At 54.3% G+C, this 112391-nt stretch carries 76 protein-coding genes and 1 pseudogene; 68 read left to right on the plus strand and 9 right to left on the minus strand.

Annotated elements, in window-relative coordinates; all coding sequences use genetic code 11:
- The 3 genes and pseudogenes from BLR08_RS31500 to BLR08_RS24965 all read left to right on the plus strand — a co-directional run.
- A pseudogene (locus BLR08_RS31500) lies at positions 1–189 on the plus strand (IS110 family transposase); the annotation flags it as partial.
- A 517-nt stretch (positions 190–706) separates the two neighbouring features.
- The gene (locus BLR08_RS24960; protein WP_072336484.1) at positions 707–1468 is read left to right on the plus strand and encodes a class I SAM-dependent methyltransferase; all 762 of its coding nucleotides are present in this window, start codon (positions 707–709) and stop codon (positions 1466–1468) included.
- Positions 1469–1506: 38 nt separating this feature from the next.
- Positions 1507–2295, plus strand: coding sequence for an arylamine N-acetyltransferase family protein (locus BLR08_RS24965; RefSeq protein WP_072336487.1), 789 nt, complete (start codon positions 1507–1509; stop codon positions 2293–2295).
- Positions 2296–2346: 51 nt separating this feature from the next.
- Here the strand turns inward: BLR08_RS24965 and BLR08_RS24970 are convergent, their stop codons facing one another.
- Together BLR08_RS24970 and BLR08_RS31300 are read right to left on the minus strand one after the other, a co-directional pair.
- Positions 2347–2757 (minus strand): hypothetical protein, encoded by a 411-nt coding sequence (locus tag BLR08_RS24970; protein WP_143014451.1) that lies wholly within the window; start codon positions 2755–2757, stop codon positions 2347–2349.
- Positions 2758–2922: 165 nt separating this feature from the next.
- Positions 2923–3399, minus strand: a complete 477-nt coding sequence (locus BLR08_RS31300; RefSeq protein WP_177314006.1) for a helix-turn-helix domain-containing protein — start codon at positions 3397–3399, stop codon at positions 2923–2925.
- A 443-nt stretch (positions 3400–3842) separates the two neighbouring features.
- Between BLR08_RS31300 and BLR08_RS24980 the strand changes: the two genes are divergently transcribed.
- The 21 genes from BLR08_RS24980 (at position 3843) to BLR08_RS25080 (ending at position 40264) form a co-directional block, all read left to right on the plus strand.
- Positions 3843–5657, plus strand: coding sequence for an FAD-dependent oxidoreductase (locus BLR08_RS24980; protein WP_072336496.1), 1815 nt, complete (start codon positions 3843–3845; stop codon positions 5655–5657).
- Positions 5658–5693: 36 nt separating this feature from the next.
- The gene (locus BLR08_RS24985; protein ID WP_256257769.1) at positions 5694–6611 is read left to right on the plus strand and encodes an ABC transporter permease; all 918 of its coding nucleotides are present in this window, start codon (positions 5694–5696) and stop codon (positions 6609–6611) included.
- Between the two features lie 18 nt (positions 6612–6629).
- The gene (locus BLR08_RS24990) at positions 6630–7505 is read left to right on the plus strand and encodes a carbohydrate ABC transporter permease (RefSeq protein ID WP_072336499.1); all 876 of its coding nucleotides are present in this window, start codon (positions 6630–6632) and stop codon (positions 7503–7505) included.
- 47 nt (positions 7506–7552) lie between these two features.
- On the plus strand, positions 7553–9106 hold the full coding sequence (locus BLR08_RS24995) for an extracellular solute-binding protein (RefSeq protein ID WP_072336502.1): 1554 nt from the start codon (positions 7553–7555) through the stop codon (positions 9104–9106).
- Positions 9107–9366: 260 nt separating this feature from the next.
- A complete protein-coding gene (locus BLR08_RS25000) occupies positions 9367–12432 on the plus strand; it encodes a DUF4838 domain-containing protein (protein ID WP_072336505.1) in 3066 nt (1021 codons plus the stop codon).
- 44 nt (positions 12433–12476) lie between these two features.
- The gene (locus BLR08_RS25005) at positions 12477–16622 is read left to right on the plus strand and encodes a DUF4838 domain-containing protein (RefSeq protein ID WP_143014452.1); all 4146 of its coding nucleotides are present in this window, start codon (positions 12477–12479) and stop codon (positions 16620–16622) included.
- A 98-nt stretch (positions 16623–16720) separates the two neighbouring features.
- Positions 16721–18772 carry a hypothetical protein gene (locus tag BLR08_RS25010; RefSeq protein WP_072336512.1) on the plus strand — a complete coding sequence of 684 codons (2052 nt, stop codon included), beginning with the start codon at positions 16721–16723 and terminating at the stop codon, positions 18770–18772.
- A 259-nt stretch (positions 18773–19031) separates the two neighbouring features.
- Positions 19032–20003 carry an ABC transporter permease gene (locus tag BLR08_RS25015; RefSeq protein ID WP_072336514.1) on the plus strand — a complete coding sequence of 324 codons (972 nt, stop codon included), beginning with the start codon at positions 19032–19034 and terminating at the stop codon, positions 20001–20003.
- Positions 20004–20038: 35 nt separating this feature from the next.
- Positions 20039–20914, plus strand: a complete 876-nt coding sequence (locus tag BLR08_RS25020; protein ID WP_072336517.1) for a carbohydrate ABC transporter permease — start codon at positions 20039–20041, stop codon at positions 20912–20914.
- 162 nt (positions 20915–21076) lie between these two features.
- The gene (locus tag BLR08_RS25025; RefSeq protein WP_072336520.1) at positions 21077–22624 is read left to right on the plus strand and encodes an extracellular solute-binding protein; all 1548 of its coding nucleotides are present in this window, start codon (positions 21077–21079) and stop codon (positions 22622–22624) included.
- A 180-nt stretch (positions 22625–22804) separates the two neighbouring features.
- Positions 22805–24472 (plus strand): response regulator, encoded by a 1668-nt coding sequence (locus BLR08_RS25030; RefSeq protein ID WP_072336523.1) that lies wholly within the window; start codon positions 22805–22807, stop codon positions 24470–24472.
- Positions 24456–26288, plus strand: coding sequence for a cache domain-containing sensor histidine kinase (locus BLR08_RS25035; protein WP_072336526.1), 1833 nt, complete (start codon positions 24456–24458; stop codon positions 26286–26288). The genes BLR08_RS25030 and BLR08_RS25035 overlap by 17 nt, the downstream gene beginning before the upstream one ends.
- 123 nt (positions 26289–26411) lie before the next feature.
- The gene (locus BLR08_RS25040) at positions 26412–27971 is read left to right on the plus strand and encodes an FAD-dependent oxidoreductase (protein ID WP_256328367.1); all 1560 of its coding nucleotides are present in this window, start codon (positions 26412–26414) and stop codon (positions 27969–27971) included.
- 70 nt (positions 27972–28041) lie between these two features.
- Entirely contained in the window at positions 28042–29427 is a 1386-nt protein-coding gene (locus BLR08_RS25045) for an FAD-dependent oxidoreductase (RefSeq protein WP_072336533.1), read from the plus strand.
- A 31-nt stretch (positions 29428–29458) separates the two neighbouring features.
- On the plus strand, positions 29459–30682 hold the full coding sequence (locus BLR08_RS25050) for a glycoside hydrolase family 130 protein (RefSeq protein ID WP_072336540.1): 1224 nt from the start codon (positions 29459–29461) through the stop codon (positions 30680–30682).
- Entirely contained in the window at positions 30679–31287 is a 609-nt protein-coding gene (locus BLR08_RS25055) for an SGNH/GDSL hydrolase family protein (protein WP_072336544.1), read from the plus strand. The genes BLR08_RS25050 and BLR08_RS25055 overlap by 4 nt, the downstream gene beginning before the upstream one ends.
- Positions 31288–31359: 72 nt before the next feature.
- Complete coding sequence (locus BLR08_RS25060; protein WP_072336547.1) at positions 31360–31974, plus strand: SGNH/GDSL hydrolase family protein; 615 nt, start codon at positions 31360–31362, stop codon at positions 31972–31974.
- Between the two features lie 264 nt (positions 31975–32238).
- Positions 32239–33435, plus strand: coding sequence for a Wadjet anti-phage system protein JetD domain-containing protein (locus BLR08_RS25065; protein WP_072336550.1), 1197 nt, complete (start codon positions 32239–32241; stop codon positions 33433–33435).
- Positions 33420–34958, plus strand: a complete 1539-nt coding sequence (locus BLR08_RS25070) for a replicative DNA helicase (protein WP_072336553.1) — start codon at positions 33420–33422, stop codon at positions 34956–34958. Before BLR08_RS25065 ends, BLR08_RS25070 begins: the two co-directional genes overlap by 16 nt.
- Positions 34948–35715 carry a DUF6063 family protein gene (locus tag BLR08_RS25075; protein ID WP_072336556.1) on the plus strand — a complete coding sequence of 256 codons (768 nt, stop codon included), beginning with the start codon at positions 34948–34950 and terminating at the stop codon, positions 35713–35715. Before BLR08_RS25070 ends, BLR08_RS25075 begins: the two co-directional genes overlap by 11 nt.
- Complete coding sequence (locus BLR08_RS25080; RefSeq protein WP_072336559.1) at positions 35699–40264, plus strand: coiled-coil domain-containing protein; 4566 nt, start codon at positions 35699–35701, stop codon at positions 40262–40264. The genes BLR08_RS25075 and BLR08_RS25080 overlap by 17 nt, the downstream gene beginning before the upstream one ends.
- A gap of 750 nt (positions 40265–41014) precedes the next feature.
- On the opposite strand, the gene BLR08_RS25090 is transcribed toward BLR08_RS25080, so the two are convergent.
- On the minus strand, positions 41015–41803 hold the full coding sequence (locus tag BLR08_RS25090; RefSeq protein ID WP_072336562.1) for a helix-turn-helix domain-containing protein: 789 nt from the start codon (positions 41801–41803) through the stop codon (positions 41015–41017).
- 133 nt (positions 41804–41936) lie between these two features.
- Between BLR08_RS25090 and BLR08_RS25095 the strand changes: the two genes are divergently transcribed.
- The 37 genes from BLR08_RS25095 to BLR08_RS25275 all read left to right on the plus strand — a co-directional run bounded on the left by BLR08_RS25095 (position 41937) and on the right by BLR08_RS25275 (position 99421).
- Entirely contained in the window at positions 41937–43379 is a 1443-nt protein-coding gene (locus BLR08_RS25095) for an L-fucose/L-arabinose isomerase family protein (RefSeq protein ID WP_072336565.1), read from the plus strand.
- Between the two features lie 36 nt (positions 43380–43415).
- Complete coding sequence (locus tag BLR08_RS25100; protein WP_072336568.1) at positions 43416–45896, plus strand: hypothetical protein; 2481 nt, start codon at positions 43416–43418, stop codon at positions 45894–45896.
- 44 nt (positions 45897–45940) lie between these two features.
- Positions 45941–46273, plus strand: a complete 333-nt coding sequence (locus tag BLR08_RS25105; protein ID WP_072336571.1) for a hypothetical protein — start codon at positions 45941–45943, stop codon at positions 46271–46273.
- Positions 46274–46283: 10 nt separating this feature from the next.
- Positions 46284–47210 carry an SGNH/GDSL hydrolase family protein gene (locus BLR08_RS25110; RefSeq protein ID WP_072336574.1) on the plus strand — a complete coding sequence of 309 codons (927 nt, stop codon included), beginning with the start codon at positions 46284–46286 and terminating at the stop codon, positions 47208–47210.
- A gap of 133 nt (positions 47211–47343) precedes the next feature.
- Positions 47344–49008, plus strand: a complete 1665-nt coding sequence (locus tag BLR08_RS25115; protein ID WP_072336577.1) for a response regulator — start codon at positions 47344–47346, stop codon at positions 49006–49008.
- A gap of 122 nt (positions 49009–49130) precedes the next feature.
- A complete protein-coding gene (locus BLR08_RS25120) occupies positions 49131–50495 on the plus strand; it encodes an ABC transporter substrate-binding protein (protein ID WP_072336579.1) in 1365 nt (454 codons plus the stop codon).
- Between the two features lie 36 nt (positions 50496–50531).
- On the plus strand, positions 50532–53456 hold the full coding sequence (locus tag BLR08_RS25125; RefSeq protein WP_072336708.1) for an extracellular solute-binding protein: 2925 nt from the start codon (positions 50532–50534) through the stop codon (positions 53454–53456).
- The gene (locus BLR08_RS25130; RefSeq protein ID WP_083537488.1) at positions 53437–54396 is read left to right on the plus strand and encodes a carbohydrate ABC transporter permease; all 960 of its coding nucleotides are present in this window, start codon (positions 53437–53439) and stop codon (positions 54394–54396) included. The genes BLR08_RS25125 and BLR08_RS25130 overlap by 20 nt, the downstream gene beginning before the upstream one ends.
- Before the next feature lie 15 nt (positions 54397–54411).
- Positions 54412–55269 carry a carbohydrate ABC transporter permease gene (locus tag BLR08_RS25135; protein ID WP_072336582.1) on the plus strand — a complete coding sequence of 286 codons (858 nt, stop codon included), beginning with the start codon at positions 54412–54414 and terminating at the stop codon, positions 55267–55269.
- A gap of 4 nt (positions 55270–55273) precedes the next feature.
- Positions 55274–56740, plus strand: coding sequence for an NHL repeat-containing protein (locus BLR08_RS25140; RefSeq protein ID WP_072336586.1), 1467 nt, complete (start codon positions 55274–55276; stop codon positions 56738–56740).
- Complete coding sequence (locus BLR08_RS25145) at positions 56733–57353, plus strand: YIP1 family protein (RefSeq protein ID WP_072336589.1); 621 nt, start codon at positions 56733–56735, stop codon at positions 57351–57353. The genes BLR08_RS25140 and BLR08_RS25145 overlap by 8 nt, the downstream gene beginning before the upstream one ends.
- A 12-nt stretch (positions 57354–57365) precedes the next feature.
- A complete protein-coding gene (locus tag BLR08_RS25150; RefSeq protein ID WP_072336592.1) occupies positions 57366–59966 on the plus strand; it encodes a DUF5696 domain-containing protein in 2601 nt (866 codons plus the stop codon).
- Positions 59953–60849: a carbohydrate ABC transporter permease gene (locus BLR08_RS25155; protein ID WP_072336595.1), complete on the plus strand. Its 897-nt coding sequence runs from the start codon at positions 59953–59955 to the stop codon at positions 60847–60849. Before BLR08_RS25150 ends, BLR08_RS25155 begins: the two co-directional genes overlap by 14 nt.
- A gap of 18 nt (positions 60850–60867) precedes the next feature.
- Positions 60868–61785 (plus strand): carbohydrate ABC transporter permease, encoded by a 918-nt coding sequence (locus tag BLR08_RS25160; protein ID WP_072336598.1) that lies wholly within the window; start codon positions 60868–60870, stop codon positions 61783–61785.
- Between the two features lie 30 nt (positions 61786–61815).
- Positions 61816–63120 carry a glycoside hydrolase family 140 protein gene (locus BLR08_RS25165; RefSeq protein ID WP_072336601.1) on the plus strand — a complete coding sequence of 435 codons (1305 nt, stop codon included), beginning with the start codon at positions 61816–61818 and terminating at the stop codon, positions 63118–63120.
- 58 nt (positions 63121–63178) lie between these two features.
- Complete coding sequence (locus tag BLR08_RS25170; RefSeq protein WP_072336604.1) at positions 63179–65044, plus strand: D-apionate lactonase family protein; 1866 nt, start codon at positions 63179–63181, stop codon at positions 65042–65044.
- Entirely contained in the window at positions 65041–66312 is a 1272-nt protein-coding gene (locus BLR08_RS25175; RefSeq protein ID WP_371117705.1) for a ribulose-bisphosphate carboxylase large subunit family protein, read from the plus strand. Before BLR08_RS25170 ends, BLR08_RS25175 begins: the two co-directional genes overlap by 4 nt.
- A gap of 12 nt (positions 66313–66324) precedes the next feature.
- Positions 66325–67728 carry a four-carbon acid sugar kinase family protein gene (locus BLR08_RS25180; RefSeq protein ID WP_072336607.1) on the plus strand — a complete coding sequence of 468 codons (1404 nt, stop codon included), beginning with the start codon at positions 66325–66327 and terminating at the stop codon, positions 67726–67728.
- Positions 67729–67747: 19 nt separating this feature from the next.
- Positions 67748–68599 carry a phosphogluconate dehydrogenase C-terminal domain-containing protein gene (locus BLR08_RS25185; protein ID WP_176835603.1) on the plus strand — a complete coding sequence of 284 codons (852 nt, stop codon included), beginning with the start codon at positions 67748–67750 and terminating at the stop codon, positions 68597–68599.
- A gap of 105 nt (positions 68600–68704) precedes the next feature.
- A complete protein-coding gene (locus BLR08_RS25190; protein ID WP_072336613.1) occupies positions 68705–69742 on the plus strand; it encodes a Gfo/Idh/MocA family protein in 1038 nt (345 codons plus the stop codon).
- Between the two features lie 36 nt (positions 69743–69778).
- Positions 69779–70429 (plus strand): GntR family transcriptional regulator, encoded by a 651-nt coding sequence (locus BLR08_RS25195; RefSeq protein WP_176835604.1) that lies wholly within the window; start codon positions 69779–69781, stop codon positions 70427–70429.
- 93 nt (positions 70430–70522) lie between these two features.
- Positions 70523–72760 (plus strand): glycoside hydrolase family 2 protein, encoded by a 2238-nt coding sequence (locus tag BLR08_RS25200; protein WP_072336619.1) that lies wholly within the window; start codon positions 70523–70525, stop codon positions 72758–72760.
- A gap of 68 nt (positions 72761–72828) precedes the next feature.
- The gene (locus tag BLR08_RS25205; RefSeq protein WP_072336624.1) at positions 72829–74421 is read left to right on the plus strand and encodes a glycoside hydrolase family 3 protein; all 1593 of its coding nucleotides are present in this window, start codon (positions 72829–72831) and stop codon (positions 74419–74421) included.
- Positions 74422–74538: 117 nt separating this feature from the next.
- The gene (locus BLR08_RS25210; RefSeq protein WP_072336626.1) at positions 74539–76206 is read left to right on the plus strand and encodes a type 2 periplasmic-binding domain-containing protein; all 1668 of its coding nucleotides are present in this window, start codon (positions 74539–74541) and stop codon (positions 76204–76206) included.
- Positions 76207–76290: 84 nt separating this feature from the next.
- On the plus strand, positions 76291–77178 hold the full coding sequence (locus BLR08_RS25215; protein WP_072336720.1) for an ABC transporter permease: 888 nt from the start codon (positions 76291–76293) through the stop codon (positions 77176–77178).
- Between the two features lie 13 nt (positions 77179–77191).
- A complete protein-coding gene (locus tag BLR08_RS25220) occupies positions 77192–78076 on the plus strand; it encodes a carbohydrate ABC transporter permease (protein WP_072336629.1) in 885 nt (294 codons plus the stop codon).
- A gap of 101 nt (positions 78077–78177) precedes the next feature.
- Positions 78178–80007 carry a sensor histidine kinase gene (locus BLR08_RS25225; protein ID WP_072336632.1) on the plus strand — a complete coding sequence of 610 codons (1830 nt, stop codon included), beginning with the start codon at positions 78178–78180 and terminating at the stop codon, positions 80005–80007.
- Between the two features lies 1 nt (position 80008).
- The gene (locus tag BLR08_RS25230; RefSeq protein WP_072336635.1) at positions 80009–81676 is read left to right on the plus strand and encodes a response regulator transcription factor; all 1668 of its coding nucleotides are present in this window, start codon (positions 80009–80011) and stop codon (positions 81674–81676) included.
- Between the two features lie 243 nt (positions 81677–81919).
- Positions 81920–84148, plus strand: a complete 2229-nt coding sequence (locus tag BLR08_RS25235) for a hypothetical protein (protein ID WP_090586499.1) — start codon at positions 81920–81922, stop codon at positions 84146–84148.
- 395 nt (positions 84149–84543) lie between these two features.
- Positions 84544–86295, plus strand: coding sequence for an exo-alpha-sialidase (locus BLR08_RS25240; protein WP_072336641.1), 1752 nt, complete (start codon positions 84544–84546; stop codon positions 86293–86295).
- A gap of 278 nt (positions 86296–86573) precedes the next feature.
- Complete coding sequence (locus BLR08_RS25245; protein WP_072336644.1) at positions 86574–88247, plus strand: extracellular solute-binding protein; 1674 nt, start codon at positions 86574–86576, stop codon at positions 88245–88247.
- Positions 88248–88370: 123 nt separating this feature from the next.
- Positions 88371–89270, plus strand: coding sequence for an ABC transporter permease (locus tag BLR08_RS25250; RefSeq protein ID WP_072336646.1), 900 nt, complete (start codon positions 88371–88373; stop codon positions 89268–89270).
- A 21-nt stretch (positions 89271–89291) separates the two neighbouring features.
- Complete coding sequence (locus BLR08_RS25255) at positions 89292–90167, plus strand: carbohydrate ABC transporter permease (protein WP_072336650.1); 876 nt, start codon at positions 89292–89294, stop codon at positions 90165–90167.
- 36 nt (positions 90168–90203) lie between these two features.
- Positions 90204–91982, plus strand: a complete 1779-nt coding sequence (locus BLR08_RS25260) for a sensor histidine kinase (protein WP_072336653.1) — start codon at positions 90204–90206, stop codon at positions 91980–91982.
- A complete protein-coding gene (locus BLR08_RS25265; RefSeq protein ID WP_072336656.1) occupies positions 91954–93630 on the plus strand; it encodes a response regulator transcription factor in 1677 nt (558 codons plus the stop codon). Before BLR08_RS25260 ends, BLR08_RS25265 begins: the two co-directional genes overlap by 29 nt.
- Before the next feature lie 27 nt (positions 93631–93657).
- On the plus strand, positions 93658–97302 hold the full coding sequence (locus BLR08_RS25270; RefSeq protein WP_072336659.1) for a sugar-binding protein: 3645 nt from the start codon (positions 93658–93660) through the stop codon (positions 97300–97302).
- A 28-nt stretch (positions 97303–97330) separates the two neighbouring features.
- Positions 97331–99421: a beta-galactosidase gene (locus BLR08_RS25275; RefSeq protein ID WP_083537490.1), complete on the plus strand. Its 2091-nt coding sequence runs from the start codon at positions 97331–97333 to the stop codon at positions 99419–99421.
- 108 nt (positions 99422–99529) lie between these two features.
- Here the strand turns inward: BLR08_RS25275 and BLR08_RS25280 are convergent, their stop codons facing one another.
- The gene (locus tag BLR08_RS25280; protein ID WP_072336665.1) at positions 99530–100417 is read right to left on the minus strand and encodes an AraC family transcriptional regulator; all 888 of its coding nucleotides are present in this window, start codon (positions 100415–100417) and stop codon (positions 99530–99532) included.
- Between the two features lie 454 nt (positions 100418–100871).
- Between BLR08_RS25280 and BLR08_RS25285 the strand changes: the two genes are divergently transcribed.
- The 3 genes from BLR08_RS25285 (at position 100872) to abc-f (ending at position 104254) form a co-directional block, all read left to right on the plus strand.
- The gene (locus BLR08_RS25285) at positions 100872–101345 is read left to right on the plus strand and encodes a MarR family winged helix-turn-helix transcriptional regulator (protein ID WP_072336668.1); all 474 of its coding nucleotides are present in this window, start codon (positions 100872–100874) and stop codon (positions 101343–101345) included.
- Positions 101338–101931, plus strand: a complete 594-nt coding sequence (locus BLR08_RS25290; RefSeq protein WP_072336671.1) for a hypothetical protein — start codon at positions 101338–101340, stop codon at positions 101929–101931. The genes BLR08_RS25285 and BLR08_RS25290 overlap by 8 nt, the downstream gene beginning before the upstream one ends.
- A gap of 403 nt (positions 101932–102334) precedes the next feature.
- On the plus strand, positions 102335–104254 hold the full coding sequence (gene abc-f / locus BLR08_RS25295) for a ribosomal protection-like ABC-F family protein (RefSeq protein ID WP_072336674.1): 1920 nt from the start codon (positions 102335–102337) through the stop codon (positions 104252–104254).
- A 169-nt stretch (positions 104255–104423) separates the two neighbouring features.
- On the opposite strand, the gene BLR08_RS25300 is transcribed toward abc-f, so the two are convergent.
- The gene (locus tag BLR08_RS25300; RefSeq protein ID WP_072336677.1) at positions 104424–105188 is read right to left on the minus strand and encodes a helix-turn-helix transcriptional regulator; all 765 of its coding nucleotides are present in this window, start codon (positions 105186–105188) and stop codon (positions 104424–104426) included.
- Positions 105189–105342: 154 nt separating this feature from the next.
- On the opposite strand from BLR08_RS25300, the gene BLR08_RS25305 reads away from it, so the two are divergent.
- The 3 genes from BLR08_RS25305 (at position 105343) to BLR08_RS25315 (ending at position 107259) form a co-directional block, all read left to right on the plus strand.
- Positions 105343–106110 (plus strand): phytanoyl-CoA dioxygenase family protein, encoded by a 768-nt coding sequence (locus tag BLR08_RS25305; protein WP_072336680.1) that lies wholly within the window; start codon positions 105343–105345, stop codon positions 106108–106110.
- A 454-nt stretch (positions 106111–106564) separates the two neighbouring features.
- Positions 106565–107032 carry a hypothetical protein gene (locus BLR08_RS25310; RefSeq protein ID WP_072336683.1) on the plus strand — a complete coding sequence of 156 codons (468 nt, stop codon included), beginning with the start codon at positions 106565–106567 and terminating at the stop codon, positions 107030–107032.
- Entirely contained in the window at positions 107032–107259 is a 228-nt protein-coding gene (locus BLR08_RS25315) for an HAD family hydrolase (protein ID WP_072336686.1), read from the plus strand. The genes BLR08_RS25310 and BLR08_RS25315 overlap by 1 nt, the downstream gene beginning before the upstream one ends.
- An 81-nt stretch (positions 107260–107340) precedes the next feature.
- On the opposite strand, the gene BLR08_RS25320 is transcribed toward BLR08_RS25315, so the two are convergent.
- Positions 107341–108189 carry an EamA family transporter gene (locus tag BLR08_RS25320; RefSeq protein ID WP_256257771.1) on the minus strand — a complete coding sequence of 283 codons (849 nt, stop codon included), beginning with the start codon at positions 108187–108189 and terminating at the stop codon, positions 107341–107343.
- Positions 108190–108214: 25 nt separating this feature from the next.
- Positions 108215–109177 (minus strand): metallophosphoesterase family protein, encoded by a 963-nt coding sequence (locus BLR08_RS25325; RefSeq protein WP_072336692.1) that lies wholly within the window; start codon positions 109175–109177, stop codon positions 108215–108217.
- A 298-nt stretch (positions 109178–109475) separates the two neighbouring features.
- Here BLR08_RS25325 and BLR08_RS25330 point away from each other — a divergent pair, with 298 nt between their 5' ends.
- Positions 109476–110252 (plus strand): DeoR/GlpR family DNA-binding transcription regulator, encoded by a 777-nt coding sequence (locus BLR08_RS25330; protein WP_072336695.1) that lies wholly within the window; start codon positions 109476–109478, stop codon positions 110250–110252.
- A 155-nt stretch (positions 110253–110407) separates the two neighbouring features.
- On the opposite strand, the gene BLR08_RS25335 is transcribed toward BLR08_RS25330, so the two are convergent.
- Positions 110408–111493 carry a DUF1648 domain-containing protein gene (locus BLR08_RS25335; protein WP_072336698.1) on the minus strand — a complete coding sequence of 362 codons (1086 nt, stop codon included), beginning with the start codon at positions 111491–111493 and terminating at the stop codon, positions 110408–110410.
- A complete protein-coding gene (locus BLR08_RS25340) occupies positions 111493–111894 on the minus strand; it encodes a GntR family transcriptional regulator (RefSeq protein ID WP_072336701.1) in 402 nt (133 codons plus the stop codon). Before BLR08_RS25340 ends, BLR08_RS25335 begins: the two co-directional genes overlap by 1 nt.
- Positions 111895–112391: the final 497 nt, after the last annotated feature.

Raw genomic sequence — 112391 nt, forward strand, 5'->3', positions numbered from 1 at the left:
GAAGCGGCCTGGGCAATCGCTCGTACGAGAAACAACGGTTTATCCACGAAATTTTGGAAGATCGCATCAAGGCGTGGAAAGAAGAAAGCTTGCATTGCTGTTGCACGAACCATACTGGTCATTGCCTATAACATGCTTAAAAACAAAGAAGCTTACCTAGAAGGCGGACCAAAAAAACGAGCAAGTTAATTATTGTTACCAACTTATAGACAGGATAAACATGGACTCATTGAAATGGAGATCCCGGGCATTGTATTGCCTAAAAACAGAAAATCGCACACTCATCTGTTTAACGTATTTTCACAGAAAAACCATACACATAGGCCCAATTAGACGGCTAAAGTGTATGTACTATACGAAAAATCGTATAAAAAGCTCTGATTATCTCGTGGAAGGGGCAGAGTTGTACGGAAATTCGTACAAATTTACGGGTTCGATCTCGGCTCAGCTACGTTGCTGTGTGAAGGCTTCATGTCATCCACAATGATCAATTTGACGGAGCAGGTTAGATCGCTGCAACGCTTGGACTCTTGGGAGTCCTTAACGCCGCCGATCCCAGCCAGGACTGCCCGATTGGAAGGTTGTTGAAAAGCCCGCCGCTTCTCTCCTATAATAAAGAAGCAGAATGAAATTACGTTTCATCATATGAAACAAAATAACGGAAGTGCAGGCTGGCCAAAAACGTTCCGTCAGGAGAGTGATCCGTTTGAGCGGCGACAGCAAGGAAAGGTTTTCGAACCGGGTAGGGGATTACGTCAAATACCGGCCGAGTTATCCGGCAGAAGCGATTGACTATCTGTACAGTACGGTAGGAATGAAGCCGGGCTCGCTCATCGCCGATGTGGGAGCAGGCACGGGCATTTTCTCCAGGCTTCTGCTGGAGAGGGGCAGCGAGGTCGTAGCCGTGGAGCCGAATCAGGCGATGCGCGAGGCGGCGGACCGGGAACTGGGTTCCCACGAGCGGTACCGCTCGATTGCCGCCGCAGCGGAAGCGACGGGTTTGCCGGAGGAATCGGTTGATTTTATCGTATGCGCTCAGTCATTCCACTGGTTTGACCGCCCAGCGGCGCAGGCCGAGTTTCACCGCATTCTCAAGCCGGGCGGCAAGGCGGTGCTGATCTGGAACTCCCGGCTGACAACCGGCACTCCGTTTCTCGAAGGCTACGAGGAACTGCTTCGCCAGTACAGTACGGATTACGCGCAGATGATGCATAAAAATATTTCCCCGGAGCAGCTAAGGCAATTTTTCCGGGATCAAAATATGCGCGAGGTCAAGTTCACGAACGCCCAGCTGTTCAATCTGGAGGAGCTGATCGGACGGGCCTTGTCTTCCTCCTATGTGCCGGCCGAAGGGCAGCCGAACCATGAACCGTTGAAGCAGGGACTGGGGCGGCTGTTCGAGCGTACGAAGGAAAACGGCCGGATCAGCTTCGACTACGAGACGGAGGTTTTCTGGGGCGAGGTGTAAGCTGCCCGGATTCAGATTGAGTAAAGGAGTGCAAGAAGATGAATTATGCGCAGTTTGATCTGAAGCCGGAGGTGTCCGCTTATCTGGACCGCATAGGCTTCAAGGGTACGCCGGATCGCAGCTTGTCTACGCTCGAGGAGCTGCAGGAATGCCATCTGCACGCCGTCCCTTATGAGAACCTGGATATTGTGAGGGGCACTCCGCTTTCTCTCCAGCTGGATGATCTTATCGGGAAAATCATTCACCGCCGCCGCGGAGGTTATTGCTTTGAACTCAATGCCCTGTTTGGCTGGCTGCTTCGGGAGCTAGGCTTCGAAGTGACCGATTATGTAGCGCGCTTCTGGCGGGACGAGCCGAATCCGCCGCCGATGCGCCGTCATCATGTGCTGCGGGTGCAGGCGGACAATCGCGATTATTTATGCGATGTCGGAGTGGGCGGCATCGTCCCGCGCCGTCCGATCCTTATGGAGGAAGGGCTGGAGCAGCAGCAGGGCGAGGAATGCTATCGTCTGGACCGGGATGCGGAGTACGGTTGGCTGCTAACCGAGCTTTATCATGGGCAGTGGAGGCGAATCTATTCCTTCACCGAAGAGCGGCAGCTGCCGAAGGACTTTATCATGGCGTCTTATTGGTGCGAGCATTCGCCCGACTCCGTATTCCGGGCAGGGCCTATCGTCGCTATCCGCACGAGAGAAGGGCGGCATACGCTGGCGGGCCAGGAGTTTCGCCTTTTCACGGCACAGGGGGTACAGACATTTGTCCCCGGCTCGCAGGAGGAGTACGAAGAAGCGCTGCGGACTTATTTCGGGCTGGAGCTGGAACCGTAGTGGTTGTGTTATACGGACTGGCCACACCGTGACCAGTCCGTCTGTGCTAAGCTAGAATTCAATCAGCTCCGTATGGTCTGCATGATTCGAGTTCCATGACAGTTTAAATTTGGCCTTATCGGGACTTTGAACATATATCTCTTGTAAGTTTGCCGCTACCGTGTTTGGTTTTATTTCTTGCTCAGGCATGTTCACGGTAAAACCGTCAATGATTTGAATATTGACATGCTTGGCGGGACTTGCGCCTTTATACATTATCTGAACATTATAGTAACCGTTTCTTAACGTATCGGGGAAAACTTTAATCTCCCAATTAGCCGTTTCTTTTGAAGACTCCACGATTTTACTAATGGGTAAAGCGGGTTCAGAAGAACTCGCTTTATAGCATCCGGTTACGAATATTACGGTTGAGAAGGTAACAATTGTCAGAAACTGTTTCGAGGAAAGGTTTAGCATGTTCACAATTTTCCTCCTTAATGAAGACGATTCCTCCGCGTTTGGAAGGATTCGTCTTTTTTGCTTTCTGAACATACAACTCCCGGGCCACGCCGTCTGGTAGAGAGGAGCAGCGCCTTGATTCGAGGTTTGCGCTATGCTCCTCTTTGGAGCGTGCAGCTGCAAAATCGCTTAATACCTATTTTGCTTGCGGAACTCGGACGGGCTCATGCCCATCGTTTTGCCGAACACACGGCTGAGGTAGAAGCCGGTCTCGTAGCCGCATCTTCCCGCTATGACATCGAGCGTCCACTCCGTTGTCAGCAGCAGCCTGCATGCCTGCTTCACGCGAAACGTCGTTAAATATTGCAGCGGGTTGACGCCGTAGCTGTTTTTGAATCTGCGGATCAGCTGGACGGGCGTCATTCCGAACCGATGCGCGACATCCCGCATTTCGACTGATTCATGGGCATGGTGAGTCAAAAATATCGCGACATCGCGAATGAGTTCGTCATGATCCTGTAAAGGCCCGGTATCGGGGGATTCCATCGCCTGCTGCGCGATCATCAGCCAAATGTCCGCCAAATAGTGCTGCTTCAGCTTCTGATCATCGGAGCCAAAGGATAGCTGTTGATCCGCCTGCCTCAAGCTGGCATAATTTTCGGACAATCGCCGGACCTGCGGCAGCCTTATTTTCCGTTGCTCCAAAAGAGGCAAAAGCTGCTGCGGCACTCCCTCTGGGAGGGTGAACGTAATCGAATGAAAGCTTAAAGGCGTTAGCACTTTTCGATGAAAAGCAATCTGGGGCGGGCACACGACCACTTCTCCGAACTCGGCCACTCCGTAATTTTTTCCTATCTGGTATTCAAATTTTCCTTCCTCCACCGCAAAAAGGACCCAAGTCACATAGGTATCCGCTTCCATTAAGAAATTACCTTTTTTGAGCCAGTAAATATGATACACTATTTCAGGCCAGCCTGCGGGCATCTCGCATCACCTCGTCGGACATGTAATTTTGGATATGCTAAAAGAAATTTTATGAATTCAAATACCGAAAGGATGGTTGTAATATGTAATTAAAGATATCATAGCATGCAAAGGAGTCAAGGGATATGGGGAAGAACGATATAAAAATATTGGATGCGGATGTTCTGATCGCAGGCGGCGGGATGACAGGGGTGGCGGCTGCATTGGCGGCGGCACGCAACGGAGCCCGGGTCATTTTATGCCAGGACCGTTCCGTTCTTGGCGGAAACGCCTCGTCTGAGATCCGCATGAATATATCCGGCGCGTCCACCATCGGGAAGGAGTTGGAGACGGAGCGCAGAGAGACCGGCATTATCGAGGAAATCATGTTAGAATGCGCGGTCAGAAATCCGCAGCGGAGCGCAAGTATGCTGGATTTGATTCTGTATGAGAAATGCCGCGCCGAACCGAATCTGACGTTGCTGCTGAATACGACGGTTGTTGCTGCCGAGGTCGAAAATTCCCGTATTCGCTCCGTTTACGCGGTGAGAGAAAGCACGGAAGACAGTTTTACGATTCGTGCCGACATTTTTGCGGACTGTACGGGCGACGGCAGGCTGGGGGTTGAAGCGGGGGCTGCTTTTACGACTGGCCGCGAGGCTGCCGGGGAATATGACGAGTCCGGCGCAAGCCAGAACAGGGACTCCTACCGTCTCGGCTCCTCTCTTTTGTTCACATCGAAGGATATGGGGCGTCCGATGCCGTTTACTCCGCCGATATGGGCACGCAAGTTTACGGAGGAGGATTTGCAGTTTAGGGACCACAACGCCTGGGATTTCGGGTATTGGTGGGTGGAATTCGGCGGCACGCTGGATACGATCAAGGATAACGAGCATATCCGCGACGAGCTGCTGGCGATCATGCTGGGGGTATGGGATCACATCAAAAACAGCGGCAATCACCCCGATTCGGAAAATTGGGCCCTGGATTGGTTCGGTTTTCTTCCGGGAAAAAGAGAGTCCAGAAGATTTATCGGCGAGCACGTGCTGACCCAAAACGATATTCAGCAGGCCGTTGATTTCGATGATGTAATCGCTTACGGCGGCTGGTCGATGGATACGCATCCTCCCCAAGGTATCGATGCGAAGGACGAGCAGCCGTGCAATCAGCCGTTTACGCCTTATTTGTACAACATTCCGCTGCGTTCGATGATCAGCAAGAACATATCGAATCTGATGTTCGCCGGCCGTAATTTATCGGCTACCCATATCGCTTTCTCCAGCACCAGGGTGATGGCGACGTGCGCGGTAATGGGAGAAGGGCTTGGAACCTTCGCGGCAACGGCGGTGAAGCGCAAGATGCCGCTGGAACAAGCGTGGCGCGAAAGCGGTGTCGTGAATGAGGCTCAGCAGCAATTGCTTCGGCAGGGTGCTTTTTTGCCCGGCATGATGCTGAAAGGAAATCTCGCGAAGCTTGCCCGAATTTCGGCATCGTCCGAACAAAAGCAAGGGAAATGCGAAAATGTTGCGGACGGACATACTCGCGCGGTTCATGGGGAGAAGGGGGTACGGCCCGACTTGACGACAACGGGCACGCATCGCTGGATGTCCGAACCGGGAGACGACAATCCTTGGCTGGAGCTGCAATGGGAGGAGCCGGTAACGGTTTCCCGGATTACGGTCGTTCTGGATACCGGGCTTCACCGCTTGCTCATGCTGTGTCATTTGGGCGCGATTCAAAAGTATATGCAGTGGGGGCGGCCGCAAGCCGAAACGCTGAAGGAGTTTAAGCTGGTCGCGTTTGATGGGCGCGAAACGACGGAAATCGCACATGTCAAGGATAATTTCCAGCGCATGATACATCTTCCGGTCACGTTGAAGGGTTTGAAAACGCTCCGTCTAGAGGTCATCTCTACGAACGGTTTGGACCATGCGCGGGTGGTTGAAATCGTTTGTGAATAACGCCGCTTGCGCAAGGGTCCTCAGGAGGAGAATGAGATGAATAACAGCAAACTCAGTCCTACATGGCTGTATATGAGAAGAAACAAGTGGCTGTATTTCTTGCTTATACCGGGGTTTGTATATCTGTTTATTTTCAAGTACATTCCGATGTTCGGCATTGTTATTGCGTTCCAGGAGTTCAATTTGGTGAAAGGCATAACGGGAAGCGAATGGGTCGGCTTCGAAAATTTCCGGTATCTTTTCCAGTCGGACGATTTCTTCATGATTTTACGAAACTCGTTAATTATTAGCTTCTATCAAGTTTTATTCGGATTTCCTGCACCGATCATACTGGCCATTCTGTTGAACGAAATGCGGAATCTGCTGTTCAAAAGAGTCGCCCAGACGGTGCTGTATTTGCCCCACTTCATATCGTGGGTAGTCATATCCGGCATCATAATCAACATGCTGTCTCCCTCGTCAGGCTGGGTCAACCGGCTGATCGTCGATTTCGGCGGGGAGCCTATTCATTTCCTGCTTAAGCCCGAATATTTCCGGACGATACTGGTTTCCGCGGAAATATGGAAGGAGCTCGGGTGGGGAACGATTATTTACCTGGCCGCGCTTACGTCCGTGGACCCGGCCCTTTATGAATCGGCTACGATCGACGGGGCAAACCGTGTACAAAAAATATGGTATATTTCGCTTCCCGGCATAGCGGCCACGATCATCATTATTTTGATATTGCGGGTCGGAAGCGTATTGGATATCGGCTTCGAGCAAATATTTTTGCTGTACAATCCGGCTACCTACCAAGTGGCGGATGTTTTTGAAACCTATACGTATCGGGTCGGTTTATTGGAAGGAAGGCTCTCTTTTACGGCGGCCGTCGGTTTGTTCAAGTCGGTAGTCGGACTTATTATGATCGTATTTGCCAACCGGATTGCACGATTATTCGGAAAGTCGTTATGGTAGGAGGTGATCAAAAGGAATATGCACAAAAGAATCGAGCTGTTTGACATCGCAATCTATCTCATCGTGTCCTTGATTTGTGTGGTCATGCTGTACCCTCTTCTGAACGTTGCCGCGGTTTCGGTCAGCTCGCATACCGCGTATATGCAAAACCCGATGCGCATATGGCCGAGCGAAATATCGTTCGACGCCTACAAGGAAATCCTGTCGCATCCCGTACTTGCCAGAAGCTATCTGAATACGTTTATTGTCACCGTCAGCGGCGTGGCGTTAGGCATTTTTCTGTACATCATCACGGCGTATCCGCTCAGCAAAACGCATCTGAAAGGCAGAGCGATTCTGATCAATTTGGTCATCTTCACGATGCTGTTCAACGGCGGACTCATTCCGAACTTTTATTTGATTCGCTCGCTCGGGATGCTGGATACGCTGGCGGCACTCGTGTTTCCCAGTTTGTTCTCCGCGTTCAGCTTGATCTTGATGGTCAATTTCATGCAAAACATTCCGGAGGAGCTGGAGGAAGCCGCAAAAATGGACGGCGCCTCCGAGCCGTACATTTTGTTCAAAATCATCGTTCCGCTTTCCATGCCGATTATCGCCACATTGACGCTGTTCGCGGCGGTAGGCTACTGGAACAGCTTTTTCTCGGCGATCATCTACATCCGCAGCGTGGAAAACTGGCCGTTGATGCTGTTTTTGCGGGAGGTCATAGTAGGCGCCCAAATGCTGCAAATTTCTGCGGGGGGCAACAGCGCCGAGATCGGCAATATGAACGTCATGCCGGAGAAGCTGAAATACGCGACGATCATGATCGTCATGCTTCCGATATTGTCGGTGTATCCGTTCCTGCAGCGGTTTTTTGTCAAAGGAATTATGCTGGGGTCCGTAAAAGGTTGATCCTATGGCCCTTGTCATAGACAAACATTCAAAGGGAGGCAGAAAAAATGATTAAAAAAGTATTGGCGGGGATAGGGGCTGCGGTGCTGCTCGCCGGAGTTACCGCATGCGCAAGCAAAGACAAGCCGGCAGACGCCGACGATCCAAAGCCGTCGGCGTCGTCTGAACCCTCCAAATCCAAAGTAAGCATGAAGATTATGGGCAATTTTGCATCCTCCAACCTGTCGGAGACGGACAAACTGCTTGTTCAATCCATCGAGAAAGCAACGAATACGGAGATCAAATTCGACATACCGCCGGCGACCGGCTACACCGAGCGGCTTCAACTATCGCTGACAACGGGCGATTACCCCGACGTTGTCTGGTTTCCGAGTCCCAACGATGCCGCCTTTTTGAAAGCGCTTAAGGACGGCGTTATCCTTCCGATCGATGACTATCTGAAAAACGCCGAGAACATTAAAAAATATTCGTATGACGTCTCTTGGGACGCCTTGCGGGTCAACAACGACGGCAAAATTTACGGCATTCCGCGCACGACCGTTATTCGCTCCGACGGATACTGGCTCCGAAAAGACTGGCTCGATAAATTGAATATCAAGCTTCCGGATAACAACGAAATTACGCTGGATCAGATGATCGAGATCATGCGCAAATTTTCCAAGGAAGATCCGGACGGCAATGGAAAGCATGATACGTACGGGTTTGGAACGGCCGCAGGCGTTGATAAATCGATGAAGCCGATTTTCCAAAACGAGCTCGGTCTGTATGGCTGGCAAAAGTCCAGCGGCGGAGAGTACAGCTATATGAATCCCCAATACGATTTGAGCTCCGATCAATATACGAAGGCACTGGAGTTATCGGCCAAGCTGTTCAAGGAAGGGTTGATCGATCCGGATTCGCCTTCGATCGACGGCACTAAAACGCTGGAGCGGTTTCAAAGCGGCAAAACGGGTGCAATCGACGGGTTTGCAGGTCATTACGAAACCTTCCTGAATGCCGGTAAAAAAATCAATCCGAAGTTCGAGCTTGCCTATGTATTCGTGAAGAACGAGCAGGGCGAGATGAAGGGACTGGGACAAGGAACGGGGTTGTGGGGCTTCTGGGCGATAACGCGCAACGCGAAGGACCCGCAAAGAGTAGTCAACGTATTCGACTACATGCTGTCGGACAAAGGCTGGGAGACGATCTACACCGGCGTGGAAGGGCATGATTACAAGGTGGAAAACAACAAGCGCACTTATGTGGAGCCGCCGCTGGAAACCTTCGTCCGCAAAAATATGGTTCGCCGCGCCAACGATTACATGTTCTTCATCAACCCGGCTATGTCGGAGGAGCTCAAGCAGAAGCTCGTGCCGAATATCGAGAAGGCCGTAAAAAGAATCGTGATGTCCAAGGACCGCGATTTTACCCCCGCGATCGCAAAGACGCCGCCTTACCTGGACTTCAACAAAAAGTTTAGCGAAGTGACGACCAAAATCATTATCGGCGATGCGCAGCCGTCCGAGTACAAGAAGGTGCTGCAGGACTGGAATACGAAGTTCGGCAAAACGTATCTGAAGGAAATGAACGATTATATCGCCCAAATGGAAAGCAAGAAGTAATACGAAAGGATGTTGGCACTCTCGTCTCGCAGTAAGGCGGGTTAAACATCCTCTACCAGGAATAAAACCATAAAAATTTGGCCCGCAGGCCAAGCCTCCCGGATGCTCATTCCGGGAGGCTTCCAAACCTGACCCAGGATGATAAGCAGCAGGCTGTCGATTTTACTGATGTAAACGTTTACATTTCGTGCTGGATACCTATCCTTCCCGGGGCATCGGCGCGAAAAACCTTGAATCATTAGGAAAGGGAGTTGATTAACTTGAAATTAAAGCAATTTCTTTGCTGGGGGATGATTATAGCGCTGTTGTTTTCTTTCGTTCCCTCGAGTTTGGCTGACAATGACTCAACCGGTTTACCCGAGGGGACTGGCATGGAAGCTTTGCACAACGTGATGAATGTTACGTATTCTGACCTCGTATTGGTCGAGAACGGAATCGCGAAGTCTACGATTATTGTTTCGCCAAGTGCAACCGAACCGGAACAGAAGGCAGCACAGGAACTCCAGGACTACATAAAACAAATATCCGAAGCGGAGTTGCCTGTTGTCAACAATCCCGCCGATGTGGCCGGAATCAAGATCTATATTGGAAGTGCCGCCCCAAGCCCCCACAAGGAGGCAATCCGGGCCGCGGGAGATGAACCCGACGCCTTCCGGCTGCATGTTGATCAGGAGGCTATCCAGTTGGTGGGATTGGAGGATAATGACAAAGGAAGTCTTTATGCCGTTTACGAGCTCCTCGAGCAACTCGGCGTACGGTGGTTCATGCCCGGCAATATCGGAACGGTCATTCCGGATCTGACAACCATTGCAGTCCGTTATCAGGACACCATCCAGCACCCGGGTCTTTCTTTCCGTTTTTTCCAGGCTGCTGCGCCATACTTATGGGCTACCGGAATGCCGATGGGGGTCAATCTGGAAGAGGCTGCACCCTGGGTCGAGCATGTACGCCTGAATCAGAAGACAGTAGGCGCGCATGAATTGTTGAGTGCTCCTCCTTCGCGAACAACACGCGCGGATCTGTATCTGCCCAACGCCGACGGAACACCGTCGATCCACCTCGACGTGACCAAGCCGGAGGTGCTGGATCTTGTCGTAGCAGAGTCGCTTGCAAAATTGCAGAAAAATCCCAATCTTGAATATTTGAGTATGGGACCAAGCGACGGACATGTGCTGGTACTCAAGCCGGACTCCGAATGGGACGGGGACGATCGGGATGTATTAACAGGAGCATTATCAACGACGGATCGCTATATCAAATTTTTTAATCTTGTTTTGGAGAGGCTTGGACAAGAAGGCTATCAAGATGTGAACATTGTTTTCTACGCCTATAACACTTACTACAATCCGCCCGTACGGTGGACGCCAAATCAACGAATCATACCGATGATTGCTTCTCTCACCCTGGATCGGATCCATAGCATCGGAAATCCGCTTGCCTGGGAACGTAATTATCTAAAAGAAGTTATCGACGGCTGGAATAAAGTAAGTCCTACGGTGATGATCTATGACTATCTGTATAACCCGGCCGATCCGGGCTTGCCTGTTTCACTGGCAGAGAGAGTAGGCACAGAATACAAGTATTTCAAGGATCATGGTGTTGTAGGGATACGCGCCGAGACTACGCCGGAGTGGGGGTATGGCGGCCTGGGACTTTATCTGGCAGCCAAGATGATGTGGAACCCCGATCTGGATGTGAAAGCTTTGCGGGAGGACTACTTTACAAAGTTTTATGGGCCTGCGGCAGCGCCGATGGAGGAGCATTTTGACATCTTGGAAAATGCTTTTGCAAAAGCGGATTATTCTGCCGGAAACATGTATGATTTTCCACACATTTTGACCGATGAAGTCATGCAAGAGATGGCACGAACACTTGGGGAAGCGAAGGCGAGGGTGGCATCTGATTCGGTATATGCCAAACGGATCGATATGATCAGCATCGCTTATGGTTTCAGTGAAAACTTCCTTGACATGCTCAAGCAGTTCAACCGTTTTCACTTTGATGCGGCAAAGGAAAAGCTCAATAACGTTTATAGCTTCAGGGAACAGGCTGTTCTTCACTCCCCTGCGATTTTAAGCAGCTATAAATCCTATACCTATGTAGAGTGGTTTTTTGACAGGATGGTAAATGGAGGAAAACAACGGACTAGCAATGGAAACCGGCTGGTCGCTGAGCTGCCGGACGAATGGAATGTCAAGCTGTTCCCCAATGCGTCCGGGGTTGACCTGGGGCTTTGGAAGCCCGGCTTGGGAACGGAATCCTGGAGGAAGCTGAAAACCTATTCAGAGACCTGGTCCGCTCAAGGACTTCGTTATTACAAGGGACATGCCTGGTACCGGACAACGGTAGACATTGCTCAGGAATTCGACACAGGCAAGCCAATTAGGCTCTGGTTCAGCAGTATCGATGAGACAGCCAGAGTCTGGATGAATGGCAAAGAGCTGTCATTGGTGCAGAAGGGTACGGGTCTGACCAAGCCCTGGGAATTCGACGCTACGCCGGCCGTTAAATTCGGCAAGCCCAATTTGATCGTTGTTGATGTGCGCAATGAAGACATAGATGAGCTGGGTACCGGGGGGATCATGGGTCCTGCCATGCTCTGGCAGGTCAATACGGAACTGGATTATCTCCCGCCTGCAGATGTGAAGAACTTGAAGGCTGCGCACATCCCCGGCACCGACACCGTGAAATTAACCTGGGATATACCCGCAGATAATAAGGGAGTTACAGGATATCAGCTGGAAATACTGAACCGCGAGAGCGTAGGGGGAGTGCTGGGATCGGTTATAACTGCGACAAATGAATATATCGACACTGGAATGAAACCCGGCATGGAACGCAGGTACAGGGTAAAGGCAATCGATGCCGGTGGAAATAAATCGGTTAACTATAGCGCATACGCACGCGTAACCATGAATCCGCCATCAACGGTGACTGGGTTGAAGGTTCAGCAAATCTCCGTCGACAAGGTATATATCAGCTGGAATCCATCTACCGTTTATGAAGATTTCCAAATTGCCGGGTATAGTCTGGAAGTGCTGAACCAGAATCCTCCGGGGGGAGTGCTTGAAACGATCAAAACGACAACGAATGCGCATACCCTCAGCGGACTGCAGCCTGGTATGACACGCAGGTTCAGGGTGAAGGCAATCGATACGGCCGGAAATATGTCTGCTGACTATAGCGCTGTCGTGCAGGTAACCCTCTCGGCAAATGTAACGCCTGTCGCCCCACCCGCAGCCCCAACGGGTTTAAAATCTGAAGAGATCGCTAACGGTGCGATGAACCCAAGCCGGACTGTTACCGAATCTGTTTACGGAATGTAAGTCCAAATGACCTCCTAAATTAGTGATAAAAGGAGTTGAGTATCTTGACAAGAAAGCTTTTTCTTTGCTGGGGGCTAATCATTGCACTCTTGTTTTCTTCGGTGCCCCAGGTTTTGGCTGCAAATGCCCCGACCGGTTTCACGCAGGGAAATACCATGTTAAATGATACGGGTCCTAAGCTCGTATTGGTCGAGAACGGAGAATCCCGCTCCACTATCATCATGTCGCAACATGCAACCGAATATGAAAAGAAGGCGATGCAGGAGCTCAAGCACTATATTCGGCAAATATCCGGAGCGGAGCTTCCTGTTGCCGAGGACTCGGCCGAGGTGCAGGGAACAAAGATCTATATCGGAGGTGCCGCTCCAGACCTTGATGCAGCTAAGGCTGCAATCCGTGCCCAAGGAAATGAACCCGATTCATTCCGGTTGTATGTGGAGGAGGGAGTCATTCAATTGGCAGGCTTGGATGACAACGACAAAGGAAGCCTTTATGCCGCTTACGAGCTCCTGGAGCAAATAGGTGTGCGGTGGTTCATGCCCGGTGATATCGGAACCGTAGTTCCGTCTATGCCTGCAATTGCGGTCGATTATCAAGACACGATCCAGCACCCGGGCTTTCATTTCCGCTTTTTGCAGGCTGTTGCGCCCTATGTCGCTGGCGCCGGTTTGCCGGTGGGCGTCAATCTGACAGAAGGTACGCCCTGGGTGGAGCATGTGCGTCTGAATCAGAAAACCCTGGGGAATCATGGCCTGCTGATTACATCACCAACGAATAAAGAACGCCCTGATTTATTTCTGCCCGATGCCAAAGGAAATCCGACCGGACAATACGATGTGACCAAGCCGGAGGTGCTGAACCTTGTTGTGGCGGAGGCAATCCGAAGGTTGGAAGCAGACCCCAAGCTTGAATTTCTGAGAATGGGACCCAATGACGGACCTGTAGGGGTACTCCATCCTAACCCTGAGTGGGACGGGGATTTGAAGGGGGCCATACATGGAGGAACCTTATCGTTAACGGATCGTTATGTGAAATTTTTTAATCTTGTTTTGGAGAAGCTTGACGCTGCCGGCTATCATGATGTGAAAATTTCTTTCTACGCCTACGACGAGTATTATTATCCGCCGGTAAGGCATATGCCGGATCCCAGGCTAGTCCCGATCATCGCTTCGATCAGAACGGATAGAATGAAAAGCATTGAAAATCCGCTTTCGTGGGAGAGGCAGCATATCAAAGACCTGATTGACGGCTGGAGAAGGGTAAGTCCTGACGTCATGATCTATGATTATCTTTATAACCTTGCCGATCCGGGACTGCCTTTTTCCCTGGCAGAAAGAATAGGCACGGAATACAAATATTTTAAAGATCAGGGTATTATCGGCATACGCGGCGAAGCTCTGCCGGCGTGGGGATATCATGGACCGGGGCTCTATTTGGCAGCCAAGATGATGTGGAACCCCGATCTGGATGTGGGAGCTTTGCTGGAGGACTATTTTACAAAGTTTTATGGACCTGCCGCAGAGCCGATGAAGAGGCATTTCAAAGCTTTGGAGGATGCTTTTGCCAAAGCAGATTATTATGCGGGAAGTATCCATGATGTTCAACATATTTTGACCGGCAATGTCATGCAGGCGATGGAGCAGTCGCTAACGGAAGCGGAGCATGCGGCGCAAGGGGCATCCGATCCGGTATATGCCAGACGGGTCAATATGGTGCGTGTTGCTTTTAGCTTTGGCGACAGCTTCCTTCAGATGAAGGAACGGATTAACAGCTTTGAGTTTGTTGAAGCAAAGGGAATATTTGATCAAATCTCTAAAATAAGAGAAAAGGCTGTTACCCACTCTCCTGTTATTCTCAACACCCTGGCCTCTTATAATTATACAGATTGGTTCTTTGATAAAATCACAACCCAGGGAAGTCAACGTCTCAGCGATGGAAACCGAATGGTTGCCAAGCTGCCGGACGAATGGGATGTTATACTGTTTCCAAATAGTTCCGGGGATAAATTGGGGCTCTGGAAACCCGGGGTGGGAACGGAATCCTGGATGAAGCTGAAAACGTATTCGGAGTCCTGGTCCGATCAGGGGATTGGTTATTACAAAGGACATGCCTGGTACAGAACAACGGTTGATGTTGGCTCGGAGTTTCATACAGGAAAACCGATTCGGCTTTGGTTCAGCGGTATCGATGAGACAGCCAGGGTCTGGATGAATGGTATAGAGCTGAGTTTGTCAGCGAATGGCAAGGGCAATGCGATGATGAAGCCGTGGGAGTTTGACGCCACGCCGGCCATTAAATTTGGCGAATCCAATTTGATTGTTGTGGATGTGGGGAATGAAAGTCTGGATGAGCTTGGTACCGGGGGGATAACGGGGCCTGCCATGCTTTGGCAGGTCAATACGGAATTGGATATGATATCGCCGACGCCTCCGGAGAATTTGAAAGCCGAGCAAATCTCGGGGAATGAAGTGCGTTTAAGCTGGTCACCGGCCACTGATAACGTAGGTGTTGTCGCCTATATGCTGGAGGTGTTGAACCCTGCATCCATAGGAGGGATTAACGGAACGGTCAGAACGGATTCGACAACCTATATTCACACCGGACTGGAACCCTTGGAACGCAGGTATAGGGTAAAGGCCATCGATGCTGCCGGAAATATATCCGGGATTAAGGATGTAGTGACTATAAAAATGACACCGGTTGACGATACCTACACGGTTACCTTCAACAGCAATGGAGGCAACGGGGTAGCAGCGATTACCGATGTCACAAGCGGCAGTGCAATCCAAGCACCGACGCTGCCTGTCAGAGAAGGATATACGTTTGCCGGATGGTACAAGGATGAAGGGCTCGAAACAGCATGGAATTTTACGACAGATGTCGTGACCGGTGATGTAACACTATATGCAAAGTGGACGGCGGAGGAGACGGCAAATCCGGGACCGACACCGACACCGGCGCCAATACCGATACCGACACCGGTGCCTGCAACGAAGGTTGTGGACGGGCAGGCAACAACGACGATACCTGCAAAGCCCGCGACGGATACAACGAAAAAGGCTATAGCGCCAATATCTGATAAACAATTGGAGGATGCAATCGCAAAGACTGCGGCTGAGGCGGCCAAGCAGGGTACCGGGATAGAAACAACAGTTAAAATCGAAGTGAATGCGGGCAACGACGCCACAACCGCAGGTGTCAGCCTGACCCATGCAGCTTTGAAAGCATTCGTAGTTAGCAATGTGGATTCCCTGGTCATTTCTACCCCCTTCGGAACTATGACCTTTGATAAAAAAGCTGCGGAGGGCATGGTAAAGCAGTTGGCGGGCACCATTACGATGACTGCCACGAAGGTTGAAGCATCAGAGTTGACGTCCGAAATGCGGAATAAGGTCGGAGACAGACCGTTTGTGAGCTTTGATGTGGCTGGCAGGGAAAAGGAGATCGTACATTTTGACGGAAAAGTGGAAATAACCATTCCTTATAAACATAAGGCAGACGAAAATCCAAATGCAATTGTAGCTTATATCGTTAACGCGGCAGGGAAGCTTGAAATAGTGACCAATTCCCTATATGACCCGGGAACAGGAACACTGACTTTCCAGGTAGAAGAGGCCTCGAAGTTTGCAGTCGCATATAACAAGGCGGACTTTACCGATGTGGCAGAGGGTGTATGGTACTATGATGCAGTAACCTTTGCGGCGGCAAGGGGAATCACCACAGGAGTGGGCCATGGAAACTTCGGCGGGACTGACCGTGTAACCAGAGCGCAAGCCCTGGTCATGATTATGAGAGCCTTTGGCATCAGTCCGAACGAAAACATCGCAAACAATTTCGACGATGCAGGGAACGCCTATTACACCGGGTACCTTGCTGAGGCAAAGAAACAGGGAATTGCCAGCGGCGTGGGCGACAACAAATTCGACCCCGACAGACAGGTGACCCGGCAGGAATTGCTCGTATTGGTATATAACACGCTTCAGAACATAAATGAATTGCCGGCAGCAGGCGATGACAGAAATTTGGAGCAATTCAAGGATGCCGGGAAAGTTGCCGATTATGCAAATCAGGCCATTCAACTGTTTGTGAAAGCCGGAATTATCGCCGGAACCAATGGCAGCATCCTGCCTGAGGATTCGGCAAGCAGAGCGCAATTTGTGCAGATACTCTACAACATCATGGCTAAATAAAACCAAGCTGGGACAACGGGGCAATTGTGAGCATGTGACTATTGCCCTGTTGCCGCTATACATGCGAAAAATCATAGAGTTTTTAGGGAGGCTTCGACATGTCGGATAATGAGCAAGTATATGCAAGCAACGGAAACAAAGAAGGAGAGGTATCTTTGGCGGAAACGAACAGCAAGATGACGCGCCGGAAGTTACTCGCCTCCTTAGGCATAGCAGGCGCTGCCATCGCGCTTTCCGTACCGGCCGCTTTGGGAAAACCGTCTTCCCATCCCTCTGTTACGGAAGCGGTTTATGGGGAGCCGGGCTGGGAGCCCGCTTGCCTGGAAAGCATGGCGGACCTGTTATCGATCCTGAGTCCTGAGGAAGGCGCTTGTGTCTATGTTAAGTCTTATTACGCCGGAAATCGTGCAGGCGGCGGTATGTTTGCGTGGGAAGCGGCCAGCACGGCGGCAGACAACGGCGTTACTGTTTTTTCGCCGACCGGGATCTCTACAGGAAGATGGGTGCGGGCGGAGGATGAAGTCATTACGCCTTACCACGCGGGAGCGGTAGACAACACGGATGCAAGCGATGCGCTTGACCGCTTTGCGGATTTTGTGATGACGGATAATGGCAAGATGCAAATTCGGGTTGTCGGCAACTTTATGATCAGCAGACCGCTGGATTTTGACTGTACGGGACAAGCATCTATTCATTGGGATCTTAAATTAAAAGCCCTGAATGCTATGCGTTACATGCTGGCTTTGCGAGGTTCAAAGTTTGCCAGTTCGGGAGCGGTCGAAGTTATCGGGACGGGCACGATTGGTACGTTTGGCACCATGACGGTGGAGTATGGCGTTGTATTGAACGGCGTACAGAGTTCAAAGCTGCCGAAAATAAAAACAAGTCTGATTAAGTATTTCGGCATTGTAATGGATGAAAACGGCTTAATTGGCATTCCGGTTCAATCGCCCGCTTATCACAACAACACTTGTGCCGAGATTGAAAGCATTTTTGCGAGGGATTGCGGCTGTAGTCAAATTGCGCCGTGGTCGAATAACAATACGACTTATACGTACTCCAATCCTGTTCATACCGGTACGTCCGGAACGGCGAATCAACGAACAACCATCGCGGTTTCCGGGCTTCCGTATGATAGCAATCTCATAACCAATCCTGTTTTTGCTGTCATTAATGGGATCACCTACAAAGTTGAAGCAACTGATTTTACAAACAAAACGGTCGCACTATTCCCGTGGATGGAAACCGCGGAACCAACAAGCGGAGCCGTTAAATTTATTTTCGGCGGTGCTTTGTACAGTGTAGGACCAAATGCCGGACCAACCAAAATCGGTTTGATTGACGCCATTCGATGCGGTGCGGGTGTGCTTGATGCCGCCTTATACGGGGTAAATGCGACTTCCATCACTACGCAATTTTGTGGCATTGGTTCTGTTGTCGGATATGCGGGCTTATCCGTGTCCCCGCAAACGAGCGCCTACATCGGATTTTATACAGAAGCGGTTTATCGCAACATCGTATTTATAGGGTCGGGCTCGTGCCAAATATTGAACCGGTACGGTTCGTTGAATGGGGAGCCGTTCATCAATTGTGAGCGAATAGCGCCAAACAATCGAACCGGCGATTATGGCGCCTTTGCGGATACACTCGGCTGGAAGCGCTTTTACATGCCGAACTCCCTCGATAATATGCTGGATGGGGCGTACTATAAGGGGAAAAGCAGAAACCAGGATTTGGCAGGCGCCTCAATATCGCTTTCACCGACAGGTGTCGTACCCAGGCTATATAAAAAAAATGCGTGGACGGTCAACCTTCTTAATGCCGAGACTGCAAATAAATACAAGGGTATGGATGATGCCATGATCGGTTTTTTGGGAACCGGCACGAATGGCGCGCCAACCGGGGCGTTTACGTTTAACCCGCCTTCCGGCTGGAAAGTAAATGGGACATCCAGCGTTTCCTTCAGCGGCTTTGGCGGGCCGGCCGTGTTTTTGTGTTACTGGGAGATCACGGCTAAAAACATTATGGTCAGTCTGCTTTCGCAAAAAGCCGCCGCCCAAAACGACAGTACGGCAGGAGACCTTGCAGCATTAAAAAACGACTTCAATGCCCTTCTGTTAAAATTAAGAAATGCAGGATTAATGGCATAAATTAAGATTAAATTCAACAAAACCTGCCCTTTAACAAGGTAATGAAGGCGATTCCTCCGCAATTGGAAGGAGTCGTCTTTTTTGCGGTCCGAAAAGACTATGTACAGCAGCTTAAATATATATACAAATGAACCAGAAATCAAAAGCCTATCATCTACCGGAAAACGCCGTCTGTCAGCATAATAAGGCTATACGGAACAGAGAATGCCGAAGCCTAGGCGGCTGCGCGGCGACTGGTTGAATGAGGAGGCTGGACAGCATGGAAACACTGGAAGCGAAGGAGAGGGGAATGGCCGCCCGGCACAGCAAAAAAAGTGAATGGCTGTCTTATTTGAAACTGAATTATGACATGTATTTGCTTCTCCTGCCGGGGCTCGTATTCATATTGATTTTCAATTACTTGCCGCTATACGGCATTACGCTGGCATTCAAGGATTTCGATATGTTTGCAGGCAGCAACCCGTTTATGTCGATCGTAAAAAGCCCATGGGTGGGGCTGGAGCACTTCGAAAACGTATTTGGCCGCGCCGATTTCCGCCAAGTGCTGGGCAATACGCTGCTTATCAGCGTGTACAAGCTTATCTTTTTATTTCCGCTGCCGGTGCTGCTCGCCATCATGCTCAATGAGCTGCGCATCGCGATGTACAAGAAGCTGCTGCAAACGATCCTGTACCTGCCGCACTTCCTGTCATGGGCGGTTGTCAGCGGCATCTTCGTGACGCTGCTGGGCTCCACGGGGGTCGTCAATCAGCTGTTGACGGCAGTCGCCGGCACAACGGTCAACTTCTTGATGGACACCTCGGTATTCCGCTCCGTGCTGGTCGTGACCGACGGGTGGAAGGAGATCGGCTGGAGCTCGATCATTTATTTGGCCGCCATTACGGGCATCGATCAGGAGCAGTATGAGGCGGCTACCGTAGACGGAGCGACCAAGCTGCAGAAAATTTGGTATATTACAATTCCAGGCATCGCCCCTACCATCCTGCTGCTGCTTATATTAAAGATCGGCCATATTCTCGACGCGGGCTTCGAGCAGATTTTCATTATGTATAACCCGGTCGTGTACGAGGTTGCGGATATTATAGGAACCTACGTATATCGCATGGGTCTCGGTCAGATGAACTTCAGCCTCGGCACGGCGGTCGGCTTGTTCAATTCGGTGGTGGCCTTTATTTTGATCGTTTCGGCCAACGCGATGGCGCGCAAGTTCATGAACAAGGGGATCTGGTAAGCGGCTGCGGATCGCGATGAAAGGAGAAGGCAAACATGGTGCGTACAAGCATAAGCGAAAAAATATTCGACATCGTCAACATCCTTTTATTAACGCTGCTCGGGCTGGCTACGCTGCTTCCATTTCTGCATGTGGTAGCCAAGTCGCTGAGCAGCCAGGTGGCGGTAAGTTTGGGAGAGGTGCTCTTCCTGCCGAAAGGCTTGCAGTTCGACACCTTTCAATACGTGCTGAATCAGGGTCAATTTCAGAGTTCCTTTCGCGTTTCGGTGTTCGTTACGGTCGTCGGCACGGCGATCGGCCTGCTGCTGACGGTGATGGCGGCGTATCCGCTGTCCAAGCCGCGTCTCGCGGGGCGCAAGCTGTTTTTGATGGGCTACATCTTCATCATGCTGTTCAGCGGGGGGATGATCCCGAACTACCTGCTGTTCAAATCGCTCGGCCTCGTCAACACGATCTGGGCGCTGATTATCCCGGGGCTTGTTTCGGTATTCAATATGCTTCTGGTCAAAACATTCCTCGAGCAGCTGCCCGAAAGCATCGAGGAATCCGCCCGGATAGACGGAGCGGGCAACATCATGGTGCTGTTCCGGATCGTACTGCCGATGGCGATGCCGGTGCTTGCCGCCGTCGGTCTGTTCTACGCCGTTCATTATTGGAACGGGTATTTCGCAGCGGTGCTGTATATCACGAAGCCGGAGCTTAAGCCGCTGCAGCAGTTTCTGTATGAGCTGATCAGCCAGTCCACGATGGACGCCGGGGGCGATTTCGATATCGAGCGAGCGATGAATAACGATCCGGAGTCGATTCGGGCGGCAACTATTATTTTGTCGACGCTGCCGATCCTGTGCTTGTATCCCTTCCTGCAGAAGTATTTCGTTAAGGGCATCACGATCGGATCGGTGAAGGGATAACGCCTACCATGGGAGCCAGTAAGCATCCGGAGCATTCTCCATACAAATGTACCAGAAATCAGAAGGCTGTAGACTGGCGCTCCAGAGTGGTCCTTTGCCATAATGATATCCGTAAGCCAGCATCTGATTGAGTACCGCAAACTACGAAAAAGAGGTGCCGACATGAGAATGAGAAAAGCGTGGGTCAATTCAATAACGGCGGGAGTGCTTGCGGGGACAATGCTAGTCGGCTGCTCCTCGCAGCAGCCTGCGGGGCAGACAGGAGGAACGGCGGCCCCTGCTCCAGCTCCGGCCGATGAGAAAAAGCCGGTGCTGAAGGTTTTGATGTCGTATCAGACCTTTGACCCGAACAAGGACCCGGCGGTCCAGCGGATTAAAGAAAAAACAGGCTACGAGGTCGAATATCATCTGCTCCCGAAAGATAACGCCGATCAAAAGCTGATGCTGGAGATGGCCTCCGGCGGCGACTATGACATCGTCCGCCTATCCATCCAGCAATATTCCCAGCTGGCCGGGAACGGTTCCCTGCTCGCTCTAGACGAGCTGCTGGCAAAGGACGGCGGCCATATCCAAAAGGCGATTTCCGATATGGGCTGGAAATCGGTCACCACGAACGGTAAAAAATACGGCATTCCGTTCGAAGGCGGCGGCGATATCGACAATCCTTACGGTCTGATGCAAGGCGGCATCGGCGTTCGCAGCGATGTGCTTAGCGAGCTTGGGTTGCAGGTGCCGAAAACACTCGACAGCTTCTACGACTTCCTGAAGAAAATCAAGGAAGCGAAAAACATCGCCCCTCTGACGGGACGCGCGGAGGACGGCTTCAACTTCGTCATTGGCAGCGCTTTCGGCATCGGTACCGCGAACTGGTATGAGCGAAACGGGCAACTGGTTCCCCGGGTCAAATTGCCGGAATACAAGGAATATATAGAATTTATCAATAAATTGTACAAGGAAGGGCTGATCGACAAGGATTTCCCGGTCAACAAGTCGGAGAACGCCAAGCAGAAGTTTACGTCGGGCAAGGCGGCTTCGATCATACCATCCTACTTCTACGACATTCCGGATCTGCTGCCTGCTCTTCGGCAAAGCAACGCCAAGGCGGAGATGGAATTTATCACGCCGCTGGCGGGTAAAAACGGCATGCCTTTCATCACGCAAAGGAAGGAAGCGCAGCTGTACGAGGCTATTCCGAAGACGGCTAAAAATCCGCAGCACGCAATGAAATTTATGAACCTGCGCGCGGAGCCGGAAATATTCGTAAGCACCTATCTCGGAGACAAAGGCGTACACTACGAGATCAAAGACGGCAAATACTTCCCGATTCTTCCGGCCTTCGATGAGCTGAAAAACTCGAAGCAATTTACCGGCGCGGTGAGCGCGGGGACAGAATTCCAGATGTGGCAGGCAAGAGCGCGCAAAACGGTCGAGATGGCCGCTTCTTACGAGAAAATGAACAGTGTGATTAAGAAGGAATGGTTCCATCCGGACTACACAAACTATTCGACAAGCTTGCCAGAGGTTCAGAAGTACCGGCTGGCGCTGGATAAGATGGAGAAGGATTTCCTCGTGAAGGTATTAGTTGAAGAGAAAGACTTGAACAAGCTGTACAGCGATTTTGTCAGCGAATGGGAGAAACAGGGCGGCGCCGGTTTGACGAAGGCGATTAACGAATGGTACGCGGAAAACAAAAGTGCGATGAAGTTCTGATCGCGCAGGGCAGATCGGGAATGGGACGGATGAACTCCGCTCCCGTTCCCGTTCCTATTTGACACAGGCAAACCAGGAAGAGGCCTCAGGCTGCCGGCAGCCCCTGGGCTGTTTATCCCGTTGTGATTTGGTACAATAGAATCCGGGCGGGAACCAACCAGAGAATTGAAGGTGAGACGCATGTACCGTTTGATCATTGTCGATGATGAAGTGTCTACAAGAACCGGCTTGCGGGATTATTTCGAATGGTCTGCGTACGGCATCGAGGTAGCGGGAGAAGCGGGGAACGGGGAGGCGGGCCTTGCCCTGGCGCGAAGCGTGAAGCCTCATATCGTGCTGACGGATGTCAAAATGCCGGGCATGAACGGCATAGAGCTGGCCAAGCGGCTGCGCGAAGAGGACCCGGGCGTGAAGATCGTCTTCATCAGCGGATATGACGACGTCGAATATTTGAAATCGGCGCTCAAGATGGACGCCATCGATTACATCCTGAAGCCGATCAACCGGAAGGAGCTCGCCTCCGTGTTTGACAAAATCGTCAAGCTCACGGATTCCGAGCGGGAGCAGCATGACCTGTTCAATCACCTGAACGCCAAGCTGCAGCAGAGCTTTCCGCTGCTGCGGGAAAAGTTTTTGCACCGCCTCCTGCACGAGACTCAGTGGCATCCGGGCGAATTGGAGCGGCAGATCGAATTTCTCGAGCTGAGCCTGCCCTCCGAGTCGGATTATTGCGCCATTGCTATCAGCGTCGACGATGAGGAGGTTGCGTTCGAGCGGCTGAGTCAGCGGGAAATTGAGCTGACGGGCTTTTCCATCCAGAACATTTGCGAGGAAATCGTCGCCAAATATATGCAGGGTTACATCGTGGAGCAGCGGAAGGGCGTGTTCGCCGGTATTTTATGCATCCGTACCGAAGCGGAGACGGAGGCACTGTACGAGATGCTTACCGAGCTGAAGGAACAGCTGGACGATTTTTTGAAACGCTTGATGGATATCAGCCTTTCGATCGGGGTCGGGAGTCCGGTCCGGAGGCTGACGGAGCTGCATCACTCGTACCGACAGGCCAACGATGCGCTGCATCAGAAGCTGTTTTTAGGCAAAAACCGGCTGATTCTGATCGACCAGCTCTACACCCGGGAGCAGTCCGACTTCCGAACCATCCGCTCGCGGATCGACAAGCTGGCCTCCATGCTGAAGTCTGCCGATGAAGACGGCATGATGACGCAGCTTGCCGAGCTGTTCGACGACATCGTGCGGAACCGGAATATGAACGTCAAGTCATGCCGGATGACCGGTCAAAATCTGCTGCTCGTCGCCTCGCAGTTTCTGATGGAGATCGACGCCTGGAGCGAAGAGCTGGAGCGGGCCGAGGAGCAGGCCAGGGATAGTATGTTCAGACTGGAAACCATATCCGAGATGCAGACTGCCGTACAGACGTACTACCGGCTTGCCTGCCGAGCCATTCATGATAAAAAAAGCAAGAAATCGCGGAATGTCATCGAGCGGATCAAGTCGGTGATGGAAAGCCGCTACCACGAGAATTTGACCATCTCCGGTATCGCCGAAGAGGTGTATTTGACGACGACTTACGTATGCCTGATTTTCAAGCAGGAAACGGGCTACACGCTCAACGATTATTTGACCAAGGTGAGGATGGACAAAGCCATCGAGATGCTGAAGGACCCCGCCAGCAAGCTCTACGATATCTGCTATGCGATCGGCTATTCGGAGCCGAGCTACTTCAGCAAGCAGTTCAAGAAATATACCGGTCTCAGCCCGAGCGAATACCGCAATATGCATGGCGGTCCTTCGGACGCGGAGGGTCAGACGCATGGCAAAGGAGACTAACGGCCGGACCGGCCTCAGCAGTCAGCTTAAGCCGTTCATTTATATGCTGGCCGTCAATAAAAAGGTATGGATTGCGTATGTCGCGATTATTTTGCTGCCGGCTCTGCTGTTCATCAAGCTGTATCTGGACCGCTCCTCCAACCTGCTGAAACAGGAGGTGACCCATTCGATCCTGCAGGCTATCCGCCAGGTGGAATCGAATATTTCCTACCGGCTGTCCAAGGTCAAGGAAGCCTCCGACAGCCTGATCATGAACCCGGACCTGCATCAGATGGTCGGCCGTCCCGCCGAGGAGGATACGCTGCAGGTGCAGATTGAAGACCAGAGGCACCTGTACAAGCTGATCGTCGGCGAGGAGAACGGCAGCGAGGTCCGCAAGGTGCGGCTGTTTGTGGCCGGCCGGAAAATATATGCGTCCGATCACGTCAATTTTTACGATCTGGACACGGTCAAGGGCGAGGACTGGTTCGCCAGCGTGGCCGCCAAAAACGGGGCCGTTTATTGGCTCGATACCGTGTACTACAAATATTCGAACGCTGAAGAGGGACAGCATATCCTATCGCTGGCCCGCACGGTGAAGGAGCCGAGGGACTATGCCAAGGTCGCCGGTCTGCTGGTGGTCGATATGCCGGAGCGGATCATCTCCTCGGTGCTTCAGACCGTCCAGTTCCCCAAGATGGATCTGGCAGTCATCGATGCGAGCGGCAAAGTGCTGTCTCATCTGGACGCATCGCGGATCGGCACCTGGATCGAGCCGGAGGTGTGGGAGCTGGCCCGTCAAGAGGCGGAAGGCATCGCAGTGGACGAGAAGCGGCAGGAGTTCGTGATCTACAAAACGATTCCTTCCACCGGCTGGAAGGTCGTCTCGCGCATCTCCGAGGAACAGATCCTGGCCAGCAACGATAAGTATAACCGGGCGTCGACGCTTGTTATCGCCATCTCCTTGCTCGTGCTGTTTATATTTGCGGTGATCGCGATTGTGGCCGTCATCACGGAAGCGACGATCAAGCGCATCCGGCAAATCGGCGCGATGATCAAGAAGGAAGGCATCGACACGCTGGACGACGGCATGCAGCATGATCAGCTCACGATTCTGGGTCTGGAGAAAAGCGTCGGCGTCTTGATTCATATGATTAAAAATTTGGCCAACGAAACCTACAGCGCCAAAGCGAAGGAACGGGACGCCCAGCTCAGGGCGCTGCAGGCGCAGATTAACCCGCATTTTCTGTACAACACGCTCGATACGATCAACTGGATGGCGATCCGCCGGGATGCGGATGAGATCAGCTCCATCGTCAACTCGCTGGCGCAATATTTCAGGCTCAGTCTGAACAAGGGCCGGGATATGGTCACGATTCATGACGAGCTGAACTTGGCCGCGGCGTATCTGGACATTCAACGCAACCGGTTCGCGGACGTCTTCGATTACAGGTTCGAGATGGAGGAGTCGCTGTACGAGCTGCCGATTCCGAAGCTCAGCCTGCAGCCTCTGATCGAAAATGCGCTGCTTCACGGGCTGCAGCAGACGCCCATGGAAAGGCAGGGACTGCTCATCGTGGAGGGCGGCTTAACGGACTACGGCTACCGGATCGCCGTGGTCGATAACGGCGTCGGGATGGAGGAAGGCAAGCTGGCCGCCCTATTGAGAGAGGACGACGGGGACGAAAGATTAAGCTACGGCCTGTATAACGTGAATCAGCGGATCAAGCTGTTTGCGGGAGCGAGCTCCGGCGTATTTATTCGTTCCAAGGCGGGCGAGGGCACGGTGGCGGAGATCCGGGTGACGTTGGAAAATATACAAGCATTGCAAAAGTAAGGGCCGTGGAGATCGCGGCCCTTATTTTCTGTTGGCCAAATAACTATACGATTGTAACAGAAACCGAAAGAATGAACATTCGAATATGTGGCTGAAGCCTCTACAATGAGGGAGCAGGGCTTGATGAATAGTGGAGGTAACGGAATGGAGAGCAGGAGCTACGAATACGATGTCATCGTTTATGGCGGTAATGCGGCGGGTATTATGGCCGGCGTTCAGGCGGTTCGGATGGGTCTGCGGACCATCGTGCTTGAGCCGGGCGTGCGACTTGGCGGACTGACGACCGGCGGCTTGGGAGCTACCGATGCCGGTGATCCGGCTGCTATCGGGGGCTTGTCGCAGGAGTTTTACGAACGATTGGCCCGGGCTTATGGCCGGCCGGGGCTCGTCTGGAGATTTGAGCCGAAGGCAGCGCTTAACGTCCTGGAGGATATCATGGCCGAGTACGGCTTGACGGCCGTCACCAAGGCCCGGCTGCTTGAACACGGGGGAGTTGACAAGCAGGACAACCGGATTCGTTCGATTACGCTGGAGTCCGGCGAGGTGTATAGCGGGAAGGTATTTATCGACGCTACGTATGAGGGCGATCTGATGGCGAGGGCTGGCGTCGCCTACATCGTAGGCCGGGAGGGCAATGAGGTTTACGGCGAGGCGAACAACGGCATCCGCCGTCTGGCCAAGCTGGAGCCACGCATCGATCCTTACCGAGTGCCGGGAGACCCTCAGAGCGGGCTGCTTGCGCGAGTTAACCCGAATCCCGGCGGCAAGCCCGGGGACGGCGACGGGAAGACGCAAGCCTATAACTACCGGATGTGCTTGACCGATGATCCCGACAACCGCCTGCCGATCGAGAAGCCGGCCGATTATCGCGAGGAAGATTATGAGATATTGTTCCGTCTGCTGGAACAAGGCTATACCGGTCCATTTTTCAAATTGACCATGATGCCGAACCGGAAGACCGATTCCAACAATACCGGCATGTTCTCCACGGACTATATCGGCATGAGTCACGCCTTCGCTGAAGCAGGCTATGCCCAGCGGGAGGAACTGATGAAGCGGCATGAAACTTACCAGAAAGGTCTGGTCTGGACGCTGCAGCATCACCCGCGCGTGCCGGAAGCGATTCGCAGCCAGTACGCCCCATGGGGGCTTCCGAGGGACGAATTCGCCGAAAGCGGACACTGGCCTTCTCAGCTGTACGTTCGCGAATCGCGCCGCATGCTCGGCGAGCGGGTCGTGACCGAGCATACCGTGAACGGTTCGGAATTCGTCGGCGATCCGGTCGGCCTCGGCTCTTATGCGATGGATTCCCATTATACGCAATATTGCCTGGACGAAGAAGGCGACGTGTGCGTGGAGGGCGGGTTCTTCGTTTCCGTCCAGGCGCCCTTTGCGATCAGCTACAAGGCGATTGTGCCGAAACGTTCCGAATGCGGCAACCTGCTCGTGCCGATCTGCCTGTCTTCCACCCATGCGGCATACGGCTCGATTCGGATGGAGCCGGTCTTCATGGTGCTGGGACAATCCGCAGGCGCGGCTGCGGCGCTGGCCGCGGCTTCCGGAGGCGCGGTGCAGGACGTGGATTATACGGAGCTGCGCTCCATACTGGACCGGGACGGGCAAATTTTGGACCTGGGCGAAGGCTACGTGACGCCCCCCGGCACGACCGGCAATCCGTTGTAAGGCAGGAGAGCAGATTGTGAAACGCAGCAGTGAGCAGAATCAGAGGAGCAAAGCTGGGAGGACAAAGACGATGGCAAGCCAAGAATTTGATGTTGTAGTCGTAGGAGGGGGCATCGCCGGAGCCATTGCGGCGATCGCTTCGGCAAGATGCGGAGCCAGGACGCTGCTGATCGAGCAATACGGCTTTCTCGGCGGGATGCTGACCGCCGCGGGCGTGGGCCCGATGATGACCTTTCATTCGGGCGCTACGCAAGTGGTGCAAGGCATTCCCGGCGAGCTGATCGACAGGCTGAAGAAGCGGGGCAAATCGCCCGGACATATTGAGGATACGACGGGCTATACGTATACGGTCACGCCGTTTGACGCCGAAGGCATGAAATACGAGCTGGATCTGATGTTTACGGAAGCCGGCGGCCAATTGCTGTATCATACGATGCTCGCGGAGGCGAATGTCGCGGACGGGAAGCTCCGGTCGATCAAGGTGGTCAACAAGGCGGGGATGACCGAAATTGCCGGTAAAGTGTTTGTCGACGCCTCCGGCGACGCGGATCTGTCGGCGTGGGCCGGTGTGGAATTCAATAAAGGCAGGGAGACGGACGGCGCTACCCAGCCGATGACGATGAATCTCAAGATGCGGGGTGTCGATATCGACCGGGTGAAGGCCTATATCCGGACGCACCCGGAGGAGTTTCCGAGACTCCCGACGGAGGAGGACCGGGAGCGTGTGCTGAGGGCGGAGCGGCTGTCGATCGGCGGCTTCGTCAGCGCGATGAAGGAAGCGATGGACAGCGGCGAGCTGTCGGGCGTGCGCGACGATCTGCTGTTTTTCGAGACGAATAACCCCGGCGAGGTGATCGTCAACACTTCGCGAATTCTGGGCTATGACAGCACGGACCCGTGGAGCCTGAGCCAAGCCGAGGTCGTTGGCCGCAGGCATGTGCAAGAGCTGGAAGCCTTTCTGAAGCGCAAGATCGTCGGATTCGAACAGGCGATCGTCGTATCGTCCGGACCGTCGGTCGGCGTACGCAGCTCCAGGCAAATTAAAGGCTTGTACACCCTTACGCTGGACGATCTGCTCGAATGCCGCACCTTCGACGATGTGATCGCGCATGGCGGTTATCCGATCGATATTCATCCGCCGAAGGGCGAGCAGGAGGAGCACTTCAAGCAAAGAAACAAGGAGATCAAGCATCTGAAAGGGGGAGAAACGTACAGCATCCCTTATCGGTGCCTGATTAACGATAAAGTCCGCAACCTGGTAACGGTGGGCAGATGCATCTCTACCACCTTCGAGGCGCAGGGAGGCATTCGCGTGACACCGATCGCCGGTGCTATCGGACACGGGGGCGGCGTCGCGGCGGCGCTCGCGGCGCTTGGCGATAAGCCGACCGACGAGATTTCCATTCCGGAGCTTCACTCCGTGCTTAAGAAGCAGGGCGCTTATCTTGACATTTAATCGATCGACGGGAAGAGGAGAGCATGCATCCATGAAACCACATTTTCGTTATTCGCCGGAGCCGGCTCTAGTGCCGGTCGAGGGCTGCGATTGGGCAAGCAAGATGGTATTGAACCCGGCCATTGTCCAGGACCCGGAATCGAAAACGCTGCACATGTTGTTCCGAGCGACAGGACCGTGGCCGGCGAAGCAGAAGGAGGGCAAGCTGCCTCCGTATCCGATCTTCCTCGGATATGCGACAAGCGAGGATGGCGGGAAGAGCTGGGAGGCGGATTTCTCTCGCCCGGCTTTGGCGCCGGCATTGAATTTCAAGGATGAAGAGATTTGGATTGTCGACGACCAAGGCAGGCGTGTGAGGGATTATTCGAACGGCTGCATCGAAGACCCGCGGATTTTTCCCATCGAAGGGGAGCTTTACGTATCCGTTGCCTGCCGGATGTTCCCGCCCGGCCCTTATTGGATGGCGGATCAGGCCCCGCCCGTCAACACTCGCTATGATTATGTGCCGGACTGGGTGGAGAAAGGTGAAGGCCCTTTCTACGACGTGTGCCGCTCCAATAATACGGTCACGGTGCTGTACAAGCTGGATCTGGCCAAGCTGAAGCAGCGCCGGTATGAAGAGGCGTTTGCCTATGTGTGCCCGATTACCGCAGGCGATGTTAGCGATAACCGGGATGTGTTCCTCTTTCCAGAGAAAATGAGGATCGACGGCAAGCTGCAATACGTGACGCTTCATCGCCCGCTGAATCCGAAGCCGTTCCCGGGAGGCGATGAGCTCGGCCCGTCGATCTATCTGGCTGCGGCGGAGACGCTGGAGGGACTGGCCGGACCGGAGGCAAAGCACCGGCTGCTGGCTTCCGGGATCTTCGATTGGGAAGAGAACCGGGTAGGGGCAAGCTGGGCGCCGCTGCAAATATCCGCGAACGAATGGCTGGTCTCTTACCATGGAAAAAAGGATATTTATTTCGGCTACACGCAATCCTTCATGATTGTCCGGGAGCGGGAGAATGACTTCCCCGTGGTGACGCACCGCTGCCCGGACCGGCTGATGTACGCCCAGCAGGAATGGGAGCTGCCTACCGATTACCCGACGCCGTGCTTGTTCACGACCGGGGGGATCGTCGTTGGCGGCGACCTGATCATGTCGTATGGCGCCGCTGACCAGAAGGTAGGCATCGCCTGGGTCAACTTTGCGGATCTGATCGCGCATGTCCGGACATTCGACCAGCACGGAAACAAGGAGAGGATTGGATGAGCAGATGGGAGGGACGAAGCTGGGTTACGCTCGGCGACAGCATCAGCGCGGCAGGCGTCTACCAGCCGATCGTGGCCAAAGCGCTTGGCTTCGGTCATGTTGACAACCTGGGCAAGAGCGGCTGCACGATGACGGCGGGCGGGGAGCGGAATGAGGGTGCCACGGTCCATGTCGGCCGCAGGCTGGAGCGCAGCTATGATTGCGTGACGATTTTCGCAGGCACCAACGATTACCGGCTGAATAGGCCGCTCGGCTCCTTGGAGGATGACAGCTTATACACCTTCTGCGGCGCTTATATCGTCTTGATCGAAGCGCTGCTGACCGCTAATCCCGCATGCCGGCTCAACTTATGGACGCCGCTTCAGCGGGACAAGGACGGCTATGACAGCAAGCGGCCCAACGAGCTTGGGCATCGGCTGACCGACTATGCGCAAGCAATCCGGGAGATTGGCCGGACCTACGCGCTGCCTGTGCTCGATTTGCATGAGGAGAGCGGCTTCAACAAGCTGACGCTGGATCATTTGACGACGGATCGCCTGCATCCGAACGAGGCGGGCCATGCCCGGATTGCGCAGATGGCCATTGCGTTTTTGAACAAATTGTAAGCGGAATGGGGCCTTCTGAGGGAGGCTCCGTTTTGCTGCAATCCAAGGCGAACTAGGAACCCGGAGGTTGACATGAAAAAGGTGCTTTTACTGGGCGATTCGATCCGCATGGGATATGACGAGTATGTGAAGGAGCTGCTGAAGGATACATGTGAGGTCTATTATGACGAGACGGACAACGGCCGTTTTGCGGCCTACACGCTCTGGCAGGCGAATCAGCTGTTCAGAAAGCACGGCCGATTCGATGTGGTTCACTGGAATAACGGCTATTGGGATATGAACATAGAAGCGCCTATGGCCGAAGCGATACATCCGATTGAGGAGTATATTCATTTTCTCAAACGAATTATGGGAGAGATTCGCCGGAATGGGGCGGAAATCATATTCGCCACGACCACTCCGGTTCTCCACAGAGGAGCCTCGCCGGATCACACGGGAACCGGAGTAAACATCAAATATAATAATGAGTGGGTCATAGCGTATAATGAGGCGGCGAAAAAATTAGCGGCTGAAGAGCAAGTAACGGTCAATGACCTTTATACGCTTATGCTTCAGGACAAAAACTATTACAAATGCGAAGACAAGCTTCACCTGACGACAGAAGGGTATAAGCTATGCGCAGAGCAGGCGGCAAGGCTGATCCTGGAAAAGATAGGCTCGAAGGCCAGGCGGCAGGCAGACGGATAGATCTGCTGAACCTTATCCTGTCGGGCGGCGAGGCGGCGTAGGGATCAGCGGATTGGAAAAAGCGAAGCGACAGGCTCTCCGGCCTCGTTGTTTCGCTTATTTGTTTCGTATTTACGGATTCCGCGCTTCCGGCGAATTTTAATGAATACGACCCTTGTTTCGTTGGAGGGGTTATTTTCCCATGCAGATTATACGTCATGACAGCTTCTGCCAATGAAAGTCTGATGGTATAATAGCGCCATGCGACATGATACGGAGGAAGCTATGACAGTCAAAGCAGCGTTGATCCAATATATACGTGCATCCAGGAAAGTAACGGTGGAGCTGGAGCAGCTGGAGAGGGTATTCGCCGGACAAGCTGTCGATTACGAGGCGTTCGCGGATGGCGTGCTTCAATTGGAGCGCGATGGCGTGCTGGAGCCGGTGAAGGCTCACGGGCGGAATGGAAAGCTGCCCGCTCTGGGGTATCAGTACCGGATTCGACGCCAGTCTATCCGGGAGGAGTACGTGAGGCGACTGCATAGGTACGGGATAACGCTGCATCCTCTCATTCGGGTCGACCGCTATTACGGGATGAGCGAGGAGGATTGGGAGAGGGACTGGCCCTATATCGGCCAAATAGACAGTTTTCTGAAGCGGTCCGATCTTCCGGAACGGGAGGCTCCCGCGCCTGAGCGCAGCTTCGAGCTGACCGGCGACGAGAAGTGGATCACGGAGAAGGGCGGCCAGTCGCTGCTGGAGCGGCTGGGTTTATGGGCGAAGCTGCGTATCCTGCCGGTTAGCGATCCGCTGATGCTGGCGGTGAATCCGGCTGCGTTCCGGATGCATGCGGAGGCTGGAGCAGGCCGCATGCAAAAGCCGGGAGAACATTCGCCGGATAGCGAATGGCTTGACGGCCCGGAAGCGCTGCTTCCGTCCGGGCGCACCGGCCACGGCGGCGAGCAGCCAGGCGGCTTCCCGCGCCAGCCGGCCGGAAACGGCGGGCAGCTCCGCTTGCACCGGCATCTGATCGTCGAGAACAAGACGACGTTTCAGGGGCTGATCGGCGTGCTGCCGGAGACGGCATTTACGACCTTGATCTATGGCTGCGGCCGCAAAATTGTCGGCAATCTGGGGATGCTGACGCTTCAGGTTCCGATGGCGGACGGGGAGTCTGTCCTGTATTATTTCGGAGATATCGATACGGAGGGCATCCGCATCTGGCATGAGCTGCGGCAGCGGCATCGGGTCCGGCTTGCCGTTCCCTTCTATACGGCTTGCCTGGAGAAGGAGCCTGTCGCCGGCAAGGAAAACCAGCGGCGCAAGGATGAAGCGACGGCCGCGTTCTGCAGCGAGCTGCCCGAGGGGCTGGGCCGATTGGCGGCGGAGCGGTTAAGCGAGGGCTATTACTGGCCGCAGGAGATACTGTCAAGCGCGGAGCTTGTGACAATCTGGAGGACTGAGCCATGGAGCGTTCGGTGAATACATGGGATATAACAGAGCTGCTGTCGGGGTTCCAGGAGCGGATGGCGAAGATTGCGTTGTTCGATCCCTTATTCGAGCTCGCCCGGCAGCGCCGGAACGACCGTGGAGGCAAGCCTGTGGCGATGATGGAGCTGGGACTGCTAACGCTGCTGTTTTTCTTCGAGAAAAAGCTGCTGCGCAGCCGGCGGACGAGTGTGAAGGATCTGGTCGAATTTCTGACGGCTGTGCTGTCCAAAGCTTACGACCTGGACGGGGGAGAGGTGGAGGACATCGCGCGCAAGGTGATCCAGGTTTTTCGTCCGGCGAGCGGCCGGAAGCGGGAATTCGGCTTTACCGATCCGGTCAGCGGCGAGCAGGAGGTGGTGTACACTTCCATTCTGCGTACCGATTCGTATGATGCTGCAACCAATACGCAATATTATGCGCTGGATGAGGACGGGCTGGAGCTTGTATTTGCGACCAAGGAATTTTATCTGGAGTTCCAGCTGTCGATCCATCAGCTGCTGCTTCGCAAACAGCTGGAGAAGGGAGAGTTCCAGGGAGCCCTTCGTCAGATCGATGAGATGCACGTCGATGTCGAGACGCTGCAGGAGCGCATTCATACGCTGGAGCATGAGATCAAGCGCAGCATCGTGTCCGAGGAGACGCTGACCCGGTACCGCTCGCTGCTGGAGGATATTTATTTGCGGCTGAAGCGCGAGAATGAGGAGTTCGGCGAGCTGCGCGGCTTCGTCAAGGAAACGAAGGACCGGCTGTACGCGGAGCGCGAGCTGCAGAAGCAGCGCCCGTACGAGCTGATCGTCCGGATAGCGGTAGAGCTGGAGCGGGTGCATAACGAGCATACCATGCTGCTGCAGCGTAGCATGGAGCTGGAATCGCAGGCGCTGCGGGCGGCGAAGGAGTCGCTGTATTACACGGGGATGACCTCGTTCAACTTTGAACAGGACATCGCTTCGTTCATCTTCAGCACTCCGCTGCCGCTGGAGGCGATGCAGGGCATCACGGCGCCTTTCCTGAAAGTGGAGCAGCACAAGAGCTGGTCGCTGCTGACAGTGTTCGCCAAGCATCAGCTGGCCGGGGAGGATGAAGGAAAAACGGCCGACGAGAGCATTTTAGAAATTGACGGAGGGCAGGAGGAAGCTCCTTTCTTCGTGAACCGGAGGAAGTTGTTCCACACCGTGACGGAGCTGCTGCTGGACTATATGGCTGCCGGCGGACAGCAGGAGGCGCGTCTCGGGAGCTTTATCGCTTATCTCCGGGAGACGGAGCATGCCGGACTGCTTGCGAACCGGAATTTCTATGATTACTGGCTGGTGCTGCATCAGCGCAGTCCGATCCGGGCGATGGACAAGGATTCGCTGCCCGATGAAGGGCAGGGAGGTCTGTATGAGGCAGTCACGGACCTGCTGAAGGGACAGACGCTGACGCTTCAGGAGATTGAGGGCGATATACAGGCGCATGAGCGGTATTCGATTCAGGACATGACGGTGCGGCTGGGAGGCGACAAGGATGCAGGTTGAAGAGGCTGAGGTAATGAAGGCGTTCCGGATCTACGCGCTGCTGTCCAGAGAGGGGAGCGCAGGCAAGGAAGCTATGCAGGAATATGAAGCGGACGACCGGGTGCGGGGGCTGGTCGATCAGTTCGCGGCCGAGGTGGAATGCGTGACGCTGTCAGCCGGAGACCGGCTGTACATGATCCCGCTCGCTCGGCTGTCGCCTTTCCATATGAGCAACGATGCGTTGAAGAAGACGTATTTGCGCGGCGGGGCGGTGAATGCGGATCTGTATCTGATGTATGCGGCGGTTATCGTGCTGATCGGCGCATTTTATGACAGCTACCAGACGATAGAGCCGACCCGCAACTTTCTGGACATGGAGGAATGGCTGGAGCTGGTGCGGGTGCGGATGGATGCGCTCAGGGAGCATTCCGCCGAGGAGCTGAGGGAGCTTAGTCAGGAGTATTCCTACCACTGGGCGGCTGTTGTGGAGAAATGGGATGCGCTGGATGACGTGAAGGAGACAGCCAAGCGCCAGAGCGGGCAAACGCTGAGCCGGCTAAGCTTCCTCGATACGGTGAAGCGATTCCTGATCGATCAGGAGCTGGCCGCTCAGGTCGGGCCGCAGGAGCTGGAGCTTACGGAGAAGGCGAAGATCATCGTGCAGCGGTATTTTATGGAGCTGGAATACAACCGGGGCATTCTGGATTTTCTATACCGGATGAACAAGGAGAAATCTCAGCAGCAGGAGGAGGCGGGAGCGGATGCCGGCCATAGCTAAGATCCGATTCACCAATATTGTTTATGAGCAAGGGGCGAAGCGGTATACGGATGCGATCTTCCGCTTCGACGGCCATAACGGGGCGATCGTGCTGGAGAACGGCGGAGGCAAGACGGTTTTTATCCAGACGGCGATTCAGGCGGTGCTGCCTCATGCGGATGTCGCCGGACGGAAGATGCGGGACACGCTTTCGCTGGAAAATGGTCCGGCCCATATCGCGATCGAATGGCTGCTCGCCGAGAAGCCGCGGCGCCGGTATGCGGCGACCTGCGTAAGTTTGTTCATGAGCGCAACGGGACTCGATTCCCTCCGTTATGTGGTCGAGTACGGCGAGCGCGACGATTACGGCATCGGGGACCTGCCTTTTACCAAAGATCACGGCGGCAAGCGCCGGTTGACGGAGAAAGGAGAGATTCAGGAATATTACCAGACGATGCAGCAGCGGAATCCGTTAACGGCGCGGACCTTTGATACCATTAAAGGCTTTCACGAATATATCGAGAAGCAGCTGCACATTATCCCGTCGGAGTGGGAGGCGATCGTGAAGATCAACTCCAATGAAGGCGGCATCGAGGCGTTTTTTGATGACTGCAAGACGACTTCGCAGCTCGTCGACCGGCTGCTCGTCCCTACGATTGAAGACTCGATGGAGGGCTACAGGCAGGGAACGTTTGTCGATCTGTTCCAGACGCAGCGGGAAGGCTTCAAGCAGTATAAGGAATTGAAGGAGAAGCTGGAGGAAAACCGCCGGATTTTGGCCGAGCTGCATAAGTTCGTGCAGGGCTTTGAGAAGCTGCATCTGCGTCAGACGGAGTATACGGAGCTGCGGCAGGAAGCGAAGGCCTATTTGCAGCTGGCTGTCAGGCAGGAAGGGGAACAGCTGGCCGAGCAGGAGCGCCTGAGAGAGCGGACGGCCGCCTGGCAGGAGAAGCAGACGCAGTGGAGGCAAAAGGAGGCTTCGCTGCGCATTGCGGCCGAACGCCAGAAAGAGGGCGCGCTGGATTCGGCGCTGCAGGAGATCGAAGGCGAGCGGGAGCAGCTGGAAGATCAGCTGTCTCAAGCGAAGCGGCTGTATTACTCGCTCAGGTATGCGGAGCATCGGGAGCATCAGCGCGAGGCGGAAGCCGCGCTCTCCTATGTCAGGGAGCAGTTCGGCCGGCTGGAGGAATCGCAGGACGAGCGGGAGCTGCAGCTGCGCTGGGAGCGCAATGGAAGCGGGCTGCGCGCGTGGTATGCGGCCGAGGAGCGCAGGCAGCGGGAGTTGACGGCGCTGCTGGAGCAGGAGGCGCAGGAGCTGGAGCAGCGGAAGAGGGACGCGGCGACGGACAAGGCGGAGGCTGACCGGGGGCGGGAGCAGCTGGCGGTGCGCGAGGCGGGACTGGAGGCGGAGCGCAAAGGGCTTCAGTCCCAGCGCGATGATATCGCCCGGCGTATTTTGAGTAATAGGCAGTCTCAGTCCGTGGAGGAGCAGATGCCGCTTTGGATCAGCGAGCAGCAGCTGCTGGAGGAGGAATACTTGCAGCATCAGCGGGTGCTGACCGAAGGCGAGCGCAGGCGAAGCGAGCTGCAGCAGCAGATCAGGGAAGCGAAGGCGGAGCAGCTCCGCGTCGTCGATGAGCTGACTCGGCTGCAGGAGCGGCAGAAGCAATGCGAGCGGGAGCATCAGGCGGTGAAGCAGGAGCTGGCGCTGCTTCGGCCGGCCTGGGAGCGGCTCGGGCCGGTGCAGGAGAAGCAAAGCTCGCTGCTGGCTCAGCTTGCCGACGACATCGAGCGCAGGCAGCGGCAGAAGCTGCAGCTGCTGCACAAGGAGCGGCTGGCGTTCCGGCACGTGGACGATTATGCCGAGCTGCCGGTGTTTTTCGCGGACTCGGCGGTATCGCGCCTCGTGCAGCAGTGGAGCCGTCAATTTTCGCTGCTGGAGATCGGGGTTCATTATGCCGATCAGGCCGTGTGGGAACAGGCAGAGTCAGAGGAGAGCGGGCTATGGCCGGTGACGCTTGTGACGACTGTGCAGGAGAAGGCGCAGCTGCAGCGGAAGCTGGCAGAGGCAGCCGATCAGCTGAGCTATCCGATCCGCGTCTTGTCTACGCAGGAGGTCAGGGAGCTGGAGCTTCGAGGACAAGCTTCCATGGCTGCGGGAGCTGAGCCGCCGGAAACGGCGGTTGGAGCGCAAGCTTTGGCGGAGACGGAGAGCGGGCGTGCTCAGGAGGAGCGGCCGGTGAAGCTGCCGGATAATGGCGAAGGGGCCGGATGGCAGCCGGATAGCCGGGGCGAAAGCTGGATCGAGCCCTCGTTGTGGCGCTCCTTGCAGCAGCCGGAACGGTTCGCAGAATGGAAGCGGTCCGTCGGCGATAAGGCCAGGGAAGCGGAGCAGGCGCGCAAGCAGAAGGAACAGGAGCTGGAGCAGTGGCAGGATGCCCGCAAGCGGCTCCAGACCTTTCTGGCCGAGTATCCGCTGGAGGGCATGCAGGAGCTGGAGCGACAGCTGGCTGAGCTGCGCGACCGCCAGCTGCGGCTGGAAGGACGGATGGACCGGGATGGCCACGAGCTGGAGGCGCTGGAGCGGAAGAAGGACGAGCTGCAGCAGGCTATTCAGCTGAACCGGCAGAGGCAGCAGCAGCTAGAAGCCCAGGTGGAGCAGGGGCTGCGCCATAAGCGGCTAGGCGAGCAGCTCGCAGCGGCGGAGCAGGAGCTGCTGGACGTGCAGCAGAGCATGCAGCGCGCCGTAAGGCTGGTAGAGAGCCGTCAGCGCAGGCTGGATGCATGGACGCAGGAGCACGAGCGCAAGCAGGGCGAGCTGCGCAGCGCGCAGGACAAGCTGCAGCGGCTGCTTGAGGACGAGCTGTACGGCCAGGTGAAGGAATACGAGCCGCTGGATACGGACTATCCGCTCAGCCGGTTGAAGGAAGAGCGGAGAGATTTGGAGCTGCAGCGCCTTCGGATTATGAAGGACCGGGCGGAGCTGGAGGAGCAGCAGCAGCGGCAGGAGGCCCGGAGCGCAGCAGCCATGCGCGAGATGAGCAGGCTGCTGGCCGAGTATCCCGGCTTGTCCCCGGACCTGGAGCTACCCTCCCGGCTGGAGGCACGCTTGCATGAAGCGCTCGGCGAATGCCAAAATCTGGAGCGGCAAGTCGCTCGCATCCGCGGGCAGCAGGAGCGGAAGCAGGGCGAGCTGATCGAGCAGCGGGCCGCGATCAAGCTGCTGCTGGAGCAGTATGAGGCGCAATTCCCCGGGGAGAAGCCTCGTCCGTTTCTGACGGCGCTCAGCCGGGTGCAGGAGGAGCTTGCTGCAGAGCGCAAGCTGCTGGAGAGCGAACGCCGCGAGCTGGACAAGCTGCAGCAAGCGGCCGAGCAGCGTTTGGCGGACATCACGAAAGTGCTTCAGCTCTGGAATCGTTACGAGCGGACCCACGTGCTGGATGATCCGCTGCTGGAACCGGCGGATTTGACGCTCGGGGAGGAGACGGAGCTTGGCTACCGTCTGCTGGACCGGAGCCGGGCGGCGATCGACGGTCTGGAGCAGAAGGCCACCGTTATCCAGGAGGAGAGCAAGCGGGTGGCTGCAAACCGCAACCGGTTCAAGGAATTTTGCGCCAGACAGGTGCGCGACGTGAAGCTGCGGGAGATGGCCGAGCGCGGCGTCGATCTGAAGGAAAGCTTCACCGAGCTTCAGGAGTTCCACGCCATGATGGAGACGAGTATCCTGAAGGCCAATCACATCGCTGAGCTGCGGATGCAAACGGAGGATCAGAAGCTGGAGCAGTATATCTCGCATATCCAGACGCATCTTCGGCAAATCGCCGGCGAGCTGCGCGATTTGCCGAAGAAAACGCGGGTGCGTACGGAGACGGGCAACAAGGAAATCTATGTGTTCCAGGTGCCGGAGTGGGAGGAGCAGGACGGCAAGGAGCGAATCAGGACGCATCTGGAGTGGATGATCGGACAGTTGGACAGCCCCCGCTACCGCAACGAGCAGGGCGAGGAACAGGCTGCGGCCGTCCGGAAGGATCTCGAGAAATGGCTGGACGCCAAACAACTGCTGCACAAGGTGCTGCAGCAGGCGGCGATCCGCATCAGCTGCCGCAAGGTGACCAACGACCAGCAGGTGACGGGGGCGACCTACTCCTGGGAAGAATCCAATCGCTGGTCGGGCGGGGAGAAATGGAGCAAGAATATGACGCTGTTCCTCGGTCTGCTTAACTATGTGGCAGAGAAGCGGCAGCATATCCAGAGCCAGATGAAGCGGCATCGGACCGTCATTTTGGACAATCCGTTCGGGAAAGCATCCAGCGATCATGTGCTCAGCCCTGTTTTCTACATCGCCGAGCAGTTGGGCTTCCAGATCCTTGCGCTGACAGCTCATGCAGAAGGGAAATTTTTGCAGGATTACTTCCCCGTTGTGTACAGCTGCCGCCTGCGGGCAGCGGCCGGAGGCTCGGGCAAGCAGATCGTCGATCCGCAGCAAAACATCCAGCAGGCTTACTTCCAGGATCATGCCCCGGAGTCGATGGAGCGGATCGGCGAGGTGCGGCAGATGGAGCTGTTTTGAGCCGAATGGCTGCTGGTCGGCTGCCATGCGTTGCAGCACGGTGTCCAGCTCCCCTACCTGAGACCCGTAGAATTTCAGCTCCTTCCCCATGGCTTTCGCAGTGAAACAGCGAAACAGCAGGAACGTGAGGCAGTGAAATAGCAAGGCAATAAAACAGCAAGGCAATGAAACAGCGAAACGCAGGAGGGGCTTGGGAGCTTCCTGCGTTTCGCTTTTTTTGTCCGCGTGCCCCGAGGCACGCATCTTCTAGCCGGTGAAAGCCCGGTCGCGGGAGGGAGTAGGGAGTTTTCGACTTTCTCGGATGCACCACCGGAAAACGAAGGCGGAAACGTCGCAGGGGAAGGTGTATGACACGACACAGCAATGGCTGACACGGAATGCGGAGGAACGCACCCGGGATGTCGTGAAAGAGCGGCTTGCGCCGCCGGCCATGCTACACAAAACGCTTAGCGACCATGTGGCGTTGCTCAGCCCCAAGATACAAGGGTGGCGCAAACTCCTACAACACGGCCTACAGCCAGCGAAAGCTCGCCAAGCTGGACTGGTATATCCTCCGGCGGCTGGCTCGGTGGTACGCCAAGAAACGCTAACGCAAACGGTGGCTGATTTTCGTCAGCCCTTTACTCTAGACTTAGCGATAGGGAGGGCTGAATCGAAACTACGATATCGTGTGAGGAAGCGGCTTAAAGTTCAACGGATTAGATAAACGTATTTTACCGATTTCAGCATTCCCTCGTCCCCATTCCCCCGTTAATCGTTCCATCTTCTGATCTTTTCCTTCATATAGACTGAAGGCGGAAACCCCGTCACTTTTTTGAATACCTTGTTAAAATGCGATTGCTCGCAAAAACCGAGAAAGTCGGAAACTTCCCCGACATTCATCTGGGAATTGGATAATAGGTCGCAAGCGGCCGAAATTCGGAGCTGCTGCGTATACTCGGTGATCGTTTGCCCGGTCGAATCTTTGAACAACCGGCTTACGTAGTTCGGGGTACGCTCCACGACTTGCGCCAGCTCGGCCATCGGGATCGTACGCCTGTAATTCACGGCGATATAATTTTGCAGTTGAACGATCATGCTGTAGGCTTTGTCCAGCTTGGAACCGGAGGAGCTCTCCTCGTTGACGACTGCGAGCATTTCCAGCAGAATGCTGTGGCAGAAGGTGGAGGCATACTGTTGTTTGCGCAGCCAGTGCTGGGTCAGCAGCGAGAAGCGCTGCTTCATATAATCGTACTGAAACAGCTTAACCTGGAATGCCCGTTCCTCGTTCAGTATCGTCAACCCTTCACCCGTCCCGTAGTAACGGAAATGAGCGACGTACATCTCATGGGAAGCGGAAGCTTGATTTATCGCGGAGCGGACAGCCCCTTCCGGTATGTACAAAATATCCCCCTTGCTCAAACGATACCTCTCGTTCCCCACCTGATAAGTAATGGAACCGTTCGTCATCAGCAGCAAAATTCGGTTTTTCGTCTTGGCCTGCGGAACGTACCATCCAGTTTCGCAATGTTCATAATAAATGGCAACAGGCTCGATCACATTGATCACTCCCTCGTTTGATCAAATGGCTAAATTGTAGAATCATTCAAATTATTATATTGCCGTTCATTGAGCAAAGATCTTGCAAATACTAAGCTTATATTAGATCGCATGTAAAGGAGAAATACAACCGATGAACTCATTATACCAAAGAGCAAAGGCGCGTGTCGGCGTCATTCATGTTGGGCATGCTCCCTATTGGAGTCAATTTCCCGGCCTAAAAGAAGAACTGGAAGGATACGGACGCGAATTCGAAGACATGATGCGGGAAGAAGCCGTAGAAGTCGTCTCCGGAGGATTTGTGGACGACGTAGAAAAATCGTTTGCCGCAGCTGCGGCGTTGAAAGCCCAGGATATTGACTTTCTGTTTTGTTTCCTGACGACTTATGTGACATCGTCGTCGGCGGCTACGGCCATTATGAATCTGAACGTACCGACTGTACTCGTTGCTCTGCAGCCGCTCAAGAAGCTTGACTATGACCGAACGACCACGTATATGCAGCTGGCCAACGACAACATTTGCTCCTTGCCGGAAATCGGCGGGGTGCTCATCCGCGCTGGGAAGCCGGCGGCCGGCATGATTGTCGGGACGCTGCACGACGATAGTCGGGCCCGGAATCAAATAAAGGAATGGTGCCGCGTGGCAAACGCCAAGCGTGCGTTTAAGCATGCGAAGATCGGCTACTTGGGCCACACGTACGAAGGCATGTACGACATGAATACCGACCCGACGGCGTTCACGGCGACGTTTGGCTCGCATGTCCAGATGATCGAGATGGACGATTTAGCCAAACATGTAAACGGGGTCAGTCCGAGCGAGGCCCGAGCCAAAATCGATGAAATTACTAGTGTTTTTACGATGGCGGATCCGTATCTCGACCCTATAACCCGTCCGATCAAGCCCGAAGATTTGGAATGGTCGGCCAAAGTGGCCGTTGGCCTCGACAAGCTGATTGCGGATAACGGATTAACCGGACTTGCCTATTACTATAAAGGACTGAACAACAACGAGTTTGAACGGATCGGCTCGAACATGGTGCTCGGAAATTCGCTGCTGACAGGCAAAGGGATACCGCTTGCCGGCGAAGCGGACTTGAAAACATGCGCCGCCATGCTGATCATGGATCGACTGGAAGCGGGCGGATCGTTCGCCGAGCTGCACCCCTGCGACTTTGTGGACGATATCGTCCTCGTCGGCCACGACGGGCCGCATAATATCAAGATCAGCGACGGTCGGCCGATCATACGCGGGCTTGATGTGTTTCACGGCAAGGCGGGGTCCGGGCTCGGCGTTGAGTTCAGCATTAAGACCGGGCCGGTCACCATCCTCAGTATTTCGCAAACGGCCGACGGCCGATACAAAATGATCGTCTCCGAAGGTCAATCGATCGCCGGACAAATTCCGCAAACAGGCAATACGAATACGCGCTGCAGCTTTAATCGGAGCGTGGCGGAGTTCGTGGAGCAATGGTGCTCAGCCGGTCCGACGCACCATTTTGCCTTGGGAGTCGGCCACATTGGACGGCAAATTCAAAGAGTAGCCAAAGTGATGGGCATCGAAATCCAGGTTGTATAGGGAAGCGCGCTACCATTTCAGAAAGGGGCAATCCAGGTGAAGCTGTCAGCTGCAAAAAAACCGCTGCAACGCGTGACGCTCGAAATGAGTTTGAAGCCGTTCAAATGTCTCGAAATCGAATCTATAGAAGCCGTATGCGTCGAGGCGATCCGGCAATGGGCGCCGCTGATCGGCATCTCTTCTTCCGTTTCCGTACTGCTCTGGGTAGCGGACGGTAGTGAAATATTGGTTTGGGACGGAGATTTGGAGAAGGAAATGGAGTGGGCGAAATATATCGGATTCGCCAACGAGTGGACGTTCAGCCATATCAAGGACGGCAAGGACGATCCGAAGACGGCCATCGCGTATACCGAGCATCCGGTCCGTATGACTTACGGCGATTTGAAGACGATTATTGCATCCTTGAAAAAAGTAGGATCGGAGCAATTCGGTTTGACGATCGAGGTGGGAGCTACGTTCGACGCGGGTCCCGAGTTCGCTTACTCCGATTTCAAATACAAGGACCATCCCGAAATCAACCGTGCCGAGCTGGGCGGTGCGTATGTTGCCTTGAAGGCCGACTACACGGTCGTATGCACATGGTCGGAGCTGAAGGGTGACGGTAAGCGCTACGCGGCTTATCCGGACGGCATACCCGAGGGGACACCTTTTGGGAAATTTTTCGGCAAGCAATGCGCCAGCTTTATTCCGGCACTAGGCTTCAACTATATATGGTTTTCCAACGGCTTCGCGCTGTCGTACTTCCCTTGGACTTACCTGGGAGCCAACTATAACGGCGAGGAGCTGGGACTGGCCGATTACGAGGAGCTTTCCGGCAAAGTAATGTCGTTCTGGGACATGTTCAAACAGGAATGTCCAAATTACCGCACCGAAATTCGCGGTACTAATTTCGGGACGGGAATGGATTTGGCCAAAGATTGCATCCCTCTGCGGGATCTTTACCGGAAGCAATATATCGAGTTTCCTCCGCCCAATTCGCCGTGGGGGGCGCTCAATTACGATTTCGGTCTCGAGATGGCGGGTTATATGTCACGAATAGCGGAGCTGCCCGGGACGACTTACCCGTACCGCTTTTACCCCAATGATCCCTGGTTTTGGCAAAATCCCTGGACGGATCTGTACGATCGCGAACCGCACGATATTTATTGCCCGCTTAGCGTGGCGAGACTTAACGAACGGGGCGCCGCGGAGCCGCCGGGCATCGTGGAGCTGCTGACCATTGACACGGAAAAGGGAGATCTCCCCGAAGCTACGGCGCTAGAGGTTTCCACCCACATTCGCAGGGCGCTCCAGGATTTTCCGGACAAACCGGGCTTGCTGACCTGGATTTATCCGTTTGACGAGCTGCACGATGTGGCTGCCGCCGCCCATCCGTCAGGCGCAGACGCGGTATTTTTTAATGATTGGTTTATTCGTAATGCAATTAATGAAGGCTTTCCGTTGAACACGGTAATCAGCTCCGGGCATTATAGACAATTGACGGAAGAAGGCAGTTCGGCGTTGGACGATACCGTCCTCGTGACTTCTACGTTCTGGCTTCGGGAACATTCGGCCGAAGCGATTGCAAAGCGGGTTCGGCAAGGCGGCAAAGTGCTGCTTTACGGCCCGATCCGGGATGCGGCCCTGATGGAACTCCTGAATGTGGCCCAAGCAGACGGCATCGAAGGCGAATGTCAGCTGACGATCGAGCTGGAGACGGACATGGCGAAAGGGAACGCCCCTAGTACGATGGCACTGTACCATCGTTCTATGATTTCGCACGGGGCGATCAGCGAAGTTGTCGCCGACACTCATAATACGAATACGATCGTACGGGCCATTGCCGAGAAGGAAGGGGAGCAGCGCGTATTTGCTTTACACCGGGCCGAGCCGGATTGGAACGGGGGAGCCGTCTCCTGGGTCAGAGGCTCGCTGCCTTACAAGGAAGCGGGCGTTACACACCTTCCCGTTCGTCAAGACCAGGCGTACGGGGACAGTACGGTGCTGGCGCGGCTTGCACTTCAAGATTTCGGCTATAAGCTGCTGCAATCGAAGCTTGGGCCGGAATCCCCGTCGGCGCTTCTGTTCATCAGCCGGCGTCAAAACGGATTCCAGTTTACGGGCTGCAAGCAGGATACGTCCGTGCAGCTTGCCTTCCGATTCCCGGACGGGGCTCCGCTGCTAATCGGACAGTCTGCGGAAATCGGCGACGGGGCTGCAACGTATTCGCTTGACCGGACGTTCCGCGACGAATGCCGTATATTCGTCGATCAGCGGCAGCCATCCCTTGTATCTTGCAGGGAAGTGTCGGCGATTCCGACGCCGAACAAGCGATTTTTGCACAATTTGCCTGTCCGGAAGCTCGTTGTCAGCAACCTGAACGACGCGAAGGTGACACTTTATCCCCCCGAGGAAGCGATCGAAGCCGGGCGGGTGGAAGTCAAGCACGGCGACCGGTACGTTCCGCTGGAGGAAGCACGGCGCGGAAGCAAGCTGGTGCTCGAAGCGTTGAGCGGATCGATCGAAATCACCTGGTAAAACGAAAGAAAACCCGACTATAGCCTGACAGGCGGTGACGACTCATGACAAGCGATGCCCGCAAGTATCCCGGGACGCCTGAAATGTACGTATATTTGCCGACCGGCTCGACGCTGGTCAGCAATCCGATGGATATGAAAGGCTGTACCCGCTGCCGCGTATATGTGCAGTCGGCGGAGGGAGGCTCGATCGGAGTAACGGTCAAAGGAGCGCCCAATGAGGACGGTATGTATGTGGAGGAGTTGGATTCCGGCTCTGTACGCGCGAATATAACCGGTTCCGTCTCATTTGTATTGAATGATGTGTCCCGTTTTTTGAAGCTGTATTGCAGCGGGGTGACCGGAAGCTGGACGGTTTGGGTTGTCCCGATGACGTAAGGAGGGGCCTATGATTCGAGTAGAGGATATGGCGTTAACCTACAGCGGTAACTGGACGCATGTGAGTACGGCGAACGGAAGCATGGAAAGCCGGCACGATTCGGACGGCACGCCCGAATCGAACGCATCGGCACATTGGTACGGCTGGTGTACCGGCTTTAAACTGTACGGCACGAAAGCGGACTTCGGGATCGCGGATATATACGTGGACGGTTCACTGCACGGACGAGCGGACTATTACAGCCCGCAAGCGGTGCATGGCGCGCTCGTTTACACGGCGGCAGGATTGGCCCGAGGGTTCCATTCGATCGAGATTCGCAAATCAGGGACGAAAAATCCCGCCTCGGCTGGGGCACATATTACGATCGATTATTTGAAGGTGGAAGTGGCGAAACCCGAGCCGCTTCCCTACAAGCAAATCGTATGCATCGGGGACTCCATTACGTTTGGGGCCAATGTGGCGCAAAGGCCGCAGCAATTGTACGGCAGAATGCTCCAACATATGCTGTACGTGCCCGTGAGCATCCATGGCCTGTCGGGGGCAAGTATTGGCATCATAACGAACGTGCTGGAATCGGTCGTCGCCCCCCGAAATCCGGATCTCGTGCTATGGCTGGCCGGAATGAACAACGCGAATCCATTGGCTGAGCTTGAGCAGGGTCTTGACAAATTGCAGGTATGCGTACCCGACGCCGACTTGATCGTAGCGACGATCCCGTACAACACGTATTATACCGAGCAGCAAAATAGGATCAAAGTCCATGAAGTCAAGCAAGCCTGCGCGAACAAAGGAATCCCGTGCGTGGACATGTATGCGCCTACCCGGGGAAATACGTATATCAACAAGCCGGAAGGGACGGTTCATCCGAACGAGGAAGGCCACGGCGTGATCGCGAGCCTTTTTTACCGGGAACTGATGAAGCGTTATGCGGATTAGCGGCAGCCTGTAAAAACACCATATCATATGCGAACGCGCCAATCCCGGAAACCGCCTCTTCCTCATCCACAACGGGTTTATGGCGGTCTGTCCGTAGTATGAAGCTTATCCTCTTGGCAAGGGGGCTTGGTGAATGTATAAGGTGATCATCGTTGAAGACGAAATGCTCGTTCGGCTGGGGCTCAAAGGCTCTGTGCAGTGGGACAGGTTCGGCATGCAGGTCGTGGCGGATTTTTCTGACGGTTCGGCTGCATTGCAATATTGTTACGACGAAGGGTTTCCGGATGTCGTGATTACCGATATCCGGATGCCCAGGATGGATGGCGTGGAATTGATTGCGAGTATACGCGAGCAGAACAAGAAAACTCGCATTATCGTATTGACCTGCCTGGAGGAATTCGAGCTTGTCCGCCGATTGATGTCGCTTGGCGTATCCCATTACCTATTGAAATTGGCGATGACCGAGGATGAGCTCGGACATGCGCTCAGCTGCATCCGCGCGGAGCTGGATGAGTTAAGCTCCGCTATGGAATCGCCGGACAAAAAACGGCTGAAAACGATCAATCTGGATTTGGTCAAGGAGAAATATATCAAAGATTTTTTGTTTTACGGCATATATTCCGTGGAGGAATTCGGGCAGTTTGTCGTTGAAAACGGATTCAGGCTGACGCCTGTTCGAAACGTTGTTTGCATCATGGAGGTCGACAGCTACTTTGCTCTGAAACATAAATTTCGCGACGAGCACGGCCATTTAATCAAAAACACCTTGCTTAATATGTTGTACGAGATCACCACTACCTGCCAAAAAGGTGAAGCGGTGTTTCTCGATGAAACCCGTTATTTGCTCCTGTTCAGCTTTGAAGATCTTGCCTCCGAGCAGTCGATCGTGCAGCAAATTCATTCGATGCTCGGCACGATTCAGGAAGTGATTTGCACTTGCTTTAACGGCTCGGCGTCATTCGGGATCAGCGGCGTGCACAGTGGGTACGTAGCGCTGCGCAAGCTGTACGCGGAAGCAGTCAGAGCGCTGGATAACAAATTTTTTGCGGGTCCCGGCCAAAAGCATACTTCGTTGGATGGCGTCAATCTGAGCGGCATTCACGCGCAAGTGCAAAGCATACGGGAATACGCGCCGCTGCGCGAGATGATGAGTCCGATAAAGCTGGAGCAATATGACCTCTACATGGCGGAGTTTGTTCGTTCCTTGCAAGAGGGGGAGAAGCCAATTCGGATGTCGTTGTATTCGCTCCTCCAATGGCTGAACACGAACGTATATGACGGCCGCCACGATGAGAGGAAACAATTGCAAACGATTACCGAAACGATGGACTGCTGCGATACGCTGCCGGAAATGCTGGAGCACGTCCAATCGTATTTGACAAACCTTGCCGAGCAGTCGAGGTCCGCCCTTCAAACGAGCGGTGATATCTCGAAAGCGATCCGGTACATCCAGATGAACTATGACCGGGACATCAGCCTGCAGCAAGTAGCGGACCATGTCCATCTAAGCCTTGGCTATTTAAGCAATTTGTTCAAGAAGGAGCTGCGCATTACGTTCGTCGAGTTTCTAAACGGTTACCGGATCGAACGGGCCAAGGAGCTTCTAACCGGCTCCCGGCTGAAAACGTGCGACATTGCTGCCAAAGTCGGATTTTCGCCGGAATATACGTATTTCAGCAAAGTATTCAAGAAAGTTACGGGACTTAATCCGAATGAATATCGGAAATCGTTCAACCGATCTCAAAATCGTTCAACTCCGCTTTCAACCGCTCAACCGCAAACGGCCAAAAAGCGATGATTGTTCAACTATTTAGCAGTTTCTTTCATTTTGCTTACCTCCTAAAGCCAATAGTATAGATACAAGAAGATAGATCTAAGACCGATCTATCCGACGATTATCACTAGTGGGGGGAAGATCTCATGAAGGTAGGAAGGCGCAGTTTCACTTTTGTACTGGTTGCGGTTTTCATGTTTTTCGTAGTCGCGTGCAGCGGGGGAGGAGGCGAAGCGACGGATGTGAAGCAGCCGGCCCCGGCCGAGGAGAATAAGTCTACGGAAAAGTCGCCCCAGCAGAAGCCGCCGGCGGAAGAGGACTGGACGATGGACTTCGATCTAGGCGGGCGTAAGATTAAGGCCACCGCTTGGTGGAAAATCGAATTCGGCGATTCGCCGGAGCACCAGGAAATTAAGAAAAATATCGAAGAGCTGCAGAAGAAGCACAACTTTACGATCGAATTCGTAACGACGCCGTTCGCCAATTTGAAAGAGCTTGCGACGAGCTCCATACTTGCGGGCGAGCCTATCGCGGACGTGATCCGGTTAGAACGCAGGGCGCTGTTCCCGGGTATGGTCACGTCCGGGCTGGTCACCCCGCTGGATGAAATCATCGACTTGAAAGGACCGGCCGGCAAATATATCGACCCGATGATTCGAGAAACCATCGGAGAGTTCCGCGGTCACGTCTACGGATTCGAAAAAAGCTATTCCGATTTCTCGGGCTTGTACTACAACAAGAAAATGCTTGCCGATGCTGGCATCAAAGATCTGCACGAATATGTCGCCGAGAACAAATGGAACTGGGATACGTTGAAAGAAGTTTTGGGCAAGGTGACGAAAGGCGATACGTTCGGTCTGGCGGGATCCCAGCTGGCCATTACCGCCCATGCGCTCGTCTCCAACGGCGGCAATTTCCTCGATATCAATGAGGGCAAAGAAAAGCTGTCTGATCCGAGGTCTATTGAGGCGCTGACGTTCGCCCAGGAGCTGGCGGGAATAGCGAAGGTATCTAACGACTCGGCGGCGGTCAAAGCGGCGTTCAACCAAGGCAAAATTCTCATGTATGTCGGCTACCAGTGGGAAGGGGACGGATTCGTTAAAGACATGGGCGAAAATTTAGGCTTCGTGCCATTCCCGGTCGGACCGAAAGGAACGGGCTACAAATCGATCTCCAACCCTCCGAACTTCTGGACGATTCCGAAGGGCGCGAAAAATCCGAAAGAGCTCGTCTACCTCATGTCCAAAATTTTCAAGACGAAGCCGCTCGAGGAATATACCGGACAAAGCCGTCTGGAGGGCTATTTTGCCGATGAGAAGGATATCAAGGCGGCGAGAATGATGATGCAATCTCCCCAATATACGGTGATGAACCATGACTTGTTCCCGGATTGGAACGTTTATCAGATGCTGAACCAGCTGTATTTGGAAAAACTGGCGCCGGCCACGGTTGTCGAAATGAATAAGCAGCTGCTGCAAGCGGCGATGGACGATGCGCTGAAGAAGAAATAAGAAAGCGAGATGCAAACGGTAAGGGTGGATGGCACGATGATCGGATACGTAACCAGATATCGCGGTGTTCTAATCGGAATAGCAGTCATTCTGGCGCTGGTCTGGTGGTTCTCCGGCGACAGTGCGGCTGACGACCATCCGGGTGAGCGGGTTGATCTCGAGGGATTGCAGACGTATGCGGAGAACAGCTACCAGAACTACTTGAGGCTGCACCGGGACAAGGCCCGGCCCGGCACGAGTATACAAGTCGAGGGTGAGGCATACAGCCGTGCGGAAGGCGAGGCGGAGACCGTGTCCGGCCCAGATCCGATCAGAGGCAAGGCGCTGAAGACAGGTGAGACGGGGCAGGTTACATGGACGTTTCAAGTGCAGGAAGCAGGCTTGTATAACCTCGGAATCCGCTATTATACCGTACAAGGGAAAAGCTCATCCATCGAAAGGAAGCTGCTTGTTAACGGGCAGCTTCCCTTTCAAGAAGCGGAGTCGTTCATCTTCGATCGCGTCTGGACGAATGAAAGGCAGCCGTTTAAACAGGACAATCGCAGCAACGAGCTGCGGCCCAGTCAAATCGAGAAGTTCATGTGGCAGGAAGCATTGTTCAAGGATGCGAACGGGCTGACGGAGAAGCCGTTTCTGTTTTACTTTCCGAAAGGGGAAAACACCTTGACGCTGCAATCGCTGCGCGAGCCGGTCGTCATCGATTATATCAAGCTGTACCAGGAGGAGGAAGCGCTGGGGTATGCCGAGCTGAAGGACGCTTATGCCCGAGTAGGCGCGAAGTCGCCTGCGAATATCTCGATTAAGGTGCAGGGCGAGCATGCCATGCACAAGTCGTCTCCTACCTTATACCCTCAGCCCGACCATACTTCCCCGTCGGTCGAGCCTTATCATGTATCGAAAATTCGCATGAACTCGATCGGTGGTCAAAACTGGCGCATGCCGGGACAATGGATGGAATGGACGGTGGACGTCCCGGAGGAAGGCCTGTATAAGCTGGCAATCAAGGGCAAGCAAAATTTGGCCAGAGGCATTTATTCCAGCCGGAAGCTGTACATCGACGGAAAGGTGCCGTTTAAGGAGGTCGAAAGCAACCGGTTCTACTACGATGCGGACTATCAGCTCCATACGCTTGGCGGCGCCGAGGAGCCGTATTTGTTTCATCTCACCAAAGGGACGCACACGATCAGGCTGGAAGTAAATTTGGGGGATATTTCCCCGCTCATTCGCACCGTTGAGTCGAGCGTTCTCGAATTGAACGCCGTTTATCGGCAAATCTTGATGATTACGTCGGCTCAGCCGGACCCGTATCGCGATTATCAGCTCGAACGCCGTATTCCAGATTTGGCAAAGGGATTTACCGCGCAGCGGAATATCCTGTACACCGTAGCAGAGCAATTGCGGGACATTACGGGAGAGAAAAGCGATAAAACCGCGATTTTATACACGCTGTCCAGACAGCTGGAGGAGATGGCGCAAAATCCGCATACGGTGGCCCAGCGTCTCGACCAGTTCAAAATCAATATCGGTTCGCTCGGCACATGGCTGCTGACGATTCGTGAGATGCCGCTGCAGCTTGATTACTTGCTGGTCGCTTCACCGGATGTGACGATGCCGGCCGCCCATAGTCCAATTTCCGACCAAATGAGGCATGAGCTGGGTGCGTTCTTCTACTCGTTCATCGAAGATTACAATACGATCGGCAGTGTTGCCGAAGCCGATCAGGAGCGCATTACGGTATGGATCGGCACCGGGCGCGATCAAGCGCAAGTCATGAAGGAAATGATCGAGGACACGTTTACAGCGAAAAACGGCATTCATGTCGATTTGAAGCTGGTCGACAACGGCACGCTGCTGTCCGCTACATTGGCCGGACAAGGGCCGGACGTAGCCCTGGAGATCGGCACGGCCGATCCGGTCAACTACGCGATGCGCAACGCGGCATTCGACGTCAGTCAGTTTGCGGATTTCGAGCAAGTCGCGTCGCGGTTTCGGGAAAGCGCGCTCGTGCCGCTGCGATTTAACGGCGGCGTTTACGCCCTGCCCGAGCAGCAGCTGTTCAGCATGCTGTTCTACCGCAAAGATATTATGAACGAGCTCGGACTTGAAGTTCCGGGTACATGGGACGATGTGCATAAGATGATTCCGGAGCTGCAGAAGCGGTATATGCAATTCGGGCTGCCGATCCAGGATCAGAAGTCGACGATGACGCCAAACGATACGTTCTCGATGCTGCTGTTTCAAACGGACGGAAACTATTACGAGGCCGGCGGCAAGCGAAGCGCTTTGGATCAAGACGTTGCGATGCGCGCTTTCGGAAGCTGGACCGACTTCTATACGAGCTACAAGTTTCCGCTCCAGTTCGACTTTATGAACCGGTTCCGGCTGGGTGAAATGCCGATCGGCATCGCACCTTACAATACCTACAATGTATTGACGGTAGCCGCGCCGGAAATTCGCGGACTGTGGGATTTCACTGTCGTACCCGGCACACCGGATGCCAGCGGCGGCGTTCGCCGCGAGGTTGCAAGCGGGGGGACCGCGGTCATGATGCTTCAGCAAGCGAAAAACAAAGAAGCTTCGTGGCAATTTATGAAATGGTGGACAGATAAGAATACGCAGGTTCGCTTCGGCCGCGAGATGGAAAGCTTGATGGGGGCGGCTGCCCGATACCCGACGGCCAATATCGAGGCGCTGCAGGAATTGCCTTGGCCGGTTAAAGATTATCAGAACCTGGAGAAGCAGTGGCAGTGGGTGCGCGGAATACCGGAAGTGCCGGGCGGCTATTTCACAGGCCGGCATCTGGACAACGCATTCCGCAAAGTTGTCAATCTTGGAGAAAATCCGCGCGAAGCGCTGTACGATCACGTTCTCGTCATCCATAACGAGATTGCGCTCAAACGCAAGGAATTCGGATTACCGGACGAAACGGAGGTGCCCGCAGATGCAGCAGCCGACCACTAAGCTCGCCGAATCGAAATCACCGCTGCTTCAAGGGGGCGGACTGCGGGCTTCCGTCCTGCTGCAGGATATATGGGCGAATCGGCACTCGTATGTTCTGATGGGGCCGTACATGCTGCTCTTTTTCCTGTTCACGGTGCTGCCCGTAGCGCTGTCCCTGTTAGTCAGTTTCACTTATTTCAACTTGCTCGAGTTTCCGAAGTGGGTCGGCTGGGACAATTACACCCGGTTGTTTCTTGAGGACGACGTGTTTCTCATCGCGATCAAGAACACGTTTCTATTCGCTTTTATTACAGGCCCCGTCAGCTACCTGGCGTGCTTCATCTTCGCTTGGCTGATCAACGAGCTGCCGACTCGGATACGCGCGTTGATGACGCTGGTTTTTTACGCGCCGTCCATATCCGGAAACATTTTCTTCATCTGGCTCATCATGTTCTCGGGGGACAGCTACGGGTATGTGAACGGATTTCTGATGAAGCTCGGCCTTATTCTCGAGCCGATTCAATGGCTGCAGGACGAGCGCTTCGTGCTGTGGATCGTCATGCTCGTTCAATTATGGCTGAGCCTGGGCGTCAGCTTCCTCGCTTTTATCGCCGGCCTGCAGTCGATCGACCGGACGTTATTCGAAGCGGGGGCGGTCGACGGCGTCCGCAACCGCTGGCAGGAACTGTGGTATATTACGCTGCCTTCCATGCGTCCTCAGCTTCTGTTCGGAGCGGTCATCCAGATTACGTCGTCGTTCGCCATTGCCGAAGTGTCGGTTGCGCTTGCCGGGTTCCCCAGCGTCAATTACGCGGCGCATACTGCCGTTACGCACTTGATGGATTACGGCTCGATTCGCTTCGAGATGGGCTATGCTTCGGCGATCGCCACCGTCCTGTTCGCCATCATGGTGGGCAGCAATATGGTTGTCCAGAAACTGCTAAGGAAAGTGGGTGAATAGACCCAAGTGAGCACAATGGCCGCCCATTCCCAAAAACGACTAACCCGTTCCTTTTGGGGCAATGTTGCCGTATTCCTTTTCCTCGGCATGTTCGGTGCCTTTATGGCGCTGCCGCTCATTTATACGGTTAATAATGCTTTTAAGCCGCTCGACGAGCTGTTCTTGTTTCCGCCGAGATTTCTGGTCCGAAATCCGACGCTAGACAATTTTTTCGATTTGACCAACCTGATGGCGAACTCCTGGGTACCGTTTACGCGTTATGTGTTCAATACGGTATTCATTACGCTCGCGGGTACCGTTGGCCACGTCATTCTCGCTTCGGCAGCGGCTTATCCGCTTGCAAAGCATAGGTTTCCCGGCGCGAAGCCGCTTTTTACGATCGTCGTTCTGTCGTTGATGTTCTCTCCGCATGTAACGGCGGTGCCGAACTATGTGATTATGTCCTGGCTGGGGCTGATCGACAGCTATACGGCGGTGATCGCTCCAGCGCTCGCCTCTTCGCTCGGCCTGTACTTGATGAAGCAGTTTATGGAACAAATTCCTGATACGCTGCTGGAAGCGGCCAAGATCGACGGGGCGAGCGAATACCGGATTTTTTGGCAAATCGTGATGCCTCTCGTCAAGCCGGCCTGGCTTACCTTAACGATCCTGTTGTTTCAAGTATTGTGGGGGACGACCGGGGGGAGCTTTATTTACAGCGAGGAATTGAAAACGATGAGTTATGCGCTGGGCCAAATATTGGCCGGGGGAATCGTTCGTGCCGGCCCTGGCGCGTTCGTCGCTCTGCTGATGATGTCGGTGCCGATTACGATTTTTATCGTTTCGCAGAGCAATATCATCGAGACGATGGCCAGCTCGGGCATGAAGGAGTGAGGCGATGAAGGGACTTATGCCGCTGAGCTTTATCCGGATTGTCGTCCTGACCTTCGTGCTCGCCCTTATCGTCCCGATAGAGAACGGTGCTTACGCCAAATCGCCCTATGAAGGATACGGCTATTCGTATTGGGGAAAGACGATTCCGGCGCCTGTCGCGTATAAGCCGGGCCGTACCGTTAGCGGCGGCTCTCTCGGAATCGGCCATTTCAACCAGCCGAGAGATTTGTTCGTCGCACGGGACGGTAGCATTTATGTTGTTGATACCGGCAACGCTCGGATCGTCGTCCTGAACGCCGCATTCGAATTCGTCCGGGAAATTACCGGCTTCGATAACCGTCGGAAGGCGGACAATTTCAACTCGCCGAACGGGATATTCGTAACCGACGACAACGACATGTACATCGCCGATACCGGCAACAGCCGAGTCGTCCACTTGGATGCTGCGGGAAAGCTGGCCGGGCTGATCGAGACTCCGAAATCCGAAGTGCTTACCGCCGGCTTCGTATTCCTGCCCATTAAGGTGGCAGTCGATAAAGCCAAACGCGTATACGTCGTTGCCCAAGGAACGTTCGACGGCATTATGGAGTTCGATGCGGACGGACGGTTTACCGGGTTTACGGGAACGAATCGGGTCCGTTTCAGTATGGTCGATTATTTCTGGAAAATGATTGCCACCCAAGAGCAGCGCGATCGCATGCAGCTGTTCATTCCGACCGAGTATACGAATCTCGATATCGATCCGAACGGTTTCCTATACACAACAAATTCCGATGCGAATACGGCATCGCCAATCAAGCGCTTGAACCCTACGGGCATCGATGTGCTCCGCAAGGAAGGTTATGCCGTCCCTTCCGGAGACTTAAAGTATATCCGATTTGGCGAAGCCAGCGGTCCATCCTTATTTACGGATATTGCGGTCCGGGATAACGGGGTGTACAGCGCGCTCGACGTGAGACGGGGGAAAATATTTACTTACGATTGGGACGGGAATTTGCTGTATATATTCGGCAAGCTCGGGAACCAGAAAGGGACGTTTCACACGCCGGCGGCGATCGATTATGCAGGGGATTCGATCCTTGTCCTCGACCGGGCGCTGAACCGGATTACCGTATTCGAAACGACGCCGATCGGCAGGCTGATCAATCAAGCGGTCGATTTGCATTTTAAAGGCAAGGACGAACAATCCGCGGAGCTATGGAACAAGGTGATCGAGTACGACGCCAACTATGATATCGCTTATACCGGGATCAGCAAAGCGAAGCTGCGGAGCGGAATGAACAGGCAGGCGGCCGAATATGCCGGACTTGGCATGGATAAAGGCTATTATTCCAAGGCGTTTCAGCGGTACCGCAAAGACGTGATGCGGGAGTACTTCGGCACCGCGATGTCGCTGGCGTTCGTCCTGGCGCTGGGCGTTCTCGTCCTTAGAGCAATCCGAAGAAAGAAAGGAGGAGAACGTCGTGCGTAAAGAGCTGCTATTGTTTCCGTTTCATCTCATCGTCAGACCGTTTGCCGGCTTCTGGGATCTGAAATACGAGTCCAGGGGCAATGGGAAAATAGCCGGCCTGATCGTCCTGCTCGTCTTCATCGGCCTCGTCGTCCAAAACCAGTATGGAGGCTTCATCGTTAATTCGGCCAATCCGGAGCAGTTCAACAGCCTGGTCCAATTGCGCAACGTACTTCTTCCGTTCTTTCTTTGGAGCGTGGCGAACTGGTCGCTAACGACATTGATGGACGGCGAAGGGAAATTTTCGGAAATTTGCATCGCAACCGCTTATGCCATGCTGCCGCTCGCTCTCATTCTGATTCCGAACACGATATTGAGCAATTGGATTACACGCGAGGAAAGCGCTTTTTACTTTTTTTTCAACTCGGTTGCGTTTTTTTGGTTTTTGTTTCTGCTCTTCGTCGGTACAATGACCGTCCATCAGTATACGGCCACAAAGACGCTGGTTACGATCTTGCTTACGCTGGTCGGCATGGGCTTTCTGTTATTTCTCGGGCTGCTCTTATTCAGCCTGATTCAGCAAATGTTTTCGTTCGTATCCACCATTTATCAAGAGATTGTATTCCGGAACTGAGGAGGAAATCAGATGAACTATCGGCTTCTTGTCACCCTCTTGACTGTACTCCTCCTCGGGGGAACCGCTGCGGTCATTTGGGGCTTTCAGCCGGAAATGTCGGCTTTGCCGTCATCGGCTTGGACGAACGCGGCCAAGCCGGCAAATGCGACAGGCGCGGCTAGCGTGACAGGCGCCAAGGCAGCGTCCTTCTCCCGCCCGCAGGTGGAGCTTGAAGGAATGAAGGGGATCGTAAGCAACGGCATGCTGTCGCTGTATTACGAGGAATCGAGCTCGGGCATTGCAGTGCGCAACGACCGTACGGGCACGATATGGCGGTCTAATGCGCCGGGTGCGGCGGACGATCCAATCGCAACCCCGGCGATCAAAAACGCCATGAACTCGCCCGTTGCCTTCACCTACTACAACAAAGCGAGGCAACAGGCGATCATGACCTCGTTTGGAGACAGCGCGGCCCATGGGCAGGCTGCAGCGGAGCCGATCGAGGGAGGGCTGAAGGTTACGTATCAGTTCGGCAAGCCGAAAACGGAAATCGATACGCTTCCGCAGCGAATCAGCAAGGCGCGACTGGACAGCATTACGAATAAGGCGGGAGATTCCTTCCATCGTTATTTAAGTAACGCCTACGTCATCCGGGACAATCCCGATGTGTACGAGCGTTACGACGATGGGTTGAAAGGGACGGTGCTGCGTAAAACGCTGGAGGCGTTCCGGCTTGCCGGCTACAACGAAGCGGAACTGGCATTAGACAATGAGGAGCATCATATTGCAGTTGCCTCCGACAACAGCGAGAAATACAAGCTGTCGATCGAATACAGACTGGACGGGGAACAGTTTATCGTCCGTATTCCGGTTAACGAGGTGGAGTATTCGGCACTCACTCCTCTGACGGACATATCCGTTCTGGAGTTTTTCGGTGCGGGCAGCCCGGACGACGAAGGCTATTTGCTCGTGCCCGATGGCTCGGGAAGCTTGATCCATATGAACCGAGCGGAGCAGTCGACAGCTCCTTATGAGCAGAGCGTGTATGGAGAGGACCCGGCGGTTAACGTGCGACGGCCTTATTCGGTAACGGAAACGGTCCGTATGCCTGTATTCGGCCTGAAGAAAAACGATCAGGCGCTGCTGGCGATTATTGAGAGCGGCGCGGCTGCGGCGAGCGTAAAGGCGACATCGAGCGGTTATCTCAGTGCGTTCAACCATGTATTCGCCGAGTTTCGTCTGCTGTCCCGGGAGATGATCCGGATCGAGGCGGGCAATACGTCGCGCGAGCTTCCAACGTATCAGGAACGGCCGGAGAGTGAAGATTTCGTCATTCGATACGTATTACTGGAAGATCGGGCGGCGAACTACTCGGGAATGGCCCATGCGTATCAACGCTATTTGGTCGATCGCGGCATGCTGGTTAAGCGTGAGAGCGCCCCAAGCGATCTGCCGTTCTATCTGGAGGTGATCGGCGCCATTCCGCTGGAGAAAAAGATGGTCGGCATTCCTTACGACACGATGCAGCCGTTAACAAGCTTCGAGCAGGCGCAGGCGATCGTCCGGGAACTGCACGGCAAATCACTGACCAACACGAAGCTGCTGTATACGGGATGGTTTAACGGAGGCGTGAACCATTCGCTTCCGACCAAGGTGTCCCCCGAACGGGTACTGGGCGGCGCGAAAGGATTAAAGGAGCTGGCGGCGTTCGGCCGTGAAGCGGGGATGACCTTGTATCCGGATGTACGGTTTGCAGCATTATATCCGGACAGTTCGCTTACGTACAGCCCGACCAAGACGGCCGCGCGGCATTTGAACCGGAGCTTGGCGAAAGTTTATCCGTATGACCCGGCGACGGGACGTCTCGATCGGGAAGCCGATTCCGCTTACTTGCTTGCTCCTCAAGCTTTGCCGGGCGTAGTCGAGCGGTTTATGCAAAGCTATCGTCCATTCGGGCTTCAAGGCTTGAGTGTGCGAGATCTGGGAGATACAGTGCATGCCAATTACCGCAAAGGGCAGACAGCGGGCCGGACGCAGGCGCAAGCGATGGCAGCTGCTCAGATGAAGCAACTGCGCGAGCAAATGCCGGATACCGAACTGCTCGTTCGCGGGGGCAACGCCTACGCATTCCCCTACGCGCGGCATATCGTTGATGCGCCGATGACGGACAGCGGCTTCCATACGACCGATGAACCGGTTCCGTTCTACCAGCTTGTGCTGCACGGATTTATCGATTACGCGGGCGCGCCGTACAACTTGAACCAAGAAGCCGACATTCGCGACTATATGCTGAAATGTATCGAATACGGTTCGAACGTGTTTTTTGCCTGGATTTACGAGTCAAATTCCCTGGTGAAAGGTACGGCATTCAACCATCTGCACGCCGTCCATTACCGGACCTGGATCGAGGATGCGGCGGCTGCTTACAAAGAAATCAACAGCGTGCTCAAGGATATCGCCGGCAGCAAAATGATATCGCACGAGAAGCTCGGGCAAGATGTGTATAAAACGGTGTTCGAAGGCGGCAGGTTCGTTATTGTGAACTACGGCTCGCGTCCTGCGACGGTTGAAGGGATAACAATCGAGGCCCGTGATTACTACGCGGGGGGAATCGGTCATGAAGCGGATTGACCAGCTCAGCTTTGAGAAGCGAAGACGGTATATGGCCATGCTGTTTGTGCTGCCGTGGTTTATCGGATTTTTGTTGTTTTTCATCGCCCCTCTCGTAACGTCGCTCCGGTTTGCGTTCAGCGAATTGAACATAACCGGCGGCGGCTACGAGTTGATCGGCAAGGGATTCGATAATTTCATGTTTATATTTACGGTTCATCAAAACTTTACCCGGCTGCTGCTGGAAGCGGCGCTGGATATGATCATCAACGTTCCGCTAATCGTTTTATTCAGCTTGTTTCTGGCAACGCTGCTGAATCAGAAGTTCCGGGGCCGGGCAATTGCCCGGGCGGTATTTTTCCTGCCGGTCATTTTGGCTTCCAGCGTCATGTCGAGCATCGAGAACTCCAGCTATATGGCGGAGCTGATGGCGGGGGAATCGGGTTCGGGAGTGATGCAGGTGCTGCAAAGCCTGGATCTCGAGCAAATGATGCTGGAAAGCGGCTTTCCCCCTACGATTGTCGGCTACTTGACAGGAGCGGTCGACCGGATTTATTCCATTATCAGCATGTCGGGCGTACAAATTTTGATTTTGCTGGCGGGACTCCAGTCGATTCCCCAATCCTTGTACGAGGCCTCGAAGATCGAGGGCGCTACAGGCTACGAAGCATTCTGGAAAATTACGTTTCCGATGGTCAGCTCCTTGATCCCGATTGTGGTCGTCTATTCGATCATCGATTCGTTCAAAGACAACGAAGTAACGACGCTAATCCATAATGTCGCATTCAGCAATGTCAACTTCGGCGTCAGCTCCGCGATGTCGTGGGCGTACTTCCTGATGGTCGCCGTTATACTGGCCGTCAGCATGGGGCTCGTCTCCAGAAAAGTGTTTTACAACAACTAAAAAAAGGGGGCAGGAGGCGTGTCGTTGGCAACGGCAACAAGACTGAAAAACGGTTTATGGGTATTCACCCGATCGGTACTGCTCATTGGCCTGATCTTCGTTGTGCTTTACCCGATCTTGGTCAAATTGGTGACGATGATTAAAGACAAAAGCGATATTTACAATCCCGTCGTCGTCTGGATTCCGGAGAGGCTGACGCTGGACAATATGAAGGTCGTATTTCGAATTATGGAGTACGGCTCCACGCTGCTCAATACGTTTACCTTATCGCTAACGACAATGATATTTCAGCTTGCGGCATGCTCGCTTGCCGGCTACGGCTTCGCGAAATGGCAGTCCAAATGGGGGAAGCTGCTGTTTGCAGGCGTTGTCGCGACGATTGTGATTCCACCGCAAACCATCGCCGTGCCTCTCTATTTGTCGTTCAAAAGCATGAACATGTTGAATACGTATTGGCCGTTTATTCTGACGGCGATTACCGGGAACGCCTTGAAGTCCGGATTGTACATTTATATATTCCGGCAGTTTTTCATGAATATGCCCAAGGAGCTGGAGGAAGCCGCGTTCGTAGACGGGGCGGGCGTGTTCAAATGCTTCACCCATATTATAATTCCGAGTGCGGTTCCGGCGATTATTACCGTTTCGCTGTTTTCCTTCGTATGGCAGTGGAACGATACGTTCTTTACGGGCAACTTCCTGACGGGAATAAAAGTACTTTCGAACGAGCTCGTCGCCCTGCCGGCGAACGTAAACAACTACCTGGTGTTCGATGCGCCGGGCGCAAGTCTGGAAACCGCCGCCAGCGTCGATCCGTTCTACGCTTCGATGCTTGTGTCGACGGGTCTGATGCTGTCGATTGCCCCGCTGCTCATTATGTACTTGTTTGTGCAGCGCTATTTTGTAGAAAGCGTGGAGCGTACGGGGATCGTCGGGTAACAAATAACATGCGAGGAGAGGACGAATGAGATGACATCGATACAAGGATTGAAGATCAGCGACAACGGCCGGTTTTTGTGCTATCAGGATGGGACGCCGTTTTTTTGGCTGGGGGATACGGCATGGGAGCTTATTCACAAGCTCGATCGAGAGGAAGCGGACGAATATTTGGGAAACCGGGCCAATTTGAAGTTCAATGTGATTCAGACCGTCGCTTTGGCCGAGTCGCACGGACTGACAGCAGGGAACCCGTATGGCAGAACACCGTTGCTGCAAAATGAAACGGGCGTATTCGACCCGAGCTTGCCGGATACGGAAGGTACGGGACATTATTGGGAACACGCCGATTACGTGATCGACCGGGCCGCTTCGCTCGGTCTGTATGTAGCTTTGCTGCCCACTTGGGGAGATAAGTTCCATCTGAAGCATGGGAAAGGTCCGGTTATTTTTAACGAAAAAAATGCACGGGTGTACGGGGAATGGATCGGCGACCGGTATAAGGACAGGACAAATATGATCTGGGTGCTCGGCGGCGACCGGTCATTGGTCACCTACGAACACTTCGCGATTATTCGGGCGATGGCGGAAGGAATCCGGACGACAACCGGTGGCCGTCAACTGATGACATTTCATCCGCAAGGGTGGCAATCGTCCTCCTACCATCTGCACGAGGAGTCCTGGCTGGACTTCAATATGGTGCAATCGGGACACGGACAGCGGCTTATTTGCAACTATACGAAAATTGCCGAGGATTACGATAAAGTTCCCGTTAAGCCTACATTTGATTCGGAGCCTTGCTATGAGGACATCCCGATCGGCTTCAAGCCGGAGAACGGTTACTTCGATGCGGCGGATGTGCGAACGGCTGCCTATTACGGGGTGTTCTCCGGGGGATTCGGCCATACGTACGGGCATCACAGCATATGGTCGATGACGACGGAGCCGGGCGTCAATCGACTCATGCACTGGCGCGACGCGCTGCCGCGGCCCGGAGCGGCCCAGATGCAGCATGTGCGGACGCTCATGGAATCGCGGCCGTTTTTCGACCGGGTGCCGGATCAAAGCCTGATTGCGAATAATCGTACGGGAGCCAATTATATGACGGCGACGCGGGGGACGGACTATGCGATGATTTACTCTCCGAACGGTGTCCGCTTCGAGGTCGTGATGGGCAAAATCGCCGGGGACCGGGTAAGAGCGTCGTGGTTCGATCCGCGCAGCGGCATGTATTTGCAGGCAGGAACGTTTCCAAATGACGGAATCGCGGAATTCATGCCGCCTTCGAGCGGAAGAGGCAACGACTGGGTGCTCGTGCTCGATACGGAGAGCGAATAACGTTCGATGTCGATCTGAAAAGTTCATCCTGTAACGATCTGATGGGGGAGGATGATCGATGGAACCTGTTGTGCTGCGAGCGGGCCGGTTGCAAGCGGAGTTCGAAGAAGGGGGATTGCGGTATATCGCCTTTAACGGAGTGGAAATCGTCAGAGGCATCTATGCGGCGGTGCGCGATCGGGATTGGGGCACGGTAACGCCGCGCATACGGAATGTTCAAATAATGGAAGACGCTAACGGGATGACCGTGCATTTCGGCTGCGAGCATGCGGAGAACGATATCGACTTCTTCTGGAACGGTGAGATTCGGTTGGAGGATACCAAAGTGCGGTTCAATTTCGACGGGTATGCGAGAACCGGTTTCGACAAAAACCGGATCGGCTTCTGCGTGCTTCATCCGGTGACCGTTGCCGGGCTAGCGGCAACGATCCATACGGCAAGCGGACCCGTGTACGGGGAGTTTCCGTCAGCCATTTCCCCGCACCAGCCGTTCCTCAACTTGCTTGGGATGCAATTCGAACCCGTGCCGGGCATCCGTGCCGAGCTGTCGTTCGAAGGGGATACGTTCGAGACGGAGGACCAGCGCAACTGGACGGACGCTTCCTTCAAAACGTACTGCACGCCGCTAGCACATCGGTTTCCGGTACGGATCCAGGCCGGGCAGACGATCAAACAGGCTGTCGAGCTGCGGATACATGGAGGCGTGGAAGCGGCTATCGCGGCTGAGAAGGAGTGTTGTATCCGACTCGACGCGGGGGGCGCGAAGTCCGGGAAGCTTCCCGAGCTCGGTTTCGCCGTTCCGGTTTCGGAGGAACAACCGAGCAAGCCTGACCGGGAATGGTTGTTGCAGTTGAACCCATCGTTCCTGAGACTGACCTTGGATTTGCGCGATTCCGGATGGGGCCGCGGCGTGGACTCGGCCGCTCTTTGGGCCGGCAGGTACGGCTGCGGCATCGAGCTGGAGCTGCTGCTGGATACGTATGAGCGCCTGCGGGAGTTGATGGGGTTAATTGGGCAAAAGCGGCTGCCGATCAAACGCATCATTCCTTATGCCGCGGGAGCGTTCATTGCCGGACGCGATGAGATTCTGGCTGTGAAGCGGGCGCTGCGGACTATCTCCGCCGATACGGAGATTGAGGTCGGCGGGGGCACCCGGGCGTACTACGCCGAATTGAATCGTGCGGTATTGCCTTTGGATGTCATGGAGTTCGCCGTTTACTCGATGAATCCGCAGGTGCATGCTTTCGATGACCGGTCGTTGATGGAAACGGTCCCGATTCAGCGCGACACTGCTGCAGATGCCGCAGCGAAAACCCGCAAGCCGCTTTGTATCGGACCGGTTGCGTTGAAGCCGAGATTGAATCCGAACGCGGCTGGGGGAGCAGAAGGACGCATACCGGTTTCCGGGCAAACGGACGAGAGACAAGGCAGGCTTTTCGGGGCGGCCTGGACGCTCGGGAGCATCGCTTCTTTATGCGGCGAAGGCGCGGACCCGATTCGGTCCGTGTCCTTTTACGAGCTGTGGGGACCGCTTGGTCTTGTCCATCGCGGGGTTAAGCGTCCGCTTTTCCATGTTTTTGCCGATATCGCCGCGGTTCCTTCAGCCGCCGTAATTCCGCTGAGCGGCTGCGGCTCACGCCTCGCGGCATTGGCGTTGAACGGCAGCGGAGGATGGCTTCGGCTGCTGCTGGCCAATATGACCGACGCGTGGCAGGAGGCGGAGCTTGCGGTCGGAACGTACCGGTCGGCGACGATGCGGATACTGGACGGGACATCGCGGGCTGCCTCGTGCGCGGGAGAGGACGAGGCGCCGGCGGAACGGCCGGCTGGCGCGGACTCCGAGCCGATTCGGATTCGGCTTGCCCCGTATGCTTATGCTTGTCTGGATATACACGGTTGGAGACTGGAGGGAGCGTCAAGTTGAGCAATTGGAGTACGTCTTATGTTCGTGCCTCCTATTTTATCGAAACGCCGCATGATCCGATGCATGCGGCAGAAGTGATGGCCGGCGAGCAGTCGACCGGGACGTTCGTCGCTGTTCCGGGGGAAACGGCGGAGCTGAAAGCGAGAAGCGCAGCCCGCATTGTCAGCGTGAAGGAGCTGGACGTCGTCTCTGTGCCGGCGCTGCCCGGCGCCAAGCCGCCGCGAGGGCATAACGGGCGCTATACGCGCTGCGAGGTCGTGCTCGATTTTCCTTACGTCAACTTCGGGCCGTCCATCCCGAATTTAATGGCCGCTGTTGCAGGGAATTTGTATGAATTACAGGAGTTTTCCGGCATTCGGCTGCTCGATCTGGAGCTGCCGCCCGAATTTGCCGCTGCGTATGCCGGGCCCAAATACGGCGTGGAAGGTACGCGCAAGCTGATGAACGTATTCGGGCGGCCGATGATCGGCACGATTATTAAACCAAGTGTCGGCTTAAGCATCGAAGAGCTTGGCGGCATGGTGAGGCAACTGGCGGAAGCGGAACTCGATTTCATCAAGGACGATGAGCTGAATGCAAGTCCGCTGTTTGCGCCGTTTGATCGCAAAGTGAAATCAGTGATGGAGCAAATCGAACGGGCGGCTGACAAAACCGGGCGCAAGACGATGTATGCGTTCAACATTACCGGAGACATCGACGAGCTTCGACGCAATCACGATCTCGTGCTGGAAGCGGGAGGCACCTGTGTGATGGTCAGCATCCAAAGCATCGGTCTTGCAGGTCTCGCCTACCTGAACCGTTACAGTCAGCTTCCGATTCACGGACACCGGAATCAATGGGGGATGATGACCCGCTGCCCGCTGCTCGGCATGGAGTTTACCGCGTATCAGAAGCTGTGCCGGCTGGCCGGCGCCGATCATCTGCATGTGAATGCGCTTGACAGCAAGTTCTACGAAAGCAACGAATCGGTGCTGCGCTCGATCCAGGCGATCCGCAAGCCGTTGTTCGGCTCCTATGAAGCGGTGCCGGTCCTTTCGTCCGGACAGTCGGCCGTTACCGCGGACGCGACATACCGGCTGATCGGGACATGCGACATCCTGAATGTCGCCGGCGGAGGCATACTGGCTCATCCAGACGGTCCGGCGGGCGGAGTGCTCAGTATGAAGCAGGCGTGGGAGGCCGCGCAAAGCGGCATTCCTGCGGAGCAATATGCGAGAACGCATCCGGAGCTGAAACGGGCGATCGATACGTTCGGCATAAACAAGTAAGGAAGTGGCTCGATGGACTTAGAATTGCACGGCGGACGACTGCTGCTCTCCTTCTACGGGGACGATTTTACGGGTGCGACAGATTCGATGGAAGCATTAACGATTAACGGCTTGAAGACAGTGCTGTTTCTGGAGCCCCCCGAGCCGAAGCAGCTTGCAGATCGGTTCCCGGACATTCGGGCGTTCGGCGTCGCCGGGGTCGGACGGTCGATGGGACCGGACCGCATGAAGCGGGAGCTTTGGCCCATTCTGGCATGCTTGAGAAGCTTCCCCACGCCGATCGTGCATTATAAAATTTGCTCGACGTTCGATTCGTCGCCGGCGGTTGGGAGCATCGGGTATGCGATGGAGCTGGCCGCCGAAGTTTTCCCGGAGCAGCGCTGCATTCCTTTGCTGGTCGGGGCGCCGGCACTGCAGCGGTATACGCTGTTCGGCCATCATTTTGCAGCGTCTGGGGGAGACGTGTACCGGCTCGACCGTCATCCCGTCATGTCCCGTCACCCGGTAACGCCGATGGAAGAGTCCGACCTGCGCGCCCATTTGTCCAAGCAGACGAAGAAGTCGGTCGGCCTGCTGAATATTGTCGAGTTAGATGGAGATTACGAGGAGATGAAGCGACGATATGCGGACAAAATGGCCGGACGGCCGGACGCGATCCTCTTCGACGTGCTGGACGACATGCGGCTGCAGCGGGCGGGAAGGCTGATCTGGGAGGAGGCGCTGGACGGGAACGTACGATTCGTTGTCGGATCGTCGGGCGTTGAGTACGCGCTGGCCGCTCATTGGCGGCAGCGAGGCATCGCGGCTGCGGCGACATCAACAATGACGGCATCGGCGCAACTTGCCGGAACCGGTCCGGTCGAGCGGCTGCTTGTCGTATCGGGCAGCTGTTCCCCGGTTACGGAGACGCAAATCCGCTATGCGCTTGCCCGCGGGTTTGTCGGCATCCGGGTCGATGCGGAGCGGCTCATCGAGCCGGATGAAGCGGAGCAGACGGTGAACGAGCTGCGGCAGCGTGCATCCCGCGTGCTGACTGAGGGGGGGAGTCCGCTGCTGTATACGGCCATGGGGGCGGAAGACAGGAGCATTCGGACGATTCAACAGAAATTGACGGCAGCCGGCAACGACGTCTTCGATACCGGACGTCTGCTTGGTGAGACGCTGGGCCGTCTTACGAGGCTCATCGTGAACGATAACAAGCTGAAGCGGTTCGTCGCCGCAGGCGGAGATACATCGGGTTACGTCACCCGGGAGCTCGGCATTTACGCGATCGCATGCTTAAGTCCGATCGCTCCGGGCGGGCCGCTTTGTATCTCTTACTCCACAAATTCCGATTTCGACGGACTGGAGCTGGCGCTTAAAGGCGGGCAGGTGGGGCAAGCGGATTACTTCGTTCGGGTCCGCGATGGGCAGTAACAGACAAAGCAGGGAGTGAATGAAAATGACAACGATCTCGCTAATCGGCGCAGGCGGCAAGATGGGCAGCCGAATAACAGACAATTTGATGCATTTCGGCTATGGGATGAGCTACTTGGAAAAAAGCGAAGCCGGCATGCGTAACTTGCAGGCGAAAGGCTTGACCGCCGCCGTGAAGGAGGAAACGTTGCCCGGTAGCGACGTGGTCATCCTTGCGGTCCCCGATGTCGCGATCGGGCAAGTGGCGGCGGAGGTCGTGCCGCTCATGAAAAGCGGGGCGATGCTGATTGTACTGGATCCGGCTGCCGCTTACCTCGGCCAACTGCCGGTCCGCCCCGATGTATCATACTATGCCGCTCACCCTTGCCACCCCCCTTTGTTCAACAACGAGACCGATCCCGCGGCCAGAAACGATTATTTCGGCGGTAGGCTGGCGGAGCAGGCGGTCGTTTGCGCGCTGATCCAAGGGCCCGAGGAGCATTATGCGCTGGGGGAGCAAATCGCCAAAGACATGTACGCGCCTGTTATGCGCACCCACCGCATCACGGTGGAGCAGATGGCGATGCTCGAGCCGACGATGGCGGAAACGATCGGCGCGGCCGCCGCTTCGTTCCTTAAGGATGTGATGGATGAGGCGGTTCGGCGCGGCGTTCCGTACGAAGCGGCAAGAGACTTCATGCTCGGGCATTTGCACATCGAGCTGGCGATCGTGTTCGGCGAAGCGGGCAACCCGTTCTCCGACGCCTGCCAGGTCGCGATGGAATACGGGCGTAATTATTGGCTGAAGCCAGGCTGGGAGAAGCTGTTCGAGCCGGATCGCGTACGCGAGCAAATCGATGCCATGCTTCATCCGGCAAAAGGGAGCTTGTAGCCGCGCTGCTTGACCCCGGCTACCGAATACAAAAGAGTTTCACGACTCATTACAAATCATGCGGTGCAGCGATAACAATCACCGTGGAGCGGAGGCGGTTGCGGCATGTGGAAGGTTTGCCTGATCGGCACCGGCTACTGGTCGGAGCATCATTTGAACGCGTGGAGCCGGTTAGAGGGCGTCCAGGTTACGGCGTTATGCAACCGGAGCGCCGACAAGCTCGAACAGCGGGGGCGTCAGTTTCAGATCGGCTCCGATTCGCTTTATACAAATCCGGATGACTTCCTCGCAAGGAAGGACATCGATATCGTCGATATTGTAACCGGCCCGAAGACGCACCCGGACCTGGTTGCCCGGGCGGCGAAGGCTGGCAAGCACATCCTGTGTCAGAAGCCGTTCGCCGAAACGTTGGAGGAAGCTGAGGAAATGGTGCGGATTGCAGCCGACTGCGGAGTTCGCTTAATGGTGACCGAAAACTGGCGATGGCTGCAGCCGTACCAGCGGATCAAACGTTTTTTGGAGGAGGGAGCGCTCGGCCGTCTCCATGTTGCCCGGTATATTCATACCGACTATTACACCCCGAGAATGGCACCGGGCGTTGAGCTGCCTCAGCCGTTCTTCCGCGAAATGCCTCGGCTGCTGTTTTACGAGATGGGGGCCCATTGGTTCGATACGATACGCTTTTTATTCGGCGAACCGAAGCGGCTGTACGCGGAGCTGTTGCGGATCAGCCCGCATATCGCCGGAGAGGACACGGGACTGATTACGCTTGGTTATGATGATTTCTACACCGTTATGGATATGAGCTGGGCAACGCGCCGGGAACTGGCCGCGCCTCCCGGCATCAACGTACAGGCGGAGCATCGGGAGCAATTGATCATCGAAGGAGAAAGGGGCACATTGAAGCTGATGACGAACGGTGATATCACGTGGGTCGACAACGCCGGCGTGGAACAGGTTCGGGTCGCCGGCACTAAGTTCGATCATGCGGAAAGCCATTACCGGCTGCAAGGCCATTTCATGGAATGCTTGAATAACGGGCTTCCCTTCCAGACAAGCGGCGAAGACAACCTGAAGACGATGAGATTGATGTTTGCGACGTATACAAGCGCGGAACGGCACGAGGCGGTTCATTTTACCTAGACAGAGCCAATACCCACAATATGGAGGATGACCGGTATGATGCCCATTCATTCGAAGCCTTCGTTACTGCTAAAGGAAAGAGCTTATCAGTACATTCGCGAAGCGATCTTGAAGGAAACGTTTTTGCCAGGGGAGATTTTGTCGGAACGACGTCTCATCGACTGCCTGGGCATGAGCAAAACGCCAATCAAGTCGGCGCTGGACAGACTGGAGGTTGAAGGTTTTGTGCGGGTGGCCTCCAAGCAGGGCATCGTCGTGAATGAGCTGTCGGTCGAGAAGGCGCGGGACATTTTTGAGCTTCGGATGGCTTTGGAGCTTTTCGTGTGCGAGCTTGTTTCGGGGCGGCTGAAGAAGGGCGAGATCGCGTTGATTGAGCAAAACCTAGAGCTGCAGCGGCGGGCCGTCGCCGCCGAAGACGACCTGGCCTTTACGGAAGCGGATTCCGAATTCCACATTTTGCTGGTACGGTTTTCCGGCAACGCCGAGATTCATTCGGTCATGACGATGTATCAAGCCCATCTGTACAGGTCCGTCATCAAAGTCATTCGGCGCGTGCCGAACCGGATGGAAGCGGCCTATTTGGATCACTGGCAAATGTTCAAATCGCTCGTCGAGGGCGATGTTGAGCATGCCAAACGTTTGGTCCGGGATCATCTTCATTTCGGCAGAGCCATTTTGACAGACTGACGGCGTCGCGGCATCGCAAATAAAGCCGACGGGCAACGCAGAATTACAATGATACCCATGAAATATACCATGCGGATTCGGAGGAGAGTTGGAATGGTTGTTGCACTGGATTGGGAAGTAAGCTGGAGGGATTCCTCAGACGGAGAGCCAAGTCGCTGGGTGCCCGCCGCGGTACCGGGGGCCGTTCAACTGGATTGGGCCAGGGCGGAAGGGTGGGACGATCACACTTATGGCGAGAACTGGCGTCAGTACGAGTGGATGGAGGACCGATACTGGACATATCGGGCCCGGCTTCGCGCTCCGGCCTTGACAAGCGGCGAACGGTTGTATTTCGCGTCCAAAGGAATCGACTACAGCTTCACGATTAGGCTGGACGGAACCGAGCTGCTGCGGCAGGAAGGCATGTTTACGCCTGTCGAGCTTGATGTTACGGAGAGCATCCGCGAAGGATCGTTGTTGGAAATCATGATCGAGCCTGCCCCGAAGCGGGCGGATGCTCCCAAGAGCAGATCGCAGGCGGACCATTCGTGCAAGCCGGCCGTCAGCTACGGGTGGGATTGGCATCCCCGGCTCATCCCGCTCGGAATATGGGAGGAGACGTATTTAATCGTCCGGCCCGCCGTCCATGTCGCCTCGTCCGAAGTAAGGTATGAGCTGAACGAATCGTTGGATCGGGCGGAACTGCAGCTTGTCGTCCGCTTCAACGACGCGCCGGCGGGCGAGATTGTTTGGAGTTTGAAAGGGCCAGCAGGCGAGCCAATATTCGAGCTGCCTCTGACCGTGACGGATAAATGCCATACATTCGAGTCGATGATCGACAGCCCGCAGCTGTGGTGGCCCCACGATCACGGCGGACAGCCGCTGTATATGTCCGAGGTTCGCTATACGCCGCAAGAAGGCAAGCGTTCGGTCTCCGAAGCGGAAAGCCACCGTCAACGAATCGGTTTTCGCCGCGTGAAGCTGGTCGTGCATGAAGACGGATGGAAAGAGCCGTCCCAGTTTCCGAAAAGCCGCAGTCTTCCTCCCATTACGATGGAGATCAACGGCAGAGTTATATTTTGTAAAGGGACAAACTGGGTCAACCCGAGCATTTTCCCAGGCACGATTACAGCGGCGGACTACGGAACGCTGCTGAAGCTGGCGAAGGAAGCGAATATGAACCTGCTGCGCATATGGGGAGGAGGCATCGTCAACAAGCAGTCGTTTTTCGAGCAATGCAACGAGCTGGGTTTGATGGTATGGCAGGAGTTTCCGTTAGCCTGCAATTTGTATCCGGACTCGCAGGAATACTTGAAGGTGCTGGATCAAGAATCCCGCTCGATCATCATACGGCTGCGCCGGCATCCTTCTGTTGTGCTGTGGTGCGGCGGCAACGAGCTGTTCAACGCATGGTCGAAAATGACGGATCAATCGCTGCCTCTTCGCCTGCTTAATGCGAATTGCTACGAGCTCGACGCGAAAACGCCGTTTTTGATGACGTCGCCGATCGAAGGGATGGGCCACGGCCATTATATGTTCCGGTACCGGACGGGTGAAGACGTGCTCGAAGCGATGCCCCGAGCGCAAAATACGGCTTACACCGAGTTCGGGGTCCCTTCGCCTTCATCGGTAGAGCAGCTGAAAAGCTTCATCCCGCCCGAGGAGCTGTTTCCTCCGAAGCCGGGAACGGCTTGGGAAAGCCACCACGCTTTTCATGCGCTGTCGCCGGAAATGTGGCTGATGGAGGATCAGCTGGAGCATTACTTCGGCCCTTACGAGTCGCTGGAGCAGCTTGTCGAGAACGGTCAGCTGCTGCAATCGGAAGGGTACAAATGCATTTACGAGGAAGCGAGACGGCAAAAGCCGAAATGCTCGATGGCGCTGAACTGGTGTTATAACGAACCGTGGCCGACGGCGGCCAATAACAGTATCATCATGTGGCCGGCGAAGCCGAAGCCCGCTTATTACGCCGTTCAGGCATCGTGCAGACCGGTGTTGGCCAGCGCGCGCATTCCGAAATTCGTATGGAACGCAAAGGAATGGTTCGAAGCGGAGCTATGGCTGCTGAACGACAGCCCGAATGCCTTGGAGGCCGGCCGGATGGAGGCGTACGTCACGATCGGTTCCGGCGAGCGGAGGCTGCTGCTGACCTGGGATTATGCGGATGCAAAGCCCAATGAGAACCTAAGGGGGCCGACGGCGAGATACAAGCTGCCGGGTACGGCCGGCGAACGAATCAAGCTGGAGCTGGTCGTTGACGGCAAACCGGAATGGAGCTCGGCATATACCATATTGTACCGCAACGGCTCGGCTCCTGCGGCACCCAAGCGCAATACGCTGAATTTCCAATAAGGCTGTATAAGAGAATGCGATCTGCTTGCTTTACAGGCGGCATTATGACTTGAGGAGGGAATTAGACGATGAAATATCGAATCGTCATCACGGAACAAGCCCGCGAAGCGGTTGAAGGGTTAAGCTTCAGGCAGCTGTTAAATCAGGTGTGCTGTCCGACATATGGCCGAATCGGCGAACAACGCCTCGAGGAGTTCGGTGCGATGTTTTTCCACCCGATGGAACGCGAGAAGCTGGAAACCGTCATCCGGCAGTTTCAAGCTTGCTGTACGATTCCGCCGCTCATCGTAAGCGATTTGGAATGCGGGCCCGGGAACATGATACTAGGAGCGACCAAGTTCCCGTATATGATGGGATTAAGCCAGACCAACTCCGAGGAGCTTGCGTACGAGGTCGGTAAAATTGCGGCCATGGAGGCGGGAGAGCTCGGGTATAATTGGACATTTTCGCCTGTCGCTGACTTGGCGGACGATCCGGACAGCCCCGTAGTCGGCATGCGTAGTCCGGGGGTAAAGCCGGAGCACGCGATTAAAATGGCGGGAGCTTACTTGCAAGGGCTCCAGGATCACGGCATGATCGGGACGATTAAGCATTTTCCCGGCGACGGATGGTCGTCGCTCGACCACCACTTAACGACACCGGTTATCCGTCTCGGCGCTGACGCTTGGAGAAGCGGGCCGGGTCGCGTCTTCCGGGAGCTGATCGAGCGCGGGGCCATCACGGTCATGCCGGGCCACATCGCGCTGCCTGCCTTCGACGAGCCCGATGAACGCGGCTTGTACCCGCCCGCCACCGTGTCCCGCAGATTGCTTTTCGATTTGCTGCGGGGCGAGCTGGGCTTCGAAGGGCTGATCGTATCGGATGCGGTCGAGATGGGCGGGGCCGTTGGGTTCATGAACTACTACGACCTTTGCGCCGATGCCTTGGAGAATGGCTGCGACATGCTGTTGTTTCCACGGATGGACGAGCGCTTCTACAGGGAAATGGAGCAGCGGCTGAATAGCGGCAGACTGTCGATGATTACGCTGAGGGAGCGTGCAAGTCGAATCGTGGCGCTGAAGGAGCAGTTCGGGCTATACCGTAGCGAGCCGCCCCATGCTAGGACCAAACCAGTGCCGTTCAACCGAATGGCGTCCGAGCAAGTCGCCGAACGGGTTGTGGACGAGAGCATTACGTTGGTACGGGATCGGCAAGGCCTCTTGCCGTTTCCGATTCGAAACGAAACGAAGGTGCTCCACGTCGTCATTATGAACAATCACGACCGGTACGGCGAGTTGCTGGAACGGATGAAACGGGAGATTGGACGTTATACCGATAGGGTCGATCAATGGGTTGATCCCGGTCCCGACAGATTGTTCCAAGCGGCGGCGGACCAAACGTACGACTTGATTATATGCTCGATCGGAAGCCGCCTCAGCTACGGGCTTAATGTCGTTCGTCTGCATGACGAGGTGGCCCGCAACATGATGGGCGGCTGGACGAAGCTGGCGACGCCTATCCTATTCGTCGCGCATTACCATCCGTTCGTACATAAGGAATATGAAGCTTCCATCGACACGATCATTAATACGTACGGGGACATCGAATACACGGCCGGCCGTCTGCTGCAGGCGGTCACGGGGGAGCGCCCGATCAAGCGCGAGCTGTACGCCCATGATTGATATTAGTTAATATTGGGCAACGAACGCAATAATGTCCCGTATCGAGGCGATATCATGCCGAGCTATAATCAAAGTAGTAAGGCAGTCAAACAAAACATACAGAAAAGAGGGGACGGTATGAAAGCTGGAAAAGTAAGCACATTGGCTCTCGCTTCGGTATTAACGGCAGGGCTTGTGCTAGGCGGATGCTCAAATAACGGGACGGCAGAGGCGGACAAGCAGTCAGGCACGACTCAGGTGAAGCCGGAGGACCCGTTTGGCAAGTACGACCCGCCGATCGAAGTGTCAACTGTGCGATCGGTCAATCAAGGGTTTAAATACAAAGATGGCGATACGATCGACAACAACATTTGGACGAAAATTTTTATGGACCAGTACGGCATCAAGGTTAAAAACCTGTGGGTCGTTGACGACTCGCAATACCGGCAAAAACTCAATATATCGATCGCATCTGGCGACATCCCGGATTTTATGCTGGTGAACAAAGAAGAGATGATGCGGATGCACGAAGCGGAGCAGCTTGAGGATCTCACGAAAATACTTGAGCAAAATGCGAGTCCGTATTTGAAAGAGCTTCTCAACCAGGATAACGGTACTGCACTGAAAGCGGCAACGTTCGGCGGCAAGCTGGTCGGCATTCCGCAGATGCAGGTCAACGGCGGAGTCAGTACGGGCGCCATGCTGTACGTTCGAGCGGACTGGATGAAAAAACTGAATTTGCCCGAGCCGAAAACGATGGAAGATGTGTTCCGAATCGCCATAGCTTTCGCCAAAAACGATCCCGACGGCAATGGCAAGGCGGATACGGTCGGATTTGGTTTGAACAAGGATTTGTTCCAGGGACATGGCAACGTTACCGGACTTATGAACGGCTATAAGGCATATCCGAATATGTGGCTGAAGGATAGCGCCGGCAAGCTTGTGTACGGCTCGATATTACCGGAAGTCAAGACGGCGTTGGAGAAGCTGCGCGAGCTGTACGCGAACGGAGCAATCGATCAGGAGTTTTCCGTGAAACCGGCATCCAAGCTGGCGGAAGAAGTGGCGTCGGGCCGCCTGGGCTTTGCATACGGGAATGTATCCGACGGCGGCTTCATTCAGAAGCTGAACGTTGAGAAAGACCCGAGCGCGGAATGGAGCATGTACCCGATCACTTCGGTTGACGGCAAGCCGGCTCATCCGCAGTTGAACGATACGGCGGGTAACTTCTATGTTGTCAAGAAGGGTGCAAAGCACCCGGAAGCCATGGTGAGGCTGGCGAACATTTACTTGAAGCATTATTACGAGACGAATTATGCCCCAGACCCGAACCCGTTCATCTCCCAAGCCGACGGCGTATACCCGGGCAAATATCAGCCCGTCACGATCGACCCGTTGAACGTCAACCTGGAGGCGTTCCGCCTGGTCCAGAAAGCTTTGGCCGACGGAGACGGCAGCAAGCTCGGCTTTCCGGCAAACGTCCATTACGACAGATTGACGAAATATGCACAGGGTGACAAGACGATGTGGTTTTCTACAGCGGTATTCGGAGCGAAAGGCTCGTATAGCGTTATCGATTATTACGACAAAAACAAGCTGGGTATTTACAACGAGTTTCAGGGCGCGGCTACGCCCGCGATGTCGGAGAAGATGTCCTCGCTTCGTAAAATGCAGGACGAAATATTTACGAAAATCATTATGGGACAATCGCCGGTCAGTGATTTCGATACCTTCGTCAAGGATTGGAAGCGTCTCGGCGGCGATCAAATTACAGAAGAAGTGAACAAGTGGTATTCCCAACAATGAGGACTATATGAACGGTCCATCAAGGCGAGCTTGCTCGCCTTCTTCCATCTTGAACAGCAGGAGGGGAACCGAGTGTTCAAAAAAATGAAAAAGATGGAGCTGCCGCTCCATCTGATGCTCATTCCTGGTCTTATTCTCATATTTATCTTCAGTTACATCCCGATGGTCGGGGTAGTGATCGCCTTCCAGAAATTTATTCCGTCGAAAGGGCTATTCGGCTCCAAATGGGTCGGGCTGGACAATTTCCGCTACATGATCGAGTTGCCGGATTTTTTTCAAATTTTGTGGAACACCATTTTTATCGCATTGATGAAAATCATCGTCGGATTAATCGTGCCCGTCGTCATTTCGATCCTGTTGAACGAAGTTCGCAAGAATGCGTTCAAACGGTCGATTCAAACGCTGATCTATTTACCGCATTTTTTGTCTTGGGTTATTCTCAGTGGCATTTTGATCGATATCTTGTCTCCGAATCAAGGGATTGTCAACGGCATTTTGCAATCGTTCGGCGCTAAGCCGATCTTTTTCCTGGGAGACAACAGCTGGTTTCCATATACGCTAGTCCTATCCAACGAGTGGAAGGAGTTCGGCTTCAGCACGATCGTTTATTTGGCTGCGATTGTCGGCATTAATCCGGCGCTGTATGAAGCGGCGGTCATGGACGGAGCGAACCGCTGGAAGCAGATCTGGCATATTACGCTTCCCGGAATGACCCCGATTATTGTTCTGATGGCAACGCTTAGCATCGGCAGCATTCTGAATGCCGGATTCGATCAGGTATTTAACCTGTATAGCCCTGTCGTATACAAAAGTGGCGACATTATTGACACATTCGTATACCGAACCGGGATCGTGGAAGCCCAATACGGGCTTGCAACGGCCGTCGGCCTGCTGAAGTCGGTCGTCTCGTTGATGCTTATTTCGGTTTCGTACTTCATGGCGTACCGTTTCGCCAACTACCGTATTTTTTAAGGAGGGGTGCCAAATGCTGGGTAGATCGTCGTGGTCCTACCGGATGTTTCAAGTATTCAACTACAGCTTTCTGACCGTGCTGTCCCTTCTGTGCGTCATGCCGCTTGTCCATTTGTTTGCGGTTTCGCTAAGCTCCAATGCGAGCGCCGCAGCCGGCGAAGTTTTTTTGTGGCCGGTCGATGTTACACTAAAATCGTATGAGTTCGTGCTGGGGCAATCCGCCTTCATCCAATCGATGTTCGTGACGCTGCAAAGGGTCGCGCTGGGCGTCTCGCTCAATATGCTCATTACAATTCTGGTCGCTTATCCGCTGTCGAAAGAAGCGAACGTATTGACCGGACGAACCGTTTATGTGTGGGTTTTCGTATTTACCATGCTGTTCGGCGGCGGTATTATCCCGCTTTATATGACGATGCGCATGCTGGGTCTCCTCGATTCGTTAGGGGCACTTGTACTGCATTCCGCCGTGCCGGTGTTCAACATCGTCATTTTGCTGAACTTTTTCCGCAATTTGCCGAAAGAGCTGGAGGATGCGGCATTGATCGACGGCGCTGGCCATTGGCGAATTCTGTGGAACATTTACGTTCCGCTTTCGTCGGCTTCGATCGCGACCGTCACGCTGTTCTCGATCGTCGGGCATTGGAACTCGTGGTTTGACGGCATTTTGTTCATGAACTCCCCGGATCATTATCCGTTGCAAAGCTATTTATACACCGTCGTATCCGGCATGCAGGCGGCGATTAACAGTTCGACAGATCTTGAACTGCTGCTGCTCGTCTCCGATCGGACGGCCAAAGCCGCTCAACTGTTCGTAGGCGCGCTTCCGGTGCTTCTTGTATATCCGTTCCTTCAGCGGCACTTTACGAAAGGCATCGTGCTCGGCAGTGTAAAAGGGTAGGCTGCCGGAGCCGCAAGCCTGGAGAAGCGCTTTACATGGCGGAGGATATCGAGCATGATAGGTGCAAGGGCAATGCATTCGGATAGCGAAGGAGCACTTGCATGCGGTCCAACTGGAAAGTAAAGCGCTTTTCCATATTTAATAAGCTTGTACTGGCTTTTCTGGTGGTCATCTCACCGTTGTATTTACTCGGTATGTTCATGAATGAGAAAGGCGCGCAAATGATTCACGACGGCGTGTTTCAGTCCCAGAAGCAGAAAGTCGAGTTTTACTTGACATCGCTGGAAACTGAGATCGAACGGATGATCGTGTTGCAGCGGCATTTTATGAACGATACTGATTTGCAGACGCTTTCCACGATCGTGGACCGTTTGACCGTATACGAACGGCTGGCAGCGATGAACCGGCTTCAGGAGCGGCTGCGGCTGATCAAGGAATCGAGTCCTTATATTGCGCAGGCGAAGGCGTACATTCCGTCTGTATCCCGGATCGTTTCCTCAGGCGATACCGTCGATCGGTTGGACCCGGAGCATCTGGAACAGTTGAAAAGCGAAGCGCTTCGGTTCGAGCCTCCGTTCGTCATGAGCGGGGACAAGCTGGCCATCCGGGATTATTACCCGAATCCTTACAATTTGGATAAGCGGAATCCGGCATTCGTTCTGGAGCTCGAGGTTTCGCTGCCGGCCATCATGCAATATTTGCGCCAGCTGCCCGGGTACGACAGCGGTGGCGCCGCCCTAATAAACAGCGACACGATCATCGTCAATGAAAACGTGAAAGCGTCGTTCGACGAGATTCGGGTGCAGTTGAACGAGGTGTTGGCTGCAGCGGCTGCCGGTACGGGCATCGACGGGCAAAAGGTAAGTACGGCAAGACTTTTTACTCCAGGCGGCGATGTGTTTTTGACCGTGTTTATTCGCTCGGCGAAGTTGAACTCCTCCTTGATCGTTTATGTCCCAGAAAGCGAAGTGCTCGGACCCATTCGGAAGTACCGAAGCTATATGTGGCTCATTTCCGGGTTATCGGCGGTCGTGATTGTCGTATTCGCCTATTGGATATACCGGGTCATTCACCGGCCGTTGAGAAAGCTGGTACGTGCCTTCCTGCGTGTGGAGACAGGAGTGATGCGCGTGGACATCAAGCATGGAAGCAATGACGAATTCCGGTATTTGTACGAAAAATTCAATCATATGGTCGAACATCTGAACATGCTTATCTACGAAACGTACGAGCAGAAAATTCATTTGCAGCAAGCGGAGCTGAAGCAGCTTCAATCGCAAATCAATCCGCATTTCTTGTATAACAGCTTTTATCTTTTGTATCGGATGACGAAGGCGCACGACTACGACAATGCGACCCGCTTTACGCAATTTCTGGGCGATTATTACCAATATATCACGCGGAACGGAAAGGAAGAAGTTCGGCTGGAGGAAGAGCTCGGCCACGTCAAAGCTTATATCGAAATTCAATCGATCCGCTTTCATGACCGCATTCAAGTAGAGATGCTGCCGGTCGCCGAGAGGTTCTGTCAAGCGATCGTCCCCCGGCTAATCCTTCAACCGATTATCGAAAATGCTTACCAGCACGGCTTCGATTATGACGGCGACGATTGCCGGCTTTATATTGAGGTGAACGAAAACAGGTCGCCCGTAGGAATGCCGCTGCTGACGATCGTCGTACGGGATAACGGTCAAGGAATGACAGAGGAACAGCTGGCGAAGTGGAACCGGGCTCTAGCAAACGAACGCCATACCGAGGAAGTGACCGGCATGATGAACGTTCACCGGCGCCTCCGGTTGAAATACGGCGAAAATGCGGGACTACGGCTGGATCGGGGAGAAGCAAGCGGATTGATTGTACAAATCGACATCCCGTTCTGGACAGCCGAAAGCGGCGAACACGTCGGGTCTCAAGAGAAAGGAGAGATTTAATGTGATCTTGCGTATGCTTATCGTGGATGACGAGCCGCTCGCAGTCCATTATTTGGTGGAAACGCTCGAGAAATATCCGCAGCTGCAACTCGACATCACGAAAGCATATTCAGGCAAAGAAGCATTGGCCAAAGCGACCGAAAGCAAGGTCGACCTTCTGCTGTCCGACATTCGCATGCCCGGCATGAACGGAATGGAGCTGGCTGACCGGATGCTTGAGCGATGGCCCCGCTGTAAAGTGATTTTTTTGACCGGCTACAACGATTTCCATTATGTGCAATCCGCGATGCGCAAAGGCGGCGTCGATTACGTGCTGAAGACCGAAGGAGATGAAACGATCTTGCGTGCGATCGAAAAAGCGATCGCCGATATACGGGCCGAGGTGGACGAAGAGGAGGTGCTGTTGAAGGCAAAACAGCAATATTCGCTCGCCTTGCCGTCACTTCGCCGGGACTATTTGACCGAAATTTTGCGGGGTGAGGAGGAAAGCCGCGCGGTCCGTATTAGCTGGTTCCGCAAGCTCGAAATCGATGCTGACCCGGAGCGGCCGGTGCTTGCGGCTCTTGGGAAAATCGACGAATGGGGCACATTCGGCGCCCCAGAGGACCGGGCCCTGCTGTTCTATTCGATTCACAATATCGCGGAGGAATATTTCAGGCCGATCGTTCGTTTCGTATCGTTCCAGTACGACCGTACCCGGATCGTATGGCTCATACAGCCGCGCGCGGAACACACTTATGAAGAAGCAGGACGGACATTGAGCAGTTGCGCGGAGCTCGTCCAGATGTCGTGCTCGCGGCTTCTCAAAGTGCCAATTTCAATCGCGATCGCGGCTGGTCCGTCCGCATGGGGCGAGTTAGGAGAGCGCATCGAAGCGCTGAAGCTGCTGCTTGCGTTCAAGATGGGCGCGGGACAGGAGCTCATCATTACCGAACCGGACGTGGCTGTGGATTCTCCGAAGCGCTCCAGCCAATCCTTGCTGGAAATCGGCCGTTTGCGCTCGGCGCTTTATAAGCTCGATTTGCTCGAATCCTACATGGATAACGGGAAAAAGGAGTCTTATCTGCAGCTATTCTGTGAGCTGTTCGCCTTCGATGAGCAATTAATTGCGAAAACGGAAGGCAAGTGGCTTGGCTTGGAGCTGTTTTCCCGCTTATCGGCTTTTTTCCTTGCTTATCTGAACCGAAGGGAACTGCTCGCTATCGATGCGCTCGGTTCCGCTGTCCAGACGGAAAAGCTGACAAGCCCGGATCAGCACGCAAGCTTGCAAGATATGATCCGTTATTTTGGCGAGCTCGGCGTGAAGGTGGCCGAATACAACCTCAAAAATCAGACGGAACGTACGAACGACATCATCGGGCAAGTCAACGGCTATATTCATCAGTTTTTGCATGAGGAGCTTACGCTGACCCGGCTGGCCGAGTTCGTTTATTTAAGTCCCCCGTATTTGTCAAGAATGTACAAGCAGATGACGGGGCAGGGGCTGTTGGAATATATTAACGAAACGCGAATCAACAAGGCGAAGCTGCTGCTGAAGACGACAAACAAGAAAATTCATGAAATCGCTGCAGAGGTTGGCCTAGAATCGGCGGCCTATTTCACCCGGCTTTTCCGCAAGAAAACGGGAGAAACGCCACAGGAATACCGGGATAGCGGCAAAGGTTCGTAAATCGAGGCCGCTATCGGATGGGTGGTTTAATCATGATACGCAGGCTGTCGGTTTAATGCGATTGTGTTAGTCAAAAGTTACTAAATATATTCAATAACATCTTTAAATCGTTCAATCATAATCGTCCCGATCCAGGATATGATCGTTGTAGATCAACTAATTAAGCTTACAACATCTTATCGGTAAAGGGGGGATTTTTTCGTCGTTTGGCGGCCATTCATTTTATATCAAGGAGGGATTTTTTTGTTAAGAAAGAAGGTTTCTGGTACGGTGGCTGTATGCTTGCTTGCAATGGGCGTTGTCACTTCGGGAAGCTTGCCGGGAGCATCTGCGCCAAAAGCGTATGCGAATACAGGAACAGTCGCTTTATCGGTCAATGCCGGTAATGAGGTTGCGCCGATGAGCGAGCTGATGCGCGGGACGAACATCGGAATATGGACGCACAGTTCCTTCAATCCGGTGAACAATTGGACGGACCGTTACGTAAACTTGATCAAGGGAGCCGGCATTTCCATGATCCGATTCCCGGCCGGGGGCGAGGCTGATATTTCATACTTCGACCGCACGAACAGTTATGATTGGTATGTAGGACCTGCTCCTTACACAAGGACGTTGCGCGCCGATCATCTGGACAGCATAGCCGCATTGGCCCAAGAGGTAGGAGCCGAGCCGATGATCACGGTTAACCTCAGAATCAACAATAAGGAAATGGCAGCGGATATCGTCCGGTATGCCAATGTTGAGAAAGGCTACAATATCAAATATTGGGAACTGGGAAATGAGCCGGAATATTTCGGCGCTCCGTATAACTTAACACCCCAGCAGGTTGCGGTCAGAGCGATGGAATACATGGATGCTATGCGGGCTGTGGATCCTTCCATTCAATTTATCGGGGCGGCGAGCGGCACAAGCTTGAAAGCAACATGGACGAAGCCGATTATGACCGAAATGCATCAAAACAACAAGCCGTACGACGCGATTTCCGTTCACTGGTATCCGCTTGCCGGCACGCAGACGAATCCCAATTCGTCCGCTTATCCGAGCATTACGAATTTGCTGAAATACGAAGGAACGAACTGGCAGCCGTCGTATATAAATTGGGTCGGAAAATTTATGGAGACGGACCAGGAAAATCTTGTCCAGTACCGGAATACATACGCGCCAGGCGCGTTAATCGGGTTAACGGAGCTGGGGCAAGTAACGGGCGGCAGCGAAGGCGCCGGCGTCGGGGACACGTTAGCCGGGGCGTTATGGCAAGCGGACGTACTAGGCAGGCTCGCGTATCATCATGTCGATTTCGTTACGCAGTTTTTGCTCCAGGGCAATCAGGCCTATGCTTTAATGAATATGAATAAGGAGGTTCGTCCGTCCTATTACGTATACCCGCTGTTGAAGCGATACTTCGGAGATCAATTGGTGCAAACCAGCTCCAGTGACAATCAAAACTTCACGATTTGGGCAACGAAAAAAACAGGCGTAACGAACAAGCTTTACTTGATGGTCATTAATAAAAATCAAACGCAGGATCTCAGCGCTTCGATCCAGCTTGCCAATTTCGTTCCGAACGCATCCGCATCGACTTGGGTGCTTAACGCCCCATCCGTCGATTCTCTAACCGGCGCCAACATAAATGGCGTTCAAGTTGCCGCGGACGGCACGCTGCCTGCGATTTCGGGCAATGTGATAACGGGCGTATCCGGCAACTTTACCCGAACATTCCCGGCTCATTCGATTACGATGCTCGAATTGACAGGCTCGGAAACTCCAGCGGAAAACGACGCTCCCGCACGCTACCTGGCCAAATACGCGAATGGTATAAACGAAAGGAAAGATGCAGGCGCTTATCCGGGCAGCGTAACGAATACTCCCGATGGCTGGGGAAAAATTTGGATGTCCGGGGCAGCCAGTTGGACCGTTAACTTCCCGGAGACGGGCGAGTACGACTATGTTATTCGCGCTTACGGCGAAGGTGCAGCGCCTAATTTTCAGATCAAGGTGGACGGTCAGGCCGTTCCAAACTCATCTGTAAGCCCGGCCGCTTCGTGGAACAACTACAACGGAAGTCTAGGTACGATTACAGCTGGCACCCATACCGTAACCATCCATAACAATAGTGCTGTCAGCGGCAATAACATCGATGTCGCCCATATGGATATTATCGGGGCGGCCCCGGGGACGTTTGCTTTAACGGGGCCTGCCGATCAAGCTGCGCTTGCGTCAACGGCCGTAACGCTGAACTGGACGCAGCAGATTGCCGGGCAGACGTTCGCTCCATTTGGTGCGGACTCCTATACCGTCATCGTTGCCGACAATGCCGCATTTACGCAGCCGATTGTAAATACGATCGTAACCGCAACAACACATCAAGTCAGCCAGCTGCAGCCCAACACGACGTACTATTGGAAAGTGATTGCGAATAATGCGAACGGATCTACGGCTTCGAATGCTGTATTCAGCTTTACAACGCCCTAAGATCCCGCTAAAACCGGAGAGGCAGGCAATTTATGCTGCTTCTCCGGTTTTCTATCATTCCCTACTATTCTACACACAAAAGGAGGAAGAGCGCAGGCGAAACTTTGTAGAGCTGGTCGGGACGCTGCATTGGTCGGAGAGTAAGGATTGCATAGGACATGGGCATTTTCCGGGAAGCCTTGATTGCCCGCATGTGTGGCTGACGGGGAGGACCGCTTTTAATGATACGGCCATGCCAGCGCTTGCGCACATAGGGCGAAACTTCGAAATTTTGTATATCAAAAAGCCAAAAATTATGCACAAATGGCCTTGGCATATATGGTACGCTTCTTTTACGCTGGCGGAATGGTAAGTCTGGAAATAAGCAATCGGAAACAGGAAAGAAGGGAATTTGAATGAAGGACTGGCGAAATATCATTCATGGCAATCTTATTCCGAAGGAAAACTATTGTGATCAGCCTTATGTCGTAGTGACGCCAGACGGCAATTGGGTCTGTGTAATGACCACCGGCAAGGGCGAGGAAGGAGAGCGGGACCAGCATATTGTGGCAACCGTTAGCAAGGACCAAGGCAGGACATGGTCACCGCTCATTGATATTGAGCCTCCTGGTCCCCCCGAGGCATCCTGGGTTACGCCGTTTCTTGCGCCCAGCGGGCGCATTTACGCTTTCTATACGTACAATGCGGCTAACATTGAGCGCGTAGCCGCCAGATACGAATGGGCGGCGAAGCGCGTAGATACACTCGGGGAGTTTGTATTTAAATATTCCGACGATGGAGGTTTTACATGGTCTGACGAGCGGTACACGATCCCGGTGCGCGAATTCCGGATCGATCAGGACAACCCTTACCGCGGCGAGGTTCGTTTCTTCTGGAGCGTATGCAAGCCGATTGTTCATAAAGGGAGCTTGTATATCGGGCTGGCCAAGGTAGGCAGCTTCGGGGACGGTTTTATGGAGTCATCGGAGGGCGCGTTCGTCCGAAGCGATAATTTGCTGATAGAATCCGACCCGTCACTTCTACGATGGGAGACACTTCCGGACGGGGATGTAGGGCTCCGCGCACCGGAAAGCGCGGTAGCCGATGAGCACAATCTGGTCAGTATGCACGATGGCAGTCTCTACTGCACCTATCGGACGACAGAAGGGCACAATTGTCATGCTTACAGCAGGGACGACGGGCGCACCTGGACGCCGCCCGCTCACGCGGTGTATACGCCGGGAGGACGCAAGATCAAGCATCCGCGCGCGGCAAACTTCGTCCGGAAGTTCGGCAATGGCAAATATATTCTATGGTTTCATAACCATGGGAAAAATTGGGCCAGCGAGATGACCCCGGAGAAGATGAGCGAGCCGTACGAGCTGCGCAATCCCGTTTGGTTGGCAGGAGGAGTGGAGCGGAACGGCTTCATCCACTGGTCCCAGCCGGAGCTCATGCTGTATGCGGACGATCCGGCAACGAGGATCAGTTACCCCGATTTCATAGAGGATCAGGGCAAATATTTTATTACAGAAACGCAAAAGACAATTGCCCGAGTCCACGAAATCGACTCCAAGCTGCTGGAGGGCATGTGGAGCCAGGCGGAACGCCGGATCGTCGAAACCAAGGGCTTGGCGCTTGAGCTTTCGGAAGGCGAGTGCGCAGCTGGCGCTGCGGCGGCATGCCCCAAGATTCCGGACCTCCGTGCAGGCGGAGGCTTTACACTCGAGGTTCGTCTGCTTTTAGATAGTCTGAGCCAAGGCCAGATCATTGCGGATTGCAGAGGCTCCGACGGAATCGGTATCGTGCTGTATACAACTGACGCCGGAACGGTGCAGCTTGAGTTAAACGACGGAAGAACCCGCAGCTCCTGGGATTGCGATCCAGGCCTGCTCACGGTTGGTGTGGAGCATCATATTACGGCCATCGTAGACGGCGGGGCCAAAATCATAAGTTTTGTCGTGGATGGGGAGCTGTGCGACGGAGGAACGTATCGTCAGTTCGGCTTTGGCCGCTTCAATCCTTATATGCGCAGCCTGAATGGATCGTCTGCGATTAGGATTGCCGCTAACTTGCAGGGCGCCGTGAAGGCGCTGCGCTTTTACGATCGTTATTTAACCGTTACGGAAGCGGTGGGGAATTATCAGGCCGCTCAGATGGCCGATTAACCAGGCCGTTTGCATGCGGCGGCGGAACCCCGATACCTTGAAGAGCGTTGCAGCCATGGTGTAAAGCGCTCAAATACGAAGCAAGCCCAAGGGACCGCTCCGGCGGTCCTTTTGGCGTTTCCGGCAAGCTCAAAGCTTGCCCGAGCTATCGTTCCTCCGGTTAAACAAGTTATCCATGCATAAGAAAAGTAATGAAATGCTTGTAGTAAAGCGTTTTCCTGAGAAGCTATAATGAGGTCAGAAGTTCAAATAACGAGCTTTCTAGAAGGGGGACTACCATGAGCATCCTATCCATAAGAACAACCCGCTCCATCCTTGCGGGCTGTCTCGCGCTGACGGTCGCCGCAGGCTGCAGCGCCAAAACCGAAGAACAGGCGACGCCGAAACTGTCTGAAGCAGCGGGAAAGGAGCAGAAGGCGGCGGACCCGCAGAACGCCAAATACGATCCACCCATCGAAATAACGACGGCCAAACAAATGTACAATGCCGCGAAGTTCGTGGGCGGGCAGACCAATGACAAAAACGTCTGGACCGATCTGTTTGAAAGGGAGCTGGGGATCAAGCTGAAATACGCTTGGACCACGCCGGAAGGGGCCGACTATAAATCGAAGGTAAATGTCACGATCGCTTCAAACGCTCTGCCGGACTTTATGCAGGTGAACGACAGCCAGCTGGGACAACTGGCGGAGAACGAGCTTATAGCGGACCTGACGGAAGTATACAACAAGTATGCCTCTCCCGATTTGAAAAAGGTGATGGACAATGCGGGTAACGCATTGAAGATGGCGACTTTGAACGGCAAGCTGATGGCGCTTCCGCTGCCGGCTGCTTCGGTCGATCAGGCGCAGCTGGTATGGATTCGGGCAGACTGGCTGAAGAAGCTGAATTTACCGGAGCCCAAAACGATGGCCGATCTGTACGCAATCTCCGAGGCGTTCGCGACAAAGGACCCGGATGACAACGGCAAGGCGGATACGTATGGCATCGCCCTGTACAAGTCGTTTAATACGAATAATGCCAGCTTGATGGGCTTCGTTAACGGGTTCCACGCTTACTATGACCAATGGATCGAGGACAAGTCCGGCAATTTGGTATACAGCTCAATTCAACCGGAGATGAAGGCGGCGCTGCTGAAGCTGAAGGAGATGTATAAGGTCGGGCAGATCGACAAGGAATTTTCCGTTAAAGATCGCACCAAAGCTATACAGGATTTGAGCTCGGGAAAAAACGGGATCAATTTCGCTACCTTCTCAGCGCCAACGACGACGTATCAGGCCGGCTATGATCTCGACCCGAAGACCGATTGGAAGCCGTATCCGCTGCTGTCGGTGGACGGTTCACCCGTCAAAGCGCAAATTACGCCGGATGCGGCAGGTTACTTTGCCGTCAGCAAAGCGTCCAAGCATCCGGAGGCGCTTATTTTGCTGGCAAACAAAGTAATTGAGCAGTACAAAAATATGAAAACCGCGGACGACCCTTATTTTTTCTCGATCAACAACTATCATTTGTATACGGACTTGGGAAGCTTCATTCCGACAACCCGTAATCTGGAGAAGTACAAAGCGATCGACGAAGCGATGAAAAGCAAGCTCAGCGACAAGCTGACCGGCGATCAGCTGACCGACTATAACCATATTCAAAGCTTCCTGAAGGGCGAGTCGCCAAAAATGTGGAGCGTCAACAAAATATATGGGGAAGGCGGAGCGTTCTCGATCAACCAGAGCTATTACGACAAAGGCTTGTACAGCAGGTCGCTGTACTACGGCCCCCCTACTCCGAGCATGATTGAGAAGAAGGCATCGCTCGATACGCTGCAGAGCACGGTTTTCACCAAGATCATTATGGGCAACGATGCGCCCGATGAGTTCGAGAAGTTCGTCAGCGACTGGAGCAAGCTCGGAGGAGAGCAAATTACGAAGGAAGTTAACGAGTGGTACCGGAACAATAAATAAAGCACCTGACAGAGCGTTTTGAACTTAAGCATTAAAAAGAAATGAGGCATGCCCCTCCCGCTAAAAGCGAGCGAAAGCCGGTACTCAAGCGGGAGGTGCCGAAGCCTCTAAGGAGTGCGTGCCATGCTTGCCAAATCAAGAAGCTCTACGCTGCCGCTTCATCTGATGCTGCTGCCCGGCTTGATCCTCGTATTCATTTATCAATACATCCCGATAGGCGGAATCGTGATCGCATTCGAGAAGTTTCAGGCGGCCAAAGGTATCTTCCGCTCGGAGTGGATCGGATGGGAAAATTTCCGCTTTGTGTTTCAGCTGCCCAATTTCACCCAGGTCATTTGGAATACGGTTTATATTTCGTTCATGAAAATCGTCGCCGGGCTCGTTGTGCCGATCGGCGTATCGCTGCTATTAAACGAAATTCGACACGCCTGGTATAAACGGACGGTGCAGACGCTCGTTTATTTACCCCATTTCTTGTCCTGGGTCATTCTGGGCGGGATATTGATCGACGTGTTGTCCCCATCCCATGGTATAGTCAATCAAGCGCTGCAGGGAGTAGGCGCGTCCCCGGTATTCTTTTTGGGAGACAATGACTGGTTTCCGTACGTGCTCGTCGTCTCCAACGAATGGAAGGAATTCGGATTCGCCACGATCGTTTATTTGGCGGCGCTAACGAATATCGATCCGTCTCTGTATGAGGCGGCAGCGCTAGACGGGGCCTCCCGCTTGCGCCAAACCTGGCACGTAACGCTGCCGGGCATGTCGCCAATCATTATTTTGATGGCCACCTTGTCGATGGGACAGGTGCTGAATGCAGGCTTCGAGCAAGTATTTAATCTGTATAATCCCGCTGTATACGAGAGCGGCGACATCATTGACACCTTCGTGTACCGGATCGGCATTTTGGAGGCGCAGTACGGAGTTGCCACCGCGATCGGATTGTTCAAATCGGTCGTTTCCTTCCTTTTTATATCCAGCTCCTACTATTTAGCGTACAGGTTTGCCAACTACCGGATTTTTTGATCGAAGGGAGAGGATGCTCGCATGGTAGAACGGTCCAGCTTAACAACGAAGCTTTTTCTCCTCGGCACCTATGGGCTGCTAACGGTATTGTCGCTGCTGTGCGTGCTGCCGATGATTCATATTTTGGCGGTTTCGTTCAGCGGCAGTGCGCCGGCGACGGCGGGTCTGGTCAAATTTTGGCCCGTGCAGTTCACGGTCGGCTCGTATGATTACGTGCTTAACAAACCGGAATTTTTCAAAGCGTTTGGCGTCTCTTTGCAGCGCATCGCATTAGGTGTTAGTTTGAACATCCTGCTGGCGATACTGATTGCATACCCGCTTTCTAAGGAAGTAAAGGTCTTTAAGGCACGTACGATTTATACGTGGGTGTTCGTGTTTACGATGCTGTTTCACGGCGGCTTAATCCCTTCGTTTCTGACGGTGAAAGCGACCGGATTGCTTGACACGATCTGGGCATTAGTGCTCCCCGGGGCCGTACCGGTATTTCTTGTCATCCTGCTGCTGAACTTTTTCCGGGGCATTCCCCGCGAGCTGGAGGAGGCTGCCTTTATGGACGGCGCAGGCCATTGGACTACGCTGTGGAGGGTGTACGTCCCGTTGTCGCTGCCGGCGCTTGCCACCATTACGCTGTTTGCTACGGTCAACCATTGGAACGCCTGGTTTGACGGATTTATTTATATGAACAGGCCGGAGCACATGCCGTTGCAAACATACTTGCGTTCCGTAGTCATTGACCGGGATACGGCACTGCTAAATTTGCCCGAGCTTCAGGAGGTGACCGACCGGACCTCGATTGCCGCCCAGGTGTTTCTCGCTGCGCTTCCGATTTTGGCGGTGTATCCGTTTTTGCAGCGATTTTTCATAAAAGGCATGGTACTGGGCAGCGTGAAGGGCTAAAATGGAGGTATTTGGGGGAATCGAGGGAAGCCACCAGTGTTAAAGGGATACGTTCAGCAGATAAGACTGTCTATATTTCCAAAAATCATCGTGATGTTTCTTCTTATTTTGCTGCCGTTATATGCCGCAAGCCTGCTTGTCAATCAGCGGGGGGAAGAGAATGTCCGCAAGGAAATCGCGGGCTCCGTGCAAGCGCGAATCGAGTATTTCAGCCGTTCCGTCGAGCGGGAGATCGAGCGGCTTGCTTTGCTTCAGCAGCAGTATGTCAACGACAGAGATTTGCTTGATTTGAGCGTGTCATCCGCGATTTTGAACGATTTCCAAATCTCGCAGGCAATCAATGCGTTGTACGGTCGACTGCAAATGCTGGAGGCTTCGAGTCCCTATGTAAAAAGCGTAAGCGTCCATTTATCCGCGCTTGGCAAAACGGTCACAACCAAGGGCTTCGTTCTGCCGCTAGAGGAGCATAAATTCGCTTTTTTAAAACTGACACGCTCGCAGTCAAAGGGGCCAATCATCGTTTGGTCCGACCGGTTGTTTGTCCGATCGGTATATCCCGACCGTATTTACAATGAACGCCAAAATCCATTATACGTCCTGGAGCTCGAGCTGTCGGCCGAGACGCTCCAAGAGGAGCTGGCGCGTATACTGGAGCCGAGCGACGGTGCCGCATTGCTGCAGAGCGACAGCTGGACGCTGTCCAGCGAAACGATCCCGCAGCTGGCCGAGCGGCTTGAGCAGGCGGTACGAGATCATTCCGCGGATTGGCCTAAGGCAACGCTGCGGCTTGATGGCAGGGATTATTTGGTGGCCGAAACAAAATCGCCGGTATTGGAAGCGAATCTGGCGATCGCCATTCCGGAGCGTGAGCTGTTCGGTCCTCTACGCGCCTATCGTTTCACCTTTTGGGTGCTGCTGGGGATGTCGGTTGTGGCTGTCGTCATTTTTGCCCTGTGGATATTCCGCTATATTCACCGTCCTCTGCTCCACCTGACTAAAGTATTCCGGCAAATGGAAAACGGAAATCTGGACCTCAAAATCAGTCATAGCAGCAAGGACGAATTCCAGATCGTGTTTGACAAGTTCAATATTATGATTCGCAAGCTGAAGGCAGCCATCGACGAGCTTTACGAACAGAAGCTGCATAACCAACGGGCTGAGCTGAAGCAGCTGCAGTCCCATATACACCCGCATTTTCTGTACAATACGTTCTATATGATTTACCGGATGGCCCAAATGGAGGATGCGGACAGCATACGCAAGGTGGCCCGCCATCTGAGTGATTATTTCCGGTTTATGGCGCGCAATCCCGGGGATGAGGTGCCGCTGCGGCTCGAGGTCGAGCATGCGAGAAGCTATATGGAAATTCAGGCGTTCCGTTTCGGCAATCGGATCACTGCTTCCTTCGCCGACATTCCGGAGAACTGCGGAGACCTGTCCGTACCGAAGTTGATTATACAACCGCTTCTGGAGAACGCCTTCCACCATGGCCTCGAGCACATAAGCCGCGGGGGCCAGCTAGAGGTGACTTTACAGGTACGGGACGGCATTCTCGCCATCGCCGTAAATGACAACGGAGCGGCACCGACGGCTGAGGGGCTTGCGGCTTGGCGGGAGCGTCTGGAGCAATCGGAGCCGGCGGGCGAGGTTACCGGCACGATGAACGTTCACCGCAGGCTGCGCCTAAAATTCGGTCCCCGCAGCGGGATGAGCGTTTCAATCAATCAATGGGGCGGAACTTGCGCAGCCCTGCTGATTCCGCTTGAGGAAGGGAGGCTGAAGCCAAATGATGTACCGGATCTTAATCGTGGATGACGAGCCTTACGTAGCGGATAGCATGGAGGACCTGCTGTCTGCAGCCTACAGCGGCAAGCTGGACGTCTGCAAGGGTTACTCGGCCGATGAGGCGATCTCCATGCTGGCCCGTACCAAGGTGGATATTGTGCTGACCGACGTGCGCATGCCGGGGATGAGCGGACTTGAGCTTCATAAAGAAATCATCAAGCGCTGGCCCGCCTGCAAGGTTATTTTTTTGACCGGCTATGACGATTTCGGATATGTTCAGAGCTCTTTGCGGGTTGGCGGCGTCGTTGACTTCATCCTGAAAATGGAGGAGGACGACAAGGTGCTCGCTGCGGTCGACAAGGCTATTGAAGAGATCGAGGTTAGAATGGACTACAGCAAGGCGTTACAGCAGGCCCGCTACAAGCTCAAGGAGGCCTTCCCGCTGCTGCAGCAGGAATATTGGCTCCAGCTGCTGCGCGATTCTGCAGACAGCGTACCGGTTATCGGCAAGCAATTCGCCGAGCTCGATATTGCATTTCGGGCGGAGGAGCCCGTGCTTGTCGTTGTCGGCAAGGTGGACCGATGGCAGGAAGAGCTGGGCCGGTCCGACAAGTCGCTGCTGCTCTATGCGGCAGCCAATATTGCCGAGGAACTGTTTGGACCCGAGCTGCTATTTGCCCAAGTGAATTGGGACTATAACAGCCTGGTTTATTTTTTACAGCCCGGCGATGGCTGGAAGCAGATGCATGCTGCGCCGTGGAACGCTTTGCATTCGTTTGCATGGGGGATGCTTGAGGCGATCCAATCCTCCTGCAGCCGGTATCTCAAGCTATCGCTGTCGGTTGCAGTCGCCGGCGAGCCTGCTTCATGGTCTGCTGTTGGAGTGAAGGCCGATACGTTAAAGTTCATTCTCAGCAGCGAAGCGGGCAAGGGAGCGGAGATGGCGTTGATTGACGAGAGGGTCCTGTTTGCCTCACGGGCGTCGGAAGCCCAGGCTCCGTATGCGGCAAGGGCACAAGAACAGCAGCTCCGTTACAAGCTGAAGAGTGTCGGTATGCTGGAAGCGCATCTGGAGCGCGGCGAGGAGGAGGCATTCATGAGTCTCTACCAAGAGTTGGCGGAGCTCGTGGAAACGGCCCCGGTATCGCTCCGGCTGGAATATTTTTACTCGATGTCGGTTTTGTTTCTATCCTGCATCAATCGGCGCGATACGGTCCAGCTGCTGCCCGCAGGCATCAGCCTGGATAAGCTTACCGATCTGAAGCTGCATGCATCCTGGAAGGAGGCGGTGCATTATTTCGCCTATGTGGCAGGTCAATTGTTTCTTCTTCAGCAGGGAGAACGCGGGCACAGCCACGATCATTTGATCGGGCGGCTTCATGAGCATATTCGGCACCATTTGCGTGAGGACCTGTCGCTGCCTCGATTGGCCGAGCTTGTGCATTTGCATCCCTTTTACTTATCCAGATTGTATGCGAAGCTTACCGGCGAGAGCCTGTCCGATTTTATTACCCGCGCCCGCATGGATAAGGCCAAGGAGCTGCTCACATACAGCGATATGAAAATTCACGAAATTTCCTCCGCCGTAGGCTATGAATTTGCCCCTTCGTTCAGCCGCATATTTAAGAAGCTGTGGGGGATGACGCCCCAGGAGTTCAGGGATCAAAGCAATCGATAACGAATTGAACCTAAAGGAGTGTAAGTGATGGATAAGCTCGATATGCGTACTATGAAAGCGCAGTGCAGGAGATGGCTGATTTTCCTTTTGGTCTTGATTATGACGGCGGGCGCGCTGCCGGCGCCTCCCGTTCAGGCGGCAGCTTCGGTAAGGCTGCATTTCGACGATGCGGCCGACGTAAGCGAAGCTAACCTTGGAGCGGGAGGCGGGCAGCAGATGAGCTCGATAAGTCTCGATGATACTCTGTTTTATGGAAGCGCTGCCATAGGGCAGAGCGTCAAAATGGCCGACCGGCTCGACAAGGTGTACCGCTTGAAAATATTGGATGCCTTCAGCGGCCTCGATGTAACACCGGGTAAAACATACACGATATCCGCGCGTGTTCGGGTAAACGGCGCGAGTCCGGTGAAGGCGGGCTTGTTCTTTCTTTCGGTCATGGACAGCACCGTTCCACAGCAATATACGAAGGCGGCGGACAGCTTCCTTGCCACGGATCAGGAATGGGCGGAGCTGAAAATGACCTATACGGTCGGAGACAAGCCGATTACAGGGATTACCGTCGAACAGATGTATGCGGGGGCTTACAATCAAGTGGTTGCTGTTGTCAATGTTGACGAGGTTGTTGTAAGCGAATATCAGGAACCCGGCGAGCCTGAGACACCGGTCGTTTCGGCGGCGGTATACAAGGGGACGCCTGTCATTGATGGACAGCCGGATGCTGTATGGGAGAACGCGACCGAGATTCGCACGGATATATTCAGCAGAGGACAGTCGGGGGCTACCGCTGCGGCCAAACTGCTGTGGGACGAAACCGCCGTATACGTGCTGGCGTCCGTATACGATCCGGTCCGAAGCGTCGTGAATCCTTTAGCTCACGAGCAGGATTCAATTGAAATCTTTTTGGATGAGGATAATGCCAAATCAGTAACGCTAGATTCGAACGATTCTCATTACCGGATCAATTATATGAATGCTCGCAGCTTCGGGGGCCAGGCGCTGCAAACGTTTCAGTCCGGCGCATCGGAGACGGAGTATGGCTATCTGGTAGAGGCGGCCATTCCGATCCAATTCGTACAAGCTGAGCCGGGACTAGTCATGGGCTTTGAGCTGCAGGTGAATGATGATCCGGGCACCGGAAGCCGCCAATCAATCGCCAAATGGCACGATCCAACGAACAATTCGTTTAAGGATGCATCCGGCTGGGGGACGATTGTGCTGCTCGACAGCTCCTTGCCGGGAGGCGGGCTAAACATCAATGCTTATATGAACGGCAAGCGGCTGGAGTTTGAAGCAGGTGAGCTATTGAGGCTTGACGGGGTAGTCATGGCTCCGGCGGTGAAGCTGCTGCAAGCGTTCCGTGCTCAGACTCAGTGGGATCCGCAGACTGAGAAGGCAACCGCGGTGAAGGGCAGCGCCGTCCTGGAGCTTTCCTCGGGAAGTTCTCTCGCGCTGCTTGATGGTGAGCCGGTGGAGCTGGAAGCTTCCGCTATGCTTTCCGAGCAAGGTGTTTTGATGGCACCGGTCTCGATGTTAAGCTTGCTTGGCGCGACAGTGGACTGGGATGCGGCTGCGGGGATCGTCAGAATTCGAACGAACGACATTTATGTGGATACAAGCAGAGAGCGTCAGGACATTTGGGGCTTCGGCGGGTCCGCCAATAATCCGGTTCACGATCTGATGAATTTTCCTGATGTGCAGGGCAAGGAAATCATTCTCGAGAAGCTGTTCGGAACGACCGGCAGCAGCGCAGGATTAACCGTCGTACGGCTGGAAGTAAATCCTTTTCAAAAAACGGACCCGATTCCGACAAATGCCTTGCAGGCAACTGCGCTGCCCGCCGAAGGTGTATGGGATTGGGATACGGACGCGCACCAGATTTGGTTTTCCAATGAGGCGATCTCGCGTGGAGAGGATGTGCGGTTTTACGCCGTGCCCTGGAGCGCTCCTGCCTGGATGAAGGACAATCAATCGGAGATTAACGGGGGCCACCTCCTTCCCGAGTATTATGACACGTACGCCGATTATTTGAAAACGTGGGTGGAGCGTTATCGCAACGAACACGGCTTTGATATCAAATGGCTCAGCGTTCAGAATGAACCGAATACGATCGTCAAATACGCCTCGGCGGCATATACGTATGAAGAAATGGATACCGTCGCCGGCAAAGTGGCGGATGCCGTACATGGAGCAGGCTTGCCTGTAATGGTAGGTGCTCCGGAAGGCAATACGAAATTGACTACCTTTGACTATTTGACCCACATGAGCGAGGAGACGAGATCGAAGCTGGACTTCATCCCTACCCATAGCTACGGGGGCCATACAACGAATTTATCAGGCTTCGGCAAGCCGCTCTTTCAGACGGAGGTTTCGTCTACGGCTGCTAACGATCCGTCGATTAAGGACGGAGTCGACAATGCGAAGCAGATTGCGGAGGCGTTGTCTCAGGGATATCACGGCTGGCTGCGCTGGTGGTTCGTTACGCCGACCAATACGAACAGCGGAGAGGCGCTTGTTCAGCTGAGATCGGATGGCACCTACAGCTTTAATAAACGATTGTATACGATGGGGCAGTTCAGTCGCTTCATTCGTCCTGGTGATGTAGTTGTTGAAGCGGAAAGCGGCTTCCGAAGTCTTCATGTTACGGCAGCCAAGGATCCCATTACGGGGAAAGCCGCCGTAGTAGTCATCAACGATTCGATGGCATCGATCGAATCGCCCGTCTATGGATTTAGCGCACCGTCCGTGGACATATACCGCACAAGCGCAAGCGAGGATTTGGTTCAACAGGAGAGCCGAACGCTTGAAAACGGTGCGCTCTCCTATACATTCCCTGCGCAAAGCGTGACGACGTTCGTGGAGCTGGAAGACCCGGATTCCTTAGGCGGCAGCGCGGCATTAAGCGGACCTGCCCAGGCGGCGGCCGGTCAGACTCTTACGCTAACTTATAGTATGCATGATGTAACGAGCAGCGTATATGCACAGTCCGCTATCATCCATTTCGATCCGGCTGTTCTTGAATATATAGGAGCCGAATCCTTGATGAATCAGGTAACAGTCACAGATTCCGTCTATGGGGAAGGCCGCGTGAAGCTGATCGCCTACGGCTTAGGGGCTTCTCTTACGGGAACGAAGGATGTGATCCGGCTGCAATTCAGGGTGTTGCCAATAACCGGAACGATGAACAGCACCATTTATTTATCCGACGTAAGAGTTGCCGACGGGAATGGCGATATTGAGGGTATTGGCGGAGGGGAGCCAAACGAGCTCACGGTTTATGGCCTCGATCTAACCGCGCTGCTTGCGAAGCTTGCCGAGGCGAAGGCGGGATTGGAGGCAGCTGCCTTCAGTGCTACGCTGTGGGGACATTATCCGCAGTCCGCGCTTGAGACGCTTCAAGCAGCGGTTGATGCTGCCGAAGCCGTTGCCGGCGGTGCTGCGAGCCAAGCCGAAGCGAATCAAGCGGCTTTGAGCCTGCATACGGCCATGGAATCCTTCAAAAGATCGGTCAACCGGAACCGTGATATCGGGGATTTGGCGGTGATGGGCCGCCATTATTTGGCAACCGGCGGAGACGGTACTTGGAGGCAGGTGCGCATGTACGACCATAATCAGGATGGGAAACTGGACATGGATGACATATCGGCATTTATTTGGGGAATGATGCACGAGTAATGAACGGTGAGGAAGGCGGTTGTCCGCTATGACTGATAGAAAAGGCATACGAATAGGAAGCCAATTGTTCATCAATAAAGAAGATACGGCCGAACAGATAAGAAACTGGGTGTGTTTGATGGCGGAAAACGGACTGAGTGTGATCCGTCTGTTTATGGTATGGGAGCAGCTGGAGCCAAAGGAGGGCCAGTGGGTATTTGACACCTACGACGCCTGCTTCGATCAGGCGCTGCTTTCAGGGCTGACGGTCGTTCCCACGCTGATGTCCGGCAGCCCGCCGGGGTGGATGAGATTGACCGACAGCATGCAGGAGCTGGCGGAACTGGACGATCCATCATTTAAGAAGGCGGCTGCAAGGTATATCGGGACGGTCGTTCGAAGATACGCCGCACATCCCGCGCTCGACTCGTGGATTTTATGGAACGAGCCGACCCGCTCCGCCGGCAGTGGCAGGTACGGCCGTCAGGCCTATATTCGTTATTTGCAAAATAAATATCGAGATATCGATGGCTACAATGCAATCAGCTATAAGCAATTTGACAGCTTCGAGCAGCTTGAGCTTGAAGGGGGAAGCGAAGGAACGGCTGCCACGATGCCCTTCCGTTCCTTCGCCGAACAGCTAGAGCAAACCAGGTTTGCGGTAGAAAACTTGTCGAAGCATTTACATTTCATACGTGAGCAGATTCGCAAATACGATGCGAGGCATCCCGTGCATGTCAATCCTCATAATTTGCAGCGGGAGCTGCAAAGCATGGGACAGTCGATCTGGAGCGAGGCGGAGCAGGTTGATTTCCTTGGCTGCTCCGCTCATCCGATGTGGCACTCTTTGCGTTTTCCTGAACGGAGATGGGGCCAATCCGTTGCGTTTTTTGCAGATTTGATGAAAAGCGCTACGCTCCACCCTGAAGGACTATTTTGGGTGACGGAGCTGCAGGGCGGAACGACTCTATATTCGGGCAATCACCCCTATACGCCCTCTCGCGAGACGATCAAGCAATGGATTTGGGAAGGAATTGGTTCTGGAGCCAGGGCCGTGGTGTTCTGGTGTTTTAATTCCCGCAGCAGCGGCTATGAAGCCGGGGAATGGGCGCTGCTTAATCGGCTCGGGGAGCCTTCTCAGAGGCTGCTGGCTGCAAAGGAGACTGCAGTGATGCTGCAGCGTCATGACAACTTGTTTGCGAAAGCGGCCCCGGCAGCGCCTCGCGTCCTGATTTTGTATTCAGAGGCCTCGTGTGCTTTAGGCGCTGTTGAAGGGCAAGGCAACAATCGCCTAAACCCAAGGAATACAAATATGTATATGGACGCCCTTGCCGGTGCTTGGCTAATGTGCTCCGATTTGTCCTTGCCGGTCCTGTTTCGCAACGAAAAGCGTTTTGTCGGGGAGCCGATCCCGCAATCGGTTGAGATCGTAATTCTGCCGAACACTATTGTGCTGGGTCGCGCTGAGATAGCAAAGCTTGAAGACTTCGCACGCTTGGGCGGACTCGTCATCGCAGACGGTTTGTGCGGGATGAAGGAGGCGGATGGGCGGCTTAGCGGGGAATCGATTGAGGCGGTGGACGCTTTGTTCGGTGCGTCCGTACTCGAGATCGAGACGGATGACGAGGGGCTGCAAATGACAACGCTGAACGGAGAGATCATCTCCGGATGGTTTTATCGGCTGCCTCTAGGCTTGAGGAGCGAGGCCGCCTTTGTTGCACGGTTTTTGAACGGGGCCCCCTCAGTTGCCCAAAGGAAGCTGGAAAACGGGTCGCTGGTCAGAGTTGGAACGAGCTTGTTTCAAGCTTATTTCGCGAGACCGGTGGAAGGCTTGCTTCGTTTCTTCGAGACGCTAATGAACTCTCACGCATCTTTCCGAGCACGAGGCGTCCGCCTGACGAACGGAGGCGCTGGACTGCGTCTGCAGCGTTTAACTCACCCGGAAGGGGAAGTGGTTTTACTTTTTAACAAAGGGGCCAGAGCCAAAGCTTCCATTATTCCCGGAGCTTCCGGACAGCTTACGAATATGAACACCTCGGAAAGTGTGGACGTAAATGATGGAAATGAAATGATCTTGATCGATGTGCCGGAGAACGGAACGGAGCTCTATTTTTTCAGATGGAGGCGCCTATTGCCGTGACGAACGACGGGCAGCCGGTTTCAGCGCTCGGCCGACTTGCTCATAATTTAAGAGGGAAGGGGCTGTCCAGAAAGTTGGACAGCCTCTTCCCTCTTTGAGCAGGCATGATCAAGAGCGGAGCAGATGCTCTTTGCGGTATGCGGCCGGAGAAACCTGCTCCAGCTTTTTGAATATTTTAATAAAATAGGTAGGGTGGTTAAAGCCGCATTGGAACGCAATATCGGTAACGGACAGCGCGGTTTCCCGCAGCAGGCTTTTGGCATAATGTATTCGTTTGATCGTAATGAACCGATTTAATGGAATTCCGACATGTTTATGAAACAGAGTGCTCAGGTAAGACGAATTCATATGCACAAGGCGGCTGAGGCGCTCAAGCTGAAGCTCGCTTTGAAAGTGGTTGCCGATGTATTGGACCAGAAAAGAGATCTCTTGTGGAAGCTGCTCGGAAGGAGGCTCCGGCGGTTGTGGCTCGCCGTTTTTCATGCTTCGGTGGGCCAGCAGCAGCAGTTCCTTGATCAAGCAGCTTATGATAGATAAGCTGCTTGGCACGCGGTACGCCAACTCTTGATTCAGATGCCTATAGATTCCGCTGATTCGGTCGTGCAGCTCTTGACCGAACTGAATGCGGCTGCAGGAGGAAGTCATCTCCGTCAACGGAAATGGATAATGGTCAGGCCATTCGGCTTCCAAAAACTGTTCCGTACACATCAGGACGCTGCGGCACAGGTTTGTTTCGGGATCGGTTTGCAATACTTTGTGAAGTGTAAAAGGCGGAATGATCATCAAGGTCCCCGGCTGCAGCGTATAAGCCTGGTCGCCGACAAGGTACACCCCCCGGCCGCTTTCGATATAATACATTTCAATTCCGTTATGACTTTGAAAACCCGGATAGGGGGCTACGGAGTCCAGCCTGTGGTAAAGCAGCACAGATATATCCCGGAGCCCTTGCTCCACTGCAAGACTCAATTGTTCCGCTGTATGGAATGAAACCTGCATGGTTGCTTCTCCTTCCTTCAAGCCATTGCCATGATCTATTATACCATGGTTTGCGGAAGGTTCGAACAAGACCATCCCGCAATGGCACGCTTGATCAACCATTCCAGGCACTCAAGCGGCAGATGTGCGAATTTCGGGAGCGCCTTTGCTCATGACCGCTCCCCCATTCTCAGGTCTGATCACAATATTCTTCGAAATTTGACCGATAAGTCATGTTGTACGTCTGCAGCAGCTCGCAATCCGCCGAGATTCGTACCTCATGCATATATTCGCACGGTGTTTTGCAGGTTATTTCTTTATATAATATACGGTTAAATATACGACGGGGAACGTCCAGCTCACGAGCTAGAGCCTTCAACTTGCAGGGGGAACTTGGTTGTGCTAAAATCAATGACATATCATTGATTACACGTCATTGATTACATATCATTGATAAGTGTCGGGAGGTCCTGCTTTGAATCCTATTGAAGAATTGCGTTATTTGATACTAGCTGCCCAACGGGAAGGGAGTCGTACTTTTACGGAGCTTCTAAAGCCGTTGGGGCTGACGACCTCACAGAGTGAGGTGCTGCGGGTTCTCTACGACCATGAACCTTTATCACTTATTGAGGTGGGACAACTGTTGGTCTGTGAAACCGGAAGCCCCAGCCGGTTGGTGGGCCGAATGGTGGAAGCAGGACTTATAGAACAGAGGCAGTCTCCCGTCGATTCCAGAAAGGTCCAGCTTTCCTTAACGGAAAAGGGAAGAGACAGCGCAATAAAAATAAAGGACATCGAAAACCACTTCTATGGCACTCTGACGCCTATACTTGAGGGCCGGCCTGTTAAGGACCTGATAGAACTTCTGTGGATTCAGGTGAAAGGGAAACCCACAGGCAAGGCATTGGCACTTCGGAAAGCTAAACAGGGGGAAAGTAGCAATGCTTGAGTCAATAAGCCGCATGCTTATTAAATGGGGAACCTTAAAGACGGTATTGCCATTGCTGGTCCTGACCATAACCTTGATGGTCGTGGTCAATACCGTTCATTTGCCGATCACGGTGCCTCGAATCCAAGAGGTATCTCAAGGTGTAGATATACTCGATATGCATATTTTCTATTCGAAGACTGAAGTGTATTCGCTGCTTGAGCAACTGCAGCCTGAGGGACGCCGCGTTTACATCAAGCTGTTAATGGGATTCGATTTTGTCTTTCCCGCCTTGTATGCCATTACCTTCTCTCTAATAGTTAGCATGCTATATGGAAGCTCTGGGCGGCGGATAATCCTGACACTGGTTTGGCTGCCTCTTGTGGCTGGGGTTCTCGATTGGTCTGAAAATGTGAGCATCATTATGATCCTTCTCAAGTATCCTGTTACTAGCGTTGCCGCTTATGTGTCGGGATTTTTGACTTTGGGGAAATGGATCTCAATTTGGCTTAGCTTGGGTGTCGTATTTGTGGGATTATGCTATAAGCTAACAAAGGTCGGTATTCAAAAAAACGATATTAGGAATAATGCTACAGCTAAAAAGTAGTCCATGGGCTATGAGCCTCATCACAAGTAATGGCAAGTTTCTTGTGTATGTTCTTGCATCGGTTGGAGATGTGTGAGAAATTATGATCGGGCAAACGTTGCCGAAACGTGTTTGGTTGTAGTATAGTTGGAATTAATTACGTAAAGGGAGGTGAAGGTAGGATGAATCGGGAGTGTGTGAATAATCAAGTAGGCCGGCTGCCCATCGCGATGGCTGGCATCGTTCATGGTTATAAGCAAGACGGGATAAGTCTGTCCATTTTTAACCATACGATTTCACAATTCGCGAAAAGACTCCTACCTTAACCTGAACGGATCGAACTGGAACGGGCGTAGGGAATTTTCCCTACGTCCTTTTTTATATTGGGTTAAAACGGTAGGGTCTCGCATTAGGAGGAACCCACTTGTTAACGATAAATTGTCAAAACGTAAAGAAATACAATGCCGCGCAGCTCGTCTTGGAAAATGTAACCTTTGAGCTTCATCACGGTGAAAAGGCAGGGCTTGTTGGCCGCAACGGGTGCGGCAAGACCACTCTGCTGCGCATGATCGCCAAGCTGGATAAACCTGATGAAGGAATGTTGGCTGTTCGTAAGAATGCGCGTATCGGTTATCTTCAGCAGATACCGGACTTGGAAGCCGGAATTACAGTTCTGGAAGTGCTGTTGATCGGGTTCCGAGAATTGCTCGAGTATCGGGAGCGGATGACAGTTCTGGAAATTGCGATGTCATCGCCAGATCTGATTCCGGAACGTTTAGAGTCATTGCTTATAGAGTATGCGAAGCTGCAAGAGTGCTACGAGCGGGACGGAGGCTATGAGCTCGATGCCCGGGTCGATCAGATTGCAGATGGCTTGCGCATTCCTCGAGAGTGGTATTCCCGGGCATACGATTCGTTGTCCGGAGGGGAGAAAACGAAAGTAGGTCTCGCCTCACAGCTTCTAACGGAGCCTGAACTTTTACTACTTGACGAACCGACGAATCACCTCGATAGGACTGCCGTGGAGTGGCTAGAGGAATTTCTACTGAAATATAGAGGGGCTTGCTTATTTGTTTCCCATGACCGCTACTTTCTTGACAGAGTCGTTACAAAGATCGTGGAAATCGAAGATGGGGAATCGACTGTTTTCCATGCAAACTATACGCAATATGTGAAGGAGAAGGAGGAGCTGCTTCTCCGGCAGTTTGCCGATTACCAGGAACAGCAGAAGAAGATCAAGAAAATGCGGGAGACAATTAAGCAATTGATGGAATGGGGGAGAATCGGCGATAACGGGAAGTTTTTCCGAAGGGCGGCCAGCATGCAGAAAGCGATCGACCGAATGGAGAAACTGAAACGTCCCGCAATGAATCGCAAGGAAGCGGAGTTCGAACTGCGACCATCCGAGCGGTCCGGGAAACAAGTTCTCAGTCTTGATGGCGTGGAGAAGAAATACGGGCCGAAGACCATTCTTGCGGGTGTAACGGGAGAGCTTCACTATGGAGAGAAAGTGGTGTTGATCGGGGACAATGGCTCCGGCAAGTCGACCTTTCTGAAGATTATGCTTGGAGAGATATCCTTGGACGGAGGAGAAGCGCGGCTGGGATCTCGAGTCGACGTCGGTTATCTCGCGCAGCAGCAACTCCCGGACAATCCGGAACAGACCGTATTGGACTATTACCGAGATGGAGTCGGGCTAGAGGAAGGCGAAGCCCGAAACCGGTTGGCTGCGTACCTTTTCTATGGTGCTGACGTGTTCAAGCCTGTTCGTCTGCTCTCGGGCGGAGAATGGACGCGTCTAAGGTTGGCACTGCTAGTGCATAGGAAGCCTAACCTGCTCATTTTGGACGAACCAACGAACCACATGGACATCGCATCGAGGGAGGCGCTTGAGGAAGCATTAGAGGATTTTCCGGGTACAATTCTGATTGTGACCCACGACCGGTATCTCATGAACCGTCTGGCACAGAAAATATGGGAACTGAATGGTGGTCATCTCACGGTTTATCTGGGCGGATTTGATGAATACAGAGCGGAAAGCCAACGCAGGATGTCTGTATCAGTCGAGGAAGAGGTGGAGGATCGGGGGCGTTCGCGGTCAGGGCCGAATCGAACGTCGTCGATCGCAGTCCGAAAAGAGAAGGGTAAACAGCGCGGCAGGAAGCTTGAAGAAGAGATCGAAGTGGCGGAACGACGACTTGCAGAGCTTGAAGCCGCGCTAGGTGAAGTGGGGCAAGACACGGAAGTGTTATTCCGATTGGAGAGGGACTGGACGGAAAGAGAGATTCTTCGGGAGCAACTGGATCACCTGATTGAGCAGTGGATGGAGGAACAGGAGGAATAGCCCGGAAAGATGGCCCCATATAGCTTGCCGTTGCAGACAGCGCGGGGAACCGATCATAAATAATGGAAACATGGCTTCCGCGACAGCGTTCTCATCAGGACAATCTTTCTTGCTTAGCGATCGGCCGATTTTGAACGCCGTTAAGCGATTATCCTCGGAGCAATTCGACTCAGATCCGGTACTGCTTGCGGTATTGGGAGGGACGAAGCTTCATCTTCCACGTAAATACCCGGCTGAAATAAAAGCCGTTGCGGTATCCGCATTGCTCGGCGATTTCGTCGATGCTCAGCTCGGTTTCGATGAGCAGCTTGCGCGCTTTCTGCAGCCTGACCTCGGTCGCGTATTCAATCGGGCTGCTGGCATAAGCGGCTTGAAACCGCCGGGACAGCTGCGAAGGATGGAGCTTAAGTCTGGCGGCCAGCAGCTTCAGCGACAGCTCCGACTCGCATGCATGCTCCTCCAGATAGGCCGCAGCCTGATGCATCAGCGCATCGTCCTGCAGCGACTGCCCCCGGGCTGCCCGCCGCGCTTCGCTGGTGACGAGGAAGAGCAGATCGCCCAGCAAGTGGTTGACGTAGGCATGCGCCTCCTCCGAGCTGTCGCGCTCATACAGGATCATATAGCGGAAGGTGGAGGACAGGCGCTGCAGATCGGTCAAGGTCACCTTGCCGGAGATCGCATCCTCGGCGAGAAATTCGATGAAGTGAAAGGATACCGGCTCCAGCATATGGCGTTTGAATAAAGTGCCGGGGGGGCAGATCACGAGGTCGCCAAATCCCGCTTCCCCGCTAACGGAATTTTCCCCTTCAAGTGTAAAGGCGAATCTGCCGGATTGTGCGGCAATGATCACCCAGCCCTCGTAACGGTCTTCGGGCTTGGAGAACTTGAGGATGGGGCTCGTATAGTAGTATCTCAGGAAACGGGGGCTGCTCATTCCTTCACTCCTTATCGTCAAAAATGTATATAAATAATAGTAAGACAGTGCATGTGAAATGTAAATAATCTAGTTTAATATAGTGATTAAGGAGTTGAACAAAAAAATATAACAATCAAAAAAATGTTGTAAAAGGTGAAGGGAGATCGAAAGCATGAGCAACATTAATATCCTGTCGAGAGCGGAAATCAAGGATTATCATGAGAAGGGATACCTGGTGCTGCGAGGCGTATTTACCGAGCAGGAGGCAAAGCTGTTTCAGGTGGAATGCGACCGGCTGCTCAGTTTTGAAACGTACACGAACCCCTACAATGTGCGGGCGGGGCATAAAAGCTATACGGACGGCTCCATCAAAATTGAAAGGCTGGACCCTGTCCACGATATCTCGCCGGTCTTCAATGCCTTGGTCAAGGATGAGCGGCTGCTTGCACCGCTGCGCGATATTTACTCCGATGAGCCGCTGCTGTTCAAAGACAAGCTGATCTTCAAGCTTCCCGGAGCAAATGGCTACAGCATGCACCAGGACGGGTCCTGGTGGCACGGCTTCAAGATCGAAGGCTTGATCTCCGTAATGGTAGCCATCGACGGAGCCAGCAAGGCGAACGGCGGCCTCGAGCTGTTCCCGGGCTATCACCACCGCCTGCTGTCGCCGGAAGGCGAGCTCCGCAACATGAATGAGGAAGAGATCGCCCAAATCGACAAGTCTACCGGGCAGCTGGTGGAGACGAACCCCGGGGATGTTATCATCTTCCATTCGTTCACGCCGCATCAGAGCGGGCCGAATACGTCCCAACTCAGCCGCAAGCAGCTGTTTCTGACTTATTCGCCTTCGGCGAACGGCGACTTGTACCGGGCCCATCAGCAGCATTACCAGCGGTACGCGCTCGAAAACAAGGATATCAGCCTGTATCATTTCAAGTAAGCAGCAAGCGAGCTGGAGGGCACAGATTTGGCCGATAGCCGGTACTGTGACGGCGTGAACGCGATCAAGGGCGACGGTTTGACGGTGCAGGCATGGGATAGGGGGCCAGAAGCCGTCTTGAGCCGGGGACTTTAAGGGAGCGGTCAGCCTTCGGAAGTTGTTTTGGCGAACATAGGGAGAGACGCCCGATGAGCATCGGGAGCAGAACCGGGGGACGAATCCCCCGGTTTTTCCGCGTCGGGCGGTGAAGCGTACGGGTTGTATTTTTGTGACTTACAGGCCGAGGAATTGTCCTCTACAGTTAAAACAAGTTGACAGCGAAGTCAAGCCTGTGGGGGATATGTGGCCTGCGCACCCGAAGGGGTGCTTGTTGTCATTGGGTTTGAAAGCGTTTTAATAAAGGATGGCCCGGTTAGCCTGCCGAACATACAAAGACAGAGAGGGGGCATGTGCTATGAAAAAAAAACGGTCCTCGTTGCTCATCACGATGGCCATCTGCTCGTTAGTATGCGGGTGCAAGGGGGACGCGCTGCAGAAAGGGGAAGCGGAGGCGGCTGATAGAAGCCGGAGATTGGTCAATCTGAATGCCGCCGGCTTTCCGATCGTGAAGGAGCCGATCCGCCTGACCTTTTTCGCGCATAAGTCCAATTCCAATTCCGGCAATTGGAACGAAGCGCTGGTCTGGAAGGAATATGCGCGCATGACCAATATCGACGTAGACTTTCAGTTGACGAGCATTGACGTGCTGCCGGAGAAGCGCAATCTCGTCCTCGCCAGCGGCGAGCATCCGGACGCCTTTCATACGGCCTTGCTCCCCGCCAGCGATCTGATTACGTACGGCAGTCAGGGGGTGCTGATCCCGCTCAACGACCTGATCGACAAGTATGCGCCGAAACGCCCGTGCGGGAGCTGCAGCAGCTGATGGGCCTGCGGCCTGAAGAGATCGTAACCGCCGGCGACGAGCTGACGGATCTGGATATGATGGAGAGCGGCACGGCCGCGCACGCGATCTGTCCGGGCAACGCGCATGCGGAAGTAAAAGAGCGGGTGCTGCAGCTAGGCGGCTCCATAGGAGGAGGCGTCTGCTCGGACGGCGTGATCGAAGCGTTCGGGCAGCTGGCCAGGCGGCGCGGGTGGGCGTGGGACTAAACAGAGGAGGCTTGTGCGCAGTTGCGCGTGGGCTAAACAGAGGGGGCTTGCTGCGCGGTTGCGCGGCAAGCCTTCTAGCGTCTATCCCCACATCCCGATCAGCATGATGCCGAACGCGATAATGACGGAGCAGACGATTCTCCGCAAGCCCTGCTGTTCCTTCAGCACAAACACGCCCAGCAAGGTGGCGAAGATCGTGCCCGTCTCACGCAGCGGGCTGATATGGGCCATGGGCGCCTGCTGCATCGCAAATAGAAATAATAAATAGGATCCGGGATTCAATATTGCGCCGAGCAGGATTGTACGGCGGTTGGCCTGCCACTCTGCCCGCAGCTGTCCGGAGGAAGCAAGTACAAGCGGAGTCAGGCCGGCGACGAACCCGATGTTGGTCACCTCCAGCAAGGCCAGCGGGGAAATATGCGACAGGTTCAGCTTGTCGACGAACACGTAGCAGGTCGTACACAGCCCTACGCTGAGCGCCATCAGCACGGGTTTCAGCTCCCGCAGGCGGCTGCCGCGCGTCCCGACGCCGCTGAGCGCAACGAAGCCGCCCAGCATGCAGGCGATGCCGAGCCATCCGGCCGCGGACAGCGATTCCCGCAGGAAGGCGACGCCGATGAGCGGGACAAGCAGCGTGCTGGTGCCGCGCATGATCGGATAGATTTGAGACAGGTCGCCCAGCTCGTAGGTTCTGGACAGCAGCCAGGAGTAAAGCGCCTGCAGCGCCGCGGACAGCAGGAGCAGGGCATAGGCTCCGGCGGTCAGCGGAGTTTGCCACATTTCCCGCAAAAAAGCCGGCAGCAGCAGGACGGTCGTTACGACCATGATCATCCAGAGAAATACGCCTTTATTGAGACTTTTCTTGGTGAATAAGCTCCAGACGGCGTGAGCCATCCCCGAAGCGATAACGAGCAGGACGGGAATCAGCATGATGGCAGGTCAACTCCTCGGATTGTCAGGACTGTTTGGCTAACTCCGGATGGTGAACCGGCTGCTCCCGCACTTCAGAACCGTCCGCCAGCCTGAGCCAGGTTGTGAAGCCGCGCTCTCCGGCGGTCAGCCGGATGACGCGCGCGCCCCGCTCGAATCCTTCTTTGCCGTATGTGTGATAGCCGGTGGCGCGGCCATAGCATAGCCGAATGCCGTGCAGCTCGCCCCAATAATCGTTGACATGGTCGTGGCCGCAGAACGTTCCGACCACATCGCCCATTTCCAGCATAGCGGCGAATAGCCCCGAGTTGACCTGCGGGCAGCATACATTCTCCTGCTTGTGACCGTAGCAAATCTCCTTCTCCCACATCTCCCGGTATTCAGGAAGCGGAATATGGAAGAAGGCCAGCGCCGGCAGCTTGACTGACAGTTGAGTCGGATTGAGCCGATGGGATTCTGCGGTTAGCCAGTCGATCTGATCGCGGCGAATCCAATCATAGCCCCCGACATGAGGCAGCGGAGAGCGGTTGCCGGAGTCGAGGAAGTATAGCGCGGCGGCAGGCCTCCCTTCGCCGTCCAGCAGCTCAAGCGTATAGTTGCCGACTCCGCTCACTTGCTCCGGACCGCGTCTGGTGACAGTGTGCCGGTGCTCCAGCACGACCTTCATCAGCTCCTCGCGCGTCATCTCTCCTTCCGATTCATGATTGCCGAACACGGCCGCCCACGGAATGTCGCGTTCCTCGACCGCAGCGACGGCATCGCGGAACGCCTGGGCCGGGTCCGGGCATTCCGCTTCCCCAGGGGCAATATGGCCGGTGTAAATAATATCGCCGGTGAATACCACAAGATCGGGCTGCTCGGCTTCAAGCACTTGTTCCATCAGCCGACGTGAGAGTTGATCGGGCTCGCTGCCGTTTTTCCAATGGATATCCGTGAATTGCACGATCGTAAAGGTGCCATTTTGGCGGAAGGGTAAAGAATGACTCATACAAACTCCTCCTAAGGAAGTAAGGCGTATTGGAATTATGTTGATTTGTGTTTGATTTTTGTTGTTTCTTAGCGATTGTATCGCCGAAGTCCTTGCCTGTCAATCCATTTCTGCGAATGGCAAAAACCGCCGCTCCGGCCATAATCGTCGATGTCGGAAGTTTACCGGGGGCAGCAGATTGACAGCTGTGAGGCCTGACTATACACTTGACAACAAAACGACATGCCTCAGTATTTATAAAAGTTTGGAACTATGAGGGACTGAGAGGATTTCAGGAAATGTGGGGAGGAGAAGCTTGATGTCGATCACCTTTGAGGATCGCCGGCAGACAATACTGGGTCATCTGGAGCTGGAAGGAAAGGTACAGGTCCATGCGTTGGCCGTGGAGTTGGGCGTCTCTACGGAAACGGTGCGCCGCGATCTCGACCGGCTGGAGAAGGAGGGGCGCCTGCGCAAGGTGTATGGCGGGGCAGTCAAGACGCGCTCCGAGCGGATCGAGCCGCCGTTTATGAAGCGGACGCAGATGCGCCGGGAGGAGAAAGCGGCGATCGGCCGCCTGGCCGCCTCGCTCATCCAGGATGGGGAGACAGTCATGCTGGACAATGGCACGACGACGATCGAAATTTTGCGTCATCTGCAGGACAGGCCGTTCGTGACCGTCATTACGCATTCGGTGCCCTTGCTGGCGCTGGCGATGGAAAGCTTCCCCGGCAAGCTGATCTTTGCAGGCGGTGAGATTCATGCTGCCTACCAGGCGGCAGTAGGCGCTCTCACCGATCAGCTGCTGGACCAATTCAAGGTGAACAAGGCGTTTATCTCGGCCGGCGGCGTGTCTCTCGCCGATGGCATCACCGATTACCATCTGGACGAGGCGGCGCTTTCCCGCAGGATGATGCAGCGGGCGGAGGAGTCGATCCTGGTGGCCGATCACTCCAAGCTAGGTATAACCGCTTTCGCCAAGATCGCCCGGCTGGAGGATATCTCGATGCTGATCACCGATCCGGGCTGCCCGCCCGAATGGGCGGAAGCGCTCGATCGGCTCGGCGTAGAGATGCGACTGAGCGAACGGGCTTAGCCGAAGCAGGCGAAAGCCGAAGAAACAGCCGGAAGCGGTAGGAGCGGTAGGAAGCGACAGGAGGCGGCAGGAAGCGGGAAGAAGTAGTAGGCGGCAATGGGCGGCAGGAAGCGGCAGAAGCGGGAAGCTTCCGCCGCCCGCTCCGTTTTCTTGTTTTATTTGCCTTCAGCGAATGACGCAACGAGAACGATGAAGGCGATGATTGCAAGCAGTATGATCCAGCCAAGCGGACGGGCGAAGTTGATTGTCCAGCCGATGCCGACCCGTTTCGGAACGAACAGCGCCGTATCATTCGGGTTGTAGTAGACCATCCCCCCTCCGCGCCAATACCGGTCGTCCTGAATCGTCGGATCGCCTTGCTGATCCAGATTGTTCCGGACGAGATAGGATACAAAGGCAAGGACAGCGGCGAACAGTAGTACCGGAAGCACGACGGCCATGCGAAGCACGACGTTAGCCGGCCATCCGTAGATCATGGAGCCTTGAATGACGCCCATGAACAACACGATGATCAAGGAGAGTCCCCAGAGAAAGAACGAGGAGACGCGGCGGAATTTCACCTGTCTGTTCATGGACTGCTCCGGATGCTGGGGGTCCAGACTTTGTCTCGTCAGCCGTATGACCGTATTCATAACGCCGAACAATACAATCATCCCGAGCTGGACAAAGTTCGGCATAAACACAGAGCCTACGGACTTCGGAGAAAATCCGTCCGGAGTGCCGTCCAGCCCATAATGGGTAACGAGCGTCTGAGGAATCCTGTCCCATACGGAGATGGCGAAAATCACGCAAAGTGCGGCGATAAGCAGATGAACCAAATACCAGCTGTTGCCGATCGTAGCGGCCTGTCTGGGGAAGCTGAGGCTGGCGACCCGCTTGCCCGAGGCGGGAGCCTGCCAGCGCTGCTCCTCCTTAAGCTTCAGGGCGGCTTGGCGGCAATAAATCCACAGCACTCCGATCAGAACAAACTGGAGCAGCAAGCAGAAGAGCACCATGGCTTCCATATTCCCTCCGAATACCGCCGTCCTTGCAAGGCCTGCCGCTAAGGCAGCCGCAACGGAAGCCGCCGGGGCCATAATTAAAAATTTTCTTCTCAGGGCGCGCACAGCTTCCTGATCCCGCGCTTCCGCCGGGACAAATACGCCGAACAGCACCGTGCGCGAACCGATATAAGGCTGCAGACTTAGCATAAGGATGACAACCAGATCCGTCAAAGCCACTCCAAACAAACTCCAATTCATTATGAATCCTCCTTTCCAGAATTCCCTTGCAACTGTCTGAACACATCCAGACACGAGCGGACAAATGTTTCCTCCTGCATGCCCCGGACAACCCCTTCTGCCGCGAGAGCCTTCAGCTGACGCTCCAGTTTCGCTTCAAATTCAGCCGTCACGCCCGGCATGCCGCCGCTCTGGACGACAACTCCCTGCTTCCGATGTATCTGCAGAAAGCCTTCCTGCTTCATGATTTGATAAGCTTTGTTCACGGTGTGCAAATTAATACCGAGATCGGCCGCTAAGCTTCTGACCGAGGGCAAAGGATCGCCGGGCTTAAGCTGCCCCCTGGCGATGCCTTCGATAATCTGCTCGACCAGCTGCGTGTAGATTGGCACTTCCGACTGCAAGTCAAGTTCCACAAACATGGTTTATCTCCTCAACTATTTGTTATATTTAATATATAACAGATATAATGTGTATAGTCAACTCAAACTATTCGTTTACCGGTTAGTTTCTACCGCCCGGCAGGCGTTAGTCCGAGTTTCCGCCCTGCGTTGGCTGTGCCGCGACTTAGGAGTTCTCGTTGAATGACGATGGCGCAGGGGAGTTGTGCGAAAACAAACATGTCTTTCAAGGCACAACTCCAGCATGAAAATGAGCAGCGTGCGTTTATCGCAGGTTATGCCATCCCATACTTTTAATACCATGGTGAACACTACGCTACGGTTAATGGTGGTTTACCCCTGTGCGAAAACTGTAAGGATCGAACTCTGTGTACAACTCCTTGCTAGCTCCGAATGCCCGTTTGGAGAACTGCGAACAGAAAAATGGTTAAGCTCGAGTTCATCCTCACCATGGAATTTAGGTTGGAGATGGTGACATGGAAGTATTGTATTCGCGGTGCGCCGGAATGGACGTCCAT

The organism is Paenibacillus sp. cl123 (genome assembly GCF_900101595.1).
Lineage (GTDB): Bacteria > Bacillota > Bacilli > Paenibacillales > NBRC-103111 > Paenibacillus_G.

Coding starts and splice junctions, on each gene's coding strand:
- BLR08_RS24965 (WP_072336487.1), top strand. CDS start 1,507: ATGAATTATGCGCAGTTTGATCTGAAGCCGGAGGTGTCCGCTTATCTG.
- BLR08_RS24980 (WP_072336496.1), top strand. CDS start 3,843: ATGGGGAAGAACGATATAAAAATATTGGATGCGGATGTTCTGATCGCA.
- BLR08_RS24985 (WP_256257769.1), top strand. CDS start 5,694: ATGAATAACAGCAAACTCAGTCCTACATGGCTGTATATGAGAAGAAAC.
- BLR08_RS24990 (WP_072336499.1), top strand. CDS start 6,630: ATGCACAAAAGAATCGAGCTGTTTGACATCGCAATCTATCTCATCGTG.
- BLR08_RS24995 (WP_072336502.1), top strand. CDS start 7,553: ATGATTAAAAAAGTATTGGCGGGGATAGGGGCTGCGGTGCTGCTCGCC.
- BLR08_RS25010 (WP_072336512.1), top strand. CDS start 16,721: ATGTCGGATAATGAGCAAGTATATGCAAGCAACGGAAACAAAGAAGGA.
- BLR08_RS25015 (WP_072336514.1), top strand. CDS start 19,032: ATGGAAACACTGGAAGCGAAGGAGAGGGGAATGGCCGCCCGGCACAGC.
- BLR08_RS25020 (WP_072336517.1), top strand. CDS start 20,039: ATGGTGCGTACAAGCATAAGCGAAAAAATATTCGACATCGTCAACATC.
- BLR08_RS25025 (WP_072336520.1), top strand. CDS start 21,077: ATGAGAATGAGAAAAGCGTGGGTCAATTCAATAACGGCGGGAGTGCTT.
- BLR08_RS25030 (WP_072336523.1), top strand. CDS start 22,805: ATGTACCGTTTGATCATTGTCGATGATGAAGTGTCTACAAGAACCGGC.
- BLR08_RS25035 (WP_072336526.1), top strand. CDS start 24,456: ATGGCAAAGGAGACTAACGGCCGGACCGGCCTCAGCAGTCAGCTTAAG.
- BLR08_RS25040 (WP_256328367.1), top strand. CDS start 26,412: ATGAATAGTGGAGGTAACGGAATGGAGAGCAGGAGCTACGAATACGAT.
- BLR08_RS25045 (WP_072336533.1), top strand. CDS start 28,042: ATGGCAAGCCAAGAATTTGATGTTGTAGTCGTAGGAGGGGGCATCGCC.
- BLR08_RS25050 (WP_072336540.1), top strand. CDS start 29,459: ATGAAACCACATTTTCGTTATTCGCCGGAGCCGGCTCTAGTGCCGGTC.
- BLR08_RS25055 (WP_072336544.1), top strand. CDS start 30,679: ATGAGCAGATGGGAGGGACGAAGCTGGGTTACGCTCGGCGACAGCATC.
- BLR08_RS25060 (WP_072336547.1), top strand. CDS start 31,360: ATGAAAAAGGTGCTTTTACTGGGCGATTCGATCCGCATGGGATATGAC.
- BLR08_RS25065 (WP_072336550.1), top strand. CDS start 32,239: ATGACAGTCAAAGCAGCGTTGATCCAATATATACGTGCATCCAGGAAA.
- BLR08_RS25070 (WP_072336553.1), top strand. CDS start 33,420: ATGGAGCGTTCGGTGAATACATGGGATATAACAGAGCTGCTGTCGGGG.
- BLR08_RS25075 (WP_072336556.1), top strand. CDS start 34,948: ATGCAGGTTGAAGAGGCTGAGGTAATGAAGGCGTTCCGGATCTACGCG.
- BLR08_RS25080 (WP_072336559.1), top strand. CDS start 35,699: ATGCCGGCCATAGCTAAGATCCGATTCACCAATATTGTTTATGAGCAA.
- BLR08_RS25095 (WP_072336565.1), top strand. CDS start 41,937: ATGAACTCATTATACCAAAGAGCAAAGGCGCGTGTCGGCGTCATTCAT.
- BLR08_RS25105 (WP_072336571.1), top strand. CDS start 45,941: ATGACAAGCGATGCCCGCAAGTATCCCGGGACGCCTGAAATGTACGTA.
- BLR08_RS25110 (WP_072336574.1), top strand. CDS start 46,284: ATGATTCGAGTAGAGGATATGGCGTTAACCTACAGCGGTAACTGGACG.
- BLR08_RS25115 (WP_072336577.1), top strand. CDS start 47,344: ATGTATAAGGTGATCATCGTTGAAGACGAAATGCTCGTTCGGCTGGGG.
- BLR08_RS25120 (WP_072336579.1), top strand. CDS start 49,131: ATGAAGGTAGGAAGGCGCAGTTTCACTTTTGTACTGGTTGCGGTTTTC.
- BLR08_RS25125 (WP_072336708.1), top strand. CDS start 50,532: ATGATCGGATACGTAACCAGATATCGCGGTGTTCTAATCGGAATAGCA.
- BLR08_RS25130 (WP_083537488.1), top strand. CDS start 53,437: ATGCAGCAGCCGACCACTAAGCTCGCCGAATCGAAATCACCGCTGCTT.
- BLR08_RS25135 (WP_072336582.1), top strand. CDS start 54,412: ATGGCCGCCCATTCCCAAAAACGACTAACCCGTTCCTTTTGGGGCAAT.
- BLR08_RS25140 (WP_072336586.1), top strand. CDS start 55,274: ATGAAGGGACTTATGCCGCTGAGCTTTATCCGGATTGTCGTCCTGACC.
- BLR08_RS25150 (WP_072336592.1), top strand. CDS start 57,366: ATGAACTATCGGCTTCTTGTCACCCTCTTGACTGTACTCCTCCTCGGG.
- BLR08_RS25155 (WP_072336595.1), top strand. CDS start 59,953: ATGAAGCGGATTGACCAGCTCAGCTTTGAGAAGCGAAGACGGTATATG.
- BLR08_RS25165 (WP_072336601.1), top strand. CDS start 61,816: ATGACATCGATACAAGGATTGAAGATCAGCGACAACGGCCGGTTTTTG.
- BLR08_RS25170 (WP_072336604.1), top strand. CDS start 63,179: ATGGAACCTGTTGTGCTGCGAGCGGGCCGGTTGCAAGCGGAGTTCGAA.
- BLR08_RS25180 (WP_072336607.1), top strand. CDS start 66,325: ATGGACTTAGAATTGCACGGCGGACGACTGCTGCTCTCCTTCTACGGG.
- BLR08_RS25185 (WP_176835603.1), top strand. CDS start 67,748: ATGAAAATGACAACGATCTCGCTAATCGGCGCAGGCGGCAAGATGGGC.
- BLR08_RS25190 (WP_072336613.1), top strand. CDS start 68,705: ATGTGGAAGGTTTGCCTGATCGGCACCGGCTACTGGTCGGAGCATCAT.
- BLR08_RS25195 (WP_176835604.1), top strand. CDS start 69,779: ATGATGCCCATTCATTCGAAGCCTTCGTTACTGCTAAAGGAAAGAGCT.
- BLR08_RS25200 (WP_072336619.1), top strand. CDS start 70,523: ATGGTTGTTGCACTGGATTGGGAAGTAAGCTGGAGGGATTCCTCAGAC.
- BLR08_RS25205 (WP_072336624.1), top strand. CDS start 72,829: ATGAAATATCGAATCGTCATCACGGAACAAGCCCGCGAAGCGGTTGAA.
- BLR08_RS25210 (WP_072336626.1), top strand. CDS start 74,539: ATGAAAGCTGGAAAAGTAAGCACATTGGCTCTCGCTTCGGTATTAACG.
- BLR08_RS25215 (WP_072336720.1), top strand. CDS start 76,291: ATGAAAAAGATGGAGCTGCCGCTCCATCTGATGCTCATTCCTGGTCTT.
- BLR08_RS25220 (WP_072336629.1), top strand. CDS start 77,192: ATGCTGGGTAGATCGTCGTGGTCCTACCGGATGTTTCAAGTATTCAAC.
- BLR08_RS25225 (WP_072336632.1), top strand. CDS start 78,178: ATGCGGTCCAACTGGAAAGTAAAGCGCTTTTCCATATTTAATAAGCTT.
- BLR08_RS25240 (WP_072336641.1), top strand. CDS start 84,544: ATGAAGGACTGGCGAAATATCATTCATGGCAATCTTATTCCGAAGGAA.
- BLR08_RS25245 (WP_072336644.1), top strand. CDS start 86,574: ATGAGCATCCTATCCATAAGAACAACCCGCTCCATCCTTGCGGGCTGT.
- BLR08_RS25250 (WP_072336646.1), top strand. CDS start 88,371: ATGCTTGCCAAATCAAGAAGCTCTACGCTGCCGCTTCATCTGATGCTG.
- BLR08_RS25255 (WP_072336650.1), top strand. CDS start 89,292: ATGGTAGAACGGTCCAGCTTAACAACGAAGCTTTTTCTCCTCGGCACC.
- BLR08_RS25265 (WP_072336656.1), top strand. CDS start 91,954: ATGATGTACCGGATCTTAATCGTGGATGACGAGCCTTACGTAGCGGAT.
- BLR08_RS25270 (WP_072336659.1), top strand. CDS start 93,658: ATGGATAAGCTCGATATGCGTACTATGAAAGCGCAGTGCAGGAGATGG.
- BLR08_RS25275 (WP_083537490.1), top strand. CDS start 97,331: ATGACTGATAGAAAAGGCATACGAATAGGAAGCCAATTGTTCATCAAT.
- BLR08_RS25280 (WP_072336665.1), bottom strand. CDS start 100,417: ATGCAGGTTTCATTCCATACAGCGGAACAATTGAGTCTTGCAGTGGAG.
- BLR08_RS25290 (WP_072336671.1), top strand. CDS start 101,338: ATGCTTGAGTCAATAAGCCGCATGCTTATTAAATGGGGAACCTTAAAG.
- BLR08_RS25300 (WP_072336677.1), bottom strand. CDS start 105,188: ATGAGCAGCCCCCGTTTCCTGAGATACTACTATACGAGCCCCATCCTC.
- BLR08_RS25305 (WP_072336680.1), top strand. CDS start 105,343: ATGAGCAACATTAATATCCTGTCGAGAGCGGAAATCAAGGATTATCAT.
- BLR08_RS25310 (WP_072336683.1), top strand. CDS start 106,565: ATGAAAAAAAAACGGTCCTCGTTGCTCATCACGATGGCCATCTGCTCG.
- BLR08_RS25315 (WP_072336686.1), top strand. CDS start 107,032: ATGGGCCTGCGGCCTGAAGAGATCGTAACCGCCGGCGACGAGCTGACG.
- BLR08_RS25320 (WP_256257771.1), bottom strand. CDS start 108,189: ATGCTGATTCCCGTCCTGCTCGTTATCGCTTCGGGGATGGCTCACGCC.
- BLR08_RS25325 (WP_072336692.1), bottom strand. CDS start 109,177: ATGAGTCATTCTTTACCCTTCCGCCAAAATGGCACCTTTACGATCGTG.
- BLR08_RS25330 (WP_072336695.1), top strand. CDS start 109,476: ATGTCGATCACCTTTGAGGATCGCCGGCAGACAATACTGGGTCATCTG.
- BLR08_RS25335 (WP_072336698.1), bottom strand. CDS start 111,493: ATGAATTGGAGTTTGTTTGGAGTGGCTTTGACGGATCTGGTTGTCATC.
- BLR08_RS25340 (WP_072336701.1), bottom strand. CDS start 111,894: ATGTTTGTGGAACTTGACTTGCAGTCGGAAGTGCCAATCTACACGCAG.